Here is a 115343-nt window from a genome sequence, read left to right as displayed (position 1 = left end):
GCGATTGCTCGCACAGTCGCCGCCGTCGCCGTCTTGCACGTGCTCCCAGGTCGCCGAGCCGGTGTACCGGTTGGTGCCGTTGTCCTGGGTTCCTCCGATGAGCCAGCGCGGCGACCCGATGTCGTGCGCCAGGTATTCGTACTCGCTGATCGCCAGACCGTTGTTGCGGTGGCGCCAGGTGACGCCCCGGTCATCCGAGCGGAAGACACCGCCGTCGCTGCCTGCGTAGAGCGTGGCGGCGGAGCGCGGGGAGAAGGCGATCGAGTGCTGGTCGGGGTGAATGGAGTCGCCGGCCGGCTTGCTGGAGATGTTCTCCCACGCGAACGTCGACCCGGTCAGGTCGCCTCGGTGCAGATGGATCTCACCGCAGTAGACCTCGGTCGCCGAGTCCGGTGACGCCGCGACGTACCAGTCGTACCAGCCCTGACCGCCGCTCGACCCGGGCGGCGCAGGGAACTGCGTCCACCGCACGGCGCGCGGCGAGCGGGCGCGCCGCCAGAGGTAGGCCGCCGAGGGCGACGCGTTGTCGGCCGCCCAGACATACGCGACCGTCGGGGAGGAGGGCGCGATCGAGACGGCGACGCGCTGGTAGCTCGCCGGTGCGCCGGGCAGCGTGATCGGATTCCACGTCGCGCCGCTGTCGGTACTCGAGAACGCGCCGTCCGCACATCCTGCGAGCAGTTCGCCGCCGGTCGGCGACACCGAGATCGACCAGGTGCGCTGAAAGCGGCTCTGCGTCCAGGTCACACCGCTGTCGGTCGAGATGTACAGTCCGCCCGTGGTCCCGGCGAAGAGCCTGGTGGGTGTCGACGGGTCGACGACGAGGCTGTGGAACCCCTGGCCGACGAACGGGTTGGTCGCGAGTGGCGTCCAGTTCGTTCCGCCATCGGTCGAGCGAAGCACGCCGTTCCCGAGCCACGACCACCAGTCGCCCTCGCCGGTGCCGCAATAGACCAGAGACGGGTTCGAGGGGTCGAACGCAAGAGCCCCGACGGTCGTTGTGGCCGCGTAGTCGGTGCGGGGCGCCCAGCTGTCGCCGCCGTTCGAGGTCTCCCAGACGCCGCCGTTCGCGGCTCCGACGAGCACGTGATCGGGGCGCGCCGGATCGACGGCGAGTGCGGACGCGCGTCCGCTGACGTTGATCCTGCTCGCGCCGTAGGTCTGGCCGTTGGTGATGGTCGCCGGTCCGAGCGGGCGCCATTGCGGGCCGGTCCTGGTGGGGGGCCCGAGCAGGAGCGCCGCAGCGGCCGAGTCCTCGGCATACGCGCGCGCGGCTTCGGCTGCTGTCGCGCCGGGTTCCGCGGCCTCGGGGGCGGGGGTCCTGGCGCGCCCTCGGCCTCGCGTGCTGCGCGGTGCCGGCGCGGCGTTCAGCTCGGGAGCGAGAGCGAGAACGGCGGGCGCGCGCTCGCTGACGGCATCCGCGACGGTCTGCCGCGCGACATCGTCGAGCCCCGCCTTGGCCAGCGTCTCGATCAGCCGCAGCAGTGCTTTGCCGCCGGGTGGTCGGGGTGGTTTCGCTGCGGTCGTCGTTGCGGCCGCGGTCGTCGTGCCTTCTGGTCCGTGCACGTACGCTCACCTCCTGGAGAAGCGTCCGGCAGCGCCGGTCACATGCTCAGCTCGAACTCCCGGGAGGGTTCGCGGAGTGCGTGCCCGTGGCACGCGGGTCGACCGGCGTGGTGCCGGTCGCGCGGTCGGCTTCGTGACCGTTCGATTCCTCACCCGACGTAGCCTCATCGTCAGCAGGAACGTCTGCGTGCGCAGCGATGAACTGCTGAAGGCGCTGTTCCGCCCGATCGCTGCTGTCGTCTGCTGGTTCGCCCGGTCGACGGGTCACTGTTGCCCGTCCTTCCGGTCGGTCTCAACCCCTCATGGTCCCACCGCTGCAGCTGGGGCCGCAAGAGCGGTGTGCTGTGCGGAGAACGACGTGTCGGACTTCCCTCACGAACAGGGTGGCGCGGCCGGTGAGATGGGGGGAACCCCGCGTTCCGGTCGACCTACCGGCGGACATAGAGTCGCGCTTGGGTCACAGCAGCTGCCGCAGCCGAGAGCATCCACGCGCGTAGCCCGTGCAGACAGGAGGAATGCGACCATGAGTCTCATCGATGAGGCGCTGAACGCCAATGCGACGATCGCCGGTGGTTACGATCCCGGCCCGGGCGGACCTCCCTCTCCCAAGATCGCGATCGTCACCTGCGCGGATCCGCGCCTGTCCGGCATCGTGCGCCTACTGGGGCTGGCCGACGCCGATGTCGACATGATCAGGAATGTGGGCACGGTCATCGACGACGACTCGATCCGCTCCCTCGTGATCTCGACCAGAGTGCTCGGCACCCGCGAGATCATGATCATCAATCACGACGACTGCGGCATGCTCCGGTTCACGGACGACGAACTGGAGGATCGGCTCCGGAACGAGACGGGGGTGTCTCCGATCGCGCCGGCGAAGTTCTACAGCTTCACCGACACGGAACAGAACACGTTGGAGCAGATGCAGAAGGCCCGCTCGCATCCGTGGATCGCGGCGGATGTGGCGGTCAGAGGATTCATCTTCCATCTGGACACCGGCCGGGTGAGCGAGGTGCTCCCGGCGGCACTGCCGGCCGCCGGCTAGGCCGACGCGGGAGGCCGGAGACGGTTCGACATGCCGAGTCGGGCGATGCTGGATGTGATGGAGGCGTTGAGAGAGCGCCAGCGGGCGAGTGCAAACGAGCCGGCCGAATCGCTCACGGAGACACGCGCGGGCTTCGAGCCGGCCGGATCCGCGCATCCGGTGCCCGACGATGTCGTGGTCACCGCTGTGGACGCCGCGGGCGTGGTGGCGCATTGGCTGGACGCGCCAGGGGTCGACGGCAGACGCGCGCTCCTCTTTCTGCACGGCGGCGGCTATCAGTTCGGGTCGCTGCGCAGCGACGGCGAGCTGGCGGCGCGCCTGGGCAGGGCGGCCCGGATGCGGGTGCTGTTCCCCGAGTACCGGCTCGCGCCCGAGCATCCGTTTCCTGCGGCCATCGACGACGTGCTGGCCGTGTGGCGCTGGCTTCGCCGGCGAACTGCGGCGCGATCGCTCGCGGTGGCCGGTGACTCCGCCGGTGGCGGGCTGGCGGTTGCGCTGCTCGTGGCCACCCGGGACGCCGGCGAGGACTTGCCGGCCGCCGGCGTGCTGCTGTCGCCGACCGTGGATCTGACGAGCTCGGGTGCATCGATGACAGACCGCGTCGACGAGGATCCGATATCGACCCCGCAACTGCTCAGCCGGCTGGCGTCCGACTACCTGGCGGGGGCCGACCCTCGGAATCCGCTGGCGTCGCCCCTGTTCGCGTCCCTCGCCGGCCTCCCGCCGCTGCTGGTGCAGGTGGGGACGGCCGACCTCCTCTTCAGCGACGCGGAACGCTTGGCGCGCGCGGCGACGGACGCGGGCGGCGACGTACGCTTCGAGGTCGGTGACGGACTACCGCACGTGTACCAGCTGATGCTCGGCACCCCGGAGGCGGCAGAGGCGACGGAGCGGATCGGGGTGTTCCTGCGCGAGCGCGTCGTGTGAGTCGCCGTGCTGCGGCCGCCAGCAGCCCTGGTGGCGTGCGCTTCTCCCGCTACGTCTTGTCGCCCCGCGCAGTGCCCGTTTCTGCTTGGCGCAGCGGGGCACGACCGTAGCCGCGCCCAGATCATTTCGGCGACGGGCATGCCTTGACGATGGCCGCGGCCCTCGGGCCGTCCATGAGACCGCCGTCGCTCGGGAACCAGTTCTGGTGCGGCCACTTCGCGATGAAGTCGGCGCGAGACGGCGCCGGAGGGTTGGCGATGCCGTTGGCCTGGTAGCACGGAGCCAGGAACCGGGTCAGGTAGTCGTAGAGCCAGCCCAGCTGCTGCTGTGTCATTGGTGACGTGGGCGGGTACGGATGCTCGACGTTGCACACGTAGGCGCCGATCGCCTCCTGCTCGTTGGTCGTCTCCGCGCCGACGCTGGTGGCTTTGTCGCCCTTCTGCGCGCCGGCCGGATAGCCGAGTGCGATGGGAACCTTCTGCTCCGTGTAGCACTGTGTCATCACGTCCATCTCGGTCGCGTCCGAGATGTAGCCGTCGAACGTCACCTGGGGGCGAACCGCCGAGGGGTACTGCTGCACAAGCTGTTTCCACGCCTCATCCGCGCGTGCGATCCTCAACTGCTCCGTCTGGGCAGCGGTCTGCGGAGCCGGTGCCGGCGAGGGGCCGAGATCGGGCATCGGCACGGTGACGGCCTCGGGCGTCGGCGTCGCCGTTGAACGAGCATCCGGATGCGCGGAGGCCGTGGCGGCGCAGCCGACGAGCAGGCCGACCGCAGCGAGCGTCGCCGCTGCCGTCGCGAACTGCTTGAGTCGACTGACGTTCCGCGCCACAATGCCCCCTTCTCCGCTGCGCTGCCGATCCAGACAGCGCTCGCGTCCATGTGCCTGAGCACACCCTAGGGGCTATCGCGTTCTTCGCCGCGGATTTCCGCACGTCGTCGCTCGGGGGTGGTCGTCGGTGAATCGGCCCCTGCGCGGTTGATACTCTCGCTCCGACGGCTTGGAGGGCGGACATGGGGATGACGGCGCCGGAGATCGACGTCTGGCCGGCGACGGATCCCTGCTATCGGCGGTCGGAGGTGTCGGCCGTCATCGGCTCCGGCCCCGCCGTCTGGGAGCGAGCGAGCACCGACGTGCTGCACTGGCGAGTGAAGACCGAGAGCGGGTTCACCGTCGATTCCGCTGAACGTGTCGCTGCGGGGCAACGGCTGGTGATCACCGCGCGTGTACTCGGCCTCGCCATCAGAGAACCGATCGAAGTCGTCGAGGTGGTCGAGGAGACCGATCGCGTGGGCTTCGCCTACCGGACCCGGCCGGGGCATCCGGTGTCGGGGGAGGAGTCGTTCATCGTGCAGCGAGACGGTGATCAGGTGAGCCTCGTCGTGCGATCGCTCACGCGCGCGGCCTCTCAGCAGCCGTGGCGCGCGCTGTTCCTGCTGCTGCTCGTCGCGCAGCGCGTGGCTCGCCGGAGGTACCTTCGGTCGCTGCGCTGAGCTACGGTCCGCGCCGACCGCGTCGGGCGAGGACGACGGCGAGGCCCGGCATACTTGTCTCCATGGATCAGTCGCGAGCTCCGGCAGACGACGAGGTCGTTCTCGAGACCGACCGGTTGCTCCTGAGACGGTGGCGCGTCTCAGACGCCGCTGTGCAGCACGAATTGTGGACCGAGCGTGACCCGCGCGTCCCTCCCCCTCGGCGGATCGATGCGGACGGACATCCCACCGTCGAGGACATCGAGGGCTGGATCCGCCGCGACGAGCACGCCTCGGTTCGTGATCTGCTGGTCGCAGAGCGCACGGGTGAGGGCGACGTCATCGGCTACTGCGGGCTGATCCCCAGCGTGCACGGGCAGGACGGAGAGCCGGAACTGGCGTTCGAGTTCCTGCGCCGAGTGTGGAACCAGGGGTACGCGACGGAGGCGTCGTGGGCCGTGCTCGCCTGGGCGGAGGCGTCGGGCTACCGCCGCCTGTGGGCGACAGTGCGCAACTGGAACACCGCGTCCCGCCGCGTGCTCGCCAAGCTCGGCTTCGTCGAGACCGGCCGGGTGCAACCGGATGCGCTGCATGGAGACTCACTGTTCACGAGCAGGGCGCTCTGACCGGGTCCGAAGAGGCCGTCGGTCATCGATACGTGTCTGCTGCTTCTAGGATTGCCGCAGGTGGCGTTCGTACGTTGCCCTGCCCCAGGAGGAAATGATCCCGATGTCTGAGCCCGCCCGCGGTTCCGTGCGCACCCGGCCAAGCCTGACGCTCGGCAATCCCGGCCTCGGGTGGCTGGCCGCGATCGCCGTCGTCGGCCTGATCGTCGGTGCGATCATCCTTGCGATCGTCGGGTCGACGCTGAGCGACACCACGGTCGGCGATATCGGCGAGGTCGGCGATTCCGCAACGGCCGTCCTGATCTCCGGTGCGCCCGACACCGGCCCGGCCACTTGGCAGGCGATCGGTGGCTGGCTCGTCCAGCTCGGAACGCTCGCGCTCATCGGCTACCTGGTGGCGTATGCCGTGCTCCGTCGGTTGTCTCCAGCTCCCCGACCTGAAACGAGCGGCCCGATCGACGACGAGTCGCCGCGCGGCGGGAACTAGTCTCGCGCGCGTAGCCATCGCCCGCGTGCGACGACCGGGTATCGCGCTCGCCGGCGCAGCGCTAGCCTCGCAGGGTGGGAGGGACAACCATGACGTTCCGCGAACTGCATTTCGAAGACGAGTTGTTGCTGCTGCCGAACGCGTGGGATGTCGGCTCCGCGCTCGCCTTCGCCGCAGCCGGTTTTCCTGCGATCGGCACGACGAGTTTCGGCGTGAATGCGTCGGCCGGGCAACCGGATGCTGCAGGCGCCAGCCGGGATGCCACCGTCGCGTTGGTCGGGCGAATCAGTTCGCTTCCCGTCTACATCTCCGCTGACATCGAGGACGGCTACAGCGATGATCCGGGTGAGGTCGCCGACCTTGTCGCGGGGCTTGACGTTGACGGCGTGAACATTGAGGACTCGGCTGACGGGCGACTGGTGGATCCGGCGGTGCTGGCCGCGAAGATCGTCGCAATCAAGCGTGCCGCGCCTCAGGTGTTCGTCAACGCGCGGGTGGACTCCTACTGGTTCCATGAGGACGACACGGTTGCTGCCGTCCTCGAGCGGGCGAAGGCGTACGCCGATGCGGGAGCGGACGGGATCTTCATCCCGGGTGCGGCGGACCCGGCGACGCTGGAACAGTTGACCGCCGGCATCCCGCTGCCCGTCAACGTGCTGGTCGTGCCGAGCCTCACGCTGGACGATCTGAAGAACCTGGGCATCCGTAGGGTCAGCACCGGGTCGCTGCCGTATCGCGCTGCGATCGACGCCGCCGTGGACGTCGCCAGAGCGGTGCGTGACAGGCGCGACGTACTGACCGCGACCTCCTATGACGAGTCGCAGCAGCGGCTCGTCGACTTCGCGTCGCGCGCGAAGCGTGGGGTGGCAGGGTCCCCCCGAACACCTGCCACCTGAGCGCCGCGCTTCCCCCGGGCGGCACCACCCGAAGAGACTATGCACGATTGGGCCGAAGAGGAATGTGCCGAAGGTCACATCGTTGTGGTCGTCCCTCGACCGGCGGAGCGGCCATCATTGTCGTGTGGTCACGAAGAAGCTGCTCTCCGAGGGCGACCGGGCGCGACAGGATGATCCGGTAGCGGTCGCGTCCCGCGTGGCCGATGAGCTGATCAGTCGACTCGACGGCCGCGGAAGTGCCCTGACGGCCGACGCGGCGACCACCGCTCAGCTGCGGTCGCAGGTGGGGCGAGTGATCGGGCGCACCTTCGAACGGCTCGGCATCGCTCCGGATGACCCGCTGCCGACCCCGCCCGACTTCAACGTCGGCGAGACGCGAGCGCGGCAGAACATCCACCCGGCCGACAGTCTCACCGCCGCGAAACTCCTGTTCGACGTCGCATTGGGCGCGATCGCGCTCGACCACCGCACCGAGGCGGAGATCGCGCGAGCACTGAACGCCTCGATCATGGAGAACGTCGTCCCCGCCTCGGTCGAGTACGTCAACGTGCTGCTCGAGCGCCTCGCGGTCGCGCACAGCGAGGAGCGCCTCAGCATCTCGCGGGAGCTGCACGACCGCGTCGCCCACAGCATTGCGGCGGGCATTCAGCGCGTCCGGATCGATCAGGAGCATCCGGAGGACAGCCACACGCGCATCCAGGAGGCACTCCTGCTCTTCGAGACCGCCCTCGAAGAGACCCGCGCGCTCGCAATGGACTTGCGCCACTCGGTCGGCGACAAGGGTCTCGAGCAGGCGATCGAGGATTACGTCTCCGATCTCGACGCCGACTCTCCTGCCGCTGAGGCACGCACGGCCGGCCGACCCCGTTCCCTGCCCGCGGGCGTGCAGGAGGAGGCGTTCATCATCGTCCGCGAGGCGATCCACAACGCTCGGCGACATTCGGGTGCGGCACAGGTGCGGGTGACGTCGACCTGGCATCCGGGCGGCATCGTCATCACGGTGGAGGACGACGGCGTCGGTTACGACCGCGACCGCATCCGGCCGGGAGCGCTGGGACTCATCGCGGCGCAGGAGCGTGCCGAGCTCATCGGAGCGGACCTCGACATCCAGACACAACCGGATGCCGGCACGACCGTCACCCTGACCATCGCGCACCCGCGGGAGAGCGTGTGATCAGAACAGTCGCCCTGGCCGACGACCATGCCCTGTTCCGGCAGGGCGTGCGTGCGCTCATCGAGAGCGACTTCACGGTGGTCGGCGAGGCCACCGACGGAAACGAAGCGGTCCGCCTGATCGAGCAGCATCAACCGGATGTCCTGCTGCTCGATGTCGAGATGCCGGGTCCGTCGGCCGAGCAGACAATCGGCAGGATCCGGCGGGTCTCGCCCGCGACGGCGGTCATCATCCTCACCATGCACTCGGATGCCGTCCTTCAACGCCGACTGGTCGGCGCCGGCGCATCCGCGTTCATGAACAAGAGCATCGACGGCGTCACCCTCCGCCGTGCGATCGCTGCGGCCGTCCCGCCCTCTTCGACGGCGCCGGCCGGACCCGAGAACCCTCCGGTGCCGCAGATTCTCACGGACCGCGAACTCGAAGTGCTCAGGATGATCGCCCAGGCCTACACGAATCGCGACATCAGCGGGCGCCTTCACATCGCGGAGGGCACGGTCAAGCGGCACACCACCAACATCTATGCCAAGCTCGGCGCCACCTCCCGGATCGACGCCGTGCGAAAAGCGGTGCGTCTCGACCTCTGGGGCTCCGAGGAGTGAGCACAAATCCAGTCGATGCGAGACATCGTCGGTCGCGCCGGTTGAGCGGCGCGTAAGAAGGGTGAGGCGCGAACGCGTGCGAAGGAAGTGCTGATCGGAGCGCTATATTTCAACGGCGATCAGCACGAAGAGCAGGAACGCGAGAAAGCGTCCGCTTGGGCGGTTCTCGAACTCGTCGGGGAATCGCTCATATGCGGCCGCCGCAGGCGCTGGTTCGCTGATCGTTTCGATGCGGAAACCCGCCGCAGCGAACGCGTCCGTCATGGCGTGAAGAGGTCTGTCCCAGAAAGTGAGCTCGGCCGTTCCAGCGCCCAAAGTCCATTCCTCGGTACGGGGCCGTGTCCCGAAATACTCTGACGTTCCGCCGGAGAGACGATCGCCGAGGAACGTCGCCGATGGATGCTCTTCGGAGACGATTAGGCGACCGCCGGGCTTCAACACACGGTGGAATTCAGCAAGTGTCGGTGCCCAGTCCTCGAGGTAGTGCAGCGCCTGGGACACGATGACGTCGTCGAAGGTGTCGTCGGCGAACGGGAGCGCATCCGCCAGGTCGGCGACGAACAGGTCAGCGTCGGTGCCGAGCCGTTGCCTGGCTTGATCCAGCATCCCCTGGCTCGAATCGAAGCCCGTGGCGACGGCGCCGCGGTCACGCAGATCCGAGAGGATCGGTCCCGAGCCGCATGCCGCATCGAGAATCCGATGTCCGGTGACGTCGCCCGCGAGCTGGATCAGCGCGGGCCGGTTGTAGTACTCGTTCAGGAGACTGGTCTCATTGAGGGCCGCGTACCCCTCGGCGATGCTGTCGTACGCGGCTCCTGCCGAGTGGTCGTCGGTGGTCGTGCCGTCGCGGGGAGTCTGAACCATGGGGTCATCGTGCCACACGGCACGATTGTAGGACGGAGTTCGCTGCGAGCGGCACGGACCAGCCGTCAGAGGCATCGGAGTTGGGGGATTCCGCCTAGTGCACGACGGTCGCACCACGCTGCGCGATGAAGCCCGCCGGCAGATCGAGAGTGGGGACCGTGACGCAGAAGCCTTTATGTGGTGGGCGATACCGGACTCGAACCGATGACCTCTTCCGTGTGAAGGAAGCGCGCTACCAACTGCGCCAATCGCCCTGAACTGCGCCGGAGAATCCCGGCTGCGAGACTCGATACTAGCCGACGAAACGGCCCCGGCGCACATCGGCCACGCGACACACCCGGTTACGTCTCCAGTTTGGAATTCGGCGATCGCATCGGCTAAAGTCATTCAAGTGCCGCAGAGATGCGGAACAAAATTGCGGATGTGGCGCAGTGGTAGCGCATAACCTTGCCAAGGTTAGGGTCGCGAGTTCGAATCTCGTCATCCGCTCGAGTCGGCCCGATCGAAAGATCGGGCCTCTCATCACGGTGGTGAACCCAAACGGTGGATTGGCCGAGAGGCGAGGCAGCGGCCTGCAAAGCCGTATACACGGGTTCGAATCCCGTATCCACCTCCAACCCGGGGTAACGCTCGGGTTTGGGCGATTGGCGCAGCGGTAGCGCGCTTCCCTGACACGGAAGAGGTCACTGGTTCGATCCCAGTATCGCCCACAGAGAGAAGCCCCCGGAGATCCGGGGGCTTTTTCCGTTTCTTGCGGACCTGTCCGTTGCGAATCCGGGCGTGCGCGTGGTTACGCGCTGGGTCGGTAGCGCAGCGCCGTCACTCCTGAGCGGAACTCTTGGCGATCCACGAGCTCGAGTTGGATGTGCTCGCGCAGGCCAGCGAGCAACGTCGGCCCGTGTCCGGCAAGCACCGGCTGCACAACGAACACGTACTCGTCGATCAGTCCCAGATCCGCCAACGCCAGGGGGAGCGTCACCCCGCCCACGAACAGGCCGTCGCCAGGCTCCTGCTTGAGCCGCTCGACCGCTTGCCTCAAATCGCCCCGCAGCAGCTCGGCATTCCAGTCCACCCCGCTCAGCGTGCTCGACACGACGTGCTTCTTCGCCCCGTCGATGGCCTCGGCGAACGGGAGCTGCCAGTCGTCCATCCACTCGGGCCACGCGCCCGTAGCCGGCCGCCGCCACGCCGACTCCATCATCTCGTAGGTCACCCGGCCGAAGAGCAGAGCATCGGCACGCTCCATCTCGGCAGTCCAGTAACGCATCGACTCCTCGTCCGGAGGAAGCCCCGCCTCGTGATGGCAGCAGCCGTCGAGAGTGACGTTGATGGCGTATCGAAGGGGTTTCATCTCGTTCTCTTCCGTGATGCGAGCGGCCGTACTCACCCGAACGTACGCTCATGCCGACCGCATCCGCATCTGAGTCCCCGTTGCGCCGGATATCGGTCCGCGTCGACTGGACACGGCGGTCGGCGCGCCTCGATAATTCGGTGTGATCCCTGCCCCACCCTTCGCCCATCCGACCGTGCCGTGCGCTCGATGACCGCCCCCGCCGTCGTCGCCCCCTCCACCGCCGAGCGACGGGCGCGCGTCGCGGTCGCGGCCCTGTTCTTCACGAACGGCGCGATCTACGCGAATGTGATCCCGCGTTTTCCTGAGATCAAGGCCGCCCTCGGACTCAGCGACACCCTCTACGGCCTCTCGATCGCCGCCGTGCCCGTCGGCGCGCTCCTCTCGGGTCTCGCGGCCGGCACGTTCATCCGGTGGCTGAGTTCCGCTCGGCTGGCGGCCATCGGCACCGTACTGCTCGCCGTCGCGATGTTCGTGGTCGGGCTGGCTGCCGCCCCTTGGATGTTCGCAGCCAGCCTGTTCGTCGTCGGGCTGCTCGACTCGATCACCGACGTGGCCCAGAACGCCCACGGGCTCCGCGTGCAGCGGCGCTACGGCCGTTCTATCATCAACTCGTTCCATGCGATCTGGTCGCTCGGCGCCGTCACGGGCGGGTTCATGGCCGCCGCGGCCATCGCCCTCCGCCTTCCGCTGTCCGTGCACCTGCTCGGCACCGCGGTGCTTTTCTCCGCGACGGCGATCGTGGCCCTCCGCTTCTGCCTCCCCGGACACGATGAAGCCGTTCCCGACGCGGCCGTGCCCGACGGGAGCATCCCCGACGCGGCCGTGCCCGACGTTCCCGCAGCACTCAGCAGCGTGCGACACAGGGCCCGGATCTCGCCGCGCATCGTCGCCCTGATGGCCGGCCTGGCGCTCATCGCCATCGCGAGCACGATCGTGGAAGACGTCGGCAACTCCTGGGCCACCCTCTACCTGGCCGACTCGCTCGCCGCGCCGGCCGCCCTGGCCGCGACGGGCTACATCGCTCTGATCGGCTTTCAGTTCATCGGGCGGCTCGTCGGCGACCGCCTGGTCGACCGTCTCGGTCAACGAGCGGTGGCCAGAGCGGGCGGGGTGCTCGTCTTCATCGGGATGGCCGTCGCGCTGGCGTTCCCGTCGATCGCGACGACTCTGCTCGGATTCGCCGCCGCGGGCTTCGGAATCGCGACGCTCGTACCCGCCACGATGTCGGCTGCCGACAGCATCCCCGGCCTGCGGCCCGGCACCGGATTGACCGTGGTGACGTGGCTGATGCGGTTGGGCTTCCTCCTCTCACCGCTCATCATCGGCGTCGTCTCCGACGCGACCGACCTGAGGGTCGCCCTCCTGATCGTTCCCATCGCCGGCGTGATCATCATCGTGCTCGCGGGCGTCCTGAAACGACGCGTCACGCCAGACGGAACCCCGAACCCGTCGTGACGGTGTTAATGGTGTTCAACGTCAGCCGGTGAACCCCTCGGCCCGCGCCCGGCTCAGCTGAGCATCCAGGTTGAAGACCTCGACCAGATCGGTGAAGCCCTCAACGCCCGCCTGGGAGCGGTCGAAGAATTCCTCCATCTCGGCCTGCCAGCGGGCGTCGACATCCGTCGCCGTCAACTGCGCCTGAGAGGCCGCCGGGTCGTCGCACTCGTAGTAGCCGAACAGCACCCCGTCGCCGCGGGAGAAGATGCTGTAGTTGCGCACCCCTGCCGCCTCCATCTCGGCGAGGAACTCCGGCCACACGGCGGTGTGCCGGTCGAGGTACTCGTCGAGCCGGTCGGGCTTCACCCGAAGCTGGAAGGCCACCCGGCGGGTCTGTGCGTCTGCGCTCATGGGCAACAGCATAGGGATGGTCGGCCGGGACGCCTGCCCGCACTAAAGTTGAACCGTCCAACAACGAACATTTAGGAGTGGAACAGGTGGCTGACGGCTTCGAGCTCTTCACCGACCGTTCCGTTGTCGCCATGCGCGTCAACGGCGAACTGAAAGATCTCGCGACGCAGGTCACGACCACCGACACCGTCGAGCCGGTCACGATCGACTCGCCCGACGGTCTGAACATCCTGCGCCACTCCACCGCTCACGTGCTCGCACAGGCCGTGCAGTCGATCAATCCGGAGGCCAAGCTCGGCATCGGGCCGCCCATCACCGACGGCTTCTACTACGACTTCGATGTCGTCGAGCCGTTCACCCCGGAGGACCTCAAGACCCTCGACAAGGAGATGTCGCGCATCGTTCGTGCCGGCCAGCGCTTCGTGCGCCGGGTCGTCACCGACGACGAGGCGCGCGCCGAGCTGGCGGACGAGCCGTACAAGCTCGAGCTGATCGGCCTCAAAGGCGGAGCGCAGAAGGGCGACACCGCGGCGTTCGACGCCGAGGAGAGCGTCGAGGTCGGCGGTGGCGAGCTGACGATCTACGACAATGTCGACCCCAAGACCGGCGAGACGGTCTGGAAGGATCTCTGCCGCGGGCCGCACCTGCCCAACACCCGGATGATCGGCAACGGCTGGGCTCTCACCCGCGTGGCCGCCGCCTACTGGCGCGGCTCGGAGAAGAACAAGCAGCTGCAGCGCATCTACGGAACGGCCTGGCCGACCAAGGACGAGCTGCGCGCCTACCAGACCCGCATGGAGGAGGCCGCCAAGCGCGACCACCGCAAGCTCGGCGCCGAGCTGGATCTCTTCAGCTTCCCCGACGAGATCGGCTCCGGTCTCGCGGTCTTCCATCCTCGTGGCGGCATCATCCGCAACGAGATCGAGAACTACATGCGCGAGCGGCTCATCGCCAACGGCTACGAGCTCGTCAACACCCCGCACATCACCAAGGGGCGCCTGTACGAGATCAGCCAGCACCTCAACTGGTACCGGGAGGGGATGTTCCCTCCGATGCACCTCGATGAGGAGACGGATGCCGAGGGTCACGTGACCCGCCAGGGCCAGGACTACTACCTGAAGCCCATGAACTGCCCGATGCACAACCTGATCTACCGGGCGCGCGGTCGCAGCTACCGCGAGCTCCCGCTGCGGTTGGCGGAGTTCGGCACCGTGTACCGCTACGAGAAGAGCGGCACGCTGTCCGGCCTCACCCGGGTGCGCGGCCTCACGCAGGACGACGCGCACATCTACGTGACCGAGGACCAGATCAAGGACGAGGTCGCGCGCCAGCTCGAGTTCGTTCTCGAGACGCTGCGCGGCTACGGCCTCACCGACTTCTACCTCGAGCTCTCGACGAAGGACCCCGACAAGTACGTCGGCTCCGACGAGAGCTGGGAGCAGGCGACGGAGACGCTGCGCGAGGTCGCGGTCGAGTCCGGCTTGGAGCTCGTGGACGACCCGGGCGGCGCCGCGTTCTACGGCCCGAAGATCTCGGTGCAGGCGCGCGATGCGATCGGTCGCACCTGGCAGCTCTCGACGGTGCAGCTCGACTTCAACCAGCCGGAGCTGTTCGAGCTCGAGTACAACGCGGCCGACGGCACGCGCAAGCAGCCGGCGATGATCCACCGCGCCCTGCTCGGCTCGATCGAGCGCTTCTTCGCGATCCTGCTCGAGCACTACGCCGGCGCCTTCCCGGTCTGGCTGTCGCCGATGCAGGTCGTCGGCATCCCGGTCGCGGATGCGTACGGTCCCGTGCTCGACGATGTCATCTCGCGTCTCCGGGCGCGCGGCGTGCGGGCCGAAGTCGACCACTCCGACGACCGGATGCAGAAGAAGATCCGCACGCACACCAAGGCGAAGGTCCCGTACCAGCTCATCGTCGGTGAAGAGGATGCCGCGGCCGGCACGGTCAGCTTCCGCTTCCGCGACGGTACTCAGCGCAACGGCGTGACCGTGGACGAGGCGATCGAACGCATCGTGTCGTCGATCGCGAACCACGAGCAGGTCGTCACCGCATGGCTCGACTGAGCATCGACGACTATTCCGGCCAGGCAGCCGGGGGAGACGACGGGGCATCCGACGCGGTGCGCATCGACGACCCCGGCTACCTGGTGGGCGTGCCCGACGAGTTCCAGCGCCTCTGGACGCCGCACCGGATGGTCTACATCCAGCACGGTCAGCAGCCTGGCCACGAGGACTGCCCGTTCTGCGTCGCTCCGACGATGAGCGACGAGGACGCCCTCATCGTCCATCGCGGCACGCACGCGTTCGCGCTGCTCAACCTGTTCCCCTACAACAGCGGCCACGTGCTCGTCTGCCCGTACCGGCACGTCGCGCTGTACGACGAGGCGACGCCGGAGGAGGTCGCCGAGATCGGCAGCATCACGCAGACGGCGATGCGCGTCATCCGGCAGGTGTCGAAGAACGACGGCTTCAACCTCGGCATGAATCAGGGTGCGATCGCCGGAGCCGGGATCGCCGCGCACCTGCACCAGCACATCGTGCCGCGCTGGGCGCAGGACGCCAACTTCCTGCCCATCATCGCCAAGACCAAGGCGCTCCCGCAGCTCCTCGGTGATGTGCGGACGGCGATCGCCGAGGCCTGGCCGACCGACTGAACCGGCGCGCGGCGTCAGCGCACGCGACGCACGGGGAACTGCTCGAGCGGGTTCGCGTAGACGTCCTGCGACTCGACGAGCTTGAGCTCCCGCTCGCCCGACTCCAGCGTGCGCGCGAGCAGGTCGTACACGCTCGAGACCGTCTTGCGGAGGGCGAGCTCGGCGTCCCCGGTGCGCACGTAGTGGGCGGTGAACAGGGCGGCGGTGACGTCGCCCGAGCCGTTGGCCTTCATCGGCAGCCGCGGCGTCTGCACGATCCATGCGCCCTCGTCGTCGACGGCGAGCATCTCGATCGTGTCGTCGGGGCGGTCCGGTCGTTCGACGCTCGTGACGAGGACCGTGCGCGGCCCCATGGCCCGCGCCGCGTCCACCGAGTCCAGCGTGGACTCGAGCGTGTCGGGCGAGGTGTTGGTGAGGTACCCGAGCTCGAACTGGTTCGGGGTGATGATGTCGGCGACCGGCACGACCCGGTCGCGGAGCAGGTCGGGGATCGCCGGGGCGACGAAACAACCGGATGTCGCATTGCCCATGACCGGATCGCAGGCGTAAACGGCATCCGGATTGGCGGCCTTGACCCGCGAGACGGCGTCGACGATCACATCGCCGATGCCTTCGCTGCCCTGGTAGCCGGAGAGCACTGCGTCGATCTGCCCGAGCACACCGCGCTCCTCGATGCCGGTGATGACGTCTCGCACGTCCTCCGGTGCGATGAGCGGGCCGCGCCACGCCCCGTAGCCGGTGTGGTTGGAGAAGTTCACGGTGTAGACGGGGAGGACCTCGACCCCGATGCGCTGGAGGGGGAACACGGCGGCGGAGTTGCCCACGTGACCGTAGGCCACCGCGGACTGGATCGACAGGATCTTCATCCGTCGATCCTCTCATCCCGCGGAGGCTGTGGTCGCCTCGGTCAGCGGGTGGACTCCGCCAGGTCGTCGATGAGGCGGGCGGTCTCCTCGTCGGTGAGGTCGTGCACCGTGAGCCGCAGGTGGTGCGAGGGGGCCGACCGCTCCGACAGGACGAACTCGTCGCCGGTCCTGGCGAGCCAGCCCCGCAGCACGAGCCGCTCCGCGACGGTCTTCGCCGCGACGGGGAGGGCGACCCAGAGGTTGAGGCCGTCCTCCGCCTCCGTCGGCAGACCGCGCTCGGTGAGATGGGCGGCGAAGGCAGCGTTGCGTTCGGCGTAGTGGCGACCGGCCGCTGCGATCGCGTGCAGCACCGTCCCGTCGGTGAGTTGAGCGAGCACGAGACGCTGCAGCAGATGGCTCACCCAGGTCGTGCCGGGACTGAGCCGGAGGGCGAGGCGCTCCGCCGTCTCCGGATCGGTCGCCGCGATGGCGAGGCACATGTCGGGCCCGAGGAACTTTGACACGGATCGGACGAGGGCGAAGCGGCGGTGCTCCGGACCGATGAGTGTCTCGTACGGCCGCTGGGAGAGCATCGAGAAGTGGTCGTCCTCGATGACGAGCACGTACGGATGCTCGGCGAGCAGCGCGCGCAGGTCGGCGGCCCGGCGCGGCGAGAGGGTCGCGCCGGTCGGGTTCTGTGCGCGCGGGGTGCAGATGATCGCCCGCACGCCGTCGTCGAGGGCAGCGCGGAGGCCGTCGACGGTCATCCCCTCGGAATCCACGGGAACCGGAACGGCCCGGTAGCCGCCCAGGCGCACCGTGTGGATGCTGGCGAGGAAGCAGGGATCTTCGAGGGCGACCGCGTCGTCGCGCAGAAGCGCCTGGGCCAGAAGACGTTCGACGGCGTCCACGGCTCCGCTGGTGACGGTGATCCGCAGGTCCCGGCCGGGGAGATCGTCGCGCACCCAGGCGAGCGCACGGTCTTCGAGGGCGGGGTCGATCACGGGCTCCCCGTACAGCACGGGTCGCCCGGTCGCCCGCGCAAGCGCCGTGGTCGGATCGGGGATCAGGCGGGGATCCGGGTTGCCGGTGCCGATGTCGCGGAGCACCGAGTCGGGCGCGTAGCCCTCTTGTGCGACGGCCTCGTGGCCGGCGATCACTGTCCCGGCGCGGCCGCGGGCGACGACCACGCCCGCCTGCGCGAGCAGACGGTAGGCCGCCACGGCCGTGTTGCGGTTCACGCCGAGCAGGGCCGCCAGTTCCCGCACCGGGGGCAGTGCGTCACCCGGTCGCAGCGCACCGCGTTCATGGAGCGTTCGCACGCTCGCGGTGATCTCCGCCGCCGTCGCGCCCGTGATGATCTGTTCGTCCATGTCGCTCCGAGCTCGAGCCTAACGAGCACCAGGGGGAGTGATATCGTTTGGCATAGGTCAAATACTACTGAACGACGGACGAGAGGACCACGATGGTCGACACGGAGAGCACCGCGACGGGATCGGACCGCGTCAAGCGCGGCCTGGCCGAGATGCTGAAGGGCGGCGTGATCATGGACGTCGTGACGCCGGACCAGGCACGCATCGCCGAAGACGCCGGTGCGGTCGCCGTGATGGCGCTCGAACGAGTCCCCGCCGACATCCGTGCGCAGGGTGGTGTCGCCCGCATGAGCGACCCCGACCTCATCGAGGCCATCATCGCCGAGGTGTCCATCCCCGTCATGGCGAAGGCCCGCATCGGCCACTTCGTCGAGGCGCAGGTGCTGCAGGCGCTCGACGTCGACTACATCGACGAATCCGAGGTGCTGAGCCCGGCCGACTACGTGAACCACATCGACAAGTGGGGCTTCACCGTCCCCTTCGTCTGCGGTGCAACCAACCTGGGTGAGGCGCTGCGCCGCATCAACGAGGGCGCCGCCATGATCCGCTCGAAGGGCGAGGCCGGCACCGGCGACGTCTCGGAGGCGACCAAGCACATCCGCAAGATCAAGTCGGAGATCGCGGCGCTCACCTCCATGAGCCGGGACGAGCTGTACGTCGCGGCCAAGGAGCTGCAGGCACCGTACGCGCTCGTCGCCGAGATCGCCGAGACCGGCACGCTTCCCGTCGTGCTGTTCACCGCCGGCGGCGTGGCCACCCCGGCCGACGCGGCGATGATGATGCAACTGGGCGCCGACGGCGTGTTCGTCGGTTCGGGCATCTTCAAGTCGGGCAACCCCGAGCAGCGCGCGGCCGCGATCGTCAAGGCCACGACGTTCTACGACGACCCGTCGGTCATCGCCGAGGTGTCCCGCGGACTGGGCGAGGCCATGGTCGGCATCAACGTCTCCGACCTCGCAGCGCCGCACCGCCTCTCCGAGCGTGGCTGGTAGCACCAGAGTCGGCGTCCTCGCACTGCAGGGGGATTTCCGCGAGCACATCGCGGTCCTCCGCTCCCTGGGCGCCGACGCGGTGCCGGTGCGCCGGCCGTCGGAGCTCGCCGAGGTCGGCGGCCTGGTGATCCCCGGCGGCGAGTCGAGTGTGATGGACAAGCTGTCGCGCACGTTCGGACTCGCCGAGCCGCTGAAGCAGGCCATCGCCGGCGGTCTTCCCGTCTACGGAACGTGCGCCGGCCTCATCATGCTGGCCGACAGCATCCTCGACGGGATCGCGGGCCAGCAGACGCTCGGCGGCCTCGACGTGCAGGTGCGGCGCAACGCCTTCGGTTCCCAGCTCGACTCGTTCGAGACCGACCTCGACATCCCCGCGCTCGGCGCCGAACCGATGCACGCCGTGTTCATCCGGGCGCCCATCGTGCACAGCGTGGGGGAGCGGGCGACTCCGCTCGCCCGGCTCGCCGATGGCCGCGTCGTCGCCGTGGAGCAGGGCGACCTGCTCGGCACGTCGTTCCACCCCGAGATGACCGGCGACGTCCGGTTCCACGAGTACTTCCTGAGCAAAGTGCGCGCAGCGGCATGAAGCTGATCGTGCTGCGGGGCAACTCGGGATCGGGCAAGAGCACGGTCGCGAGAGAGCTGCGCCGGATGCTCGGAGACGGGGTCGCCCTCGTCGAGCAGGACTACCTCGCGCGCACCGTGCTCGGCCAGCAGAAGACGGACGCCGGCGGCAACCAGGAGCTCATCGCCCTCGTCGCCCGGCACGCGCTCCACGCATCCGATGCGGTGGTGGTCGAGGGAATGCTGTCGAGCGCGCGCTACGCCGCGATGCTGCGCGACCTGGCGTCGGAGCCCGGCGTCACCGCGTGGTTCTACTACTTCGACGTGCCGTTCGACGAGACGGTAACCCGGCACGCGACGCGCGACAAGGCCGGCTCGTTCGGTGCGGACGAACTGCGTCAGTGGTTCGTGGAGGACGACCTGCTCCCGTTCGTGCGCGAGCGGCTGATCCCCGCGCAGAGTTCGGCGGCGGACACGGCGGCGACGATCGTCGCAGAGGCCGGTCTGCGCCCGGGCACGCTGCCCGGCTGACCCGGCGCATCCGCGGCGCGCGGGGTACGGATCCGCGGGAGCCGAGGCTCTACAATGGTCAGGATCTTTGAAAGCAGTCTGAGGGAGCACAGTGTCCGGGCATTCCAAGTGGGCCACCACCAAGCACAAGAAGGCCGTGATCGACCAGCGTCGCGCCAAGTCGTTCGCGAAGCTGATCAAGAACATCGAGGTGGCGGCCAAGATGGGCGGCGCCGACATGTCCGGCAACCCGACCCTCGTCGACGCGGTGCAGAAGGCGAAGAAGACGTCTGTCCCGAACGACAACATCGACCGCGCGATCAAGCGCGGAGCGGGCCTCACCGGTGAGAGCATCGACTACGCGACGATCATGTACGAGGGCTACGGCCCCAACGGCGTCGCACTGCTGATCGAGTGCCTCACCGAGAACAAGAACCGCGCGGCCGCCGAGGTGCGCACCGCGATGACCCGCAACGGCGGCACCATGGCCGACCCGGGCAGCGTCTCCTACAACTTCCACCGCAAGGGCGTCATCGTCGTGCCGCACGCCGACGGCGTGGACGAGGACGACGTGCTCACCGCGGTTCTCGACGCCGGCGCAGAAGAGGTCACCGACCGCGGCGAGACCTTCGAGGTGCTCACCGAGGCGACCGACATGGTCGCAGCCCGTGCGGCGCTGCAGGATGCAGGAATCGACTACGACTCCGCCGACGTCGAGTTCGTCGCCACGGTCAATGTCGAGGCCGACGCCGAGACGGCGCGCAAGGTCTTCCGCCTGATCGACGCGCTCGAAGACTCGGATGACGTGCAGAACGTCTACACCAACCTCGACCTGACCGCTGAGGTCCAGGCCGAGCTCGAGTCCGACTCCGAGTAGCGGCCGCCATGTCGGTGCGCGTCCTCGGCATCGACCCCGGCCTCACCCGCTGCGGCGTCGGCATCGTCGACGTGCGTCCGGATCGGCGTGCGACGCTCGTGGCGGTCACGGTCATCCGCACGCCGCCGGCGATGCCCCTGGAGCAGCGTCTGCTGGCGGTCGGCAACGGCATCGAAGAGCTGCTGGACGCCCACGGCCCGGCCGTCGTCGCCATCGAGCGCGTCTTCGCCCAGCACAATCTGCGCACGGTGATGGGCACCGCGCAGGTGAGCGGTGTCGCACTGCACGCGGCGGCGAAACGCGGACTCCCGGTCGCTCTGCACACCCCGAGCGAGGTGAAGGCAGCGATCACCGGCTACGGTTCCGCCGACAAGAAGCAGGTGCAGGCGATGGTGGCGCGCATCCTGGGTCTGGCGGAGGTGCCGAAGCCGGCGGACGCCGCCGACGCGCTCGCGATCGCCATCTGCCACGCCTGGCGGGGTGCCCCCGCAGCAGCACCGGGCCCGGACGGCGGCGACCTGACGCCCGCTCAAGCGGCATGGCGCGCCGCGGAACGCTCCAGCAGCCGAGCGTCGGCGGCGCCACGTAGGCTGGCCAGGTGATCTCCTCCCTCCGTGGCATCGTTCTCTCAGCGAGCGGTGGAACGGCCGTGATCGAGGTCGGCGGTGTCGGATTCTCGGTGCAGTTGACCCCCGACCACGTCCTCTCCCTCCGCATCGGTGACGAAGCGTTCGTCATGACCTCCCTCATCGTGCGCGAAGACGCGCTCTCGCTCTTCGGGTTCTCCGACGTCGAGCAGTTGCAGGTGTTCGAGCTGCTCACGGGCGTCTCCGGCGTCGGGCCCAAGTCCGCCATCGGCGTGCTGTCGGTGCTCTCTCCCGACCAGATCGCCGAAGCCGTCGCGGCCGACGACGATGCGCCGTTCCGCAAGGTGTCCGGCATCGGACCCAAGACCGCGAAGCTCATCGTCGTGTCGCTGGCCGGAAAGCTCACCGTCACGCGACGCGCCCCGGTGTCGCGCGCGTCCGCGGCTCCCTCATCGATCGGCGACAGCGTGCTGGTCGCGCTGGTCGGCCTGGGCTGGCCCGAGAAGGTGGCCGCCGAGGCCCTGGCAGAGGTGGTCGCGGAGACCGACGAGAGTCACCGCGACAGCATGCAGGCGCTCCTGCGTCTCACGCTGGCGCACCTCGGTCCGGCGAAGCAGAGCGGGCGGGCATGACGGTGAGCGACGACAGCGACCCCACCGCTCCCGAACTCGAGTCCGAATCGGAACTGGCCTTCGAGGGCGCCCTGCGCCCGCGCTCGCTCGCCGAGTTCGTCGGGCAGGCCAAGGTGCGCGGCCAGCTCCAGCTGCTTCTCACCGCGGCGAAGATGCAGGACCGCACCGCCGACCACATCCTGCTCGCCGGCCCTCCCGGGCTCGGCAAGACCACGCTCGCGATGATCGTCGCCCATGAGAGCGGGCGTCCGCTGCGGCTGTCGAGCGGTCCCGCGATCCAGCACGCGGGAGATCTGGCGGCCCTGCTGTCCTCCCTCACGCCTGGCGAGGTCCTCTTCATCGACGAGATCCACCGGATGGCCCGCTCCGCCGAGGAGATGCTGTACCTGGCGATGGAGGACTTCCGCATCGACATCATGGTCGGCAAAGGAGCGGGGGCGACGTCGATCCCGCTCGACCTCGCGCCGTTCACCCTCGTGGGCGCCACGACGCGCTCCGGTCTGCTGCCCAACCCGCTGCGCGACCGCTTCGGCTTCACGGCGCACCTCGAGTTCTACGACGAGGCGGAGCTCACGCAGGTGCTCCAGCGCGCGGCGGTGATGCTCGACTTCGACATCGACAGAGCGGCCCTCGCCGAGATCGCCGGACGCTGCCGGGGCACACCGCGCATTGCGAACCGGCTCCTGCGCCGGGTGCGCGACTTCGCCCTGGTACGCGGGGGAGCCGCCGACATCGAGGCCGTGCGCGGGGCGCTCGAACTCTACGATGTCGACCCGCTGGGCCTCGACCGTCTCGACCGCGCTGTACTGCACGCCATCCTGGAACGCTTCGGCGGGGGACCGGTCGGGCTCAACACCCTCGCCGTCTCGGTCGGCGAGGAGGCGGAGACGATCGAATCGGTCGTGGAGCCGTTCCTGGTGCGCATCGGGCTGCTCTCCCGCACTCCGCGCGGCCGCGTGGCGACACCGTCGGCGTGGCGCCATTTCGGGATCGACCACCCGCAGCAGGTAGGCTCACAGCAACCATCACTGATGGATGACTTATAATTCAAGCTGGCCTGTCGGCCAACCATTCTCAAACCGATTGAAGCGGCCTTGCGCCGCGCACTGGAAGGTGACCCCAACTCATGGGTGACACAACTCTGACCATCGTCATGGTCGTCGTACTGGCGGCCCTGGTCTTCTTCATGTTCCGCAACAGCCGCAAGCGTCAGAAGGAGGCGGCTGAGACGCGTTCGAAGATGGTCCCCGGTGTCGAGGTCATGACCAACTTCGGCCTGTACGGCCACCTGCTCTCCGTCGATGACGACGACAACACCGCTCTCATCGAGACCAGCCCGGGCACCGTCATCAAGGTGCACCGTCAGGTGCTCGCGCGCGTCGTCGAGCCCAAGGTCGACGAGCCGGCCGAGGTCGAGACCGCTGCCGCCCCTGAGCTGAACGAGGATCACGCCGTCCCGCTCACCGAGCCCGAGTTCGGAGAGCGCGTCGACGACGTCTCGAAGAAGCCCGGCGCGAAGAGCGACGACTGACCCCATTTCCTGTGTGCCCGCGTCGGTTCGGCGCGGGCACGCTCGTAGAAAGCTGAGTATTAGGTGGCAAAGTCGACCCCGGTCAAGAAGGCCTGGCGTTCACTGAGTTGGCTCGGCGTCATCGTCGTGGTGCTCCTCGGTACGCTCACGGCTGGCGTCATCTGGAGCAACGCGACGTGGCTGCCCAAGCTCGCTCTCGACCTCCAGGGCGGAACCCAGATCATCCTGGCGCCGCAGGTGCAGAACGGCCAGGCGATCGAGCAGCAGCAGCTCGACCAGGCCGTGTCGATCATCCGGCAGCGCATCGACGCCGCCGGCGTCTCGGAGTCGGAGATCTCGACCGAGGGTTCGAAGAACATCGTCGTCTCGATCCCCGGCACCCCCGACCAGCAGACGCTCGACCGCATCAAGGCGAGCGCCAAGCTCGACTTCCGTCCGGTGCTCATCTCGGGCGGCCCGACCAACGAGGTCGTCGGGGCCGACGGCAAGACGACACCGGCACCGAGCCCGGCTCCCGGCCTGCAGTCCACGCCCTCGACCAAGCCCACCAACGGCAGCGACCTCGCCTGGGTGACGCCGGAGCTCCAGGCGCAGTTCAACGCGTTCTCGTGCGACTCGGACGCCGCCAAGAACACCGGTACCGCGCCGACGGACGAACCGCTCATCACCTGTGACGACGGGGGCACGGTCAAGTACCTGCTCGGCCCCGTCGAGGTCCGCGGTCAGGACATCAAAGACGCCAACAGCGGGCTCATGCAGAGCTCCAGCGGTGTCAGCAACGGTCAGTGGGCCGTCAACATCATCTTCAACGATGCGGGCACCAAGGCCTTCGCCGACGTCACCACCCGCCTGAACGGCCTGACCGGCGCGCAGAACCAGTTCGCGATCGTGCTCGACGGCAAGGTCATCTCGGCCCCGACCACCAACGCCGTGATCACCGACGGCCGTCCGCAGATCAGCGGCAACTTCACGCAGGACAGCGCGAAGACCCTGGCCGACCAGCTCAAGTTCGGCGCGCTGCCGTTCTCGTTCAAGGTGCAGAGCCAGGACACGATCTCGGCGACGCTCGGTTCGTCGCAGCTGCTCGCAGGTCTCATCGCCGGTCTCATCGGTCTGATCCTGGTCGCGATCTACACCCTGTTCCAATACCGCCTGCTCGGCTTCGTCACGATCATTTCGCTCGTGGTCGCCGCCCTGCTCACGTACCTCACGATCTCTCTGCTCTCGTGGCACTACGGCTACCGCTTGTCGTTGGCAGGTGTGGCGGGTCTGATCGTCGCGATCGGATTCACGGCCGACTCGTTCATCGTGTACTTCGAACGAATACGCGATGAGTTGCGCGACGGCAGAGGTCTCGAATCCGCCGTCGAGGCGGGTTGGAAGCGAGCCCAGCGCACGATCTACGCCTCCAAGGCCACCAACCTGCTCGCCGCCGTCGTGCTCTACGTGCTCGCCGCGGCCAACGTCCGTGGATTCGCGTTCACCCTCGGACTCACGACGATCATCGACGTGCTCGTGGTGCTGCTGTTCACGCATCCGGTGCTGCAGCTGCTCGCGAAGACCCGCTACTTCAACAGCGGGAGCCCGTGGAGCGGTCTCGACCCGCAGGCGCTCGGTGCCGTGTACCGCGGCGCCGCTCAGTTCCGCAAGCCGGTGGCTGTCGCACCCGGAAAGGCTGCATCCGCCAGCAAGGAGGCGGCCCGCCGCCAGACCATCGCCGAACGCAAGGCGGCCGAACTGGCCTCCGCATCGGCGTCGTCGGATAGCAAGAGCGGGGGGAAGGACTCCTGATGGCCAGTCGACTCACCACATTCGGTAACGACCTCTACACCGGCGCCCGTTCGTTCGACTTCGTCGGCAAGCGCAAGATCTGGTACTGGATCGCGGCCGTCATGGTCATCCTGTCCATCCTGATCCCCGTGATCAAGGGCGGCTTCAACTTCAGCATCGAGTTCCGTGGCGGATCGCAGTTCACGATCACCAACGTCGACGACACCTCGACAGCCAAGGCGCAGGATGCGCTGGACAGCGTCGTTCCCAACAAGGTCGCTCACGTCACCACGGTCAACAACGACTCCGTTCGCGTTCAGACCGACCAGCTGACCGAGACGCAGACCAAGGAGGTCGCGGACGCGCTGGCGAAGGCCTACGACGTGCGCGCCACCGACGTCTCGTCGACGTTCATCGGACCCTCGTGGGGCGCGGATGTGACGCAGCAGTCGATCCAGGGCATCGTGGTGTTCCTGTTGCTGGCGTTCATCGCGATGGCGCTCTACTTCCGCACCTGGAAAATGTCGGCGTCGGCGATCATCTCGCTGTTCCACGACCTCATCATCACGGCCGGCATCTACGCGCTGGTCGGGTTCGAGGTGTCTCCCGCGACCATGATCGGCTTCCTGACCATCCTGGGTTACTCGCTCTACGACACGGTCGTGGTCTTCGACAAGGTCCGTGAGAACACCAAGGAAGAGCTGGAGCTCACCCGCCGCACGTTCGCGGAATCGGTGAACCTGGCGGTGAACCAGACCCTGGTGCGATCGATCAACACCGCCGTCGTGGCCGTGCTGCCCGTCGCCTCCATCCTCTTCATCGGAGCATTCGCGCTCGGCGCCGACACCCTGCGCGACATCTCGCTCGCGCTGCTCATCGGCATCATCGTCGGAACCTACTCGACGATCTTCCTGGCCGCTCCGATGTACTCGCAGTTCCGCGAGGGCGAGGCTGCCATCAAGAAGCACGACGCGAAGGTGCTCTCCATCCGGCCCAAGGCCGCCGCACCGCAGCCGGTGCCGGTCACGGCGGAATAGAAGGTGACCGTGAGCGGTTCTTATCTCGACGAAGACGAGGTGAGCGCCGCGCGCGCGAGCGAACTCGTCGGAGCGGGTTCGGCCTGGCTGCTCGACGTCCGCGAGGCGCACGAGTGGGAGGCCGGACACGCGCCGGATGCTCACCACATCCCGCTGTACGAACTCCAGACACGACAGCACGAGCTGCCCGAAGATCAGCAGATCCTGGTGGTCTGCCATTCGGGTGGTCGCTCCCGTCTCGCGACGGACGCCCTCAACCGGGCTGACTATCCCGCGGCCAATGTGGCCGGCGGGATGAGCGCGTGGCAGGCGCATGGCGCCGCCGTCGTTCGTGACGACGGCTCTGCGGGAGACGTCGTCTGAACGCCGGAGTCGGCCCCGTGAACGAGCGGGGTGTCGCGGCGGCGATAATAGGGAGAAGGAGGCGCGCGCATGGTTGATACGACACAGACTGCTTCGCTGCGCCGCCTCGTGCCGCGCATCTTCTCGCGCGCGCAACCGGCGGGAGCGGTCGACACGCTCATCCGGACGGTTCGGCTGCACCACCCGAAGGCCGATCTGTCGCTGATCGAACGCGCCTATACGGTGGCCGAACGCGCCCACTCGGGACAGAAGCGCCGGTCGGGCGAGCCGTACATCACGCACCCCGTCGCGGTCGCGCAGATCCTCGCCGATCTCGGGATCGGCGCCAAGACGATCGCGGCCGCCCTCCTGCACGACACGGTCGAAGACACCGAGTACACCCTCGACGAGCTGCGCGACGCGTTCGGCGATGAGATCGCGATGCTCGTCGACGGCGTGACCAAGCTCGACAAGGTCAAGTACGGCGACAGCGCGCAGGCCGAGACGGTCCGCAAGATGATCGTGGCGATGTCGAAGGACATCCGCGTGCTGATCATCAAGCTCGCCGACCGGCTCCACAACGCCCGCACCTGGGGGTTCGTGCCCGCCGCGTCGGCGACGCGCAAGGCGACAGAGACGCTGGAGATCTACGCGCCGCTCGCGCACCGCCTCGGAATCCAGACCATCAAGTGGGAGCTGGAAGACCTCTCGTTCGCGGTGCTCTACCCGAAGCTCTACGCAGAGATCGAGAGCCTCGTACGGCAGCGCACTCCCGAGCGCGAGCGCCTCGTCCAGCAGGTCATCGACTCGATCAACGACGATCTGAAGAGCGCGAAGATCCGCGGCAAGGTGGTCGGGCGACCCAAGCAGTACTACTCGATCTATCAGAAGATGGTCGTGCGCGGACGTGAGTTCGACGAGATCTACGACCTGGTGGGCATCCGGGTGCTCGTGAACTCGGTGCGCGACTGCTACGCCGTGCTCGGTCAGATCCACGCGCGCTGGACGCCGATGCCCGGGCGATTCAAGGACTACATCGCCACGCCGAAGTTCAACCTGTACCAGTCGCTTCACACGACGGTGATCGGTCCGGAGGGCCGCCCGGTCGAGATCCAGATCCGTACGGAGGAGATGCATCAGCGCGCCGAGTTCGGTGTCGCCGCGCACTGGAAATACAAGGAGCAGACGACAGGCAAGAGCTCCGGTGGCCCCGCCAAGGACGACACCGACCTCGCCTGGCTCGCGCACATCTCCGACTGGCAGGCCGAGACCGCCGACCCGAGCGAGTTCCTCGACTCGCTCCGCTTCGAGATCGGTGCCAAAGAGGTCTACGTCTTCACGCCGAAGGGTCGCGTCATCGGCCTGCCGGCGGGCGCGACACCGGTGGACTTCGCCTATGCCGTGCACACCGAGGTCGGGCACCGCACGATGGGCGCGAAGGTCAACGGTCGCCTGGTGCCGCTCGAGAGCACCCTCACGACCGGGGATGTCGTGGAGGTCTTCACGTCGAAGAACCCCGACTCCGGTCCGAGCCAGGACTGGCTCAATTTCGTCAAGAGCCCGCGTGCCAGGAACAAGATCCGCCAGTGGTTCACCAAGGAGCGCCGCGACGAGGCGATCGAGCAGGGCAAGGACGCGATCGCCCGTGCCATGCGCAAGCAGAACCTGCCGCTGCAGAAGCTGATGTCGCAGGACTCCCTGGTCGAGGTCGCGTCGCTGCTGAAGTACGACGACGTCTCGTCGTTGTACGCCGCGGTGGGCGAGGGTCACGTCTCGACGCAGTCGGTGATCGAGAAGGTCGTCGCGTCGGTGCAGACCGAGGCCGAGACGGATGGCGACCTCGAACTGCCCGTCAAGGGACGGTCTCGTCAGCTGCGCAACAGCGACTCCGGCGTGCTCGTGCGCGGTGCACCGGACATCCTGGTCAAGCTCGCGAAGTGCTGCACCCCGGTGCCCGGCGACCCGATCGTCGGCTTCGTGACGCGCGGGGCCGGTGTCTCCGTGCACCAGGCGAGCTGCCACAACGTGCAGTCGCTGCTGCAGGAGCCCGAACGGATGATCGACGTCGAGTGGGCGCCGAGCTCCAAGAGCGTGTTCCTCGTGCAGATCCAGGTCGAGGCCCTCGACCGGGCCGGGCTGCTGTCCGACGTCACGCGCGTGCTCTCCGAGCACCACGTGAACATCCTGTCGGCCACGGTGACGACGTCGAGCAATCGCCTCGCCCTCAGCCGATTCGTGTTCGAGATGGGGGACACCACCCACCTCGACCGCGTGCTGAACGCGGTGCGCCGGATCGACGCCGTCTACGACGTGTACCGGGTGAGCGCGGGCTGACTCTCGGGCGCGGCCCGATGCTGCGGGACCGCTGCGAGCCGGACCAGGGCTCGGCGCGTGCCGGGCGACTGGATGTGCCGTTTGATGTGCGCCTGGCACTCCGCCGGTGCGACGCCGGCCAGGGCCAGAAGCGCCTGCACCTGTAGGGCGAGTCCCGCCGTGAACCGCTGCTCGGTGCGGAGCAGATCGACCACGGTGCGCAGCGGCGAGGTGAGCCGCGCGCGCCCGACGCGCAGCACATCGCCGCGTTCGAGTGCGCACTGACGCAGGTCGATGCCGGGCGGATTCGATGCTGGGCCTCGTCGGGCGCGGTCGACGCACGCATGCAGCACGGGAGGGGGCTCGGCCCTGACGCCGTGGATCCACGCCGCCGTACGACGATCGGCGATCATGGACGGCGCGGCGAGGAGTGCGAATGCCTCAGCGCGCAACTCGTGCGTGTCGGGGGTGTCGAGCGTCGCATAGGAGTCGCCGACCCGATAGAGCTGTCCGTCGAGCCGCAGGGCGCTCAGTTCGGCCTGCGGGATCGTGGGAGGGCCGAGAAGCCGGGGGAGCACCGATGTCATGCTCCCAGCTTCGCGCCGCACCCACCGGGCGTGGGCCGCAGAGAGAAGAGCGGTGGAGAACCCGCCCTGTGGACGGACGCCCCGCGTCTACTGCAGCGCGTCGAGCCAGACCTTGCGGGCGTCCAGTGCTTCCTGCGCTTCTTTGACCTTGCGCTGGTCGCCGGACGCCTTGGCGTCGTCGAGCTCCTGCTGAAGCTTCGCGATCGCCTCGGTGAGCTGGCTCGCGAGCCCCTCGGAGCGCGCCTTCTTCTCGGGGTTGTTCCGCTCCCAGTGCTCTTCGTCGAGGCGGCGCACAGCGGCCTCGACCTTGCGCAGCCGGTCTTCGATCGGGCGCACCTGATCGCGCGGCACCCGGCCGATCTCATCCCAGCGCTGCTGGATCGAGAGGAGCGTCGCCCGAGCCGACTCGCGGTCGGTGGCTTTGAGCAGCGGCTCCGCCTCGTCGAGGAGGGCGAGCTTGAGTTCCAGGTTGGCCGAGTACTCCTCGTTGTCCTTCGCGTCGACCTCGGCCTTGGCGGAGTAGATCGCGTCGCCGGCGGCCTTGAAGCGGGCCCAGAGGGCGTCGTCGTTGCGCTTGCCTGCGCGCCCGGCGAGCTTCCACTGGTCGAGCAGCTGACGGTACTCGGGGACACCGTCGGCGCCACGGGGGATCAGCGCCTCCGCCTGCTCGATGAGCGCGGTCTTGCGAGCCCGGACATCGCGGTGCTGGTTGTCGAGCTCGGCAAAGAAAGCCTTGCGGTTGTGCTCGATCGTCGAGCGCGCGGTGCGGAACCGCTTCCACAGCTCGTTCGCCTCGTTCTTGGGGATGCGCGGACCATCGTGCTGGTGGGTCTGCCACCGGGTGAACAGCGAATCGAGAGCCGAGGTGGTCTGCTTCCACTGCGTGCGCGCAGGATCCTCGGCGGCAAGGGCCTCGGCCTCGACGACGATGGCCGTGCGCTCAGCGACGGCCTGCTCGACCTGGGCCTTCGCCTCGGCGCTCTGCTGCTCCGTGAGCTCTTCGACGGTTCCGCCGAGGGTGTCGAGACGGGCGGCGAGCGACGCGAGGTCGCCGACGGCGTTGGCGCCGGCGACGCTCGTGCGGAGCGATGCGACCGCCTTGGCGATGTCCGATGCGGGGGCGCCGCGCTTGGCGCGCTGCTCGAGCAGCGTCACCTGGCCGGCGAGGTCGGTGTACTTGCGCTCGAAGTAGGCGAGAGCCTCTTCGGCCGTGCCGTCGGGATACTGGCCGACGGCCCGCTCGCCGTCGCCCTCGCGCACGAAGACGGTGCCTGTCTCATCGACACGACCCCACGGTTGCTGATCAGTAGTAGCCAAGACCCTCACCTTGCTGATGACGTTCCGAGCGGGAGACCGCCCACAGTTGCGATTCAGCCTATTGCACGCAGGGGCGGCGTGCAGCCGCCCCCGGATGATCCGCTACTGGAGCGAGAAGCTGTCGATGGTCGTCGCGACGACCGGCTTGCCATCCGTTCCGCCGCCCTGCACGCCCTTGTCCGTGACGCCGGAGATGAGCTTGTCGAGTCCGCTCGTGACCTTTCCGATCACGGTGTAGCCGCCTGCGCTGTCGGACGGGATCTTGGTGTCCTTGTACACGATGAAGAACTGGCTGCCCTGGCTCGAGGCGTTGTCGCTCTGTCGCGCCATGGCGAGCGTGCCCGCCGGGTAGATGTCGTCCTTCGGTGCGTTCTCGATCGGACCGTACGAGTATCCGGGACCGCCGGAGCCGTCGCCCTTGGGGTCGCCGCACTGCAGCACATAGAAGCCGCCGTTGGTGAGACGGTGGCAGGTGAGCCCGTCGTAGAAGCCCTTGGACGCGAGCCCGATCGTACTCGACACGGCCTGCGGTGCCTTCGCGCCGTCCAGGTCGACCCCGAGCGCGATGTCGTTGATCGTGAGGGCACCGGTCCAGTGGCGGTTGCCCGCGAGCGTCTTCGGCGGCAGCGTGTAGGTCTGCGCAGAGGCCGACGGCGAGGCGGATGCGCTCGGCGTGCCCGGCTTGGCGAAGTACAGCAGCTGCGTGGCCACGGCGAGCACGATGACGACGAGCACCGCGCCGCCGGCGATCCAGTTGTCGCGCCGACGCCGCTTGGTCTTGGTCTCGTGAACGGTCTGGCGCGCCTGATAGGCGCGCAGCCGCTCTCGGGCCTGCCGGGCTTCGCGGTCGTTCTGCCTGTTTGATGCCACGTGATTCCTCCGAGGGCGCGCCGTCGTGCGAACGATCCGTCGCGCCACCGCCCGCGGATCAGGATGAACTTTATGCGACTTGCCTATGGGTGACAAAGTCGCCGCTCCCAGCCAGCATGTCGGCGGTGCCGACTAGCCTGGAGGAATGGTCGACGTGCAACCCGGGCTCCGCACAGGGGCGACCCCGTTGGCTGTGCGGATGCGTCCGAAGTCACTCGACGAGGTGGCGGGTCAGAAGCACCTGCTGCGTCCCGGATCTCCGCTGGTCGCGCTGGCCTCCGACCAGAGCGGCGAGACCGGCTCGGTCTCCGTCATCCTGTGGGGGCCGCCGGGTACGGGTAAGACCACGCTCGCGCAGGCCATCGCGCACTCGTCCGGCCGTCGGTTCGTCGAGCTCTCCGCCGTCACGGCGGGGGTCAAAGACGTGCGCCTGGTGATGGACGAGGCGCTCTCGACCCGCGACCTGTACGGCGTCTCGACCGTGCTCTTCCTCGATGAGATCCACCGCTTCACCAAGGCGCAGCAGGATGCCCTGCTCCCTGGCGTCGAGAACGGCTGGGTCATCCTGGTCGCCGCGACCACCGAGAACCCGTCGTTCTCGGTGATCTCTCCGCTGCTGTCGCGCTCACTCCTCCTCACGCTGGAGACCCTCAGCGACGACGACCTCGGCATTGTGATCGACCGCGCCGTCGCCGACGACCGCGGGCTCGCCGGCCAGTACACGCTCGACCAGGAGGCCAGGGCCGCGATCATCCGGCTCGCCTCCGGGGATGCGCGGCGCGCCCTGACGGCGCTAGAGGCGGGCTCGGTGAGTGCCGCGTCGTCCACACCGGCGACCTCCAAGAAGAAGCCGGTCATCACGGCCGAGATCGTCGCGCAGGCGGTCGACCGTGCGCTGCTGCGCTACGACCGCAACGGCGACGAGCACTACGACGTCATCAGTGCCTTCATCAAGTCGGTGCGGGGCTCGGACGTCGATGCGTCGCTCCACTACCTCGCCCGCATGATCGAGGCGGGGGAGGATCCGCGCTTCATCGCGCGCCGCATCATCATCCTGGCGTCCGAAGACATCGGCATGGCCGATCCGCAGGCTCTGGTGGTCGCGATCGCCGCCGCCGACGCCGTGCAGTTCATCGGGATGCCGGAGGGGCGCATCCCGTTGGCCCAGGCCGTGGTGCACCTGGCGACCGCTCCGAAGTCGAACGCGGCGTACATGGCGCTCGACGCGGCCATCGCCGATGTGCGCGCCGGGCGCATCGGGCGCGTGCCGAAACATCTGCGCGATGCGCATTACCCGGGAGCCAAGCGCTTGGGCCACGGCAAGGGGTATCAGTATCCGCACGACGACGCGCTGGGTGTGCTCCGGCAGCAGTATCTGCCCGACGAACTCTCCGACGCCGCCTACTACCAGCCGACCGAGCACGGCAACGAGCGCGACGTCTCCGCACGCCTCGCGAAGCTGCGCAAGATCGTGCGCGGGAGCTAGTCGCGGTTCTGCTAGAATTGCTGCGCCTAGAAGTGTGTGTCGCGTGCGGCTGCGTCGACATTCGCTCTCGAAGGGACAGGCCCTGTAGCCGGGCGTCCTTGGCGACATCCCTCTAATTTTTGCAGCACGAAGTGTGCTGCGTTCATTGTGTTAGAGAGACAACCGAAAGGAACTCGTGTCTACCAAGTCACGTACCCGTAGCAAGACCCGCCTGTCGCGGTCGCTGGGCATCGCCCTGACCCCGAAGGCCGCCAAGTACCTCGAGAAGCGTCCCTACGCTCCGGGTGAGCACGGTCGCACCAAGCGCAAGGCCGACTCGGACTACGCCGTTCGTCTGCGCGAGAAGCAGCGTCTGCGCGCCCAGTACGGCATCCGCGAGAAGCAGCTGAAGATCGCGTTCGAAGAGGCTCGCCGTACCCAGGGCCTGACCGGTGAGAACCTGGTCGAGCTGCTCGAGATGCGTCTCGACGCCCTCGTGCTGCGTGCCGGCTTCGCCCGCACCACCGCCCAGGCTCGTCAGATGGTCGTGCACCGTCACATCCTCGTCGACGGCAACATCGTCGACCGTCCCTCGTTCCGCGTGAAGCCGGGTCAGCTGATCCACGTCAAGGCACGCTCCGAGGGCACCGAGCCGTTCCAGGTCGCGGCCGCCGGCGGACACGTCGACGTTCTGCCGAAGGTCCCGGCCTACCTGGATGTCGAGCTCGACAAGCTGCATGCTCGTCTGGTCCGCCGCCCGAAGCGCGCCGAGGTCCCCGTGACGTGTGAAGTCCAGCTCGTCGTCGAGTACTACGCGGCCCGCTAAGGATCGCAAAGACTCCCGGAACGGGGTCGTGGCTTCGTGCCACGGCCCCGTTCTCCTTTTTCCGGCGCGGTGAGACTACGCTGGGAGAGTATGCCGATGACGGAATGGATGGTGGGCACGTGTCGGGTGGCGATATCGCAGGGCTGATCGCGGCGGTCGTCTTCGCCGTGCTCGTCGGGTTCATCGCGATCCCGCTGGTCAAGTTCGGCCGGGTGCTCGATCAGACGCGCGAGGCGATCAAAGACGCCAGCGACGGGATCACGCCCATCCTCGACGAGACCGCGACGACCATCCAGGAGACGAACAAGCAGCTCGCGCGGGTCGACGTGATCACCAAGAACGTGGCGGATGTCACGGGGAACGTCTCGGCCCTGGTCGCCCTGTTCGCGGCTACCGTCGGAGGGCCGCTGATCAAGCTCGCGGGGTTCAGCGCAGCGGTGCGCGCGGCCTTCCGGGCAGCGGGCGGCTCTCGGCGTTCGCGCGGCACGACGCACTAAACTGACCCAGGCGCGCGGGTGATTCCGCGTGTCCCATCCACTTCAGGGAGTATCGGAATGAAGAGTTTTCTGTGGCTCATCGTCGGCGTGGCGATCGGATTCGCCGTCGCGCACAAAGTGAACGAGACACCGCAGGGCAAGCAGTTCTTCAGCTCGCTCGACAAGAAGGCACGCGACTTCGGGGAGGCCGTCGGCGACGGCTACCGTCAGCGCGAGGCCGAACTCCGCTCGGCCATCGACGGCGACTGACCGACCGCGACGACCGCACCGGCTCCAGACCCATTCACCACCTCTCACCGCTCGGAACCCATGCAGACTGCTGAAATCCACCGCCGTTGGCTCGACTTCTTCGCCAAGCGCGGACACACCGTCGTCCCCTCCGCCTCGCTCGTCAGCGACGACCCGTCACTGTTGTTCACGGTGGCCGGCATGGTGCCGTTCGTCCCGTATCTCACCGGCCTCGTGCCGGCGCCGTTCCCGCGCGCGACGAGCGTTCAGAAGTGCATCCGCACGCTCGACATCGACGAGGTCGGCAAGACCCCGCGGCACGGCACCTTCTTCCAGATGTGCGGCAACTTCTCCTTCGGCGACTACTTCAAGGAACAGGCGATCACATTCGCCTGGGATCTCCTGACGACGTCCGAGGACGACGGCGGTCTGGGCTTCGACCCGAAGGACCTCTGGGTCACGGTGTACGAGGAGGACGACGAGGCGCGCGACATCTGGCGCCGGGTCGCCGGCCTGACGGATGAGCGCATCCAGGGCTTGGGCAAGGACACGAACTACTGGTCCACCGGCCAGCCCGGGCCCGCCGGGCCCTGCTCGGAGATCTTCTTCGACCGTGGTCCCGCGTACGGCATCGACGGGGGTCCGGCCACCGACGACGATCGCTACGTGGAGATCTGGAACCTCGTCTTCATGCAGTACCTGCGCGGCGAAGGCACGGGCAAGGCCGACTTCGACATCCTGGGCGATCTGCCCAAGAAGAACATCGACACCGGTATGGGTCTCGAGCGCGTCGCGTTCCTCAAGCAGGGCGTCGAGAACATGTACGAGATCGACCAGGTGCGCCCGGTCCTCGACCGTGCGGCGCAGCTGGCGGGCAAGACCTACGGTGCGGTGCACGACGACGACGTGCGTCTGCGCGTGATCGCAGACCACGTGCGCAGCGCGCTCATGCTGATGTCGGACGGCGTGACGCCGTCGAACGAGGGCCGGGGCTACATCCTGCGCCGTCTGATGCGTCGCACCGTGCGCGCGATGCGCCTGCTCGGTGTCGACCACGCGACCTTCCCGGAGCTGTTCACGGTGTCGCGCGACGCGATGAAGGCCGCGTATCCGGAGGTCGAGAAGGACTTCCCGCGCATCTCCCAGCTGGCCTATGCGGAAGAGGAGACGTTCCTGCGTACCCTCGTCGCCGGAACGGGCATCCTGGACACCGCGGTCTCCAACACGCAGCGCGCCGGCAAGAAGGAGCTCGCGGGCGACACCGCGTTCCTGCTGCACGACACCTACGGGTTCCCGATCGACCTCACGCTCGAGATGGCGGAGGAAGCAGGGCTCAGCGTCGACCGCCACGCGTTCGATTCGCTGATGGCCGACCAGCGCTCCCGGGCGAAGGCCGACGCCAAGGCGAAGAAGACCGCGCTGGCCGACCTGTCGGTCTACAGCTCGTTCCGTTCGCTCGGCGAGACCGTGTTCACCGGCTACACCGAGCTCGAGACGGAGTCGAGTGTGCTCGGCCTCATCGTCGACGGCGCATCGGTGTCGAAGGCGACCGAGGGGCAGATCGCCGAGATCATCCTCGGCGCGACGGCCCTGTACGCCGAGTCCGGCGGGCAGGATGCCGACGCCGGCACGATCGTCGGCCCGGGCTACGAGCTCGACGTCCTCGATGTGCAGAAGCCGGTCAAGGGCCTCATCAGCCACAAGGTGCTGGTGCGCAGCGGCGAGGTCGGCGTTGGCGCGCCCGCGACGAGCCTGGTCGACCACGACTACCGGCGCGGGGCGCGACAGGCTCACTCGGGCACCCACATCATCCACGCGGCCCTGCGTCAGGTCCTCGGGTCGAACGCCCACCAGAGCGGTTCGTACAACAAGGCCGGCTACCTGCGTCTCGACTTCTCGTGGAACCAGGCGCTCTCGCCCGAGACGCGCACCGAGATCGAAGAGATCTCGAACAACGCCATCCGGCAGAACTTCGAGGTCACCACACGGGAGATGCCGCTCGCTGAGGCCAAGGCGCTCGGCGCGATGGCCCTCTTCGGCGAGAAGTACGGGGACACCGTGCGCGTGGTCGACATCGACGGACCCTGGTCGCGCGAGCTCTGCGCCGGCACCCACGTGACGTCCAGCGCCGAGATCGGGATGATCAACCTGGTCAGCGAGGCGTCCGTCGGCTCGACCAACCGCCGCGTGGAGTCGCTGGTGGGACTGGAGGCCTTCCGCGACCTCGCGGTCGAGCGCACGATCGTCTCGCAGCTCTCCGGTTCGCTCAAGACGCCGCGCGAGCAGCTTCCTGAGAAGATCGCCGATCTGATGGCCAACCTCAAGGCGGCGGAGAAGCGGATCGCCGCCTTCGAGGCCCGTGCCGTGCTCGACAAGGTGCCGGCGCTGCTCGAGAGCGCCGCGCGTCACGGTGCGGTGACAGTCGTCGCCCAGGATGCGGGAACGCTCAACTCGGCCGACGACCTGCGCCTCCTCGTGACGACGGTGCGTGAGCGCCTCGGCTCGGACCCGGCGGTCGTCGCTCTCGCGGCCCGGGCCGGCGACAAGCCGGTCGTGATCGTCGCCACGAACCAGGCGGCGCGCGACACCGGGGCGAACGCGGGCGCGCTCGCCAAGACGGCGGCCGGCGTACTCGGCGGAGGCGGCGGCGGAAAGGCCGACCTCGCCCAGGGCGGCGGAACGGACGTCGACGCCATCCCGGCCGCACTCAACGCCGTGATCTCGGGCATCGGGGGCTAGGCGCCGGTGCGAACGGGAGTGCGACTCGGCATCGACGTCGGGAAGGTACGGATCGGCGTGAGCCGGTCCGACCCGCACGGCATGCTCGCCACGCCCGTAGAGACCGTGCCACGCTCCGAAGATGCTGCGGATCGCCGCCGGATCGCGGAGATTATGACGGAACTCGGAGTTTTCGAGATTATCGTCGGACTGCCATTGGCGCTTTCGGGAGCACACACGGCATCCACCGCTGACGCGATCGGATTCGCCACCGCCCTCGAGGCCGACGTGGATGTCCCGGTACGCCTCGTGGACGAGCGGCTCTCGACCGTTTCCGCTCACTCAGCACTGCGAGCATCCGGCAAGAACTCGAAATCTGCGCGTCCGGTGGTGGATCAGGTCGCCGCCACGATAATTTTGCAGCACGCCCTCGATGCGGAGCGCGCTACAGGTCATCCGCCGGGCTCTCCCATCGAACCGAGCATTGGACCCTAGTTTGTCGCAGAACCCACACCCTCCCGGGCCGGGCGAAACGATCCCGGACGTCGACGCACCCGTTTCGGACCGACCGCCCATGACGCGCCGGGAGGCCCGGATGGCGCAGGGCGGGTCCGCCCTGACCGCCGGCACCCCCGACGAGGCGGACGCGGAGTTCGACGCCCTCCTGGCCGCCGACCGCGTCGCCGCCGACCGCGACGTGGCGGCCGACAGCCCGGCTGCCGCCCGCCCGAGGTCTGCGGCCGAGACAGTGCTCGACAGTCCGTTCGCGACCTTCGAGGAGATCGCCGCCGTCGCCGACCCCGAGGCCGGCGACGCGCGTGGCCCCGGTGGGCAGGTGCCCGGGGGCCCCGAGTCGCCCCTCGCCTGGCGGCAGCAGAACTACCTCTCGCACCGCGAGCCCAAGAAGAAGCGCAGCTTCAAGCCGCTCTGGGTCACGCTCATCGTCGTCGCCATCCTGGGCGGGCTCGTCGGCGGTGCCTACGCAGCCTTCCAGCCGCAGGTCGCCAAGCTGGTCGCGGCGATCACGCCGAAAGACGACGACTACTCCGGCAACGGCAGCGGGACGGTCATCGTCTCGATCGTGTCGGGCGACACCGGTTCGGATGTGGCGACCAAGCTTCAGAAAGCCGGCGTCACCAAGACGTACAGCGCTTTCTACTCGCTGCTGCTCCGCCAGCAGCAGGAGGTCGAGTTCCAGCCCGGCGCGTTCAAGCTGGCGAAGAAGATGAGCGCGCAGGCGGCGCTGCTCGCGATGGAGGATCCGGCGTCGCGTGTGCAGAACACGGCTGTGATCCCGGAGGGGACGGCGGAGAAGGACATCCTGCCGCTCCTCGCCACCGCCACCAAGATTCCCGTCGCGGAGTTGACGGCGGCGGCCAAGAATCCGCAGCAGTACGGTGCTCCCGCACAGGCGACGACGCTCGAGGGCTTCCTGTTCCCCGCGACCTACACGTTCACGCCGGGGATCACGGCGCATGACGTGATCAAGACGCTGGTCGACCGCACGTTCCAGTCGCTCGACGACGCCGGGGTGAAGCCGGCCGACCGCTGGAAGACGATCGTGCTGGCCTCACTGGTGCAGCGCGAGGCCGGGCTCGCGCCCGACTACCCCAAGGTGTCGCGGGTCTTCCTCAACCGTCTCGCGCAGGGCTGGGATCTGCAGTCCGATGCAACGGTGGCGTACGGCACCGGCAACACCCACACAGTGACCACGACGGACGCCGAGCGCGCCGACGCGTCCAACAAGTACAACACCTACGTGCATCCGGGGCTCCCGGTCGGGCCGATCTCGAACCCGGGCGACCTGGCGATCAACGCGGCGCTGCATCCGGCAGCCGGACCGTGGATGTTCTTCGTGACCTGGAACCTGAAGACCGGCGAGACGATCTTCTCGACGACCGCGGCCGAGCACGACGCCGCCGTCGAGAAGTGGCAACAGTGGATGAGGGACAATCCTGGCTATGAGTGACAAGCGATCGACCCCGGCGGACGACGAGAACGGCGACGCGATCATCGACGAACTGGCTGAGCCGGCGGTGATGTTCGAGGGGGAACCCGAGGAATCCGAGGATGCCGACGAGGTCGACGAGGACGACGAGGACGCCGCCGATGCGGACGTGGCCGACGACGATGACGAGGTCGTCGCCGATGGCGAGGCGGAGTCGCTCGATCCTGCCGAGAACGGTGTGTCCGAGGCGGATGCGGAGGCGGGAATCGCTGCGCTGGTCGAAGCCGAGCGTGCGCGCGAGGCCGAGGAGGCGGCCGTCGCCGAGGCCGAGGACGCCGCCGACCGGGAGGACCCTGCCGACGATGAAGCTGAGGCGGAAGCCGATGCCGACGCCGAGCCCGCGGTCGAAGCCGAGGCCGCCGTCCCGGAACCCGCTGCTCCGCGGACCCCGCGCAAGAAGACGTCCCGTTCGCCCAAGGCGCCGGTGCGTCGATTGGCTGTGCTCGGCTCGCCGATCGGTCATTCCCAGTCGCCTGCCCTCCATCGCGCCGCGTACGAGGCCCTCGGGCTCGATTGGGAGTACGAGAGCGTTGACGTCGCAGAGGACGGGCTGGCCGACTTCATCGACGGTCTCGGCCCCGAATGGCGCGGCCTGTCGCTGACGATGCCGCTCAAGCAGTCGGTGATCCCGCTGCTGAACGAGACCGACCGGGTGGCCGAGCAGACGGGTGCGGCCAACACCGTCCTCCTCGACGACGGCGCCGTGCGCGGGTTCAACACCGATGTCGCCGGCCTGGTTCGCGCGGTGCGGGCGACCGGCCTCGAGAGCGCCCGCTTCGTCCACATCCTCGGCGGCGGGGCGACGGCGGCCTCGGCCCTGGTCGCCGCGGCCGAGCTCGGTGCCGAGCGGGTCGACGTGTATGTGCGGTCGCTCGAGCGCAGCGTCTGGCTCGAGCCGCTCGCACACGACCTCGGGCTGATGATCCGGATCCGCCCGTTCGGTCAGGCCGATCGCTCGCTCGACATCCCGGAGCTGGTCATCAGCACCCTGCCGGGCGGGGTGACCACGGATGCGGTCTACACCGACTCGACCCGGCGCCGCGCACTGCTCCTCGACGTCTCCTACGACCCGTGGCCGAGCGTGCTCGGTGCGGCGTGGAAGGCGGTCGACGGCCGCGTCGTCTCCGGGCTCGCCATGCTCGCGCACCAGGCGCTGCTCCAGGTGCGCATCTTCGTCTCCGGCGACCCGCTGCAGCCCCTCGAGAACGAGGATGCGGTGCTCGCCGCGATGCTCGACGCCGTCCGCATCGACGAGACCGGCTCCCCGCTGTCCTGACGCGCACGTCGCGCCTTCCGTCAGCCGTTGCGTCACACGAACGGGCGGCCCTGTGGCGCTATGCCAGAATCGAATCATGCTTCGTTGGCTCACGGCCGGGGAATCCCACGGCCCCGAACTCATCGCCCTGCTCGAAGGGCTCCCCGCCGGCGTGCCGGTTTCCCTCGACGCGATCCGCGCCGATCTGGCGCGCCGCAAACTCGGATACGGCCGCGGCGCCCGCATGAAATTCGAACAGGATGCGCTCGATATCTCGGGCGGCGTGCGCCACGGCTACAGCCTCGGCAGCCCCATCGCCGTGCGCATCGGCAACACGGAATGGCCCAAGTGGGTCGACGTGATGAGCGCGGAGCCCGTCGACGCCGAGAAGCTCGCCGGTGGCAGAGGTGCGGCGCTCACGCGGCCGCGACCGGGGCACGCGGACCTGGTCGGCATGCAGAAGTACGGGTTCGACGAGGCACGGCCGGTACTCGAGCGCGCGAGCGCCCGCGAGACGGCAGCGCGCGTCGCCCTCGGTGCGGTTGCGCGGTCGTTCCTCGAGCAGCTCGGCATCACCCTGGTGAGCCACACGCTCTCCATCGGTCCGGTCCGCGTCCCCGAGGGGTCGCCGCTTCCCCTGCCCAGCGACGTCGAGGCGCTCGACGCCGACCCGCTGCGGTGCTTCGATCCTGCGACCTCGGCCGCGATGGTCGCCGAGGTCGACGCCGCCCACAAAGACGGCGACACACTGGGCGGCGTCGTCGAGGTGCTCGCGTACGGCCTCCCGCCTGGCCTGGGCTCGCACGTGCACTGGGACCGCCGACTCGACGCGCAGCTCGCCGCCGCCCTCATGGGCATCCAGGCGATCAAGGGCGTCGAGGTCGGTGACGGATTCCTCACGACGACACGTCGCGGGTCCGACGCGCACGACGAGCTCGTGCCGGGCGACGGCGAGATCTCGCGCACGAGCGACAAGGCCGGCGGCACCGAGGGCGGCATGAGCACCGGAACGGTGCTGCGGGTCCGCGCGGGCATGAAGCCGATCGCGACCATCCCGCACGCCCTCCGCACGGTCGACATCGCGACGAGTGAAGCCGCACCGGCCCACCACCAGCGCTCCGACGTCTGTGCGGTTCCCGCCGCGGGCGTCGTCGCCGAGGCGATGGTCGCACTGGTGCTCGCCAACGCGGTGCTCGAGAAGTTCGGCGGCGACTCGATCGCCGAGACGTCGCGCAACCTCCAGGGGTACCTCGACGCCATCCCGGACAACCTCGCCACGACGCGGCTGTCTGCGCCGTACGCGGAGTGAACGGTGTGACGATCGTCCTCATCGGACCGCCGGCGGCCGGCAAGACGCGGATCGGCCGGCGCCTGGCGAAACGGCTCGGGCTCCCATTCGTCGACACCGACGCGGTGATCGTCGCCCAGCACGGACCGATCCCCGGCATCTTCGCCGAGCACGGGGAACCGCACTTCCGCGCGCTCGAACGGGTGGCGGTCGCAGAATCCATCGCCGAGCCCGGGGTGGTCTCGCTCGGCGGCGGGGCCGTGCTCGACCCGGAGACGCAGTCCGATCTGGCCGCGACCACGGTCGTGCTGCTCACGGTGCAGGCCGACGCGATCGCGTCGCGCATCTCCAACGCGAAGCGGCCGCTCGTGACCGACCTCGAGTCGTGGAAGCGGCTCGTCGCGGCACGTTCCGATCTGTACAACTCGCTCGCCGACTACACGGCGGACACATCGACCAGGCCCATCGAGACCATCGTGGAAGAGATCGCCGCCTGGGTGGAAGAAGGACACCGATGACCGACATCGAGCACGACCAGCCCACCGAGATCCTCGTGCCGGGGGTCGACCAGTATCCGGTGGTCGTCGGGCGCGGCCTCCGCGCCGACCTCGCGCCCTACCTGGGCGCGGGGGTGAACAAGGTGCTGGTCGTGCATCCGCCGACGCTCGGCGCTGCCGCGGCAGAGCTCCGCGAATCGCTCGTCGGACGGTACGAGGTGCTCCTCGCCGAGGTCCCGGATGCCGAAGCGGCCAAGCGGGTCGAGGTCGCTGCATTCTGCTGGCAGGTCATGGGCCAGGCCGACTTCACCAGGTCGGACGCCGTCATCGGCTTCGGCGGGGGAGCGGTGACCGACCTCGCCGGCTTCGTGGCCGCGACGTGGCTGCGCGGTGTTCGCCTGGTGCAGGTGCCGACCACACTGCTCGGCATGGTCGACGCGGCCGTCGGCGGCAAGACCGGCATCAACACGGCGGAGGGCAAGAACCTCGTCGGTGCGTTCTACGCGCCGGCCGCGGTGATCTGCGACCTCGACACGCTCACCTCCCTCGGCCGCAACGAACTGCTCGCCGGGTTCGGCGAGGTCGTCAAGTACGGCTTCATCGCCGAGCCGGAGATCCTCGACATCATCGAGCGCGACGTCGACCGGGCGACCGATCCGTCGAGCCCCGAGTTCCGTCGGCTGGTCGAGCTCTCCATCGGCATCAAGGCGCGCGTCGTCGGCGAGGACTTCACCGAGCAGGGCCTGCGGGAGATCCTCAACTACGGTCACACGCTCGGTCACGCCATCGAGCATGCGGAGCGCTACCAGTGGCGTCACGGCGCCGCCGTGTCGGTGGGGATGGTCTTCGCCGCGGAGCTCGCGCGACTCAGCGGCCGGCTGAGCGACGACGTGGTCGACCGGCACCGTCGCATCCTGGAGTCGCTCACCCTGCCCACGACGTACCCTCTGGGGCGCTGGCAGACCCTGCTGGCCACCATGCAGCGCGACAAGAAGGCGCGCGGCAGCCTGCTGCGCTTCATCGTGCTCGACGACCTGGCGCGGCCCACCGTGCTCGCCGGTCCCGACCAGAGCCTGCTCTTCGCGGCGTACCAAGAGATCGGCTCGTGACGACGGCGGGTCCGGCAGTGAAGACCGTCGTCGCCGAACTGCAGATCGAGCCGGGCGACGACACGTGGTCGGCGGTGCGCGTGCGTCCGCTCGCCGACGGGGAAGCGCCAGTAGGCTAAGGCGTCATGAGCGACTCCGCCTCCCGCATCCTGGTACTGAACGGCCCCAACCTGGGCCGGCTCGGCACGCGGGAGCCCGACGTCTACGGGTCAGGCACGCTGGACGACCTGCGCGCCGTGCTCGAAGCCGACGCGCCCGATGCCGCGATCGACCTGCGTCAGACCGATGCTGAGGCCGAGCTGCTCGGCTGGCTGCACGAGGCCGCCGACACGGGCGAGCCGGTCATCCTCAACGCGGGCGCGTGGACGCACTATTCGTACGCACTCCGCGACGCCGTCTCGATGGTGACGAAGCCGGGAGGGACCGTGATCGAGGTCCACCTCTCCAACCCGCACGCCCGCGAGGAATTCCGCCACACCAGCGTGATCAGCGCGGTGTCGACGGGCGTCGTCGCCGGTTTCGGCTTCGAGTCCTACCGCCTCGCGCTCGCCTACATTCGCCGAAACGCGCGCTGAGAACTAGAATCTCTTGAGGCTGCCGCCGGATGGCCAGCCACCGTGGACCGCCTTGGGCGCGCATCCACCCGCAACTTCTCCCAATCGAACGGAACACAGGCATGGCAACTACTGCTGACATCAAGAACGGCGTCGTCCTCAACATGGACGGCCAGCTCTGGACCGTGATCGAGTTCCAGCACGTGAAGCCGGGCAAGGGCGGCGCCTTCGTGCGCACCAAGCTGAAGAACGTCACCTCGGGCAAGACCGTCGACCGCACGTTCAACGCCGGTTCGAAGATCGAGACTTCGAACGTCGACCGCCGCGACTACCAGTACCTGTACCAGGACGGCGAGAGCTTCGTGTTCATGGACACGAGCGACTACGACCAGCTCTCCGTTCCGGGTGTCGTCGTCGGCGACGCGGCCAACTTCATGCTCGAGAACCAGAACGTCACCGTCGCGCTGCACGAGGGCGAGCCGCTCTACGTCGAGCTCCCGGCCTCCGTCGTGCTGGAGATCACCTACACCGAGCCCGGCCTGCAGGGCGACCGCTCCACCGGCGGCACCAAGCCCGCGACGGTCGAGACCGGCTACCAGATCCAGGTCCCGCTCTTCCTCGAGCAGGGCACCAAGGTCAAGGTCGACACCCGCACCGGGGACTACCTCGGCCGCGTCAACGACTAGATCGCCCGAGACACGACCACCCGATGAGTGCACGAACCAAAGCCCGCAAGCGCGCCCTCGATGTGCTGTACGGCGCCGACATCCGGCAGATCCCGCTGAACCAGGCCCTCGCGACCGAGGCCGAGCGCGCGGCGAACGAGCCGCAGCGCGAGGCGTCGTGGATGTATGCGCGGGAGATCGTCGACGGGGTCGTCGACAACGGCGACGAGATCGACGAGCAGATCGAGACGTACGCCCAGGGCTGGACCCTCGCGCGGATGCCGGTCGTCGACCGAGCCATCCTGCGGATCGGTGTCTGGGAGGTCCTGTTCAACGACCAGGTCCCCGACGGCGTCGCCATCTCCGAGGCCGTCGAAGCCGCGACCGTGCTGTCGACCGACGACTCGGCCGGCTTCATCAACGGGCTGCTGGCCAAGATCTCCCAGAACAAGTCCCACTAGCGCCGCGGAACGTCACCAGGTGAGCGAGAAGAGCAGAATGAGCAGCACCACCCTCGTCCGACCCACGCGCCGCCGCGGCCTGCGGGCACTCGGCGCGGTTCTCGTGGCCATGGCCCTCGCGACCGGGATCAGCGCGTGCTCGCTCATCGGCGGCTCGTCTCCCGTCCCGTCGTCGACCGCCAAGGCGCCGACCGGTGTCGACGGCGCGGTGAACTTCGACGAGCGATACATCCAGGCAGGAACGGGCGACAAGAAGGTCGATCTGTGGTTCGACCCGATGTGCCCGATCTGCGGCATCTTCGAGAAGACCAACGGCGAGACGCTCTCGAAGGCGGTCGCCGACGGGTCGATCACCCTGCGGCTGCATCCGCTGACGTTCCTCGACCGCCTCTCCAACGGCACCGGATACTCGACCCGTGCCGTCGCGGCGCTCACCTGTGTCGCGGTGAAGGAACCGGCCAGGGCTCTCGAGTACTACCAGGCGCTCTTTTCGAACCAGCCGGAGGAGAACAGCGACGGCCTGACCGACAAGCAGCTGGCGAAGCTCGCGACGGATGCCGGCATCGGGGACATCTCGAACTGCCTGGCCGACAGCGGCCCGTACCAGTCGTGGGCGCAGGCGAACACCGCGCACTCGCAGACCGGTCCGATCACCGTCGACGGCAAGAAGGTGCTCGACCGCATCGAGGGGACGCCGACGGTGCTCGTCGACGGCAAGCTGTTCACGGGCAAAGTGGACGACGGACCGGCGTTCCGGTCCTTCCTGTCGGAGAACTGACAGGCCCTCCGAGGTCGGCAGACGCCAGCCGGCGTCCTGCTATGCTCGTCCACGGTAGACATCCTTTAACAGCCGTCCAGTGAGGCGGGGAAGGAGGTCGGCATGACAGTACGCACTGTGCTGCAACACGCTGACATCACCCGGGCGTTGACTCGGATCTCCCACGAGATCCTGGAGTCCAACCGGGGTACGAACGACCTCGTCATCCTCGGGATCCCCACGCGCGGTGTCGTCCTGGCGCAGCGCATCGCGGAGAACATCCAGCGGATCGAGCCCGGCACCGGCGACCTCGTCGGCGCGCTCGACGTGACGATGTACCGCGACGATCTCTCGCGGAACCCGACGCGCACCCCGGCGCCCACCTCGGTGCCCGGCTCGATCGACGGCAAGACGGTCGTGCTCGTCGATGACGTGCTCTACTCCGGCCGCACGATCCGGGCCGCTCTCGACGCGATCAGCGACCTCGGGCGACCACGTGCCGTGCGCCTCGCCGTGCTCGTGGACCGCGGCCACCGCGAGCTGCCCATCCGGGCGGACTTCGTGGGCAAGAACCTGCCGAGCGCTGCGAGCGAGCGCATCAATGTGCGGCTCACCGAGATCGACGGCGACGAATCCGTGACGATCGAGGAGACGGGGGAGGCGAGCGCATGAGGCACCTGCTCTCGACCAGGACGCTCGGCCGCGACGACGCCATCCGGCTGCTGGATATCGCCGAGGACATGGCGGATGTGCAGGACCGCGAGGTGAAGAAGCTCCCGACCCTGCGTGGCAAGACGGTCGTCAACCTGTTCTTCGAGGACTCGACGCGCACGCGCATCTCGTTCGAGGCGGCGGCCAAGCGCCTCTCCGCCGATGTCATCAACTTCAGCGCCAAGGGGTCCAGCGTCTCGAAGGGCGAGAGTCTCAAAGATACCGCTCAGACCCTGGCCGCCATGGGCGCGGATGCCGTGGTCGTGCGGCACCACGCCAGCGGAGCCCCGCAGACCCTTGCGACCAGCGGCTGGATCGACGCCGGCATCATCAACGCCGGCGACGGCACGCACGAGCATCCGACGCAGGCTCTGCTCGACGCGTTCACGATGCGGCGCCGGCTCCACGGCGCCGCATCGCGCGGACGCGACCTCGACGGTGTGACCGTGACGATCGTCGGCGACATCCTCCACTCGCGGGTCGCCCGGTCGAACGTCTGGCTGCTGGAGACCCTCGGCGCCACCGTCACCCTGGTCGCCCCGCCGACCCTCCTGCCGGTGGATGTCAGCGGCTGGCCGGCGCAGATCGGCTTCGACCTCGACGCGGCCATCGACGCCGGGCCCGACGTGATCATGATGCTGCGGATCCAGGCCGAGCGGATGAATGCGGCGTTCTTCCCCAACACCCGCGAGTACGCGCGGCGCTGGGGTCTCGACGACGAGCGCCTCTCCCGGCTCCGCACCGATAGCATTGTCATGCACCCCGGCCCGATGAACCGGGGCCTGGAGATTTCGGCGGCGGCGGCCGATTCGCCCCGCTCGACCGTCAGAGAACAGGTCGCGAACGGAGTGTCCGTGAGGATGGCGGCGCTGTATCTGCTGCTGTCCGGTGGAGATCGGGAAGACGCATAGAACATGAACGAGACATATCTGATCGCGGGCGCGACGCTCGCCGACGGCCGCACGGCCGACCTGCTGGTCGACGGAGGACGGATCGCCGAAGTGGGAGCAGGTCTCTCGGTTCCGGGCGCGACGGTCGTCGACGCGGCGGGACTGATCGCGCTCCCTGGGCTCGTCGACCTGCACACGCACCTGCGTGAACCGGGCTTCGAACAGAGCGAGACCGTGCTGACGGGCACGCGCGCGGCCGCCGCCGGCGGTTTCACCTCGGTGTTCGCGATGGCGAACACGTCGCCCGTCGCCGACACGGCCGGGGTGGTCGAGCAGGTGCTGAGCCTCGGTGATGCGGCCGGCTACGCCACTGTGCGTCCGATCGGCGCCGTCACCGTGGGACTCGAGGGAGAGCGTCTCGCAGAACTCGGCGCCATGGCCGACTCCCGCGCACGGGTGCGGGTGTTCTCCGACGACGGTAAGTGCGTCTCCGATCCGCTTCTCATGCGTCGTGCCCTCGAGTACGTGAAGGCGTTCGACGGGGTCATCGCCCAGCACGCGCAGGAGCCGCGACTGACGATCGGCGCACAGATGAACGAGGGGGCGCTCTCCGGCGAGCTGGGGCTCACCGGCTGGCCCGCTGTGGCGGAGGAGTCGATCATCGCGCGCGATGTGCTCCTCGCCGAGCACGTCGGCTCCCGCCTGCACGTGTGCCACGTCTCCACGGCCGGTTCGGTCGACGTCATCCGCTGGGCCAAGGCCCGGGGGATCGACGTCACCGCGGAGGTCACCCCGCATCACCTGCTGCTGACGGAGGATCTGGTGCAGGGCTACGACGCCCGCTACAAGGTCAACCCGCCGCTGCGCCGCCGGGAAGACGTCGAGGCGCTCCGCGCCGGCCTCGCCGACGGCACCATCGACATCGTGGCCACCGACCACGCCCCGCATCCGGTCGAGTCGAAGGACTGCGAGTGGGATGCCGCGGCGTTCGGAATGGTCGGGCTCGAGTCCGCGCTCTCCGTCGTGCACGCCTCCGTGGTCGAGAACGGGATGCTCGGCTGGTCCGACGTCGCGCGGGTGCTCTCGTCCGCCCCGGCTCGCATCGGACGCCTGTCCGGGCACGGCCACGCGCTCGAGGCCGGCGCGCCCGCGGAGTTCACCCTGTACGACCCGCAGGCGTCACGTGAATTCGCGACCGCCGACCTGGCGGGCAAGGGCGTGAACTCGCCGTACCTGTCCATGACGCTCCCCGGGCGGGTGGTGGCGACCTTCCATCACGGCTACCCGACGGTGCTCGACGGCGTGGTCGTCGAGGCCGACGTCGTCGCCGCCAGGGCCCGCTCGTTCGCCGGCGCGGAAGAGGGTGCTCTCCGTGGATAAGTTCCTCCCCACGATCGTGGTCGTCGTCGTTCTGGCCGCCGCGTTCCTGCTGATGTGGCTCGGCTGGCGCCGTCGCGCCCGTCGCGACGCCGGCGCGGGGTCGGGCTATCCCGTGGGAGCGCCCGCGCAGACGACGGAGTTGCCCCTGGCAGAGGTCGACGCGCTCTACGTCGCGACCACCGCCGGCGGTGAGCCGCTCGAACGTCTCGCCCTGCCCGGGCTGTCGTTCCGCGGGCGGGCCACCGTCACCGTCGCCGACGCGGGGGTCACCATCGCGGTGACCGGTGAAGCGCCGGTGTTCGTGCGATCCGAGGCGATCGCCGGCGTCGCCACCGCCACGGTCACGATCGACCGCGTGGTCGAGAAGGACGGACTCATCCGCCTCTCGTGGACCACCAGTGGCGGCACTGCCGCCGACAGCTACTTCCGGGTCGCCGACCCGGCTGACCGCGCGCCGCTGATCGCCGCGATCGAAACCCTTCTCCCCGCCACGCACTCGGCGGGATCGACCACCGAAAGTGAGGTGTGACGTGGCTGCAGCACAACCTGCCGTCTTCGTCCTCGAAGACGGAACCCGCTATGTCGGGCGGGCATACGGGGCGGTCGGCCGCACCCTCGGCGAAGCGGTCTTCTCCACCGGCATGACCGGCTACCAGGAGACGCTGACCGACCCGTCGTACGCCGGGCAGATCGTCCTCATGACGGCGCCCCACATCGGCAACACGGGCACCAACGACGAAGACATGGAGTCGCGTCAGATCTGGGTGGCCGGCTATGTCGTGCGCGAGCCGTCCCGCGTCGTGTCGAATTTCCGCGCCCAGCGCAGCCTCGACGAGGACCTCGTCGCTCAGGGCGTCGTGGGGATCAGCGGCATCGACACCCGCGCGGTGACCCGCCACATCCGGTCGGCCGGCGCGATGCGCTCCGGCATCTTCTCGGGTCCGGACTTCGAGCTCAGCGAGAGCGAGCAGCTCGACCTCGTTCGCAGCGGCAGCGGGATGGCGGGGCGCAACCTTTCGGCCGAGGTCTCCACCCCGGAGCCCTTCACGGTGCCCGCCGTCGGCGAGAAGATCGGCTCGGTCGCCGTGCTCGATCTCGGCGTCAAGACCTCGACGCTCAACAACCTCGCCGCGCGCGGACTCGACGTGCACGTGCTGCCGCAGATGGTCAGCGCCCGCGACGTGCTCGAGCTGCAGCCGTCGGCGCTGTTCTTCTCGAACGGTCCCGGCGACCCCGCCGCATCGGAGAAGCACGTGCAGCTGCTCCAGGAGGTGCTCCGCGCCGGAGTGCCGTACTTCGGCATCTGCTTCGGCAATCAGCTGCTCGGCCGCGCGCTGGGCCTGACGACCTACAAGCTGCCGTTCGGGCACCGCGGAATCAACCAGCCGGTGCTCGACAAGCGCACCGGCCGCGTCGAGATCACGGCCCAGAACCACGGGTTCGCAGTCGAGGCACCGATCGAGGGCACCTTCGACTCGCCCGCCGGCTTCGGCCGCGTCGAGGTGAGCCACTTCAGCCTCAACGACAACGTGGTGGAGGGGCTCAACTGCCTCGACCTCGATGCGTTCAGCGTGCAGTACCACCCCGAAGCCGCTGCCGGACCGCACGACGCCAACTACCTGTTCGACCGTTTCATCGACATGATCCGCAAGCCCGCCGGCGAGAAGCCGTCCGGCGTGCCGGCGTCCGATTACCCGACCGCCACCGAGAACGAAGGCCAGAACTAATGCCGAAACGCTCCGATATCAGCTCCGTCCTGGTCATCGGCTCCGGCCCGATCGTCATCGGCCAGGCCTGCGAGTTCGACTACTCCGGCACGCAGGCGTGCCGCGTGCTCCGCGAGGAGGGCGTGCGCGTCATCCTGGTGAACTCGAACCCGGCGACGATCATGACCGACCCCGACTTCGCCGACGCCACGTACGTCGAGCCGATCACGTGGGAGGTCATCGAGACCATCATCGCCAAGGAGCGCCCGGATGCGATCCTGCCGACCCTGGGGGGCCAGACCGCGCTCAACGCGGCCATCCAGCTGCACGAGCACGGGATCCTCGAGAAGTACGACGTCGAGCTGATCGGCGCCAAGTTCGAGGCCATCCAGAAGGGCGAGGACCGCCAGATCTTCAAAGAGCTGGTGATCGCCGCCGGCGCGGAGGTCGCCCGCTCGCACATCGCCCACACGGTCGACGAGGCGATCGGTTTCGCCGAGGACCTCGGCTACCCGCTCGTCGTGCGCCCGTCGTTCACCATGGGCGGCCTGGGGTCGGGCTTCGCCTACACCGAGCAGGAGCTGCGGCGCATCGTCGGCGACGGCCTGCACCAGAGCCCCACCAGCGAGGTGCTCCTGGAGGAGTCCATCCTCGGCTGGAAGGAGTACGAGCTCGAGCTGATGCGGGACACGGCAGACAACACGGTCGTCGTCTGCTCCATCGAGAACGTCGACCCGGTCGGCGTGCACACCGGTGACTCGATCACCGTCGCACCGGCGCTGACCCTGACCGACCGCGAGTACCAGAAGCTGCGCGACATCGGCATCGACATCATCCGGGCCGTCGGCGTCGACACCGGCGGCTGCAACATCCAGTTCGCCGTCGACCCGTCGAACGGCCGGATCATCGTCATCGAGATGAACCCGCGCGTCTCGCGCTCGTCGGCGCTCGCATCGAAGGCGACCGGCTTCCCGATCGCCAAGATCGCGGCCAAGCTCGCCATCGGCTACCGTCTCGACGAGATCCCGAACGACATCACCAAGGTCACCCCGGCGAGCTTCGAGCCGACGCTCGACTACGTGGTCGTCAAGGTCCCGCGCTTCGCGTTCGAGAAGTTCCCGGCCGCCGACCCCACCCTCACCACCACCATGAAGTCGGTCGGCGAGGCGATGGCGATCGGCCGCAGCTTCACGAGCGCGCTGCAGAAGGCGCTCCGCTCGCTCGAGAAGCGCGGATCGTCCTTCCACTGGGGCGCCGAGTCGCGCACGCTCGACGAGCTGCTCTCCACGATCGGCACGCCGACCGACGGCCGGATCGTCGACGTGCAGCAGGCGCTTCGCCTGGGCGCGACCATCGAGCAGGTCTTCGAGGCCACCAAGATCGACCCGTGGTTCCTCGACCAGATCGTGCTCATCAATGAGGTCGCCGACCAGCTCAAGAACGCCGAGACGCTCGACACCGACACCCTGCGCTACGCGAAGGACCACGGGTTCTCCGACGCTCAGATCGGACAGCTGCGCGGCTTCGGCGAGACCGACGTGCGGGAGATCCGGCACATCCTGGGCGTGCGCCCGGTCTACAAGACGGTGGACACCTGCGCAGGCGAGTTCCCTGCACTCACGCCGTACCACTACTCCAGCTACGACCTGGAGACCGAGGTGGAGCCGAGCGATCGCCGCAAGGTGGTCATCCTGGGCTCCGGCCCGAACCGCATCGGTCAGGGCGTCGAATTCGACTACTCGTGCGTGCACGCCTCGTTCGCGCTGCACGACGCCGGGTTCGAGACGATCATGATCAACTGCAACCCCGAGACCGTGTCGACCGACTACGACACCAGCGACCGGCTCTACTTCGAGCCCCTCACGCTCGAGGACGTGCTGGAGGTCATCCACGCCGAATCCCAGAGCGGCGAGCTCGTCGGTGTCGTCGTGCAGCTCGGCGGCCAGACGGCCCTCGGACTCGCGAAGGGGCTCGAAGCGGCGGGCGTCCCCATCCTCGGCACCACCCCCGAGGCCATCGACCTGGCCGAGGAGCGCGGGCTGTTCGCCGAGATCCTCGAGAACGCCGGCCTGCTCGCACCGCGCAACGGCACGGCGTTCGACTTCCCCGGCGCGGTGCAGGTGGCCGAGCAGATCGGCTACCCGGTGCTGGTGCGGCCGAGCTACGTGCTCGGCGGCCGCGGCATGGAGATCGTCTACGACAGCCCGTCGCTGGCCGACTACTTCGAGCGCGTCGCCGGTCAGGGGATCGTCGGCCCGGCGCATCCGCTGCTGGTCGACCGCTTCCTCGACGACGCCATCGAGATCGACGTCGACGCACTCTACGACGGCGAGCAGCTCTACATCGGCGGCGTGATGGAGCACATCGAGGAGGCCGGCATCCACTCCGGTGACTCGAGCTGCACGCTGCCTCCGATCACCCTGGGACGCCGCGAGATCGACCGGGTCCGGGACGCGACGCTCAAGATCGCCGAGGGCGTCGGCGTGCGCGGGCTGCTGAACGTGCAGTTCGCGATCGGCGCCGGCGTGCTCTACGTGCTCGAGGCGAACCCGCGGGCATCCCGCACGGTTCCCTTCGTCTCGAAGGCGCTCGGCATCCCGCTCGCCAAGGCGGCATCGCGCATCATGGTGGGCGAGACGATCGCCTCGCTGATCGAGTCCGGTTTGCTCCCCGTGCAAGACGGCTCGGTCATCCCGATGGACTCGCCGGTCGCCGTCAAGGAGGCCGTGCTGCCGTTCAAGCGGTTCCGCACGAAGGACGGCAACATCGTCGACTCGGTGCTCGGCCCGGAGATGCGTTCGACCGGCGAGGTGATGGGGATCGACAAGGACTTCCCGCGCGCGTTCGCCAAGAGCCAGTCGGCCGCGTACGGCGGGATGCCGCTCGGAGGCACCGCGTTCGTCTCCGTCTCCGACCGCGACAAGCGCTCGATCGTGCTGCCGGTGCTGCGCCTGCAGCAGCTCGGCTTCGAGATCCTCGCCACCGAGGGCACGGCCGAAGTGCTCAACCGCAACGGCATCGCCGCCAGCGTCGTGCGCAAGTTCAGCGAGACCGACAGCTCGGCCCCGTCGATCGTCGACCTGATCAACCGCAACGAAGTGGATGTCGTCATCAACACTCCGAGCGGCCGATCGGCTCGTGCGGACGGGTACGAGATCCGCGCGGCCGCCGTGGCCGGCGACAAGCCGCTGTTCACGACGATCGCGGAGCTCAGCGCCGCCGTCGCCTCCGTCGACGCGATCCGCGAAGGCTTCGAGGTGAAGTCGCTGCAGGAGTATGCACTCGATCGGGCCGCGCGCGCGTGAGTTTCGGTGACCGGCTCGCCGGAGTCTTCGCCAGCGAAGGGCGCCTCTGCGTCGGGATCGACCCGCACGAGCACCTGCTGCAGAGCTGGGGCCTCCCGGCCTCGGCGGACGGTGTGCGGGCGTTCGGCTTGGCGGTCGTGGCGGCCACGGTGGGACGGGCGGGCATCGTCAAGCCGCAGGTGGCGTTCTTCGAGCGCTACGGGTCGGCCGGCTACGCCGCGCTCGAAGAGGTGCTCGCCGCCGCCCGGGATGCCGGACTGCTGGTGATCGCGGACGCGAAGCGCGGCGACATCGGCACCAGCGTGACCGCGTACGCGGAGGCCTGGCTGACGCCGGGATCGCCGTTGGAGGCCGACGCGATGACGATCGCCGCGTTCCAGGGGGTCGGGTCGATCGCCGAGCCGATGCGGCTCGCCGAGAGCGCAGGCAAGGGCCTGTTCGTGCTCGCCGCCACGTCGAATCCGGAGGCGGCGGCCATCCAGCAGGCGGTCGTGGCGTCGGGAGCGCATTCGGGACTCACGGTCGCGCGTGCGATCATCGAAGACGTGAGTTCTTTCAACCAGGCCCAGGCGCAGCACGCCTTCGGCTCGATCGGGCTCGTGCTCGGTGCCACCCTCGACCTCGCCGACTTCGGCATCGTCACCACCGCGAGCGCGCGCGTCAATGCCTCTCCGGTGCTCGCACCCGGCTTCGGGCACCAGGGCGCTCGTGTCGCCGACGCGGCGCGGCTCTTCGGCTCGCTGGCCGGTGGCGTGATCGTGAGCGAGTCGCGCGGCCTGCTCGGGGGCGGCCCCGACGGACTCGCCGATGCCATCGCGGCACGCGCCGACGAGGTGCGGAGCAGTCATGTCTGAGCCCCGCACCGCTTCGCTTCGTCCGGCGCCCCCTGAGGTCGACCGCCGCGCCGCCTCGCAGGCCGCCGTCGCAGCGCGTCGGGCGCGTGCAGCGGTGAAGGCCGCGATCGCTGCCCACGAGGTCTCTCCGCTCACCGTCCTCGACAAGGCGACGGCCGAGCCGGAGGGTGTTGAAGGCCGGCTGCGCGTCACCGAGTTCCTGCTCAGCGTGCCCGCGATCGGCACCACCAAGATGAAGGACGCCCTGGAGCGGCTCGCGATCTCGCCAGCCAAGCGCCTCGGCGGCCTCGGCCGGCATCAGCGCCTTCGCCTGCGCGAGTTCCTCATCGAGCGCGAGTCGCGCTCGGGGCGTCAGAAGAACCAGCTGGTCGTGCTGGCCGGTCCCACCGCGGTGGGCAAGGGCACCGTCTCTACATACATCCGCGAGAACTATCCGGATGTCCTGCTCTCCGTCTCGGCCACCACCCGCGCCCCGCGGCCCGGCGAGGTCGACGGCGTGAACTACTACTTCGTCGACGACGCCGAGTTCGACCGGATGATCGCCGACGGCGAGTTGCTCGAGTGGGCGACCGTGCACAACGCCTCGCGGTACGGCACGCCGCGCACGCCGATCGAGCGTGCGCTCGAGGCGGGCAGGAGCGTGCTGCTCGAGATCGACCTGCAGGGAGCGCGCAGCGTGCGTGCCGCCATGCCGGAGGCGCGCCTGATCTTCCTCCTGCCCCCGACCTGGGAGGAGCTCGTGCGGCGGCTCATCGGCCGCGGCACCGAATCGGCCGCGGAACAGCAGCGCCGGCTCGAGACCGCGAAGATCGAATTGGCCGCTCAGGACGAGTTCGATCACCGGGTCGTGAACACCGACGTGGCCGAGGCCGCGCGGGAGGTCGTAGACTTGATGAAGATCCGCACGGCGCCGTCGCGCCCGTAGACCGTTCTCTTGGCGTCCTGGAGACGCCCGTCGTCACCGTGACGACCCACCTTACACAAGGAGCAATACACGTATGGCACTCAGCAACAAGGGCATCATTGACCCGCCCATCGACGACGTCCTGGCCAAGGTCGAGTCGAAGTACGCCCTGGTGATCTTCGCGTCCAAGCGCGCCCGTCAGATCAACGACTACTACGCCGACCTGCACGAGGGAAGCCTGTTCGACAACGTCGGCCCCCTGGTCGACTCGTCGGTCGACGACAAGCCGCTCTCGGTCGCCCTGCACGAGATCAACGAGGACAAGCTCGAGATCAAGCCGATCGTCGAATAAGTAGCACGGCCGGGGTTCTCCCGGCATGAGGGGATGCCGCCGTGGGCGCACGATTGACCATTGTCGTCGGAGTTACCGGCGGCATCGCCGCGTATAAGGCCGTCGGAGTGATCCGGGCCCTCGTGCTCGAGGGGCACTCGGTGCACGTGGTGGCGACGGAGGCCGCGCTGCGGTTCGTCGGCCGCCCGACGCTCGAGGCGATCAGCCGCAATCCGGTGGCGACCGATCTTTACGAGGGTGTCGCCGAGGTGCGGCACGTCGCGATCGGCCAGTCCGCCGATCTGATCGTCATCGCGCCCGCCACGGCCAACACGATCGCGAAGCTCGCGGCCGGACTCGCCGACGACCTGCTCGGCAACACCGTGCTCGCCAGCACGGCGCCTCTGGTCATCGCCCCGGCGATGCACACCGAGATGTGGCAGAACCCCGCGACGGTTGCGAACATCGCGACCCTGCGCGGGCGCGGCGTCACGGTGGTCGGTCCGGCCAGCGGACAGCTCACGGGCAAAGACTCCGGTCCCGGCCGGATGGAGGAGTCGGCGACGGTCGTGCGCGCCGCCCTCGAGACCGTCGGGGCGCATCCGGAACGATCGCTGCCGCCGGTGGTCTCCGAGCAGCCGCAGGCGATCGTCGTTCCGGCGGCGGATGCCGTGGCCGACATCGTCGTGCTCTCCGAACGCCGCCGGGCGAACGAGGCGACGCGTCGACCGCGTGGCGGCAACGATCTGGCCGGCAAGCGGGTCGTGGTGACGGCAGGCGGAACGCGCGAGCCTCTCGACCCGGTGCGCTTCCTCGGCAACCGGTCGAGCGGACGGCAGGGCGTCGCCCTGGCCCAGGCCGCGCGAGCCAGGGGAGCCGAGGTGACACTGATCGCCGCCCACCTCGAGGTGCCGGCGCCCGACGACCTCACGGTGATCGAGGTGCAGACGGCACTCGAGCTGCAGGAGGCCGTGACCGAGGTCGCCGCCTCCGCCGACATCGTCGTGATGACCGCAGCCGTCGCCGACTACCGCCCGGCCGAGGTGCGCGACGCGAAGATCAAGAAGACCGAGGCGGGGGAGACCCTCACCCTCGAGCTGGTCGCCAACCCCGACATCCTGGCCGGACTGTCGGCGGGTCGGCGCGAAGGTCAGGTCGTCGTCGGCTTCGCAGCCGAGACCGAACCGGATCCCTCCGCGCTGATCGAGCTCGGGCGCGGCAAGCTGGAGGCCAAGGGCTGCGACTTCCTCGTGATCAACCAGGTCGGCTGGACCCAGGGGTTCGCCACGGAGAGCAATGAAGTCGTCGTGCTCCGACGGGGCGGCGATATAGTGATGGAGGCCTCCGGCTCCAAGCTGTCGGTGGCCGATCGTATTCTCGACGTCATCGCCTGACGCAAACCAGATGTGACGGGCCCGAGCTAGGGAGAACCTTGGCCGAACTGCGCCTCTTCACCTCCGAATCCGTCACCGAAGGCCACCCCGACAAGATCTGCGATCAGATCTCGGACAGCATCCTGGATGCGCTGCTCGCGGTCGACCCGCACAGTCGCGCGGCGGTCGAGACGCTGGTCACCACCGGCCTCGTGCATGTCGCCGGCGAGGTGACGACGAACGGCTACGTCGAGATCCCCGCGCTGGTCCGCGAGAAGATCGTGGAGATCGGCTACGACTCGTCCGACGTCAGCTTCGACGGCAACCAGTGCGGCGTCTCCGTGTCGATCGGCGCGCAGTCGCCCGACATCGCCCAGGGCGTCGACAACGCCCTCGAGACGCGCTCCGAGCAGAGCATCGACCCCTTCGACCACCAGGGCGCCGGCGATCAGGGGATCATGTTCGGCTACGCCACGACCGAGACGCCGCAGTACATGCCGCTGCCGATCTGGCTCGCGCACCGCCTGGCCGAGCGCCTGGCCGAGGTGCGCAAGCAGGGAGTGCTCGACTACCTGCGGCCCGACGGCAAGACCCAGGTCACCATCGGCTACGAGGGCATCGTGCCGAAGTCGGTCCAGACCGTCGTGCTCTCGACCCAGCACGCGCCGCACGTCTCCAACGAGACGTTGCAGGCCGAGGTCATCGAAGAGGTCATCGCTCCCGTGCTCCACGCTGCCGGGCTGGAGTCGGCGCACGTGCGCACGCTGATCAACCCGACCGGCCGGTTCGAGATCGGCGGCCCCAAGGGAGACGCCGGCCTCACGGGTCGCAAGATCATCGTCGACACCTACGGCGGCGCCAGCCGCCACGGTGGTGGCGCCTTCTCAGGCAAGGACCCGTCGAAGGTCGACCGCTCCGCGGCGTACGCGATGCGCTGGGCCGCGAAGAACGCGGTCGCGGCCGGGTTCGCCGACCGCCTGGAACTGCAGGTCGCCTACGCCATCGGCAAGGCGGCGCCCGTCGGCCTCTACGTCGAGACGTTCGGCACCGGCACCATTCCCGACGACCGCATCATCGCGGCCATCCGGGAGGTCTTCGACCTGCGGCCCGCAGCGATCATCGAATCGCTCGACCTGCTGCGCCCGATCTACGCGAAGACGGCGACCTACGGCCACTTCGGCCGCGAGCTGCCCGATTTCACCTGGGAGCGCCTCGACCGCATCGACGATCTGCGGTCGGCCGCGGGGCTGTAGCGATGCCGGCGGCCGCACGGGTCGCCCGCATCGTCATTGATTCGGCGCTTCCCCAGCTCGACCACTACTTCGACTACCGCGTACCGCCCGAGCTCGCCGACCTGGCGCAGCCGGGCGTTCGGGTCAAGGTGCCGCTGCGCACGGCCGGTCGCATCGCCGACGGCTACATCGCCGAGTTCGCGGACGAGTCCGAGGAGGCGTACGAGGGCGAGCTCAGCCCGATCGAGGCGGTCGTGTCGCCGGTGCCGGTGCTCTCGCCGGAGGTCTGGCGGCTGGCTCGGCGGCTGGCCGACCGGAGCGCCGGGACGGCCAACGACATCGTGCGGCTCGCGGTGCCCGGCCGGGCGGTGCGCGTCGAGAAGGCGTGGCTGGCCGCCCAGGCGCAGGTCGCAGAACCGGGGGCCGATGAACCGGAGGTCGCCGAGGGGGCGGAGGGCGCCGACCACCGCACGGCTCCGGCCGCGCACGTCCCCGCACCCGCCGTGCGCGGCTACGGCGACGGCGTGCTCGAGGCGGCGGTCGCCGACGGCCGGCGCGTCGCCGTACGCTCGATCCCGCGCCTGGCGCAGCTCCCCGACGGCTCCTGGGTGGGCGAGTGGGCCGTCACCCTCGCGACGCTGGCGACCGGATGCTTCGTCGCAGGCCGATCCGCGATCATCGCGGTCCCCGACTACCGCGACCTCGACCAGCTCGCCGCGGCCCTGCACGCCATCGCGCCCGCCGGCGCCGTGGTGCGCGCCGACGCGTCGCAGGCGAATGCGGAGCGCTACCGCGGGTTCCTCGAAGCGCTCTCCGGGCCACGCATCGTGATCGGCAACCGGTCCGTCGTCTACGCGCCGGCGTCCGACCTCGGCCTCATCGCGCTCTGGAGTGACGGCGACCCGCTCTACGCCGAGCCGCTGAGCCCCTATGTGCACACGCGGGACGCGGCGCTGGTGCGCCAGGAACTGCAGCACTGCGCCCTCGTCTTCGCCGGTCACGCCCGTACCGTGGAAGTGGAGCGCCTGGTCGACGTCGGCTGGCTCGACGAGATCGCCCCGGAGCGGGCCGTGTCGCCGCGCGTCGTGCTGACCGCCAACCAGGCGGCCGACGAGCCGGCGGCGCGTGCCGCCCGCATCCCGTCGGGCGCCTGGCAGACCGCACGGGCCGCGCTCACCGGCTCGGCCGACCATCCTGCCGGGCCGGTGCTGGTGCAGGTGGCACGCCCCGGATACGCGCCCATGCTCGCCTGTGCGCGCTGCGGGCAGGCGGCCCGGTGCAACCGCTGCGACGGCCCGCTCGGCCAGAGTCGCGCCGGTGCCACCCCGGCGTGCGGCTGGTGCGGCGCGCTCGCCACCGACTGGCGCTGCGGCAACTGCGAGCACGACCGGTTCCGGATGGTCACCGTCGGGTCCGGCCGCACCGCAGAGGAGCTCGGCCGAGCGTTTCCGGGTGTGCGCGTCGTGGTGGCCGACGGCGAGCATCCGGTGCAGACCGTCGGCGACGCGCCCGCGCTGGTCGTCGCGACGCGTGGGGCCGAACCGATCGCCGCCGGCGGCTACCGCGCCGTGCTCCTGCTCGACGGCGAGCGGATGCTCGCCCGGGAGAGCCTGCGCGTGGCGGAGGACTGCCTGCGCTGGTGGACCAACGCATCCGCGTTGGCCGCCCCCGGGGCGCCGACGGTGCTCGTCGGCGTCGCCGGTCCGCTCGCGCGCGACTTCGCCACGGGGCGGCTGACCGAGTTCGCCCGGGCGGAGCTGGCCGCGCGCCGGGAGCTGCGGTTCCCTCCGGCGGTGCGGCTGGCGTCGATCACGGGCTCGGCGGAGGCGGTCGAGCAACTGGTCGCCGCCGTGGACCAGGACCTGCTCATCGACGTGCTCGGGCCGGCACCGGCGGCGGACGGCCTGGTGCGGAGCATCCTGCGGTTCGAGTACGCGCGCGGGGGCGAGGTCGCCACGGCGGTGCGCGCGGCGTTCGTGCGCAACGCCACCAAGCGGCGTCGCGCGCCGGCGGGCAAGAGCGGTTTCCGTCCCGCGCCGACCCTGCGGGTGCGCTTCGACGACCCCGAGCTCGGCTAGGTTCGCGCCGTCGGCCGCGGTGTCGGAGAATGGATGCTGGCCCGTCGGCGACCGTTCGCCGCGCCGGCCCTTCCGCTGTTCGACGATCCGGAGATGTACGTGACACGTTTGAGGCTGGTCTTCGCCGGCACCCCGGCGGTGGCTGTCCCCGCACTGCGTGCGCTCGCCGAGCGGCATGACGTCGTCGCGGTGATCACCCGGCGCGACGCCGAGCTCGGCCGCAAGCGCGTCCTCACCCCGTCGCCCGTCGCGGCGGCCGCGGAGGAGCTCGGCATCGAGACGATCAAGGCGAACCGTCTCGACGACACGGTGACTGAGCGCATCCGGGAGCTCGCACCCGATCTCGGCGCCATCGTCGCGTACGGCGGACTCGTGCGCGAGCCCCTGCTCTCGCTGCCGCGGCTCGGCTGGATCAACCTGCACTTCTCGTTGCTGCCCCTGTGGCGCGGCGCCGCGCCGGTGCAGCGAGCGGTCATCGCCGGAGACACCGTGACGGGCGCCGCGGTCTTCCAGCTCGTGCCCGACCTGGATGCCGGAGCGGTCTTCTCGGAGCTGCGCCGCGAGATCGGCCCGGATGAGACGGCCGGCGAGCTGCTCGAAGCGCTCTCCATCCCGGGCGCCGGACTTCTCGCCGAGACGGTCGACGCGCTCGCCGACGGCTCGGCCGTCGCGACGGAGCAGACCGGCGAGCCGACGCTCGCCCCGAAACTCACGCTGGACGACGCCCACCTCGACCTGGCGGCGCCCGCCGAGGCCGTCTACGCCCGGCTGCGCGGCGTGACGCCGGAGCCGGGCGCGTTCGCGCTGCTCGACGGCGAGCGCTTCAAGATCCTGTCCGCCCGCCGGGCGCCCGAGGCGGAGCCGCTGGCTCCTGGCGCCGTCGAACTGCGTGGCAAGGCCGTCCAGGTCGGGACGGCGACGGACCCGCTCGAGCTGGTCACCGTACAGCCGGCGGGCAAGCGAGCGATGGCGGCCGCCGACTGGTGGCGGGGCCGTTCGAACCCCGAAGGAGTACACCTCTCATGAGCGAGCGCCCGACCCGCGTACAGCCCGCGCGCCAGGTGGCCTACGACGTCATCTCGGCAGTGCGTGAATCCGACGCCTACGCCAACCTGCTCCTGCCGACCCGCATCGTGCGCGCCGGTCTGTCACCGGCGGATGCCGGGCTGGCCACCGAGCTCACGTACGGGACCCTGCGCATGCAGGGCTACTACGACCGTGTCATCGCGATCGCCGCCGGACGCCCGATCGACAAGATCGATGCACCGATCCTCGACGTGCTGCGCCTCGGCGCCCACCAGCTGCTCTCCACTCGCGTGGCTCCGCACGCCGCCGTCAACGAGTCGGTCGCGCTCGCCCGGATGGTGGGCTCGCGCTCGACGACCGGTTTCACCAACGGAGTGCTGCGCGAGATCGGCCGTCACACGCCCGAGGAATGGCGGCAGCGCATCCTCGCCGCGGCGAAGAACCAGGACGACGAGCTGGCGTCCGTCAGCTCGCACCCGGTCTGGGTCGTGCGCGCGTTCCGTCGCGCCCTCGAGGCCGAGGGCCGCGGCGCAGAACTCGAGGAGCTGCTGGCCGCGGACAACGTCGCCCCGCGCGTGAACCTGATCGCCCTCCCCGGCCTGGCCGACGCGCCGGAAGGGTCGACGCCGGACCGCTACTCGCCGCCCGGCTTCACCGCCGGCGGTGGCGACCCTCAGGCCCTGGTCGAGGCGAACGACGGTCGCGTGAGGGTGCAGGACGAGGGCTCCCAGCTCGCCGCGCTCGCGCTCAGCCGTGCGCGGCCGATCCTGCCGGGGGAGCGCTGGCTCGACCTGTGCGCCGGCCCGGGCGGCAAGGCGGCGCTCCTCGCGGCCGAGGCGCTGACCGGGGGAGCGACGCTCGTCGCCAACGAGGTCGTCCCGGCGCGCGCCGAGCTGGTCCGCCGCGCCCTCGCGCCCGTTCCGCTCGACGTCGAGGTGTGGGAACGCGACGGCACGACCATCGGCGCGTCGCATCCCGAGGCCTTCGACCGCATCCTGCTCGACGCGCCCTGCACCGGTCTCGGCGCGCTGCGGCGCCGTCCGGAGGCCCGCTGGCGCAAGACTCCGCGCGATGTGGCCGAGCTCACCGCCCTTCAGACCCGGCTGCTCGACTCCGCCGTCGACGCTCTCGCGCCCGGCGGCGTGCTGGCCTACGTGACCTGCTCGCCGCACATCGGGGAGACCCGGGGGATCATCGCCGATGCGCTCGACCGACACGACGACCTCGAAGCGCTCAGCACGGCCGAGGTGGTGCAGCAGCTCGCCGTCGAGCGTCTCGACCTGGCCGACGACGTGCTGCACGCGCAGCTCTGGCCGCACCGCCACGGCACCGATGCCATGTTCATCGCGCTGCTGACGAAGAACGCCCCCGCCGAAGAGAGAGACTGAAGCCCATGCCAGCACGGATCAACCCCAGTATCCTCGCCGCCGATTTCGTGAACATGCAGCGGGACCTGGAGCGCATCGCCTCCGCCGATCTCGTGCACGTCGACGTGATGGACAACCACTTCGTGCCCAACCTGACGTTCGGGCCGCAGATGGTGGAGCGGATCCAGGCCGTGTCGCCGATTCCGCTCGACGTGCACCTCATGATCGACGATCCCGATCGGTGGGCGCTCGGCTATGCAGAGCTGGGGGCGTACTCGGTCACGTTCCACGCGGAGGCTGCGGCGGACCCGGTGCGGCTCGCGCGGCGTCTGCAGGCGATCGGAGCACGCGCCGGCCTCGCGCTCAAGCCGGGCACCCCGGTCGACGACGTCCTCGAGCTCCTGCCGGAATTCGACCAGGTGCTGGTGATGACGGTGGAGCCGGGCTTCGGAGGCCAATCGTTCATGCCGGAGACGATGCCGAAGCTGGCGCGACTCCGCTCCGCGGTCGATGCCGCCGGTCTCGACGTCTGGCTGCAGGTGGACGGCGGTATCACCGAGGAGACGATCGTGACCGCGGCCGAGAACGGGGCGGACACCTTCGTCGCCGGTTCCGCCGTGTTCCGGGCCGAGAACACCGAGCGACAGATCTCCCTGTTGCGCGATACGGCGGCCGAGCACATCCACCCCGGCGGGAACTAGTAGCCTGTAACGGTGAAAACCTTCGACGACCTCTTCGCCGAGCTCAGCGAGAAGGCCGTGTCCCGTCCGCACGGTTCCGGAACGGTGCGCGAGCTGGACGCGGGCGTGCACGCCATCGGAAAGAAGATCGTGGAGGAGGCCGCCGAGGTCTGGATGGCCGCCGAGTACGAGACCGACGAGCGCACGGCTGAGGAGATCTCCCAGCTGCTCTACCACCTGCAGGTCCTGCTCATCGCCAAGGGCCTCACGCCGGCCGACGTGTACCGACATCTGTGAACCGAACCTCCCCGTTCTGATCACCCCACGTACACGAAAGACCCAACAATGCTGAAGATCGCCGTTCCCAACAAGGGTTCCCTCTCCGAGACCGCGGCGCAGATGCTGTCGGAGGCGGGCTACCACGGCCGCCGCGACCCCAAAGAGCTCATCGTCTCCGACCCGCGCAACGACGTCGAGTTCTTCTATCTGCGCCCCCGCGACATCGCCACCTACGTCGGCAGCGGTGCGCTCGACGTGGGCATCACCGGCCGCGACCTGCTGCTCGACTCCGGCTCTTCCGCCGCGGAGATCGCCGCACTCGACTTCGCCGCCTCCACCTTCCGGTTCGCCGGCCCGACCGGCCTTCTCACCGACCTCGCCGACCTCGAGGGAAAGCGGGTCGCGACCAGCTATCCCGGGCTCGTCGGCGACTTCCTCGCCGACAAGGGCATCGACTCGACGCTCATCAAGCTCGACGGCGCCGTGGAGTCGGCCGTGCGCCTCGGCGTCGCGGATGCGGTGGCCGACGTGGTCGAGACCGGCGCCACCTTGCGCAAGCAGGGCCTCGAGATCTTCGGCCCGGTCATCCTCGAGTCGGAGGCCGTGCTCATCTCGTCGGCCGCTCCGGCCCCCGGTGTCGACACACTGCTCCGGCGGCTCCAGGGCGTGATGGTCGCCCGCCAGTACGTGCTGGTCGATTACAACCTGCCCGTCGCTCTGCTGGAGCGCGCGGTCGCACTCACCCCCGGTGTCGAGTCGCCCACCGTCTCACCGCTCGGCGAGCCGGACTGGGTGGCCGTGCGCGTGATGATCAAGCGCGAGAGCACCAACCACACCATGGATGCGCTCTACGAGCTGGGCGCACGCGCCATCCTGGTCACCTCGATCCACGCGGCGCGCATCTGATGAGCGTCGCGGTCAGGGTGATCCCGTGTCTCGACGTGGCCGCCGGCCGCGTAGTCAAGGGTGTCAACTTCCAGAATCTGCGTGACGCGGGAGACCCGGTCGAGCTGGCCCGGTCGTACTACGAGCAGGGCGCCGACGAGCTGACCTTCCTCGATGTCACGGCGACGGTCGACAACCGCTCGACGACCTACGACGTCGTGCGCGCCACGGCCGAGCAGGTCTTCATCCCGCTTACGGTCGGCGGTGGCGTGCGCAGCACCGAGGACGTCTCACGGCTGCTCGCCAGCGGCGCCGACAAGGTGGGGGTCAACTCCGCGGCGATCGCGCGACCCGCCCTGGTGGCCGAGATCGCCGACCGCTTCGGCGCGCAGGTGCTCGTGCTCTCGCTCGACGTCAAGCGCTCGGCCGCGACGGCGTCGGGTTTCGTGGTCACGACGCACGGCGGGCGCACCGAGACCGAGCTCGACGCGCTCGAGTGGGCGGCGACCGCCATCGAGCTCGGAGCGGGCGAGCTGCTCGTCAACTCCATCGACGCCGACGGAACCAAAGAGGGGTTCGACACCGAGCTCATCGCGTTGATGCGCGGCATCAGCAGCGTCCCGGTCATCGCGTCCGGCGGCGCCGGGGCGGTCACCGACTTCGTCCCGGCCATCGAGGCCGGCGCCGATGCGGTGCTCGCGGCGAGCGTCTTCCACTCGGGCGAGATGACGATCGGCGACGTCAAAGAGGAATTGGTCAAAGCCGGCCTGGAGGTCAGATCATGAGCGCGGTCGACAGCGCGATCTTGGAGCGCATCACGTTCAACAGCGACGGGCTCGTGCCCGCGATCATCCAGCAGTGGGACACGCGCGAGGTGCTCATGATGGGCTGGATGGACGCCGAGGCGTTCCGTCGCACCATGACGGAGGGTCGGGTGACCTTCTGGTCGCGGTCGCGTCAGGAGTACTGGCGCAAGGGCGACACCTCCGGCCACGCCCAGTACGTCAAGGCCGCGGCGCTCGACTGCGACGGCGATACGCTCTTGGTGACCGTCGAGCAGATCGGCGCCGCCTGCCACACCGGCACGCGCACCTGCTTCGACGGCGATCAGCTGGCACCGGCCGTCGGTGCGGCACCCGTCGACGCATCGGAGGCCCCGTGATCGCCACCGCATCCGGCTCGACCGCCCGCACCGACTTCTCCGCGCTCCTCGCCGACCACCGCGTCGTGCCCGTCGTGCGCGAGCTGTTCGCCGACGGTGAGACCCCGGTCGGCATCTACCGCAAGCTCGCCGCCAACCGGCCAGGCACCTTCCTGCTGGAGTCCGCAGAGCAGGGCGGAATCTGGTCGCGCTTCTCCTTCGTCGGTGTGTCGTCCTTCGGCGTGCTCACCCAGGAGCAGGATGCGGTCCGCTGGCTCGACTACGGGCTGCCGGCGGAGCGCGCCCTCGGCACCGCGGCGGAGCTTCCGCCCCTCGAAGCCCTCGCGGCGCTCTACGCCCGCTGGCAGACGCCGAGGATCGACGGACTCCCGCCGCTGACCGGCGGCCTCGTCGGATTCATCGGCTGGGAGGCCATCCGGCAGATCGAGCGCCTTCCGCACCAGCCGCCCGCCGACTTCGACGTGCCGGGGCAGGCTCTCGCCTTCAGCGCGGACCTCGTGGTGATCGACCACCGCTTCGGCACGGTCACGCTCATCGCCAATGTGCTCAACGACGGCGTCGACGACGCCGACACACTGTGGCACGAAGCTCAGCGACGACTCGATGCGATGCAGAACGGGCTCGCGCAGCCGTCGGAGGCCTGGCTCGCCGAGGTCGACCTGGCGACGCCGGCCGATCCCGTCTCGCGCACGCGGCGCGAGGACTTCCTCGCCTCCGTGGTCACCGCCAAGGAGCGGATCGTCGACGGCGACATCTTCCAGGTCGTCATCTCGCAGCGCTTCGAGCTGGAATGCTCCGCGCATCCGCTCGATGTCTACCGGGTGCTCCGCAGTCTCAATCCGAGCCCGTACATGTATCTGCTCGCCCTCGAGCGCCCGGATGGCGGCGCGTACTCGATCGTCGGGTCGTCGCCCGAGGCCCTGTTCAAGGTCCAGAACGGGCGCGCGTTCACGCATCCGATCGCCGGATCCAAGCCGCGCGGGGCGACCCCGGAAGAGGACCTCGACCTCGAGGCGACGCTCCTCGGAGACGACAAGGAGCGCGCCGAGCACCTGATGCTCGTCGATCTCGCCCGCAACGACCTGCTGAAGGTCTGCGAGGCAGGGTCGGTCGAGGTGACCGAGTTCATGCGCGTCGAGCGGTTCAGCCACATCATGCACATCGTGTCGTCGGTCGAGGGCGACCTGCTTCCGACGGCGACGGCGATCGACGTGTTCCGGGCGACGTTCCCCGCCGGGACGCTCTCCGGCGCCCCGAAGCCGCGCGCTCTCGAGATCATCGACGAGCTCGAACCGGCGCAGCGCGGTGTGTACGGGGGCGTGATCGGCTACTTCGGATTCGCTGGCGACGCCGACCTGGCGATCGCCATCCGCACGGCGACCATCATGGACGGCGTCGCGCGGGTGCAGGCCGGGGGAGGCCTCGTGGCCGACTCGATCCCCGAGAGCGAGTTCCAGGAGTCGCAGAACAAGGCGGCCGCACCGCTCCGTGCGGTCGCGGTCGCGAACGCGATGAGGCGGGTGCACGGTGACGGCTGACACAGCCGAGGCTGGCGAGCCGACGCCGCGGCGCGTCTCGCGCCGTGCGAAGTACGTCACACTGCTGGCACTTGTGGTCGGCAGCGGGCTGACCCTGCTCGCCTCGACGCAGACCTGGTTCACCGTGCACCTGACGTCGGCGGCCGACAGCGGAGCGGCGATCACCGTCGCGGGCTCGGCCGCCGCGCCCGCGCTCACCGCGCTCTCGCTCGCCGGCCTCGCTCTGACCGCCGCGCTGGCGATCGCAGGGCCGATCTTCCGCGTCGTGCTCGCTCTGCTGGGCATCCTGCTGGGCGTCAGCGTGCTCATCTCTGCCGGAAGCGCGCTGGGCGACCCGCTGCGATCGGCCTCCGCGGCCATCACGACGGCGACCGGCGTCGCGGGGAACGCGTCCCTCCACCGGATGGTCGAGCGCATCGACGCGGGGATCTGGCCGACCGTCGCGATCATCGGCGGCGCGATCCTCGTGCTCGCGTCCGCGGCCGTCGTGGTCACGACGCGGCTCTGGCCCGGGCCCTCGAAGCGCTACCAGACGCGGTTCGAAGACCCGGATGCGGCGACCACCGCCACGGCCACCGGCGCGGCGACCCCCGCGGCGACGGATGTCACCTCAGAGGCCTCGGACGACGACGAGGCCAGAGCCCTCGCGGAGGCCGAGCAGCAGGGCGACGGCGAGACGCCGGCGGCACCGCTCGAGCGCGATCAGGCCATCGACAGCTGGGACGAGCTCAGCCGCGGCGAGGACCCGACGCGCTGAGTCGCAGGACGGCCCGGCGTGCGAGCGCCTCGGCGCATCTGGCTAGACTTGACGAGTACCCCATCGATCCACCCGTGCGCCGTCATCCGGCGGTGCACCTCACGAGCAGGAGTCCCATGAGCACCGAGTCAGTCGAGCCAGGTCACGGTCACTCGCCGGCGGCGTGGACGGCCGTCATCATCATGCTGGTCGCCTTCACCATCGGTGCCGTCGCGTTCTTCTTCGACGCGCCGATCGTCGTCTGGGCTGCCGCAGGGCTCGCCATCATCGGTCTCCTCGTCGGCTGGTTCATGAAGCGCGCCGGCTACGGGGTCGGTGGAACCAAATACCAGCCGAAAGGCCACTGACGCGTGCTCGCCGACCTCGTCGCCGGCGCGCGCGAAGACGCTGAACGCCGCAAGGCCGAGCGTCCGCTGAGCGTCGTCGAGGCGGCCGCCGCCGAGCGCGCCCCCGCACTCGACGCCCTGGCCGCCCTCTCGCCGGCCGCACGCATCAAGATCATCGCCGAGGTGAAGCGCGCCAGTCCGTCGCGCGGCGCCCTCGCCGAGATCGCCGATCCGGCCGCCCTCGCCGTCTCCTACGAGACGGGTGGCGCCAGCGCGATCAGCGTGCTCACGGAGGAGCGCCGTTTCCGCGGCTCGCTCGCCGACCTCGAAGCGGTGCGAGCAGCGGTGTTGATCCCGGTGCTGCGCAAGGAGTTCATCTCCGACCCGTACCAGGTGTTCGAGGCGCGTGCAGCCGGCGCGGATCTCGTGCTGCTCATCGTCGCCGCACTCGAGCAGCGCGAGCTGGTCTCGTTGCACGAGCTCATCACGTCGCTCGGCATGACCGCTCTCGTCGAGGCGCACACCGCCGACGAACTCAGCCGTGCTCTGGACACCGGGGCCGGCCTGGTGGGCATCAATGCCCGCAACCTCTCCACATTCGAACTGGACCGCGATCTGTTCGGCACACTGGCCGACCGCATCCCGTCCGGTGTCATCCGCGTCGCGGAGTCGGCTGTCACCTCGGCCGCCGACGTCGCGCACTATCGGGCTGCGGGCGCGGATGTCGTGCTCGTGGGCGAGGCGCTCGTCACGAGCGACCCCGTCGCAACGCTCGAAGAATTCCTGGTGGTCTGATGTCCAACCCCTCCGACGGTTCGCCCCGAACCGACCCCTCCCTGCGCGCGCAGACGGGCCCGTACTTCGGCGAGTTCGGTGGACGCTTCGTCCCCGAGTCGCTCATCGCCGCGCTCGACGAGCTGTCGGTGGCGTGGGAGGAGGCGAAGGCCGACCCCGCGTTCCACGCGGAGCTCGACGAGCTCAACCGCTCGTACACCGGCCGCCCGTCGCTCATCACCGAGGTGCCGCGGTTCGCCGCGAACGCCGGCGGCGCGCGCATCATCCTCAAGCGCGAAGACCTGAACCACACCGGCTCGCACAAGATCAACAACGTGCTCGGCCAGGCCATCCTGACCAAGCGCATCGGCAAGACCCGCGTCATCGCCGAGACCGGCGCCGGTCAACACGGCGTCGCGACCGCGACGGCCGCCGCCCTGTTCGGTCTCAAGTGCACCATCTACATGGGTGAGGTCGACACCGAGCGCCAAGCGCTCAACGTCGCCAGGATGCGCCTGCTCGGCGCTGAGGTCGTCGCGGTGACGACCGGCTCCCGCACCCTCAAAGACGCGATCAACGACGCGATGCGCGACTGGGTCACGAACGTCGAGGACACCAACTACATCTTCGGCACCGTGGCCGGGCCGCATCCGTTCCCCGCGATGGTGCGCGACCTGCAGAAGATCATCGGCGAGGAGGCCCGCCAGCAGGTGCTCGACCTCACCGGCCGGCTGCCCGACGCCGTCGTGGCCTGCGTCGGCGGCGGCTCGAACGCGATGGGCATCTTCCACGCGTTCCTCGACGACGAAGACGTTCGTCTCGTCGGCTACGAGGCCGGCGGAGAGGGCGCCGAGACGCCCCGCCACGCGGCCACGATCACCAAGGGGCGCCCCGGCGTGCTCCACGGGGCGCGCAGCATGCTGCTTCAGGACGAGGACGGCCAGACCATCGAGTCCCACTCGATCTCGGCCGGACTCGACTATCCGGGTGTCGGGCCGGAGCACTCGTGGCTCGCGTCCATCGGCCGCGCCAGCTATCTGCCCATCTCGGACGCCGAGGCGATGGATGCCCTCCGCCTGCTCAGCCGCACCGAGGGCATCATCCCGGCGATCGAGTCGTCGCACGCCCTCGCAGGCGCGCTCAAACTCGGCGCCGAACTCGGTCCGGATGCGATCATCCTGGTGAACCTCAGCGGCCGCGGTGACAAAGACATGGAGACCGCCGGACGGTACTTCGACCTGATCGATCAGGGAGCGGTGCAGTCGTGAGCGGAACCTCGGTCGAGAGCCGCGTCGCGAGCACGATCGCGCGCCGCAACGCCGAAGCCGCGGGTGCGCTGATCGGTTACCTGCCCGCCGGCTTCCCCGACCTGCAGACCAGCATCGACGCGGCGGTGGCGATCGCGCGCAACGGCGTCGACATCATCGAGCTCGGCCTGCCGTATTCCGACCCCGTGATGGACGGCGCTGTCATCCAGGCCGCGACGCAGCGGGCCCTCTCCAACGGGTTCCGGCTGCGCGACGGCTTCACCGCCGTTCGCGAGATCACGGCGGCGGTCGACGTGCCGGTGCTGGTGATGACCTACTGGAACCCCGTCGTGCAGTACGGCGTCGAGCGCTTCGCCGACGATCTGCTCGCGGCCGGGGGAGCGGGACTCATCACGCCCGACCTCATCCCCGACGAGGGGGCCGACTGGCTCGCCGCGTCGGAGCGCACCGGTCTCGACCGCGTCTTCCTGGCGGCCCCGTCGTCGACCGAGGCGCGGCTGCGCCAGGCCGTCGAGGCGAGTCGCGGGTTCGTCTACGCCGTGTCGACGATGGGCATCACGGGTGCCCGCAGCGACGTCGACAGTGCGGCCCGCTCGCTGGTCGCGCGGCTGCGCGAGGCCGGCTCGACGAGCGCGTGCGTCGGGCTCGGCATCTCGAGCGCCGCGCAGGTGGCCGAGGTGCTGGAGTACGCCGACGGTGCGATCGTCGGCTCCGCGCTGGTCAAGGCGCTGGCCGATGACGGCGTCGAGGGCGTCGCCCGGGTCGCGGCCGCTCTGGCCGACGGCACCGCGAAAGCAAAATAGACTATGGTGGCCGCGCGCACGTTCCGCGCGGTCTGATCAACACGAAAGGTGAGTCATCGGGTGTTTGCGACGATGAGCAGCTGGTACGCGAGCATTCCGAGCCCCGGACCGGAGTGGCAGCAGATTCCCCTGCCCTTCTGGCCGTACCGCATCACCACCTATGCGCTGATCATCCTCGTCGGCATCGTCGTCGCCGCGATCTGGACCTCGCGCCGCCTCACCAAGCGCGGCGGTGAGCCCGGTGTGGTGCTCGACATCATCCTGTGGGCGGTTCCCCTCGGCATCATCGGTGCGCGGCTCTACCACGTCATCACGCACCCGGGGGACTACTTCTACCCTGGCGCCGAGCTCTGGAAGGTCGTCGCGATCTGGGACGGCGGCAACGCCATCTTCGGCTCGCTGATCGGCGGGGCCATCGGCGCCTGGATCGGCTGCCGCTGGACGGGCATCCGGTTCTGGTCGTTCGCCGACGTGCTCGCCCCCGCACTGCTGCTCGCCCAGGCGATCGGCCGGCTCGGCAACTACTTCAACCAGGAGCTGTTCGGCCTGCCGACCAACGTTCCCTGGGGTCTGCAGATCGACGCCGGCAACAAGGCGATCCCCGTCGGTCTGCCCGACAATACGCTGTTCCAGCCGCTCTTCCTCTACGAGATCATCTGGAACGTCATCGGCATCGTCGTCATCCTGTGGCTCGAGCGCAAGTTCAAGCTCCGCTGGGGCAAGACCTTCGCCGTCTACCTCATCTGGTACGGGCTCGGCCGCTCGTACCTCGAGTCGATCCGCATCGATCCGAGCGAGTTCTCGATCCTCGGCATCCAGAGCAATGTCTGGGCCGCGTTCCTGGCGGTCGTGCTCGGCGTCGTCCTGTTCATCGTGCAGACCCGCAGGCACCCCGGCCTCGAGCCCGGCGTGTACGTGACGGGTCGTGAATGGCATAAGCCGGATGCTGAGGTAGACTCTGACGACACCGATTCGGACGATGAGGATGAGGGCGACGATGCCGCCACGCCGAACGAACCGGGCGCAGCCAAAGCCACAAGCTCACTCGGCTCGTAAAAGTCCACCTGTCGAGGCGATCTAAGAAAGCACCTCTCACCGCACCTCCACCGGGCAGCACACACGCTGCCGAGAGCGTCGGAACCCTCCCCAGTCCCCGGGCCGATGGTGTCCCCCCGCAATTACGTATCAACGTGAGGACGGTCGAAGATGGCGCTTACGCCTCCCCACTCCCGCTTCAGCACGACCCCGGTCAAGCAGGGCCTGTACGACCCTGCCTTCGAGAAGGACGCGTGCGGCCTGGCCATGGTCGCAACGCTCCGCGGCACCGCCGGGCACGACATCATCGATGCCGCGCTCAACGCGCTGCGCAACCTGGAGCACCGCGGGGCCGTCGGCTCCGACGCCGGCACGGGTGACGGAGCCGGCATCATCACCCAGGTGCCGGATGCCTTCCTGCGCGCCGTCTCCGGGCTCGAGCTGCCCGGCGCCGGTCGCTACGCCGTCGGCAACGTCTTCCTCCCCATCGAGCAGGGTGAGCGCGCGGCTGTGAAGGCCGCCATCGAGGCCATCGCGATCGAGCAGGAGCTCACGGTCATCGGCTGGCGCGAGGTCCCCGTGCGCCCCGACGAGATCGGCAACCTGGCGCGTGGCGCCATGCCCGCCATCGAGCAGCTGTTCGTGTCGAGCACGCGCACCGGCACCGACGACGAGCCGGTCGGCGGCATCCTGCTCGACCGTCAGACCTTCTTCCTGCGCAAGCGCGTCGAGCGGGAGCTCGACGTCTACTTCACCTCGTTGTCGAGCCGCACGCTCGTCTACAAGGGCATGGTCACGACGCTCCAGCTGGAGCCGTTCTACCCCGACCTGTCCGACCAGCGCTTCGCCTCGAAGCTGGCACTCGTTCACTCGCGCTACTCCACGAACACCTTCCCGTCGTGGCCGCTCGCGCAGCCGTTCCGGATGATCGCGCACAACGGCGAGATCAACACGGTGCAGGGCAACCGCAACTGGATGCGCGCCCGCCAGTCGCAGCTCGAGAGCGAGCTGCTCGGCGACCTCGCGCCGGTGCTGCCGATCGTCACGCCAGGGGCGAGCGACTCGGCGTCGTTCGACGAGGTCGTGGAGCTGCTCTCGCTCTCCGGTCGCTCGCTTCCGCACGCCGTGATGATGATGGTGCCCGAGGCCTGGGAGAACCAGACCGAGATCGATCCTGTGCGCCGCAACTTCTACGAGTACAACTCGATGCTGATGGAGCCGTGGGACGGCCCCGCCGCGATCGTCTTCACCGACGGCACGCTGGTCGGCGCGACCCTCGACCGCAACGGCCTGCGCCCCGGCCGGTACGTTGTGACCAACGACGGACTCGTCGTGCTGGCCAGCGAGATCGGCGTGCTCGACATCGAGCCGAGCCGCGTCGTGCGCAAGGGCCGCCTGCAGCCGGGCCGCATGTTCCTGGTCGACACGGCGGAGGGCCGCCTGATCGAGGACGACGAGATCAAGTCGGAGCTCGCCGCCGGAGCGCCGTACGGCGACTGGCTCGACGAGGGCCGCATCAACCTCAAGGACCTGCCGGAGCGCGAGCACATCGTGCACACCCCGGCGTCGATCACGCGCCGCCAGCGCACCTTCGGCTACACCGAAGAAGAGGTGCGCATCCTGCTGAAGCCGATGGCGACGACGGGAGCGGAGCCGCTCGGCGCCATGGGCTCCGACACGCCCGTCGCCGTGCTCTCCGACCGGCCGCGGCTGCTCTTCGACTACTTCGCGCAGCAGTTCGCACAGGTGACCAACCCGCCGCTCGACTCGATCCGCGAAGAGGTCGTCACCTCGCTCAAGCTGGGCCTCGGCCCGGAGCGCAACCTGCTCTCCGCAGGACCGGAGCACGCACGCCAGGTCGTCCTCGACTTCCCAGTGATCGACAACGACGAGCTGGCCAAGATCCAGCACATCGACCCGCGCCCGGGCAGCCGGCTCACCACCACGGTGAAGGGGCTGTACCGCATCGAGTCGGGTGCCGACGCGATGGAGAAGCGTCTCGCCGAGATGTGCGACGAGGTGGACGAGGCGATCGAGGCCGGTGCGCAGTTCATCGTGCTGAGCGACCGCGACTCCACCAAAGACCTCGCGCCGATCCCGTCGTTGCTGATGCTCGCCGCGGTGCACCACCACCTCATCCGTGCGGAGAACCGCATGAAGGTGGGACTCATCGTCGAGGCCGGCGACGTGCGCGAGGTGCACCACGTCGCGCTGCTCATCGGCTACGGCGCGTCGGCCATCAACCCGTACCTCGCGATGGAGACCTGCGAGGAGCTCGTCCGCAGCGGCCTGATCACCGGCGTCACCCCGGAGAAGGCCGTCAAGAACGTGATCAAGGCGCTCGGCAAGGGCGTGCTCAAGATCATGTCGAAGATGGGCATCTCGACGGTGTCGTCGTACGCGGGCGCCCAGGCGTTCGAGGCCGTCGGCCTCAGCCAGGAGGTCGTCGACCTCTACTTCACGGGCACCACGACGAAGCTCGGCGGCGTCGGCATCGACGTCATCGGCATCGAGAACATGGCGCGCCACACCAGCGCGTACCCGGCGGAGGGCGCGGCGCTCGCGCACGAGCGGCTGGCGACCGGCGGCGAGTACCAGTGGCGCCGTGACGGCGCGCCGCACCTCTTCAACCCGGAGACGGTGTTCCGCCTGCAGCACTCGACCCGCACCCGCCGGTACGACATCTTCAAGGAGTACACCGGCGCAGTCGACGACCAGGCCGAGACCCTGATGACGCTGCGCGGCATGTTCAAGCTGCAGACCGGCGTCCGGCCCCCGGTCCCTCTGGACGAGGTCGAGTCGGTCGAGTCGATCGTGAAGCGGTTCTCCACCGGCGCGATGAGCTACGGGTCGATCTCCAAGGAGGCGCACGAGAACCTCGCGATCGCGATGAACCGTCTCGGCGCGAAGTCGAACACGGGAGAAGGCGGCGAGGACCTCGACCGCCTGCTCGACCCGGAGCGGCGCAGCGCGATCAAGCAGGTCGCATCCGGTCGCTTCGGCGTCACGTCGATGTACCTCACCCACGCGGATGACATCCAGATCAAGCTCGCCCAGGGCGCCAAGCCCGGCGAGGGTGGCCAGCTGCCGCCGACCAAGGTGTACCCGTGGGTCGCCCGCACCCGTCACGCGACGGCCGGTGTCGGCCTGATCTCGCCGCCCCCGCACCACGACATCTACTCGATCGAAGACCTCAAGCAGCTCATCTTCGACCTGAAGCGCGCGAACCCGGATGCCCGTGTGCACGTCAAGCTCGTGAGCGAGTCCGGCATCGGAGCGGTCGCGGCGGGCGTCGCCAAGGCCCTCGCCGATGTCGTGCTCGTCTCCGGGCACGACGGCGGAACCGGCGCCTCGCCGGTCAACTCGCTCAAGCACGCGGGCACGCCGTGGGAGCTCGGCCTCGCCGAGACCCAGCAGACGCTGATGCTCAACGGGATGCGCGACCGCGTGGTCGTGCAGGTCGACGGTCAGCTCAAGACCGGCCGCGACGTCATCGTCGGAGCTCTGCTCGGCGCGGAGGAGTTCGGCTTCGCCACGGCGCCGCTGGTCGTCTCCGGCTGCATCATGATGCGCGTCTGCCACCTCGACACCTGCCCTGTCGGCGTCGCGACCCAGAACCCGGAGCTCCGCTCGCGATTCTCCGGCAAGCCCGAGTTCGTGGTGAACTTCTTCGAGTTCATCGCGCAGGAGGTCCGGGAGTACCTGGCCGAGCTGGGCTTCCGCAGCCTCGACGAGGCGATCGGCCACAGCGAGCTGCTCGACGTCAACGGCGCGGTCGACCACTGGAAGGCGTCGGGCCTCGACCTGGCGCCGATCCTGCGCGGACCGGACTTCCCGGAGGACGCACCGCGCAAGAACGCGCGCCAGCAGGACCACGAGCTCGACAAGCACTTCGACAACCAGCTCATCGAGCGCAGCGCCGACGTGCTCGCGAAGGGCGGCCACATCGCGATCGACCTGCCGATCCGCAACACGGAGCGGGCGGTGGGGACGATGCTCGGGCACGAGGTGACGGTGCGTCACGGCGAGAACGGCCTGCCGACCGGCTCGATCGAGATCAGCCTCACGGGCTCCGCAGGGCAGTCGCTCGGCGCCTTCCTGCCGAGCGGCATCACGCTGCGGCTCGAAGGCGACACCAACGACTACGTCGGCAAGGGCCTCTCGGGCGGCCAGATCGTGATCCGGCCCGACAAGAACAGCGTGTTCCCGGCGGAGCGCAACGTCATCGCGGGCAACGTGATCGGCTACGGCGCCACCCAGGGGAGCATGTTCATCCGCGGCATAGTGGGGGAGCGGTTCCTGGTGCGCAACTCCGGAGCGACCGCGGTCGTCGAAGGCGTCGGCGACCACGCGCTGGAGTACATGACCGGTGGGCTCGCCGTCATCCTGGGCGGTACGGGCCGCAACCTGGGTGCGGGCATGTCCGGCGGAACGGCCTACGTGTACGAGCTCGACGAGGACCGGGTCAACCGCGACTCGCTCGCCAGCGGCGAGCTGGAGCTGCTGCCGCTCGGCAGCGCCGACGTGGAGATCGTGCGCGACCTCCTCGAGCGGCACGTGGCGGAGACCGACTCGGCACTCGCCGCCGAGCTGCTCTCGAACTTCGACGAGACCGTCGCGAAATTCGTCAAGGTGCTGCCGCGCGACTACGCGGCCGTGCTTCAGATGCGTCAAACCGCCGTCGACGAGGGTCTCGACCCCGACGGGGACATCGTATGGAACAGAATTCTGGAGGTGACCGGTGGCTGACCCGAAGGGCTTCCTCAAAGTTACGGAGCGCGAGCTCCCCAAGCGCCGCCCGGTCTCCGTGCGCCTCATGGACTGGAAAGAGGTCTACGAGGCCGGCGACCCGGCGCAGTTGCGCCGTCAGGCCGGGCGTTGCATGGACTGCGGCGTGCCGTTCTGCCATCAGGGCTGCCCGCTGGGCAACCTGATCCCCGAGTGGAATGACCTCATGTGGCGCGGCGAGGGTCGTCAGGCCATCGAGCGTCTGCACGCGACCAACAACTTCCCGGAGTTCACCGGCCGGCTGTGCCCGGCGCCCTGCGAGTCGTCGTGCGTTCTCGGCATCAACCAGCCGGCGGTGACGATCAAGCAGGTCGAGGTCTCGATCATCGACCAGGCGTGGCAGAACGGATGGGTGCAGCCGCATCCGCCGGAGCGCCTCACGGGCAAGACGGTCGCCGTCGTCGGTTCCGGTCCTGCCGGTCTCGCCGCGGCCCAGCAGCTCACGCGTGCCGGGCACACCGTCGCCGTCTATGAGCGGGACGACCGCATCGGCGGCCTGCTCCGCTACGGCATCCCCGACTTCAAGATGGAGAAGAAGCACCTCGAGGCGCGTCTGAACCAGATGATGGCCGAGGGCACGCGGTTCCGCGCCGGTGTGAACATCGGCGTGGACATCACGTGGGACGACCTGCGTGCCCGGTACGACGCCGTCGTGGTGGCGACCGGAGCCATGGTGCCCCGCGACCTCCCCATCCCGGGGCGCGACCTCAGCGGCGTGCACTTCGCGATGGAGTACCTCGTCCAGCAGAACAAGGCGGGGGCCGGTGACCAGGTCGCCGACCAGATCACCGCCGAGGGCAAGCATGTCGTCGTTCTCGGCGGAGGCGACACCGGTGCCGACTGCATCGGGACGGCGCACCGCCAGGGTGCGGCCAGTGTCACCAACCTCGCCATCGGCACGCAGCCGCCGAGCGAACGCCCCGCACACCAGCCCTGGCCGACTACGCCCACGCTCTTCGAAGTTCAGAGCGCGCACGAAGAAGGTGGCCACCGCGAGTTCCTCGCCTCGACCGTCGAGTTCCTCGCGAACGAGTACGGCGAGGTGCGGGCGATCCGCGTCGCGGAGACCGAGTACCTCGACGGCCGTCGTGTCCCGAAGGCCGGCACCGAGCGCGAGATCCCGGCCGACCTGGTCCTCCTCGCCCTCGGATTCACCGGTCCGGAGTCCGAGGACCTCGGCAACCAGCTCGAGGTCCCGTTCGACCAGCGCGGCAATGTGCAGCGCGACGGCGACTACCAGACCAGCCAGCCGGGCGTGTTCGTCGCCGGCGACGCGGGCCGCGGTCAGTCGCTCATCGTGTGGGCTATCGCAGAAGGCCGTGCAGCGGCGGCCTCCGTTGACCGGTATCTTGAAGGGGAGACGCAGCTGCCGTCCCCGATCCGACCTACAGACCGGGGCATCCTGGTCTGAGTCGGCTTACGAACGAGCTGTTGGACGCGCGTGCGGAACCGCCGTGCACGTCATCACCGAATCGAGCGCCCAGAGCGCAGAATCACGGAGCAAGAAGAAAAGTATGAGAAGGGCGAAAATCGTCGCGACCCTCGGGCCCGCGACCTCGAGCTATGAGAACATCCGCGCGATCATCGACGCGGGTGTGGACGTTGCTCGAATGAACCTGAGCCACGGAAGCTACGACGTCCACGAGGGTGTCTACGCGAACGTGCGCAAGGCCGCTGACGACGCCGGCAAGCCGGTCGCCGTTCTGGTCGACCTCCAGGGCCCGAAGATCCGTCTCGGCAAGTTCGAGGCGGGTCCCTACGAGCTCCACGAAGGTGACATCTTCAAGATCACCATCGAAGACATCATCGGCACCAAGGAGATCTCCTCCACGACGTTCAAGGGCCTGCCCCAGGACGTCAAGGCCGGGGACTTCCTGCTGATCGACGACGGCAAGGTGCGCGTGCGCGTGCTCGAGACCGACGGAACCGTCGTGACCACCGAGGTGATCGTCGGCGGCCCGGTCTCGAACAACAAGGGCATCAACCTCCCGGGCGTCGCGGTCAACGTGCCTGCGCTGTCCGAGAAGGACGAGGCGGACCTCCGCTGGGGCCTCAAGCTCGGCGCCGACCTGATCGCGCTCTCGTTCGTCCGCAGCGCGGCCGACATCGAGCGCGTGCACGAGATCATGGCAGAAGAGGGTCGCAAGCTCCCCGTCGTCGCCAAGGTCGAGAAGCCGCAGGCGGTCGACAACCTCGAGGAGATCATCGAGGCGTTCGACGCCATCATGGTCGCCCGTGGCGACCTCGGCGTCGAACTCCCGCTCGAGGCCGTGCCGATCGTGCAGAAGCGCGCGGTCGAGCTCGCCCGTCGCGCAGCCAAGCCGGTCATCGTCGCCACGCAGATGCTCGAGTCGATGATCTCCAGCCCGGTCCCCACCCGTGCAGAGACCTCCGATGTCGCCAACGCCGTCCTCGACGGTGCTGACGCCGTGATGCTCAGCGGCGAGACCAGCGTCGGCGAGTACCCGGTGATCACCGTGCAGACCATGGCGCGCATCGTCAGCTCGACGGAGGAGCACGGTCTCGACCGCATCGCTCCGCTCGGCACCCGCCCGCGCACGCAGAGCGGTGCGATCACGCTCGCCGCGGTCGAGGTCGCCGACTTCGTCGAGGCCAAGTACCTCTGCGTGTTCACCGAGTCGGGCGAGTCGGCGCGTCGTATGTCGCGTCTGCGCAGCAAGATCCCCATCCTCGCGTTCACGCCGGAGGAGTCGATCCGCCGTCGCATGTCGCTGAACTGGGGCGTCGAGTCGTTCGTCGTCTCGCGCGTCACCCACACCGACCAGATGGTCGCGCAGGTCGACGAGGCGCTGAAGTCGACGGGCCGCGCCGAGAACGGCGACAAGGTCATCATCATCTCGGGTTCCCCTCCCGGAATCCCCGGAACCACCAACGACATCCGCGTGCACCGCGTGGGCGACGTCCTCTGAGACGCCCCCGCACCGGATGACAGAACGGCCCCCGAGCGATCGGGGGCCGTTCTTCGTCTCCGCCTGCGGCATCACCGTCGCCCGGCGCAGTGCGGACCGGTTCCCACGGAGTTCGCAGCAACCGAGGGGTTCACGCACGCATGACCGGCGTAGTCTCGATCCCATGAAACGTCGCTGGGTCCGTTGGTTGCCGGCAGCCGTGATCCCGGCTGCGATCGCTGCGGGAGCGCTCATCGCCCCGATGGCCGCTGGAGCCGCCGACCTGCCGTCGAAGACTCCGTCGGATGTGCTGAAGCTCGTCGCAGCCAGCGACGTCCGCGCTTTCTCCGGCACCATCGAGCAGAGTTCCGACCTCGGGCTGCCGTCGATGCCGAGTGTGAGCGGCGGCGGGGCCGCCTCCAGCTCGTCGTCCGACGCATCCGACGCACTGGAACTGCTCACCGGGTCGCACACCGCCAAGGTCTACGCGGACGGGCCGACGAAGGCGCGCGTTCAGGTGCTCGACCAGCTCGCTGAGCGTGACGTCGTCAGAAACGGCTCCGATGTCTGGCTGTACACCTCCACGGGCACGAAGGTGACCCACGTCACCCTGCCGAGCCGCACGGCCGAGAAGACGACGCCGGATGCCTCGACCACCACGCCTGCCCAGCTCGCCCAGCGCTTCCTGGCCGCTGTCGACGACAGCACAGCGGTCACCCTCGGCGACAACACGAAGGTCGCCGGCCGTGACGCCTACGACCTGGTGCTGACTCCACGCACGTCGGCGACCCTCGTCGGCTCCGTCTCGATCGCGGTGGACGGCGCCACCGGCGTCCCCCTCAGCGTGCAGGTGGATGCGCGGGGACAGTCCACGCCGGCCTTCGAGGTCGCGTTCAGCACATTCGACCCGTCGGCCCCCTCTGCCGACGTGTTCGCCTTCACCCCGCCGGCCGGAGCCACGGTGACCGAGCAGGCGCTCCCGGCCCCCGGCTCCCACGCGAGGGCGTCCGACAAAGGGAAAGCCGCCGATCACCCCGAGCCGGTCGTGAGCGGTTCCGGCTGGAGCAGCATCGTCACCGCGTCCGTCGGCGCCGTGCCGGCATCGGTGACCTCGTCGCCGCTGTTCGCCCAACTGACGACCGCCGTTCCCGGTGGCCGCGCCTTCAGCACGTCCCTCGTCTCGGTGCTGCTCACCGACGACGGCCGCGTACTCGCGGGCGCCGTTCCGGTGTCGGCCCTCGAAGCCGCCGCCGCCAAGTGACGCAACCCGACGCCGCGATCGCGACGAGCGGCCTCTCCAAGAGGTTCGGGTCGCGGACGGTCGTCGACGGGCTCGACCTGCTCGTACCGCGCGGCGCCGTCTTCGGCTTCCTCGGCCCCAACGGCTCGGGCAAGACGACCACCATCCGCATGCTGCTGGGGCTGGTCAACGCGACGGCCGGCGACATCCGGCTGCTCGGCGAGACCATGCCCGCCCGCGGTGCGCACGTGCTGCCTCGCGTGGGCGCCCTCGTCGAGGGTCCCGCTTTCGCCCCATATCTCTCCGGAACGGCGAACCTGCTGCGCCGCGACACCGCCGATCGGTACGCGCCTCCGGCGACGCGGCGTGCGAGGGTGGCCGCGGCGCTGGAGCGCGTCGGCCTCTCGCACGCAGCGGGTCGCAATGTACGGGCGTACTCGCTGGGCATGAAGCAGCGGCTCGGCATCGCGGGAGCGCTGCTCACCGACCGCGATCTGCTCGTGCTCGATGAACCGACCAACGGGCTCGACCCGCAGGGCACCAGGGAGGTGCGCTCGCTCATCCGGTCGCTGGCCGACGAAGGGACCACCGTCTTCGTCTCCAGCCACCTGCTGGCCGAGATCGAGCAGATCTGCACGCACGCGGCCATCATGCGCACCGGGCGACTGGTCGCCCAGGGATCCCTCGACGAGCTGCGCGGCGCCGGGATTCCGCGGGTCCGCCTGGAGACGCCGGATCCGGCGGCGGCGGTCGAAGTGTTCACCCGCCTCGGGCTCGCCGACGCCGCAGCGGAGGACGGCGTGGTCGACGCTGCATTTCCCGAAGCCGGCCCGTCCGCAGAGAGCGTCGTCGCCGCGCTTGTCGCCGCCGACGTGCGGGTCCGCGGCTTCAGCGTGCACGGTTCGACCCTCGAGGAACGCTTCGTCGCGCTGACCGGGGAGGGATTCGATGTCGAGCAGTGAGGCGGCCGTCTCGGGCTCCGGGGCCTTCGCGGCGCAGGGACGACCGCGACCGTCGGCCGGCTGGTCGCTGCTCTGGTCGGAGCTCTGGGTGCTCTTCCGTCGCTGGCGCACGTGGGCGATGCTCGCCGCACTGGCGGCGGTGCCCATCCTGATCGCGGTCGCCGTGCGCGTGCGCGGTGGCCCCGACGCCGGTCGCGGCCCCGCCTTCCTCGACCAGATCACCGCGAACGGCCTGTTCGTCGGGTTCACCGCCCTCGTGGTGTGCGTTCCGCTCTTCCTGCCCCTGACCGTCGGCGTCGTGGCGGGCGACACGATCGCGGGCGAGGCCAGCCACGGCACCCTGCGCTACCTGGTGATCGCGCCGGCGGGACGCATCCGGTTGCTCGCGGTGAAGTACGCGGGCGCCGCGGTGTTCTGCATCGTCGCGACCCTGGTCGTCATCCTCGCCGGGTCGGCGATCGGCGCCGTCCTATTCCCGATCGGTCCGGTGACGCTGCTCTCGGGCACCGTGGTGAGCCTGGGAGACGCCTTCCTGCGTCTGCTGGCGATCGCGGCCTACGTGACCGTCTCGCTGCTCGGTCTGTGCGCGATCGGCCTGTTCCTCTCGACCCTGACCGATGTCCCTGTCGGGGCGATGGCGGCCACGATCGTGCTGTCGGTGGTCTCGCAGGTGCTCGACCAGCTGCCGCAGCTCGACGCCATCCACCCCTGGCTGTTCAGCCGCTACTGGTTCGGATTCGCCGACCTGCTGCGCCAGCCCATCTCCTGGGATTCCTTCGGCAGCAACGCTGTGCTTCAGCTCGGCTACATCGCGGTCTTCGGTGCGCTCGCGGTCGGCCGGTTCACGACGAAGGACATCCTCTCGTAGCGTCGGCTACGGAATGGTCTCGGCGGTTCCCTCGAGGTCGGAGCGCGGATGCTCGCGCTGCGTTGCGATCGTGACGCCGGCGGCGAGGCAGACGATCACGATGCCGGCGAGCTGCACCGCTGAGAAGTGCTCGTGCAGCACCAGCACGCCGAACATCGTCGCGATCACCGGCCCGAAGCTGGTGATGACCGCGTACAGGCGCGGCGGGATGCGCCGCAGGATGAAGGTGTCGAGGCTGTACGGGATGGCGGAGGAGAGGATGCCGGCCGCGACCAGCAGCCCGATCACGGTCCAGTCGAGCCGCGAGTAGTCGACGATGATGAGCGCGATAGGCAGCAGGACGACGGTGGCGACCACGCTTGCGACACTGAGCCCCTCCAAGCCGGGCAGGCGCAGCGCGACGCGCCGGGTGAGCAGGATGTAGGCGGCCCACGACGCGGCGGCTGTCAGAGCGAGCACGACGCCGATCGGGTCGATCGCCCCTTCCGTTCCGGTGAGGAGTACGACGCCTCCGGCGGCGACGACCGCGCAGAGCACATCGAGCACTCGGCGCGACCCGGCGAGGGCGAGGGCGAACGGTCCGAGGAACTCGATGGTCGCCGCGATGCCGAGCCCGAGGCGTCCGACCGCTTCGTAGAAGCTCAGATTCATCGAGACCAGCACGAGCCCGAGCAGCAGAGCCGGCCAGAGCCGCCGCCAGGTCAGCTCGGCGCGCTTCGGGCGGTAGAACGGAAGCACGGCGATCGCCGTGATCACCTGCCGCACCGCCACGACCACCACGGAACCGACGATCGGGATGAGCAGCCCGGCGATCGAGGAGCCGAAATTGATGCTGACCTCGGTGCCGACCTGGGTTCCCGCCCCGATCAGCGTCCGGCGTGCAGGACGGTCGGGTGCGGAGCTCACCCGTCGAGCTTACGGGGTCAGTGCGCCGCCGCGTGCGGCGTCAGGCGCATGATCGCGCGGGTCGTCGACGGGCGCCGCACCACGTCGAATCCGGCGGAGCGGAAGAGCGAGACGGTGCCGTGGAACCGCTCGGCGCTCGAGAGTCCCGGCCGTACCTCGGTGTCGACGGGATACCCCTCGATGACGTCAGCTCCGTGTTCGCCGGCGAAGGAGACGGCGCCGTCGAGCAGCGCGTGCGCGACGCCGCGCTTGCGGAAGCCGTCGCGCACCACGAAGCAGGTGACCGCCCACGGGTCGGCCGGATCGCCGGGAAGGCGCTTGGTGATCGGAGATCGTGCGAGCGCCGGGTAGGCCGAGAACGGTTCGACCGCCGCCCAGCCGACGGGCTCGCCGTCGATCCATGCGATCACGCCGGGCGCCGGGTCGGTTGCGATGGACGTGTGCAGCAGGTCGGCCTTCTGCTCCCGTGGCAGCTCGCGATACTGCGTTCCCGTCAGCTTGAACCACTGGCACCAGCATCCGGACGGGTCGCCCCGCTCGCCGAAGACGCGCTCGAGTTCGGGCCACAGTTCGTCGCGCACGGGTTCGACGGTGATCGAGTCAGCCATACGCACAATTTAGCGGGCGTGCAGGGCACCGGCCAGTAGGGTCGGATGCTCGACGTGGCCGAAGTGCCCGGTCGCCGGCACCGCGATCGCACGGTACTGGGGGATGATCCCGGTAAGCAGTTCGTCGTCGTTCCGGCCGACGAAGACGTCACGGTCGCCGTGCAGGCCGACCACCGGGCACCGGATGCGCGACCAGCGCTCCTCCGCCGGGTAGTCGTGCGCGCACTGCATCGCGCGCACGAACGCTCCCGGCCGCAGGTCGCGGGCGAGCTCGTGCACCGCCGTGCGATCGGTGCGGGCGAAGAGCGGCGCGGCGAGGATCGGGAGCACGCCGGACCGGTCGAGCGCCCGCACGAAGCGCGCGGCGAACGGCCCGAGCAGGAGGAGCAGCCGGATGCCCTGCAGCAGTCCCACGAGCAGCGGATAGTGCACCAATCGCATGAACGCGGAGAGCCGGTCGCCCCGGCCGCCCAGCGTCGTGGCCGAGACGAGGAGCACCGATTCGGTGGCCACCGGTTCGGCGGCGGCGAGTTCGAGGGCGATGAACCCGCCGAGGGAGTGACCGACCACGCGCCAGTGTTCGTAGCCGAGCGCACGGGCGACCGTCGCGACCGAGGCTGCGAGGGTCTGAGCATCCACGCGGGAGAGGTCGTCGGCCGGGGAGTCGCCCCAGCCGGGGAGATCGGGAACGACGAGGTCGGCCACCGCGCCTCCGGTCTCGGCCGCAGCGATCGCTGCGCGCCACGTGGTCCAGGACCCGGCCGCGCCGTGGAGCAGGATGGTCGCCGTGCCGGACTCGCGCACGCCGTGGCGTACCGCCACGCAGCCGAGCGAGGTGTCGATGAACGTTCTCTCCATAGTCATAGTTCGGAGCGGACCCACGCGTAGGATGCCGAAAAAGGGGAAGGTACTCGATGAGAACTCGCACGTCCGCCGCGCTCACGTCCGAAACGCTCGACCGATTGGATGCCTGGTGGCGCGCCGCCAACTATCTCTCCGTCGGACAGATCTATCTGCTGGACAATCCGCTGCTGCGCGAGCCGCTGACCCGGGACCACATCAAGCCCCGGCTTCTCGGCCACTGGGGCACCACGCCCGGGCTGAACTTCATCTACGCGCACCTCAACCGCGTCATCCAGGAGCGGGACCTGGACACGATCTTCATCGCCGGTCCAGGGCACGGCGGGCCGGGGGTGGTCGCGAGCGCCTACCTCGACGGCACCTACAGCGAGATCTATCCGCGCATCGACCGCACGGCCGACGGCATACGCAAGCTCTTCCGCCAGTTCTCGTTCCCCGGTGGCATCCCGAGTCACGCGGCGCCGGAGACGCCGGGCTCCATCCACGAGGGCGGTGAGCTCGGCTACTCCCTCTCGCACGCCTACGGCGCGGCGTTCGACAACCCCGACCTGCTGGTCGCAGCCGTCGTCGGCGACGGCGAGGCCGAGACCGGGCCGCTCGCCACGGCGTGGCACTCGAACAAGTTCCTCGATCCGGCGACCGACGGCGTCGTGCTGCCCATCCTGCACCTCAACGGGTACAAGATCGCAAACCCGACGGTGCTGGCGCGCATCCCGGAGAAGGAGCTGCTCGAGCTGATGCGCGGGTACGGTCACACGCCGTATGTCGTGTCCGGAGGCTTCGACGGGGAGGATCCGCGCGCCGTGCACGAGCGCATGGCCCAGACGATGGACGAGATCCTCGACCAGATCGCGGGCATCAAGCGTGCGGCGAAGGCGGGAGACCTCACCGAGCGGCCCGCGTGGCCGATGCTGATCCTGCGCACGCCGAAGGGGTGGACCTGCCCGAAGGAGATCGACGGCCACCCGGCCGAGAACAACTGGCGCTCGCACCAGGTGCCGCTGGCGGATGCGCGGGACACCGAGGCGCACACCAAGCTGCTCGAATCGTGGCTCGCCTCATACCGCCCGGAAGAATTGTTCGACGACGAGGGCGCTCCGCTGCCCCTGATCACGGGGCTGGCGCCAGAGGGCGACCGGAGGATGAGCGCCAACCCGGTCGCCAACGGCGGCCTGCTGCGCAAAGACCTCCGGCTGCGCGACTTCCGCGACTACGCCGTCGACGTTCCTGCTCCCGGCGAGACGGTCGCCGAGGCCACGAAGGTCCTCGGCGAATGGCTGCGCGACGTGATGATCGACAACCCCGAGACGTTCCGGCTGTTCGGGCCCGACGAGGTGGCCTCCAATCGCCTCCAGGCCGTCTTCGAGGTGACGGACAAGCAGTGGAACGCCGAGCGCTGGCCGATCGACGACGACAACCACCTCGCGCCGAGCGGGCGGGTGATGGAGATGCTCAGCGAGCATCAGTGCCAGGGCTGGCTCGAGGGATACCTGCTCACCGGGCGGCACGGCGTCATCACCTCGTACGAGGCGTTCATCCACATCGTCGACTCGATGTTCAACCAGCACGCCAAGTGGCTCAAGACGTCACGCCACATCCCGTGGCGCCGGCCGGTCTCGTCGCTCAACTACCTGCTGAGCTCCCATGTCTGGCGCCAGGATCACAACGGCGCCTCGCACCAGGACCCGGGATTCATCGATCACGTCATCAACAAGAAGGCCGACGTCGTGCGGGTGTACCTGCCGTTCGACGCCAACACCCTGCTCTCGACCTACGACCACTGCCTGCGGTCGGTGGACTACGTCAACGTCGTCGTGGCCGGCAAGCAGCCGGCCCCCAACTGGCTGACGATGCAGGAGGCGATCGAGCACTGCACTCGCGGGATCGGCATCTTCGACTGGGCAGGAACCGAGGTCGAGGGCGAAGAGCCCGACGTGGTGCTCGCCTGTGCGGGGGACGTCCCGACCCTCGAGGTGCTGGCGGCGGCGTCGATCCTGCGCGAGCGCATCCCGTCGCTGCGCGTGCGGGTGGTCAACGTGGTCGACCTAATGCGCCTGCAGAGCGAGGGGGAGCATCCGCACGGCCTGAACGACCGCGAGTACGACGCACTGTTCACGACGGGCAAGCCGGTGGTGTTCGCCTATCACGGGTATCCGTGGCTGATCCACCGGCTGACGTATCGGCGCAACGGCCACTCCAATCTGCACGTGCGCGGGTACAAGGAGGAGGGCACCACCACGACGCCGTTCGACATGGTGATGCTCAACGACCTCGACCGGTACCACCTGGTGATCGATGTACTCGACCGGGTGCCCGGGCTCGGCGAGCGCGAGGGCGCCTTCCGCCAGGAGATGCAGGATGCCCGGCTGCGGGCGCGTCAGTACACGCGGGAGCACGGAGAGGACATCCCCGAGGTCGCCGAATGGGCGTGGGGCGGCGGCACAAAGGGTACTCGCCTCGACACGACGGGCGGCGACAACGACTGACGGCGGGCTCAGCCTCAGAGCGGGGCGGCCGCCGACGGGTCGACGATCGTGAGCGACGGGATCTTGGCCGTGCGGCCGTCGCCCGACGACCGACCCGTGAGGCGGCGGCCGATCCAGGGCAGCACGTAGCGGCGGTAGTAGTCCACGGTGCGGCGGGACTTCTCGCCGGCCGGGGCGGCCGCGACCTCGTCGACGCCCCATTCGGCGGGCACGGGAACGCCCAGGGCGGTGAGCACGTTGCTCGCCACCCGGGCGTGCCCGAGGGAGTTGAGGTGCAGCCGGTCGACGGACCAGTACCGGATGTCACCGAGACCTTCGTCGACCCAGTTGTCGACGAAGGTCACGTTGTCGAGGGGGAGTCGAGCGCGTACGGCCGCGTCGAGCTCGTCGCCACGACGCCGCATCACTGATCCGAGCGGAAGGTGCGCGGTCGGATTGGCGCCGCTGAGAAGCAGCATGTGCAGCCCGGCGGCGGTGACGCGCGTGGCGGCATCGTCGAGCATGGTGACCACCGACTCCATCGACACCTTGGGCCGCATGATGTCGTTGCCGCCTCCGTTCAGGCTGATGAGCTGGGGTCGCTGATCGATCGCCGGCTGCAGCTGCTCGGTGATGAGCGGGCCGAGCTTGCGACCGCGGATGGCGAGGTTGGCGTAGCGCACCGGCTCACTCGACGCCGCGGCGAGACCGAGGGCGACGAAGTCGGCCCAGCCCCGCGTGCGTCCGTCGGGAAGCTCGTCGCCGACACCCTCGGTGAAACTGTCGCCGATGGCGATGTAACTCGTAAACACATAGCTACGCTACCCGTCGCGCGTACCATGGGCCGCACGTGCCCCACAGAACGATCCACTCAGACGCGCATCGACGCGCGACCAGACGTGAAGGAGTACCGCGATGCAAACCATTTCCCCGTACCTGTGGTTCGATGACCAGGCCGAGCAGGCTGCCGAATTCTATGTCTCGCTCTTTCCGAACTCGCGCATCCTCGAGGTGAGGCGGTTCGGAGACGACGCGCCGGGTCAGGCGGCCGGCGTCACGACCGTGCGGTTCGAGATCGACGGTATGGAGGTCGGAGCGCTGAACGGCGGGCCGCTGTTCCCGTTCACCGAGGCGGTCTCGTTCATGGTGCAGGTCGAGACGCAGGAGGAGATCGACCGCCTCTGGAACGCCCTCATCGCCGATGGCGGCGAGCCCAGCCAGTGCGGCTGGCTCAAAGACCGCTGGGGGCTGTCGTGGCAGATCGTGCCGACCGCGCTCGACCGGCTGTTCTCCGATCCGGACCCGGCTCGGGTGCGCCGCGCCACCGAGGCCATGCTCTCGATGGGCAAGCTCGACATCGCGGCCCTCGAAGCCGCCGCCGACGCCGCCTGAGCGCAGCCGAGAGGCGGGACGGGGTCAGCCGAGAAGCGTCTGCCAGGCGAGCAGGTGCTCGACAGTGACGCCGCCGTACCCGGCGGTGGTCGAGAAGTGCGATCGCACGAGCGCGGTCTCCGTCTCGAGAGCCACCGGCGAGTCGTCGCCGAAGGTGTACTGGGCGCCGCCGGCCGCGGCGGGGGTGTCCGTCTCGACGCCGATCGTGAACGGCACGGCGGCGGTGGCGGCGGCCTGAGCGGCGGGCTCCGCGAGCGCGATGATCCCGTCGGATCCGGCGGCGTGATCGGAGAAGGCGACGATCGCGACGCTCTGCAGGTGCGGCAGGAGCGCGTCGAACGCGGTGCCGTCGCCGACCGGATGCGCGGCGAGCCACCAGGGGAGGTCGGCCCCGATCGGCACATCGCCCGCGGCGGTGCGCGCCGCGTCGAGCATCGCCGCGTACTGGGGCACGATCGTGGCGAGATCCGGGTTCGGGATGCCCGCCCACGGCTCGACGTCGAACTGCACAGCATCGAACGGGGCGGTGCTCAGGGCATCGGTCACCCATTGCGCGGCGAGCGACGGCTGGGTCGTCCATCCGGAGTCGCCGCCGAGCGCCGACACCGAGATGCCAGCGTCGTGCAGTGCGGCGACGGCTTCGGGCAGCCAGGTGGCGAAGGCGCCCTGGTTGGCCGCCCACGGCACCGACAGGTAGACCGAGCGCAGGTGGTGCTCCTGAGCGAACGCGACGAGGGCGGCGGGCTCGAACTGCGGTTGGCCGAGGCCACGCGCATCCGTCGCCGGATCGATCGGGTTGCCCCACGCCCACATGCTGGTGATGGCGGAGGGAGCGGAGCCCTCGGTGCTGTTCTGCACCGCGACGGCGGGGGCCGCGGCGATCAGCGATCCTCCCGCGACGATCGCGCCGGCGAGCGCACTCACCACCACCGATCTCACCCTGAACGCAGGCACAGCACACCCCTTCGTCGTTGTCGTCGCCGCGCTTCGGGTGTGCAGCGCACTCATTCTGTCAGGTGGTGTGCCGCGCGCGCCAGCGGGTGCCACGACGGCCGGTGCCCCGTCTTCGAGGGGGTGTGCACCGCAGCCGGCCAGGCGGCCGGGGTCAGTCGCGCCAGCCGAGCGCGGGCGCGATCTGGGTGGCGATCGTCTCGAGCAGGTGGGCGTTGTACTCGACCCCGAGCTGGTTCGGGACCGTCACCAGCACGGTGTCCGCGTCGCGCACCGCCGCATCGTCGCGCAGCTCCTCGACGATCTGCTCCGGGTCCCCGGCGTAGGTCTTGCCGAACCGGGCGATGCCGCCGTCGAGGTGGCCGAGCTGGTCGGTGCGCTCGCCGAGCGCCGTCGCCCCGAAGTAGCGCCGGTCCAGGTCGTTCGTGATCGGCAGGATGCTGCGGCTGACCGAGACGCGAGGCTCGCGCTCCCAGCCGGCCTCCGCCCAGGCCTCGCGGTACAGCCGGATCTGTTCCGCCTGCAGGTCTCCGAACGGCACGCCGGTGTCTTCGGTGAGCAGCGTCGAGCTCATCAGGTTCATGCCCTGCTCGGCCGTCCAGACCGCCGTCTGCCGTGTGCCCGAGCCCCACCAGATGCGGTCGGGCAGGGTCTCCGAGCGTGGTTCGATCGCCAGCGGCTGCTCGACCCCGGTCATCTGCGGGTTCGACATCGCCGCGCCCGCACCTGCGATCACCGCCCGGAACACCTCCGTGTGGCGCCGGGCGAGATCCGCGTCGGTCTCACCGTCGTTCGGCGCGTAGCCGAAGGACTCGTACCCCTGCAATGCCGTCTCGGGTGATCCCCGGCTGATGCCGAGCTGGAGCCGGCCGCCGCTGATGAGGTCGGCCGCCGCGGCATCCTCGGCCATGTACAGCGGGTTCTCATAGCGCATGTCGATCACCGCGGTGCCCAGCTCGATGCGGCTGGTGCGGGCGCCCATCGCCGCGAGCAGCGGGAACGGCGAGGCGAGCTGGCGGGCGAAATGATGCACGCGCACGTAGGCGCCGTCGATCCCGACCTCTTCGGCCGCGACCGCGAGGTCGATCGACTGGAGCAGAGCATCCGAGGCCGTGCGAGAGACCGAGCCGGGGATCGGCTGCCAGTGTCCGAAGGAGAGGAATCCGATGCGTTTCACGTTCATCCCAAGGCCGGTGACGCCGCCGGTATTCCTGCCCCGGCGGCGCCCGGCGTCGATGTCGGTTTGCGGGTGTCAGTCGCCGACGTGCTGCTGGCGGAGCCAGACCAGCACCTCGGTGGCGACGTCGTGCCAGCCGTGGTCGATGGTCAGCGAGTGCCCGCGGCCGTGGAACTTGATCAGCTCGGTCACCGCGTTGGAGTCGCGATACTGCTTCATCGTGGCGTCGGTCGTGACATCCGGGACCGTGTGGTCGGCCGTGCCCGAGATCAGCAGCAGCGGGCCGCGGTCTTCGTTCTTGGTGTCCACGGCGGCCTGGGAGTGCAGCGTGAAGTTGGCCGCGGCGGCCTGGAAGAGCGGGCGCACCGTCGACGGGATGGTCCAGGCGTCGTAGAGCTCCTTGGACTCCTCGTCGGTGAGCGCGTTGCCGAAGCCGTACTTGAACTCCTTCTCCGTCAGGCTGACCGCCTTGCTGATGTTCGCCGGATTGCCGAGGGCGGGCAGCCCGGCCTTGAGCTGCGCGAGCGGGAGCGGGAGCACGCCCTTGATCTGTGCCGGGTCGATTGCGACGCCGGCATTGCCGTAGCCGAGGCCGAGCAACTTTTCGGTGATCAGACCGCCGAACGAGTGGCCGATGATGATCGGCGGCTGGTCGTAGCCGTCGATGATCTTCGCGAAATGGTCCGTCACTTCGTCGATACTCTTGCCGGCGACGTCGTCGGCGTGCTCGCGCGTCTCGGCGACGGTGTCTTTCTCGCCGGGCCAGCCCGGCGCGACCGCGTCGAATCCTTCGTTCTGGAAGAACTCGATCCAGGGTTGCCAGCTGGTGCCGTGGAGCCAGAGGCCGTGGATGAAGATCACCGGTTGATTCGCCATGTGCTCGTACCTTTCGAAGAACGTCGAGGAGGGGAGATCGGGTGTCGCAGGCACAGGCTATTCCCGGCGTGCGGCCGCAAGCAATGGCTGACCGGGGAGTATGGTCTCCGCATGGTCGATTGGTTGTGCGCGACGTGCGCCGTCGAGTATCCGGCGGGCGCGGAGCATCCGGTGAACTGTCCGATCTGCGAGGACGAACGGCAGTACGTGCCACCCACAGGTCAGGTGTGGACCTCGCTTCAGCAGCTCGCGTCGGACGGCGAGCGCATCGGCGTCTCCGAACTCGAACCCGACCTCTATGCTCTCCGGTCCGAACCGAAGGTGGGCATCGGTCAGCAGAGCATGCTCCTGCGCACGCCGGAGGGCAACCTGCTGTGGGACCCGACCGGCTACGTCGATGAGGATGCGGCCGCTGCGGTGCGCGCCCTCGGCGGTGTATCCGTGATCGCCACCAGCCACCCGCACATGTTCGGGGCGCAGACGTCGTGGTCCCGGCTGCTCGGAGACGTCCCGGTGCTGGTGCACGAGCGCGACCGTCGGTGGGTGCAACGCGAGGAGCCGTGCATCCAGACCTGGTCGGGGGAGCGCGAGGTGCTCCCCGGGGTGACGCTGCGCACGATCGGCGGCCACTTCCCCGGCAGTGCGGTGGTGCACTGGGATCGCGGCGTGGTGCTCTCCGGCGACACGGTGTTCCCCGGCCCGTCCGGTCGCTGGGTGACGTTCCAGCGCAGCTACCCGAACGACATCCCGCTCTCGGGGGCGGTGGCGCGGCGGGTGGCCGATGCGGTGTGCGAACGGCCGTTCGACCGGCTCTACGGCAACCTGGGCAACTCCGTGCTCCAGGATGCGCGGGGCGCGGTGCTGCGCTCGGCCGACCGCTACATCGCGTGGGTCACCGGCGCGAACGACCACCTCACGTGAGGTAGGGCGCCAGCTCGAACTCGAGCGCCGGCTTGGGCTTGGCGCCGACGATCGTCTTCACCACTTCGCCGCCCTGGAAGACCTTCATCACCGGAAGCGACATCGCGTGGTACTCCATAGCCGACTTCAGGTTCTCGTCAGCGTTGATCTTGAGGATCGTGATGGTGTCGGCGTGCTCCTCGGCGAGCCGCTCGAGGATGGGCGAGAGTGCCCGGCACGGCCCGCACCACGGGGCCCAGAACTCGACGATGGTGGTCTTGTCGGCGGAGAGTACCGTCTGGTCGAAGGTGGCGTCGGTGACAGCAGTGAGGTGAGTCATGCGGCGAGGTTAGACCGTGACCCCAGGGGCAAGGTCAAGCTGTGACAGCATGGAGGAGGAGGAAAAAGCATGGACATCCTTTCGCAGGCCGAGATCCGCGACGCGTTCGTGAACTGCTCTCGCAGCGAGGCCGCCGAACTCCCCATGCCGCCGGGGCTCCACGAGGTGGACTGGTCCCGCCGCGAGTATCTCGGCTGGCGCGATCCCCGCGTGCCGCAGCGCGGCTATGTGGTGGTTCCGACGGAGAACGGTCCGGTCGGTATCGTGCTGCGGGCATCCGAGGCGTCGATGCGCTCCCACGCGCCCACGATGTGCGGCTGGTGCCAAGACGTGCATCTCACCCACGACGTGTACCTGTACGTGGCCAAGCGGGCGGGGCAGGCCGGCCGCAACGGCGACACCGTCGGCACGCTGCTGTGCGGTGGTTTCGAGTGCTGCGAGAACGTGCGCCGCACCCCGCCGCCCTCGTACGTCGGCTTCGATGCCGACCTGGTGGTCGCCGACCGCATCGCCGGGCTCGCCGAGCGCGCCCGCCGTTTCGCCAACACGGTGGTGGGCGCGCGCATCTAGCCGCATACTCGATTTATCCCTCGAGAAGGAGGCCACGATGGCCGACGGCACGAAGGACGACCCGTGGCTCCTGAAGACGGCCCCCGGATCGTCGGAGTATTCGATGTGGCGTGACGAGGCGGGCGACCCACCCGCGCTGGTGTGCCAGGTGGGGCCGACGACCCTCAAATACCACCTCAGCGCGATCGACGATCTCGCGGCGTGGCTGCGCGAACAGGGTGACTGGGTGCCGCTCGGCGCCGCCGACGAGCAGAAGCAGGCCGCCGCAGGGACGGTGGAGGCGTGGGGACGTGACGAGTCCAACCCGGTGGGTGGCTGGTACGGCCTGCGCAAGGGCTACCGGGGACGGTTCGGGATGTACCTGCCACCGCTGCTCGAGGCGCTCGGTCTCGCCGAACTCACGCACGACGCACGGAACAACCGGGTACGCGCGCTCTGACGGCATCCGGGCCGATAGGGTGGCCTGACGCGACCTGGGGGCCCGATGCTCGTCACTCTCACCTACACCGGACCGTCGGCGACGGACCTCGGCTTCCTGCTGCACAAGAACCCGGAAACTGCGCACGTGTTCGACCTGAGCGTCGGGCGAGCGCATGTCTTCTACCCGGTCGCAGACGACGCGCAGTGCACGGCGGCGTTGATGCTCGAGATCGACCCGATCGAGCTGGTGCGGAGCAAGCGGTTCCGCGGGTCCGGCGACGGGACGCTCGCCCACTACGTGAACGACCGGCCGTACGCATCCGGATCGATGATGGCGACGGCGGTCGGCGCCGTCTTCCGCACAGCCATGACCGGTCGTAGCGACGCGCGTCCTGACCTCGCGGCGAATCCGATGCCGCTCGCGATCGAGCTGAGCGCGGTCCCCGTCCGCGGGCCCGTCGATCTCGCCGCCCGACTCTTCGAGCCGCTCGGCTGGCAGGTCACGGCAACGGAGCTGCCGCTCGACGACGCCTTCCCCGAGTGGGGACCCTCTCCCTACCAGGCCATCCGGCTGGAGGGCACGGTGAGGCTGGCCGACGCTCTCCGGCACCTGTACGTGCTGCTGCCCGTACTCGACGACGCGAAGCACTACTGGGTGAGCGACGACGAGGTGGGCAAGCTGCTGCGCGCCGGCGAGGGATGGCTGGCCGGGCATCCGGAGCGCGAGCTGATCACGCAGCGCTACCTGAAGCACCAGCGGTCGTACATCGATGACGCGGCGACTCGGCTCGCCGAGGCGGACGGAGTGCCGGCGCTCGCCGCGGAGGGCCCCGTGACGCCGGAGGCAGCCGATGCCGCGGGGCCGGCCGCCGGCGACGACCGCGCTCCGCTCAACCGCGTGAGGGCCGAGGTCGTGCTGGGCATCCTCCGCGAGCTCGGCGCTCGCCGTGTCGCCGATCTCGGCTGCGGACCGGGAGCCCTGCTGCGCCCGCTGCTCGACGACCGCGCGTACGTTGAGATCGTCGGAACGGACGTGTCCGCCGGCGCGCTGGCCGTGGCGGCCGAACGTCTTCAGCTCGGCCGGTTGAGCGATGCCCAGCAGGGCCGGGTGCGACTGCTGCAGTCGTCGGTGACGTACCAGGACGACCGGATCGCCGGGCTCGACGCCGTCGTGCTCATGGAGGTCATCGAGCACATCGATCCGGAACGCCACGCGGCCGTCGAGCGCGCGGTGTTCGTTGCCGCGCGTCCGGCGGCGGTGATCGTCACGACGCCCAACCGCGAGTACAACGAGCTCTATCCGTCGCTGTCAGCCGGGGCGATGCGCCATCCGGATCACCGGTTCGAGTGGAGCAGGGGCGAGTTCCGTTCGTGGGCGACCGGTGTGGCCGGACGCACGGGCTACAGCGTCGAGTTCAGAGACGTGGGCGACGTCGATGAGCGCCGGGGGTCGCCGACCCAGCTCGCACTGTTCCGGAGGGAGGACGCATGACCGGGATGGATGGATCGATCGCCGAGCCGGCGGAACTGCGCATTCCGGCCCTGTCGCTGGTGGTGCTCGTCGGCGTCAGCGGCTCGGGCAAGTCGACCTTCGCACGGGAGAAGTTCGCGCCGTTCGAGACGCTGTCGAGCGACTTCTTCCGCGGGCTGGTCTCCAACGACGAGAACAGTCAGGAGGCGACGGCGGCCGCATTCGATGCCCTGCGGTTCGTCGCCGCGAAACGTCTCGAGGCCGGTCTGCTGACGGTGATCGACGCCACGAACGTTCAGCGGAGCTCGCGCAAGAGCTTCGTCGACCTGGCCAAGGCACACGACGTGCTCCCGGTGGCCGTCGTCCTCGACCTGCCCGAGCGCATCTGCGTCGAGCGGAACGCCGCCAGGCCGGACCGCGACTTCGGCGCAGCCGTGGTGCATCGCCAGCACGGGCAGCTGCGCAAGTCCCTTCGATTCCTCGCCAAGGAGGGGTTCCGCTCCGTCCACGTGCTGAGCAGCGTGGAAGAGATCGCCGCGGCGCGGGTGCAGAGGGTTCCGCTGCTCACCGACCGGCGCGGAGAGACCGGGCCGTTCGACGCCATCGGCGACGTGCACGGCTGCCTGTCGGAGCTCGAGGGCCTGCTGACGACGCTCGGCTACGCGCTGCGCCGTGACGACGAGGGGCGCGCGGTCGACGCCGAGCATCCGGAGGGCAGGCGCGTCGTCTTCCTCGGCGATCTGGTCGATCGCGGCCCCGACAGCCCCGGCGTGCTGCGCCTGGCGATGGGAATGGTCGAGAACGGCCACGCCCTGGCCGTGCCCGGCAACCACGAGGCCAAGCTGGTGCGCGCACTCCGCGGGGCGAAGGTGCAGGTCAGCCACGGGCTGGAGCAGACGCTCGCGCAGCTGGCGGATGAGACACCCGAGTTCCGTGCCCGGGTGGAGACCTTCTGCCACGACCTGGTGTCGCATCTCGTGCTCGACGACGGACGCCTCGTGGTCGCTCACGCTGGGTTGAAGGAGGCGTACCAGGGGCGGGCATCCGGCCGGGTTCGTTCGTTCGCGCTGTACGGGGACACCACGGGGGAGACCGACGAGTTCGGCCTGCCCGTGCGCCTGCCATGGGCCGACGACTACCGTGGATCGGCGACCGTGCTCTACGGGCACACGCCGACCCCGCGGGCGGAGTGGGTCAACAACACGATGTGCCTCGACACGGGCTGCGTGTTCGGCGGGTCGCTCAGCGCTCTGCGTTACCCCGAGCGCAAGGTCGTCTCGGTGCCCGCCGAACGGGTCTGGTACGAGCCTGCCCGGCCGTTCCTCCCAGAGGACGGCGACGGCGACACGTCTCCGGAGCGCGAGGGCGGGCTGCTGCGCATCGACGACGTGCTCGGCAAGCACATCATCGAGACATCCACGCACGGCCGGATCGGAGTGCGGGAGGAGAACGCCGCGGGGGCGCTGGAGGTCATGAGCCGCTGGGCCGTGGATCCGCGCAGGCTGCTCTACCTTCCGCCGACCATGTCGCCGCCGAACGCGAGCGCGCGCGAGGGACTGCTCGAGCATCCGGATGAGGCGTTCGCGGCGTATCGGCGCGAGGGCGTGACTCGGCTGCTGGCGGAGGAGAAGCACATGGGCTCGCGCGCCGTCGTGCTGCTGACCCACGATGCCGAGCGGTTCGGCGGCGAGCCGGGATGGCTCGGCACCGTGCACACCCGCACCGGGCGCCGGTTCTTCGAGCCTGGATTGGAGCAGGGGTTCCTTCGACGGCTCGACCGTGCGGTCGCGACGGCCGGAGTGTGGGACGAGCTGGAGACCGACTGGCTGCTCTTCGACGCCGAACTGCTGCCGTGGTCGCTGAAGGCGGGAGCGATGATCCGCGAGCAGTACGCGACCGTCGGCGCTGCCGCACGCGCAGCGCTGCCTCCCGCGGTGGCGGCGCTCGAGGCCGCGGCGGCTCGCGGCATCGAGGTCGGCGCGCTCCTGACCAGCACCAGGATGCGTGAGCGCGATGCCGACCGGTACGTCGACGCCTACCGCCGGTACGTCGGCCACGCCGATGGACTCGCGGGCATCCAGCTCGCACCGTTCCAGGTGCTCGCGGCCGAGGGACGGCACTTCGCCGACCACGACCACGGCTGGCAGCTCGCGATCGCCGACCGTCTGGCCGCCGCCGATCCGGCGCTCGTGCGGCGCACCCGCCGCGTGCCGATCGACCTCGACGATCCCGAGTCGGTCGCGGCGGCGATCGCATGGTGGACGGAACTCACCGAAGCGGGAGGCGAGGGGATGGTCGTCAAGCCGTTCGCGAACCTGGTGCGCACCGACTCCGGGCTCGCTCAGCCGGGCATCAAGGTGCGCGGCCGCGAGTACCTGCGCATCATCTACGGACCCGACTACACCGAGCCCGAGAATCTGGTGCGTCTCCGCGACCGGAACGTCGCCCATAAGCGCTCGATGGCGCTGCGGGAGTATGCGCTGGGCCTCGAGGCGCTGGAGCGTCTGGTGGGCGGTGCGCCCCTGTGGCAGGTGCACCAGGCGGTGTTCGCCGTGCTCGCGATGGAGTCGGAGCCGGTCGACCCCCGGCTCTGATCGAGCGGGGCCGGGTGAGAGACCCGCAGCGGCGCGCCGCGGGCCTCCCGATCCGGTCAGGGAAGGTAGTACGTCGGGTTCGGCAGCTTGATGGTGCGGTCGGCGTGGCCGCCGATCAGGTCGCTGAACTGGTCGCCGAAGTTCGCCACGATGTCGTAGCGTCCGCCGGACGCCGACTCGACGTGCGCCCTGGTCTGCGACTTGTACTCGATCGTGGTGCACTTCGCGGTCGCGCAGGTGATGTACGACGGCTGCTGCGACGTGCCGACGCCCGTCCACTTGGTGTAGTAGTTCGCGGCGGTGAAGCCCGTATAGCCGACCTTGGCGAGGTTGCCCAGTGTGGCTGCCTTCTGGTCGTCGTTGCGGCCGGTCAGCCCGACGATCGTGCATCCGGACTTCTGGGCGACCGAGGCGAGGGTCACCATCGAGGGCGTGGCGGGGAAGCGCTGGTCCTGCACCCAGACGTCCTGCTCGGCGGGGTTGAAGTTGAAGTGCATGTCGGCCACCTCCATGTCGTACGTCCACAGGGTGGTGTCGTCGGCATCCAGCACGATGGCCGGGTTCTTGTGCAGCTTCTTGCCCACGAAGCACGCCGCGGCGACGGCCGGAAGCTGACGCTGGACGAGGGACCGCATCTCACGGATGTACGGAGAGTCGGTCTTGTTCGCGATGCCCGTGCCCGGGTCGCCGTAGTACGTGTAGATCGTCGACTTCACCGAGTCGATGTTCGGGATGCCCTCGCCACCGACCTTCGCACCGCTGGAGCCGTCGGCCGCCATCGTGAAGTGCGTGCGGGGTGCCAGCCACGGCTGCGAGACGCCGGGCAGGTTCGCCGACGGCAGGTAGTAGGTCGGGTTCGGCAGTTTGAGTGCGCGGTCGGCGTAACCGCCCTGCAGGTCGGACCACTGGTCGCCGACGTTCAGCGCGATGTCGTAGCCGAGGCTCTCGATGTGCTTACGGGTGAGCGCCTTGTACTCGACCGTCGTGCACTTGGCGGTGACGCAGGTGATGTACGACGGCTGCTGGGAGGCGCCGACGCCGGTCCACTTCGTGAAGAAGTTCTGCGTGTTGAACGGCGTGTAGCCGACCTTGCTGAGGTTGCCCAGCGTTGCCGCCTTCTGGTCGTCGTTGCGTCCGGTGAGCCCGAAGACAGCGAAGCCCATGGCGGCGGCCTTGTTCACGAAGGCGACCATGCTCGGGGTCGCGGGGAACCTCTGGTCCTGCACCCAGACGTCCTGCTCGGCCGGACTGAAGTTGAAGTGCATGTCGCCGACTTCCATGTCGTACGTCCACAGCGTGGTGTCGTCGGCGTCGAAGACGATGGCCGGCTTCTCGCCGTGACGCTTGGCGTCACGGTACAGCGAACTCAGCTTCGCGGCCTCGCGGGAGACGATCGAGGCCATCTCCGTGATGTACGGCGACGCGGTCTTGTTCGCGATGCCGGTTCCGGGGTCGCCGTAGTAGGTGGCGATGGTCTTCTTGTCCGAGTCGATGTTCGGGATGCCCTCACCGCCGACCGTCGCGCCGCTGGAGCCGTCGGGAGCCATCGTGAACTGCGTGCGCGGTGCGAGCGTCTGCGAATGGCCGCCGCCGTGGCCGCTGCCGGGGCCCGGATCCCAGGCCTGGGCGCCGGATGCTCCGACGAGGGTCAGCCCCAGGGCAAGCGCCACGGTGGCGGCGGTCGCTCCGAGCGTGCGCCGGATGGGCGTCCGCGGGGCGGGGGAGTCGAATCGAGTGGTCATGGAGTCACCGTTTCCGTTCAGCACCGAACACCCCCGAACGGGGGCCTCCGTGCACTTTAGTCGCGCGCCCGGGCGTCGCGCCAGCCGTGTTGACCCACCGCGTCCGTCGCGCCAGGCTGGAGGCGCCGCTCCCGCAGTTCATCGCTGCGGCAGCACTGATCCGGCCCAACCAAGCATCAGAAGGAGAAGCCCATGCCTGTCGTCGTCGCCGTTCTCACCCCGCTCGACGGTCACACGCAGAACGTCCTCGACGCCTTCGAGGTGGCCGCTCCGCTGGTGCACGCCGAGCGGGGATGCGAGCTCTACGCGGTCCACACCGACGGCACGCGGGTGGTGGTCGTCGAGCGCTGGACCGAGCTGGCCGACCTGCAGGCGCACTCCGCCGGCGCGGCCATCGCGGAGCTCAACCGTCTGAACGCGGGACATCTCGACGGGCAGCCCGAGGTGCTGGTGACCGAGAACGTGCCGTTCGGCGATCCGCGCAAGGGGACCATCGCGTAGGCGAGACGGTCACCGCGCCGGTGTCGTTGGCCTCCGATCACTCTGCACAGATGTGCAATGAGCGTCGGTGCCGGTGGTGGGACTCGAACCCACACGCCCTTTCGGACAAAGCATTTTGAGTGCTCCGCGTCTGCCATTCCGCCACACCGGCGCACAACAACATCGACAGAATACCGTAGGCTTTTACCCGTGACTGACCAGGAAGCTACCTCAACCACCCCGCGACGCGTCGTCGTCGCGGAAGACGAATCCCTGATCCGGCTCGACATCGTCGAGATCCTCCGTGACAACGGATTCGAGGTCGTCGGGGAGGCCGGAGACGGCGAGACCGCCGTCGCACTCGCCACCGAGCTGCGACCCGACCTGGTCATCATGGACGTCAAGATGCCCCAGCTCGACGGCATCTCGGCGGCGGAGCGCCTGTCGAAGGGCCACATCGCCCCGGTCGTGCTCCTCACCGCCTTCAGCCAGAAGGAGCTCGTCGAGCGGGCGACCGAGGCCGGCGCCCTCGCCTACGTCGTCAAGCCGTTCACGCCGAACGACCTGCTCCCCGCCATCGAGATCGCCCTCGCCCGGTACGCGCAGATCATCGCGCTCGAGGCCGAGGTGTCCGACATGGTCGAGCGCTTCGAGACCCGCAAGCTGGTCGACCGCGCCAAGGGTCTGCTGAACGAGAAGATGGGGCTCAGCGAGCCCGAGGCCTTCCGCTGGATCCAGAAGGCGTCGATGGACCGCCGCCTCACCATGCACGACGTGGCCCAGGCCATCATCGAGCAGCTCGCTGCCAAGAAGTAAGCAGAGCAGCCTCCGAACATCGTAAAAGCGCGGCCCCGGATCACCGGGAGCCGCGCTTTCGCGTTGCTGGGGGCTGGATGTGCCTCTAGAGATCCCTGATCAGGTTCGTGATGCGGATGGTCGAGCAGCGGCGCCCCTGTTCGTCGGTGACGGCGATCTCGTGCGTGGTCAGGGTGCGGCCGAGGTGGATGGGCGTGCAGACGCCGGTGACGTAGCCGCTCGTGGCCGAGCGGGTGTGCGTCGCGTTGATCTCGATGCCGACGGCGAGGCGGTCCTTGCCGGCGTGCAGGTTGGCCGACATCGACCCGAGGGACTCGCCGAGCACCACGTAGGCGCCGCCGTGGAGGAGGTCCGCCGGCTGCGTGTTGCCCTCGACGGGCATCCGGGCCACAGCGCGTTCGATGGTGAACTCGAGGATCTCGATCCCCATCTTCTCGGCAAGTCTGCCGAGCCCTCTCTCGTTGACGTATGCCAGCGCATCCTCGGTCATCCGGGTCTCTCTCACCTTCGTCGGCAGGGCGATTCTCTTGTCACAGGTGCCTTGTAGGCTGTCCTGGTGTCAGACTCCGAAAAGCCTACCCTCCTGATCATCGACGGCCATTCGCTGGCATTCCGGGCCTTCTACGCTCTGCCGGTCGACAGCTTCGTCAACCGTGACGGGCAGCACACCAACGCCATCCACGGCTTCATCGCGATGCTCATCAACCTGCTCTCGCAGCAGCGGCCGACGCACATCGCTGTGGCGTTCGACATCTCGCGGTACTCGTTCCGCACACGCGAGTATCCGGAGTACAAGGGCACCCGCGGCGAGACCCCGCCGGAGTTCGTCGGGCAGATCCCGCTGCTCGAAGAGGCGCTGCACGCCATGAACATCACGACGGTCACCAAAGAGGACTTCGAGGCCGACGACATCCTCGCGACCCTGGCGACGCAGGGCGCGGCCGAGGGCTACCGCGTGCTCATCGTCTCGGGTGACCGCGACACGATCCAGCTCGTCAACGACGACGTCACCCTGCTCTACCCGAACGTGCGCGGCGTCTCCGAGCTCAAGGTCTACGACCCGGCCGCGGTGCGCGAGCGCTACGGCATCGAGCCGTATCAGTATCCGGAGATCGCGGCACTGGTCGGCGAGACCAGCGACAACCTCGTCGGCATCGACAAGGTGGGCGAGAAGACGGCCGTCAAATGGGTGCAGCAGTACGGCACGGTCGACGAGATCGTCGCGCACGCCGACGAGATCAAGGGCGTGGTCGGGCAGAACCTGCGCGACCAGAAGGAGAACGCCCTCCGCAACCGCCGGCTCAACCGCCTGCTCACCGACGTCGAGCTGCCGGTCCGCCCTGGCGATCTCGAACGGCGCGCCCTCAACGAGATCGCCGTGCGCGACATCTTCGCCAAGCTGCAGTTCAAGACCCTGCTGGAGCGCCTGCTCAAGACCGCGGCAGAAGAGGGCCACTACGACGCGTCCGGCGGGTTCAGCGAGGCGATCGAGACCGGTGCCGTGACGATTCCGCCGGTCCGCACGATGGTCGACGAGGAGCTCGCGAACTGGCTCGCCAAGAACTCGGCGGACGGCGCGGCGATCGGGGTGCAGGTCGAACTCGGTCCAGCCGGCATCATCGGCTTCGGCCTTGCGGGCGCCGACGACACCGTGTACGTGCCGTGGGCCGCGGGCCGGATGGACTACCAGGCGCTCGAAGAGTGGCTCGCCTCGAGCGCGCCCAAGTACTTCTTCCACGCCAAGCCGCAGTTCAAGGCGCTGAGCCGTGCCGGGCTCATCGTCGACGGCCTCGCGTTCGACACGAGGATCGCCTCGTGGCTGGTCCGCCCGGGCAGCGCACCGCAGTCGCTCGCCGAACAGGTCTACGAGGTGCTGGGGGAGACGCTGCCCGTCTCGGACCCCAATCAGCTTGTCGCCCTCACCGACACCGTCAGCCCCGCGACCGAGGCGTGGTACCTGCGGCGGGTGGCCGAGGCCCAGGCGCTGGCCCTCGACGACGGCACCCGCGCCGTGCTCGACGACATCGAGTTGCCGCTCGTCGCGGTGCTCTCCGAGATGGAGCTCACCGGCGTCACCATCGATCCCGAGGTGCTTGCGCGACTGCGCGGTGAGCTCACCGACAAGGCGAACGACTACGCCGCCCGCGCCTACGCCGAGATCGGCCACGAGGTGAACCTGGGCTCGCCCAAGCAGCTGCAGCAGGTGCTCTTCGACGAGCTGCAGATGCCCAAGACGCGCGCGACGAAGACCGGCTTCTCCACCGACGCGGCCTCGCTCGCCGATCTGCAGGAGAAGAACCCGCACCCGTTCCTGGGTCTGCTGCTGCAGCACCGCGACGCCACGAAGCTCAAGCAGATCGTCGAGACGCTCGAGCGCTCGGTCGAGACCGACGGTCGCGTGCACACGACCTACGACCAGACCGGCACCAGCACCGGACGCATCTCCTCCAACGACCCCAACCTGCAGAACATCCCCGTTCGCACGGAGGAGGGTCGCGAGATCCGCTCGGCCATCCGCCGCGGCGACGAGTTCGAGACCCTGCTCACGGCCGACTACTCGCAGATCGAGATGCGCATCATGGCGCACCTCTCCGAAGACCCGGGACTCATCGAGGCCTTCAACGCCGGCGAAGACCTGCACCGTTTCGTCGGTGCGCGCATCTTCGGGGTCACGCCTGCCGAGGTCACGCCCGCGATGCGCACCAAGGTCAAGGCGATGTCGTACGGTCTCGCATACGGTCTCAGCCCGTTCGGCCTGTCCAAGCAGCTGCGCATCGAGACGGCCGAGGCCAAGCAGTTGATGAGCGACTACTTCGAGCGCTTCGGCTCCGTGCGCGACTATCTGCGCGGCGTCGTGGAGCAGGCGCGTGTCGACGGCTACACCGAGACGATCTTCGGGCGCCGGCGGCCGTTCGCCGACCTCACGAGCACCAACCGCGTGCTGCGCGACAACGCCGAGCGCGCCGCGCTCAACGCGCCGATCCAGGGTTCGGCCGCAGACATCATGAAGATCGCCATGCTCGGCATCGCCGGCGACCTGATCGACCAGAAGCTCTCGTCGCGCATGCTCCTGCAGGTGCACGACGAACTGATCTTCGAGGTCGCGACGGGGGAGTGGGACGCCCTGGAGGCCATCGTGCGCGACCGCATGGCGCACGCGGCCGACCTGCGCGTGCCCCTCGACGTGCAGGTCGGGCGCGGAGACAACTGGGACGCGGCCGCGCACTGACACGCGGGGGCATCTCGACGTGGCACGGCCGGCCCCTCGGCCAATAAGGTCGAAGCATGACGAACGCAGAGAAGCGAGAGCCCACTCCGATCGACACGATCGCAGAGGAGTGGGTCGACACCCAGCTGGAGTTGTTCCCCGAGTTCCACGTGTGGCTCGGCCGCCCCGGACGTGAGGGCGAGTATGCCGACTACTCGCCGGCCGGCGCCGAACGCGCCGTGGCCGAGGTCAAGAAGGCACTGACCAAGATCGAGGCGGCGGAGCCCGTCGACGACATCGACCGCGTCACCAAGATGGACCTGACGCGCGACCTGCAGTTGCAGGTCGAGAAGCACGACGCCGGCTTCGGCCAGCGCGACCTGAACGTCATCGCGTCGCCGGCGCAGGAGCTCCGCGACATCTTCGACCTCGTCCCGACCGACACCGAAGACGACTGGTCGAACGTCGCCAAGCGGCTGCACAACCTGCCCGCCGCGATGGACGGCTACATCGAGACGCTGCGCAGCGGTATCGCCGCCGGAAACGTCCCGGCCATCCGGCAGGTGCGAGAGGTGCTGACCCAGGCGAAGAAGCAGGTCGCCTCCACCGGCTTCTTCTTCGAGTTCACCGGCGACGCGAAGGCCGGCGACGGCGAACTCCCCGCGTCGCTCGCCTCCGACCTCGCCGCGGGAGCGCAGGAGTCGGCCGCCGCGTACGCGAAACTGGCGGACTTCCTCGAGAACGAGCTCGCGGGGCACGCTCCGGAGAAGGACGCCGTGGGCCGAGAGCTGTACTCCCTGGCCTCGCGCGACTTCCTGGGAGCGACGGTCGATCTCGACGAGACGTACGAGTGGGGAATCGAAGAGCTCGCGCGCATGGTCGCCGAGCAGGAGTCGATCGCCCGCGAGATCAAGCCGGGCGCCAGTGTGCACGAGGCCATCGCGTTCCTCGACGGCGACGCGAGCCGCAAGCTGCACGGCACCGACGCCCTCCAGCGCTGGATGCAGGAGACCAGCGACCGTGCCATCGAGGAGCTCGGAAAGTCGCACTTCGACATCCCCACCGAGATCCGCCGGCTGGAGTGCATGATCGCCCCGACCCAGGAGGGCGGGATCTACTACACCGGTCCGAGCGACGACTTCACGCGCGCCGGCCGAATGTGGTGGAGCGTCCCCGAGGGCGTCACCGAGTTCGACACCTGGCGCGAGCTCACGACCGTCTATCACGAGGGTGTTCCCGGACACCACCTGCAGATCGCCCAGGCGACCTACAACAAGGCGCAGCTCAACTCGTGGCGGCGCATCGCGGGCACGTCGGGGCACGCCGAAGGCTGGGCGCTGTACGCGGAGCGTCTGATGGAGCAGCTCGGCTACCTCGACGACCCCGCCGACCGCCTCGGGATGCTCGACGGCCAGCGGATGCGCGCGGCCCGCGTCGTGCTCGACATCGGCGTGCACCTCGAGAAGCCCCTGCCGGACGGATCGGGACCGTGGACCGGCGAGTACGCCTTCCAGTTCCTCGGCGAGAACGTGAACATGAACGACGGGTTCGTGCGCTTCGAGGTGAACCGCTACCTCGGCTGGCCGGGACAGGCGCCGTCGTACAAGATCGGCCAGCGCATCTGGGAGCAGCTGCGCGACGAGTACGCCCGCCGCGAAGGCGCTGCCTTCGACATCAAGGCGTTCCACAAGAAGGCGCTCGACATCGGCGGTGTCGGCCTGGACACCCTGAAGTCGGCACTGCTCGACTGACGCGGCTGCGGGTGAGCGACGACGCGGGCGGCCCGCGCCGGGAGACCGGCGCGGTGTCGCCGTACCGGGCGGTGCTCGGCGATGAGCTCGATCGGCTCCACCCGCGTCTCCGGCCGTACTTCGAGGCGATCCCTCCCACGGCTCACGGCTTCGGCCGGGGCGTGTTCGACACCGTCGGCACGCCCCGGCGGTGGCTGTGGCCCGCACTCTGGGTGGCCGCGCGTGCCGGCGTGGCCTTCCCGGTGTGGGAACGCGACGTGGCGTTCACGGTCGTCAACCGGCCGGTGGTGTCCGCCGACGGTCAGCCGGCGGTGGCGGCCGAGCGCACGTTCGGGCTGCGCTCGGGCGAGCGCACCATGGTCGACGAGATCGGCGTCGTCGCCGGAGCCATCGTCGACCGGCTCGGGCGCCCGGAGCGCATCGTCGCGCGCTTCGAGGCGAGGGTAGTGGATGGCGGGCTGCTGCTGAGCTCGACGACGGTGGGCGTGCGGTTCGGGAGGGTGCGCATCCGGATACCGCGGTTCGCCGCGCCACGGGTGGAGCTCTCCGAACGGTTCGATGCCGAGCGCGACGTGCAGCGTGTCTCCATCGTGGTCGGGGTGCCGCTGATCGGTAGGCTCTACGAGTACGCGGGGGACTTCCGCTACGAGATCCGAACGGGGGAGCGGACCGCGTGAGCGAGCGCATCGTCATCGCCGGTGCATCCGGTTTCATCGGCGCCTACCTGGCCGACGCGTTCCGTCGCCGTGGCGCGTCCGTCGCGCTGATCGGCCGCAACGGGCCGGACGCGTCGTGGGGCGACCCCGAGAGCATCCTGCGTGTGGTCGACGGAGCCGACCTCCTCATCAACCTCGCGGGCAAGAGCGTCGACTGCCGCTACGACGACGTGAACCGTGCCGAGATCTTCCGCTCGCGGCTCGACACCACGCGGGCGCTGGCCGATGCAGTGGCCGCGAGCGTGAATCCGCCGCCGCTCTGGATCAACTCCTCGACGGCGACGATCTACCGTCACGCGGAGGACCGGCCGATGACCGAGGCGACCGGCGAGATCGGCACCGGATTCTCGGTGAACGTCGCCACCGCGTGGGAGAGGGCGTTCTTCGCCCGCGACCTGCCAGGCACTCGGCGCGTCGCGCTGCGGATGGCGATCGTCCTCGGAGACGGGAGCGCCCTCATCCCGTTGATGCGGCTGACGCAGTTCGGCCTGGGCGGCCCGCAGCGCGACGGCCGCTGGTTCGCGACGGCCGCGCGGCGCAACGCCGGCACCTTCCACGAGTTCCGTGCGCGCGGCGGGCGGCAGCGGTTCAGCTGGGTTCACATCCGCGACGTCCTCGGGACGATCGACTTCGTGCGCGAGCATCCGGAGCTCGACGGGGTGCTGAACGTCTCGTCGCCGAACCCGGTCGACAACCGGGCCATGATGGCGACCCTTCGGCGCGTCGTCGGCCGGCCCTTCGGCCTGCCGGCGTACCGCTGGATGCTCGAGATCGGGTCCGCGGTGATCCGCACGGAGACCGAACTGGTGCTCAAGAGCCGCTGGGTGGTGCCCGAACGGTTGCTCGATGCGGGCTACGAATTCCACCATCCGGAGCTCGAGCCGGCGGTGCGGGAGATCGTGACGGCACGCGGGTTGCCGCGCACCCCCGCGCACAGCTAGACTGGACTGTCACATTTGTGACACCTCTATCCGCCTGCCGTTCGCGGAACTAACAATGCAGCATCACGCGATCGGCCTGAATTATGTCCATAACGGAGCACTCACTACATGACAACCGCAACGACCGACAAGGCACCCAAGCAGGTCGCCGTCAACGACATCGGATCTGCTGAAGACTTCCTTGCCGCGGTCGAAAAGACGCTGAAGTTCTTCAACGACGGAGACCTCATCGAAGGAACCGTCGTCAAGATCGACCGCGACGAGGTCCTCCTCGACGTCGGCTACAAGACCGAGGGTGTAATCCCCTCCCGCGAACTCTCCATCAAGCACGACGTCGACCCCAGCGAGGTCGTCGAGGTCGGCGACACCGTCGAGGCGCTGGTTCTCCAGAAGGAGGACAAGGAAGGCCGCCTCATCCTGTCGAAGAAGCGCGCGCAGTACGAGCGTGCGTGGGGCGACGTCGAGAAGATCAAGGACGCTGACGGCGTCGTCACCGGTACCGTCATCGAGGTCGTCAAGGGCGGCCTCATCGTCGACATCGGTCTTCGTGGCTTCCTCCCGGCTTCGCTCATCGAGCTCCGCCGCGTGCGCGACCTCACGCCGTACCTCGGCCAGGAGATCGAGGCCAAGATCCTCGAGCTCGACAAGAACCGCAACAACGTGGTCCTGTCGCGTCGCGCTCTGCTCGAGCAGACCCAGTCCGAGAGCCGCACCACGTTCCTGAACAACCTGCACAAGGGTCAGGTCCGCAAGGGTGTCGTGTCGTCGATCGTCAACTTCGGTGCGTTCGTCGACCTGGGTGGCGTCGACGGTCTCGTCCACGTCTCCGAGCTCTCCTGGAAGCACATCGAGCACGCCTCCGAGGTCGTCGAGGTCGGACAGGAAGTCACCGTCGAGATCCTCGAGGTCGACCTGGACCGCGAGCGCGTGTCGCTCTCGCTCAAGGCGACGCAGGAGGACCCGTGGCAGGTCTTCGCCCGCACCCACGCGATCGGACAGGTCGCACCGGGCAAGGTCACGAAGCTGGTTCCGTTCGGTGCGTTCGTTCGCGTCGCAGACGGCATCGAGGGCCTCGTGCACATCTCGGAGCTGTCGGGCAAGCACGTCGAGCTCGCCGAGCAGGTCGTGTCGGTCGGCGACGAGGTCTTCGTCAAGGTCATCGACATCGACCTCGAGCGTCGTCGCATCTCCCTCTCGCTGAAGCAGGCGAACGAGGGCGTCGACCCCGAGGGCACCGAGTTCGACCCGGCGCTCTACGGAATGCTCACCGAGTACGACGACCAGGGCAACTACAAGTACCCGGAGGGCTTCGACCCCGAGACGAACGAGTGGAAGGAAGGCTTCGAGGCCCAGCGCGAGAAGTGGGAGCAGGACTACGCTGCAGCCCAGGCTCGCTGGGAGGCTCACAAGAAGCAGGTCGCCAAGGGTCTCGAGGAGGCTGCCACCGAAGGTGCATCCACCGGTGGTTCGACGTTCTCGAGCGAGCCGACCTCGGCCGGCACCCTCGCCGACGACGAGTCGCTCGCCGCTCTGCGCGAGAAGCTCAGCTCGAACAACTGATCGAGCAGCACGTCACGGTACGGCCGGTCCTTCGGGGCCGGCCGTTCCGGCGTTAACGGCGCCCTCGCGCGGCGGTGGTTCGCCTAGCATGGGGGAGTGCAGCTGATCGGACTCACCGGCGGGATCGCCTCCGGCAAATCGACCATCGCCCGTCGCCTCGCCGAGAACGGCGCCGTCGTCGTCGACGCGGACCGGATCGCCCGCGAGGTCGTCGAGCCGGGCACCCCCGCCCTTGCCGAGATCGCCGAGGCGTTCGGGCCCGGCGTCATCGCGGCCGACGGCAGTCTCGACCGGCCCGCTCTCGGAGCGATCGTCTTCGCGAACGAGGAGGCCAGGCTGCGGCTGAACGCGATCACCCACCCCGCCGTGCTCCGCACGTCGACCGCCCGGTTCGAGCAGGCCGCCGCCGAGAACCCGGATGCCGTGGTCGTCTACGACGTGCCCCTCCTGGTCGAGTCGGCCAACGCTTATCCGTTCGACCTCGTCGTCGTCGCCCACGCGGATGCGGCCACCCGGGTGGAGCGGCTGGTCGCGCTGCGCGGCATGGAGCGTGCGGAGGCGGAGCGCCGCATCGGGTCGCAGGCGTCGGACGACGAGCGCCTGGCCGTGGCGGACATCGTGATCGACACCGACGGCACGCTGGAGCAGACGCTCGAGCAGACCGATCTGCTCTGGAGCCGGCTGACCGCCTGACCGCCTGACCGGATGCCGGTTCGGCTCTTCCCGCCCGTTCCGCTCTGAGCGCATCCCGAGCCCGATGTCGGTGGTGCTCTTTAGACTTGAGCTATGGAACCCACGCGCGCCGTCCGTCCCTTCGAGGTCGTGAGCGAGTATCAGCCCAGCGGCGACCAGCCGCAGGCGATCGCCGAGCTCGCGGGTCGCATCAATGCCGGCGAGACGGATGTCGTTCTCCTCGGCGCCACCGGAACCGGAAAGTCCGCGACGACCGCATGGCTCATCGAGCAGGTCCAGCGGCCGACGCTCGTGCTGGCGCACAACAAGACCCTGGCGGCGCAGCTCGCGAACGAGTTCCGCGAGCTGATGCCGAACAACGCCGTCGAGTACTTCGTCTCCTACTACGACTACTACCAGCCCGAGGCGTACGTCCCGCAGACGGACACCTTCATCGAGAAGGACTCCTCGGTCAACGCCGAGGTCGAGCGACTGCGGCACTCAACCACGAACTCGCTGCTCAGCCGGCGCGACGTGATCGTCGTGTCCACCGTGTCCTGCATCTACGGCCTCGGCGCGGCGGAGGAGTACCTCGAGGCGATGGTCGCGTTGCAGGTGGGCGAGAACGTCGGACGCGACAAGCTGATCCGGCGGTTCGTCGGCATGCAGTACGAGCGCAATGACGTCGACTTCTCGCGCGGCAAGTTCCGGGTGCGCGGCGACACCATCGAGATCATCCCCGTGTACGAGGAGCACGCCGTTCGCATCGAGCTCTTCGGCGACGAGATCGAGGCGATCTACACCCTGCACCCGCTCACCGGCGACATCATCGACCGGGTCGACGCGGTCTCGATCTTCCCGGCGACGCACTACGCCGCGAGCCCCGCGACGATGCAGCGTGCGATCGGAACGATCCAGACCGAACTGCACGACCGGCTGGTCGAGCTGGAGCGCGAAGGCAAGCTGCTCGAGGCGCAGCGGCTGCGGATGCGCACCCAGTTCGACATCGAGATGATGGAGCAGATCGGCTTCTGCTCCGGCATCGAGAACTACTCGCGGCACATCGACGGCCGCTCGGCCGGCGAGGCCCCGAACTGCCTGCTCGACTATTTCCCCGACGACTTCCTCGTCGTCATCGACGAATCGCACGTGACCGTTCCGCAGATCGGGGCGATGTACGAGGGCGACTCGTCGCGCAAGCGCACCCTGGTGGAGCACGGCTTCCGTCTGCCGAGCGCGCTCGACAACCGTCCGCTGAAGTGGAACGAGTTCAAAGACCGGGTGGGGCAGACCGTGTACCTGTCGGCGACGCCCGGTCGGTACGAGATGGGGATCGCCGACGGCATCGTCGAGCAGATCATCCGCCCGACGGGCCTCGTCGATCCAGAGATCGTGGTCAAGCCGACCAAGGGGCAGATCGACGACCTGCTCGAGGAGATCCGGCAGCGGGTCGAGCGCGACGAGCGCGTGCTCGTCACCACGCTCACCAAGAAGATGGCCGAGGAGCTCACCGACTTCCTCGCCGAGGCCGGCGTCAAGGTGCGCTACCTGCACTCCGACGTCGATACGCTGCGCCGCGTCGAACTGCTCACCGAGCTGCGCGCGGGCGTCTACGACGTGCTGGTCGGCATCAACCTGCTGCGAGAGGGCCTCGACCTCCCCGAGGTCTCGCTCGTCGCCATCCTCGACGCCGACAAAGAAGGCTTCCTGCGATCGTCGACGTCGCTCATCCAGACGATCGGACGCGCGGCGCGCAACGTCTCCGGCCAGGTGCACATGTACGCCGATGTCCTGACCGACTCGATGAAGAACGCCATCGAAGAGACGGACCGCCGACGCGACCGGCAGCTCGAGTACAACCGGGTGAACGGCATCGATCCCACGCCGCTGCGTAAACGGATCGCCGACATCACCGACGTACTCGCACGCGAGGGCGCCGACACCGCCGCGATGCTCGCGGGACGCGACGCCAAGAAGAAGAGCCCGACGCCGAATCTGCGCAAGGGCGGAATCGCCGCCCAGGGCGGTGCGGAGCTCGAGTCGCTGATCGCCGACCTCAACGATCAGATGCTCGCGGCCGCCGCCGAGCTGAAGTTCGAGCTGGCCGCGCGCCTGCGCGACGAGCTGGGCGACCTGAAGCGCGATCTGCGCCAGATGGAGAAGGCGGGCCACCTCGGCTGACGCTCCTGCGCCGCCCGTCGAGGCTCCTACAGCATCCACCTGACCGGCCGCGATACGGTGGCAGCATGGGGACGCGACGGGACGGCCGATGAAGCATCATCGCACTCTCCTCGTGTGCTCCGCGCTCGCTCTGCTCATCATCCTGGCCGTGGCTCTGCAAGGCGCTCCGGTGCTCGGCGGGATCATCTGGGTGCCCGAGTTCGCTCCGCAGCCCGCGCCGAGCATCGCTATCACGCAGACGCCGGGGCCGCGCGCGAGCGCCCCTCCGGCTGCACAGCACATCACCCGCATCGACCTGTCGTGGCTCGCGTTGCTGGTGGCCGTCGTGGTGCTCGGAGTGGTCGCCATCCTGATCTGGCGGGCCGTGCGCAAGCGCCTGCAGCGCGCGCCCGACCCGGACGTGGAGCTGGAGGTCGAAGCGCTCGGCGACGTCGAGCCCGCCCCGGAGGCCGAGCCGGATGCACCGCAGCTGCGCCGTGGCCTCGACCGTGCGCTCGACCTCCTCGACGACGACCGCGAGCCGCGCGATGCGATCGAGCAGGCGTGGCTGAGCCTGCAGGACGCGGCGGAGGACTCGGGCGTGCGACGCCTGCCCGCCGAGACCCCTGGCGAATTCGCCGCGCGGGTGCTGGCGCGGGTCGGCGCTGACCGCTCGGCGGCCAGAACACTGCTCGACCTCTATCTGCGCGCGCGGTTCGGCGACGCTCCGGTGACCTCCGCGGACCTGGCGCGCGCGACATCGGCGATCGAGGCGCTGCGGGCATCCTGGAGCACGGGCGTCGCCGGCGGCCGCTCAGGAGCGGGCGGGGGAGCCGCGCGATGACGGCGATCGAACGACGGCGGTCACTCTTGCGGCCGCCCTACCGCCGGCGGATGATCTGGTGCCTCGTGCTCGCCCTCGTGGTGGGTGGTGCCTCCTGGTATCTCGGCGTCGACGTCGCCCATGCGTTCGGGATCGGCGGAGTGATCTTCGCCGCCACGGCCTGCCTGTCGATGGTGGGGGACCAGGCCGGCGTGGAGCGCGCGCCCGAGCCGCTCGTTCAGCGGGACGGATCGCGGCGTGATGTGGTGCAGCTCGGCTGGGCGCTGCACACCCGCCGGGGCACCGTCGCGCCGGAGGCGGTGCGACGGCTGCGCACCCTCACCGCGCAGGCCCTCGAGCTGCACGGTCTCGAACTCGATGCGCCGGGCGACCGCGCCGAGATCGAGCGCGTGCTCGGTGCGGACGTGCTGCGCATCATCCGGCGCGGGTCGTCGGAGCTGCCCCGTCGCGCCACCTACGCGTCGGTGCTCGATCGCCTCGACCGGCTGGCCGCCGCTCGTCCCGGCCCGCTCACCGCTGACGCGGGCGTGGCCGCGGTCGGCCCTGGCGTGACCGGCCCCGACCCGACCGGCCCCGATCCGACCGGCCCCGATCCGACCGGCCCTGTCCCGACCGGCCCTGTCCCGACCGGCCCTGTCCCGACCGCCGCTGGCGCGCCCTCCACCCCGAGCCCATCCCGAGGAGAACCCCGATGACCGATGACGACACGATGATCGACGACGCGACGCCGCTGGCGGTCGCGGACATCGCCCGGCTCAGCGAAGAGGTGCTCGAGCGCGTGTCGACCGTAGTGGTCGGCATGAGGCCCGCGCTGGAGCTGGCCCTGGCGACCATCCTGGCCGGCGGTCACGTGCTGTTCGAAGACGTGCCAGGGCTCGGCAAGACGCTGGCCGCCCGCAGCATCGCGTCGGCGATCGGGCTCGAGTTCCGCCGGCTGCAGTGCACGCCCGACCTGCTCCCGGCCGACATCACCGGCTCGTACGTTTATGTGCCGTCGTCGGGCACGTTCGAGTTCCGGCCCGGTCCTGTCTTCACGGGGCTCTTCCTGGCGGATGAGATCAACCGCACGTCACCCAAGACGCAGTCGGCGCTGCTCGAGGCGATGGCCGAGGGCCAGGTGACCGTCGAAGGGCGCAGCTTCCCGCTGCCCCGGCCGTTCCACGTCGTGGCCACGTCGAACCCGATCGAGTACGAGGGCACCTACGCTCTGCCTGAAGCGCAGCTCGACCGCTTCATGGTGCGCCTCGCCGTGGGCTACCCGGATCCGGAGGGGGAGCGCCGGGTGCTGCTCGCGCGGGTCGGCAGGCGGAAGGAGCGCGCCTCGGTCGACGCCGTCATCGATGCGGCGACCCTGCGCTCGATGCAGGCCGGCGTCGAGCTGGTCGACGTGGACCCGGACATCGCGGCGTACTGCGTGTCCCTCGCCACGGCGACGCGGCGGCACCGGGCGGTGGAGGTCGGGGCGTCGCCGCGCGGCTCGCAAGGACTGCTGCTG

110 protein-coding genes and 5 tRNA genes (2 of these 115 only partly in view) are annotated in these 115343 nt (G+C 69.1%); 93 read left to right on the top strand and 22 right to left on the bottom strand.

Going from position 1 to position 115343, the window contains the following annotated elements:
• On the bottom strand, positions 1 to 1566 hold the 5' portion of the coding sequence (locus PKE84_RS19255) for a WD40/YVTN/BNR-like repeat-containing protein (protein WP_271178852.1). The gene continues 1017 nt to the left of window position 1, outside the view; only the first 1566 of its 2583 coding nucleotides appear in the window; the start codon lies at positions 1564 to 1566; the stop codon falls past the left edge of the window.
• Between the two features lie 523 nt (positions 1567 to 2089).
• Between PKE84_RS19255 and PKE84_RS19250 the strand changes: the two genes are divergently transcribed.
• Entirely contained in the window at positions 2090 to 2611 is a 522-nt protein-coding gene (locus PKE84_RS19250) for a beta-class carbonic anhydrase (RefSeq protein ID WP_271178851.1), read from the top strand.
• 30 nt (positions 2612 to 2641) lie between these two features.
• Positions 2642 to 3538 carry an alpha/beta hydrolase gene (locus PKE84_RS19245; protein ID WP_271178850.1) on the top strand — a complete coding sequence of 299 codons (897 nt, stop codon included), beginning with the start codon at positions 2642 to 2644 and terminating at the stop codon, positions 3536 to 3538.
• A 121-nt stretch (positions 3539 to 3659) separates the two neighbouring features.
• Here the strand turns inward: PKE84_RS19245 and PKE84_RS19240 are convergent, their stop codons facing one another.
• Positions 3660 to 4370, bottom strand: coding sequence for a hypothetical protein (locus tag PKE84_RS19240; protein ID WP_271178849.1), 711 nt, complete (start codon positions 4368 to 4370; stop codon positions 3660 to 3662).
• 182 nt (positions 4371 to 4552) lie between these two features.
• Between PKE84_RS19240 and PKE84_RS19235 the strand changes: the two genes are divergently transcribed.
• The 6 genes from PKE84_RS19235 to PKE84_RS19210 all read left to right on the top strand — a co-directional run bounded on the left by PKE84_RS19235 (position 4553) and on the right by PKE84_RS19210 (position 8796).
• A complete protein-coding gene (locus tag PKE84_RS19235) occupies positions 4553 to 5032 on the top strand; it encodes a DUF1990 family protein (protein ID WP_271178848.1) in 480 nt (159 codons plus the stop codon).
• 62 nt (positions 5033 to 5094) lie between these two features.
• On the top strand, positions 5095 to 5637 hold the full coding sequence (locus PKE84_RS19230; RefSeq protein ID WP_271178847.1) for a GNAT family N-acetyltransferase: 543 nt from the start codon (positions 5095 to 5097) through the stop codon (positions 5635 to 5637).
• A gap of 103 nt (positions 5638 to 5740) precedes the next feature.
• Positions 5741 to 6124 carry a hypothetical protein gene (locus tag PKE84_RS19225; RefSeq protein WP_271178846.1) on the top strand — a complete coding sequence of 128 codons (384 nt, stop codon included), beginning with the start codon at positions 5741 to 5743 and terminating at the stop codon, positions 6122 to 6124.
• An 89-nt stretch (positions 6125 to 6213) separates the two neighbouring features.
• Positions 6214 to 7020 carry an isocitrate lyase/PEP mutase family protein gene (locus PKE84_RS19220; protein ID WP_271178845.1) on the top strand — a complete coding sequence of 269 codons (807 nt, stop codon included), beginning with the start codon at positions 6214 to 6216 and terminating at the stop codon, positions 7018 to 7020.
• Positions 7021 to 7144: 124 nt separating this feature from the next.
• A complete protein-coding gene (locus tag PKE84_RS19215) occupies positions 7145 to 8194 on the top strand; it encodes a sensor histidine kinase (protein WP_271178844.1) in 1050 nt (349 codons plus the stop codon).
• Positions 8191 to 8796 carry a response regulator transcription factor gene (locus tag PKE84_RS19210; protein ID WP_271178843.1) on the top strand — a complete coding sequence of 202 codons (606 nt, stop codon included), beginning with the start codon at positions 8191 to 8193 and terminating at the stop codon, positions 8794 to 8796. The genes PKE84_RS19215 and PKE84_RS19210 overlap by 4 nt, the downstream gene beginning before the upstream one ends.
• A 102-nt stretch (positions 8797 to 8898) precedes the next feature.
• On the opposite strand, the gene PKE84_RS19205 is transcribed toward PKE84_RS19210, so the two are convergent.
• On the bottom strand, positions 8899 to 9678 hold the full coding sequence (locus PKE84_RS19205; protein WP_271178842.1) for a class I SAM-dependent methyltransferase: 780 nt from the start codon (positions 9676 to 9678) through the stop codon (positions 8899 to 8901).
• Between the two features lie 160 nt (positions 9679 to 9838).
• Positions 9839 to 9914 (bottom strand) — tRNA-Val (locus tag PKE84_RS19200).
• A gap of 163 nt (positions 9915 to 10077) precedes the next feature.
• Here PKE84_RS19200 and PKE84_RS19195 point away from each other — a divergent pair.
• From PKE84_RS19195 to PKE84_RS19185, 3 genes are all read left to right on the top strand, one after another.
• Positions 10078 to 10149, top strand: a tRNA-Gly gene (locus PKE84_RS19195).
• Positions 10150 to 10202: 53 nt separating this feature from the next.
• Positions 10203 to 10276 (top strand) — tRNA-Cys (locus tag PKE84_RS19190).
• 22 nt (positions 10277 to 10298) lie between these two features.
• Positions 10299 to 10370 (top strand) — tRNA-Val (locus PKE84_RS19185).
• Between the two features lie 80 nt (positions 10371 to 10450).
• Here PKE84_RS19185 and PKE84_RS19180 read toward each other — a convergent pair.
• Positions 10451 to 11011: a dihydrofolate reductase family protein gene (locus tag PKE84_RS19180; protein ID WP_271178841.1), complete on the bottom strand. Its 561-nt coding sequence runs from the start codon at positions 11009 to 11011 to the stop codon at positions 10451 to 10453.
• Positions 11012 to 11200: 189 nt separating this feature from the next.
• Here PKE84_RS19180 and PKE84_RS19175 point away from each other — a divergent pair, with 189 nt between their 5' ends.
• Positions 11201 to 12469 carry an MFS transporter gene (locus tag PKE84_RS19175; protein WP_271178840.1) on the top strand — a complete coding sequence of 423 codons (1269 nt, stop codon included), beginning with the start codon at positions 11201 to 11203 and terminating at the stop codon, positions 12467 to 12469.
• 21 nt (positions 12470 to 12490) lie between these two features.
• Here PKE84_RS19175 and PKE84_RS19170 read toward each other — a convergent pair whose 3' ends face one another.
• Positions 12491 to 12862, bottom strand: a complete 372-nt coding sequence (locus PKE84_RS19170) for an L-rhamnose mutarotase (protein WP_271178839.1) — start codon at positions 12860 to 12862, stop codon at positions 12491 to 12493.
• Positions 12863 to 12948: 86 nt separating this feature from the next.
• On the opposite strand from PKE84_RS19170, the gene thrS reads away from it, so the two are divergent.
• Complete coding sequence (gene thrS / locus PKE84_RS19165; RefSeq protein ID WP_271178838.1) at positions 12949 to 14931, top strand: threonine--tRNA ligase; 1983 nt, start codon at positions 12949 to 12951, stop codon at positions 14929 to 14931.
• Positions 14919 to 15521 (top strand): HIT family protein, encoded by a 603-nt coding sequence (locus PKE84_RS19160; RefSeq protein ID WP_271178837.1) that lies wholly within the window; start codon positions 14919 to 14921, stop codon positions 15519 to 15521. Before thrS ends, PKE84_RS19160 begins: the two co-directional genes overlap by 13 nt.
• Positions 15522 to 15535: 14 nt before the next feature.
• Here the strand turns inward: PKE84_RS19160 and pdxY are convergent, their stop codons facing one another.
• Positions 15536 to 16387 carry a pyridoxal kinase PdxY gene (pdxY, locus tag PKE84_RS19155; RefSeq protein ID WP_271178836.1) on the bottom strand — a complete coding sequence of 284 codons (852 nt, stop codon included), beginning with the start codon at positions 16385 to 16387 and terminating at the stop codon, positions 15536 to 15538.
• A gap of 41 nt (positions 16388 to 16428) precedes the next feature.
• The gene (locus PKE84_RS19150) at positions 16429 to 17739 is read right to left on the bottom strand and encodes an aminotransferase class I/II-fold pyridoxal phosphate-dependent enzyme (protein WP_271178835.1); all 1311 of its coding nucleotides are present in this window, start codon (positions 17737 to 17739) and stop codon (positions 16429 to 16431) included.
• Positions 17740 to 17831: 92 nt separating this feature from the next.
• Between PKE84_RS19150 and pdxS the strand changes: the two genes are divergently transcribed.
• The 12 genes from pdxS to PKE84_RS19090 all read left to right on the top strand — a co-directional run bounded on the left by pdxS (position 17832) and on the right by PKE84_RS19090 (position 28915).
• On the top strand, positions 17832 to 18731 hold the full coding sequence (gene pdxS / locus PKE84_RS19145; RefSeq protein ID WP_271178834.1) for a pyridoxal 5'-phosphate synthase lyase subunit PdxS: 900 nt from the start codon (positions 17832 to 17834) through the stop codon (positions 18729 to 18731).
• Positions 18721 to 19317: a pyridoxal 5'-phosphate synthase glutaminase subunit PdxT gene (gene pdxT, locus PKE84_RS19140; protein ID WP_271178833.1), complete on the top strand. Its 597-nt coding sequence runs from the start codon at positions 18721 to 18723 to the stop codon at positions 19315 to 19317. The genes pdxS and pdxT overlap by 11 nt, the downstream gene beginning before the upstream one ends.
• A complete protein-coding gene (locus PKE84_RS19135) occupies positions 19314 to 19826 on the top strand; it encodes an AAA family ATPase (protein WP_271178832.1) in 513 nt (170 codons plus the stop codon). Before pdxT ends, PKE84_RS19135 begins: the two co-directional genes overlap by 4 nt.
• A 91-nt stretch (positions 19827 to 19917) precedes the next feature.
• Positions 19918 to 20682: a YebC/PmpR family DNA-binding transcriptional regulator gene (locus PKE84_RS19130; RefSeq protein WP_271178831.1), complete on the top strand. Its 765-nt coding sequence runs from the start codon at positions 19918 to 19920 to the stop codon at positions 20680 to 20682.
• Positions 20683 to 20696: 14 nt separating this feature from the next.
• Positions 20697 to 21284, top strand: coding sequence for a crossover junction endodeoxyribonuclease RuvC (gene ruvC, locus PKE84_RS19125; RefSeq protein WP_271178950.1), 588 nt, complete (start codon positions 20697 to 20699; stop codon positions 21282 to 21284).
• Positions 21281 to 21901 carry a Holliday junction branch migration protein RuvA gene (gene ruvA / locus PKE84_RS19120; RefSeq protein WP_271178830.1) on the top strand — a complete coding sequence of 207 codons (621 nt, stop codon included), beginning with the start codon at positions 21281 to 21283 and terminating at the stop codon, positions 21899 to 21901. Before ruvC ends, ruvA begins: the two co-directional genes overlap by 4 nt.
• On the top strand, positions 21898 to 22947 hold the full coding sequence (ruvB, locus tag PKE84_RS19115) for a Holliday junction branch migration DNA helicase RuvB (protein WP_271178829.1): 1050 nt from the start codon (positions 21898 to 21900) through the stop codon (positions 22945 to 22947). The genes ruvA and ruvB overlap by 4 nt, the downstream gene beginning before the upstream one ends.
• A gap of 80 nt (positions 22948 to 23027) precedes the next feature.
• A complete protein-coding gene (gene yajC, locus PKE84_RS19110; RefSeq protein WP_271178828.1) occupies positions 23028 to 23432 on the top strand; it encodes a preprotein translocase subunit YajC in 405 nt (134 codons plus the stop codon).
• A 63-nt stretch (positions 23433 to 23495) separates the two neighbouring features.
• Positions 23496 to 25223 (top strand): protein translocase subunit SecD, encoded by a 1728-nt coding sequence (gene secD, locus PKE84_RS19105; RefSeq protein WP_271178827.1) that lies wholly within the window; start codon positions 23496 to 23498, stop codon positions 25221 to 25223.
• Positions 25223 to 26239: a protein translocase subunit SecF gene (secF, locus tag PKE84_RS19100; RefSeq protein ID WP_271178826.1), complete on the top strand. Its 1017-nt coding sequence runs from the start codon at positions 25223 to 25225 to the stop codon at positions 26237 to 26239. Before secD ends, secF begins: the two co-directional genes overlap by 1 nt.
• 9 nt (positions 26240 to 26248) lie before the next feature.
• On the top strand, positions 26249 to 26602 hold the full coding sequence (locus tag PKE84_RS19095; RefSeq protein WP_271178825.1) for a rhodanese-like domain-containing protein: 354 nt from the start codon (positions 26249 to 26251) through the stop codon (positions 26600 to 26602).
• 69 nt (positions 26603 to 26671) lie between these two features.
• Entirely contained in the window at positions 26672 to 28915 is a 2244-nt protein-coding gene (locus PKE84_RS19090) for a RelA/SpoT family protein (RefSeq protein WP_271178824.1), read from the top strand.
• Here PKE84_RS19090 and PKE84_RS19085 read toward each other — a convergent pair.
• The 3 genes from PKE84_RS19085 to PKE84_RS19075 form a co-directional block, all read right to left on the bottom strand.
• Complete coding sequence (locus PKE84_RS19085; RefSeq protein ID WP_271178823.1) at positions 28885 to 29481, bottom strand: hypothetical protein; 597 nt, start codon at positions 29479 to 29481, stop codon at positions 28885 to 28887. The genes PKE84_RS19090 and PKE84_RS19085 overlap by 31 nt on opposite strands.
• Positions 29482 to 29568: 87 nt before the next feature.
• Entirely contained in the window at positions 29569 to 30798 is a 1230-nt protein-coding gene (locus tag PKE84_RS19080; RefSeq protein ID WP_271178822.1) for a DUF349 domain-containing protein, read from the bottom strand.
• Positions 30799 to 30900: 102 nt separating this feature from the next.
• Entirely contained in the window at positions 30901 to 31668 is a 768-nt protein-coding gene (locus tag PKE84_RS19075; RefSeq protein WP_271178821.1) for a peptidylprolyl isomerase, read from the bottom strand.
• A 145-nt stretch (positions 31669 to 31813) separates the two neighbouring features.
• Between PKE84_RS19075 and PKE84_RS19070 the strand changes: the two genes are divergently transcribed.
• From PKE84_RS19070 to PKE84_RS18835, 48 genes are all read left to right on the top strand, one after another.
• Positions 31814 to 33154 carry a replication-associated recombination protein A gene (locus PKE84_RS19070; RefSeq protein ID WP_271178820.1) on the top strand — a complete coding sequence of 447 codons (1341 nt, stop codon included), beginning with the start codon at positions 31814 to 31816 and terminating at the stop codon, positions 33152 to 33154.
• A 175-nt stretch (positions 33155 to 33329) separates the two neighbouring features.
• Positions 33330 to 33959, top strand: coding sequence for a 30S ribosomal protein S4 (rpsD, locus tag PKE84_RS19065; RefSeq protein ID WP_271178819.1), 630 nt, complete (start codon positions 33330 to 33332; stop codon positions 33957 to 33959).
• Between the two features lie 119 nt (positions 33960 to 34078).
• Complete coding sequence (locus PKE84_RS19060) at positions 34079 to 34456, top strand: DUF948 domain-containing protein (protein WP_271178818.1); 378 nt, start codon at positions 34079 to 34081, stop codon at positions 34454 to 34456.
• A 57-nt stretch (positions 34457 to 34513) separates the two neighbouring features.
• The gene (locus tag PKE84_RS19055) at positions 34514 to 34705 is read left to right on the top strand and encodes a hypothetical protein (protein ID WP_271178817.1); all 192 of its coding nucleotides are present in this window, start codon (positions 34514 to 34516) and stop codon (positions 34703 to 34705) included.
• Positions 34706 to 34765: 60 nt separating this feature from the next.
• Positions 34766 to 37423 (top strand): alanine--tRNA ligase, encoded by a 2658-nt coding sequence (gene alaS, locus PKE84_RS19050; protein ID WP_271178816.1) that lies wholly within the window; start codon positions 34766 to 34768, stop codon positions 37421 to 37423.
• A gap of 6 nt (positions 37424 to 37429) precedes the next feature.
• On the top strand, positions 37430 to 37897 hold the full coding sequence (gene ruvX / locus PKE84_RS19045; RefSeq protein ID WP_271178815.1) for a Holliday junction resolvase RuvX: 468 nt from the start codon (positions 37430 to 37432) through the stop codon (positions 37895 to 37897).
• A gap of 79 nt (positions 37898 to 37976) precedes the next feature.
• Positions 37977 to 39371: an endolytic transglycosylase MltG gene (gene mltG, locus PKE84_RS19040; protein WP_271178814.1), complete on the top strand. Its 1395-nt coding sequence runs from the start codon at positions 37977 to 37979 to the stop codon at positions 39369 to 39371.
• Positions 39364 to 40686 (top strand): shikimate dehydrogenase, encoded by a 1323-nt coding sequence (locus tag PKE84_RS19035; protein WP_271178813.1) that lies wholly within the window; start codon positions 39364 to 39366, stop codon positions 40684 to 40686. The genes mltG and PKE84_RS19035 overlap by 8 nt, the downstream gene beginning before the upstream one ends.
• Before the next feature lie 76 nt (positions 40687 to 40762).
• Positions 40763 to 41974: a chorismate synthase gene (gene aroC, locus PKE84_RS19030; RefSeq protein ID WP_271178812.1), complete on the top strand. Its 1212-nt coding sequence runs from the start codon at positions 40763 to 40765 to the stop codon at positions 41972 to 41974.
• 5 nt (positions 41975 to 41979) lie between these two features.
• Positions 41980 to 42471 carry a shikimate kinase gene (locus PKE84_RS19025; protein WP_271178811.1) on the top strand — a complete coding sequence of 164 codons (492 nt, stop codon included), beginning with the start codon at positions 41980 to 41982 and terminating at the stop codon, positions 42469 to 42471.
• The gene (gene aroB, locus PKE84_RS19020; RefSeq protein ID WP_271178810.1) at positions 42468 to 43559 is read left to right on the top strand and encodes a 3-dehydroquinate synthase; all 1092 of its coding nucleotides are present in this window, start codon (positions 42468 to 42470) and stop codon (positions 43557 to 43559) included. Before PKE84_RS19025 ends, aroB begins: the two co-directional genes overlap by 4 nt.
• The gene (locus PKE84_RS19015; protein WP_271178809.1) at positions 43556 to 43678 is read left to right on the top strand and encodes a hypothetical protein; all 123 of its coding nucleotides are present in this window, start codon (positions 43556 to 43558) and stop codon (positions 43676 to 43678) included. Before aroB ends, PKE84_RS19015 begins: the two co-directional genes overlap by 4 nt.
• Before the next feature lie 6 nt (positions 43679 to 43684).
• Positions 43685 to 44134, top strand: a complete 450-nt coding sequence (locus PKE84_RS19010) for a type II 3-dehydroquinate dehydratase (RefSeq protein WP_271178808.1) — start codon at positions 43685 to 43687, stop codon at positions 44132 to 44134.
• 101 nt (positions 44135 to 44235) lie between these two features.
• Positions 44236 to 44799 (top strand): elongation factor P, encoded by a 564-nt coding sequence (gene efp, locus PKE84_RS19005; protein WP_271178807.1) that lies wholly within the window; start codon positions 44236 to 44238, stop codon positions 44797 to 44799.
• A 23-nt stretch (positions 44800 to 44822) separates the two neighbouring features.
• Positions 44823 to 45239, top strand: a complete 417-nt coding sequence (gene nusB / locus PKE84_RS19000) for a transcription antitermination factor NusB (RefSeq protein ID WP_271178806.1) — start codon at positions 44823 to 44825, stop codon at positions 45237 to 45239.
• A gap of 37 nt (positions 45240 to 45276) precedes the next feature.
• On the top strand, positions 45277 to 46017 hold the full coding sequence (locus PKE84_RS18995) for a DsbA family protein (RefSeq protein WP_271178805.1): 741 nt from the start codon (positions 45277 to 45279) through the stop codon (positions 46015 to 46017).
• Positions 46018 to 46119: 102 nt separating this feature from the next.
• Positions 46120 to 46668, top strand: a complete 549-nt coding sequence (pyrR, locus tag PKE84_RS18990) for a bifunctional pyr operon transcriptional regulator/uracil phosphoribosyltransferase PyrR (protein ID WP_271178804.1) — start codon at positions 46120 to 46122, stop codon at positions 46666 to 46668.
• The gene (locus PKE84_RS18985; protein WP_271178803.1) at positions 46665 to 47618 is read left to right on the top strand and encodes an aspartate carbamoyltransferase catalytic subunit; all 954 of its coding nucleotides are present in this window, start codon (positions 46665 to 46667) and stop codon (positions 47616 to 47618) included. Before pyrR ends, PKE84_RS18985 begins: the two co-directional genes overlap by 4 nt.
• A gap of 3 nt (positions 47619 to 47621) precedes the next feature.
• Entirely contained in the window at positions 47622 to 48977 is a 1356-nt protein-coding gene (locus PKE84_RS18980) for a dihydroorotase (RefSeq protein WP_271178802.1), read from the top strand.
• Complete coding sequence (locus PKE84_RS18975; RefSeq protein ID WP_271178801.1) at positions 48970 to 49506, top strand: PH-like domain-containing protein; 537 nt, start codon at positions 48970 to 48972, stop codon at positions 49504 to 49506. The genes PKE84_RS18980 and PKE84_RS18975 overlap by 8 nt, the downstream gene beginning before the upstream one ends.
• A gap of 1 nt (position 49507) precedes the next feature.
• The gene (gene carA, locus PKE84_RS18970) at positions 49508 to 50704 is read left to right on the top strand and encodes a glutamine-hydrolyzing carbamoyl-phosphate synthase small subunit (protein WP_271178800.1); all 1197 of its coding nucleotides are present in this window, start codon (positions 49508 to 49510) and stop codon (positions 50702 to 50704) included.
• A complete protein-coding gene (gene carB / locus PKE84_RS18965) occupies positions 50704 to 53988 on the top strand; it encodes a carbamoyl-phosphate synthase large subunit (protein WP_271178799.1) in 3285 nt (1094 codons plus the stop codon). Before carA ends, carB begins: the two co-directional genes overlap by 1 nt.
• Entirely contained in the window at positions 53985 to 54842 is an 858-nt protein-coding gene (pyrF, locus tag PKE84_RS18960; protein WP_271178798.1) for an orotidine-5'-phosphate decarboxylase, read from the top strand. The genes carB and pyrF overlap by 4 nt, the downstream gene beginning before the upstream one ends.
• Positions 54835 to 55767, top strand: a complete 933-nt coding sequence (gene gmk, locus PKE84_RS18955) for a guanylate kinase (protein ID WP_271178797.1) — start codon at positions 54835 to 54837, stop codon at positions 55765 to 55767. Before pyrF ends, gmk begins: the two co-directional genes overlap by 8 nt.
• A 73-nt stretch (positions 55768 to 55840) precedes the next feature.
• Positions 55841 to 56098, top strand: coding sequence for a DNA-directed RNA polymerase subunit omega (rpoZ, locus tag PKE84_RS18950; RefSeq protein ID WP_271178796.1), 258 nt, complete (start codon positions 55841 to 55843; stop codon positions 56096 to 56098).
• A 53-nt stretch (positions 56099 to 56151) separates the two neighbouring features.
• Positions 56152 to 57471 (top strand): bifunctional phosphopantothenoylcysteine decarboxylase/phosphopantothenate synthase, encoded by a 1320-nt coding sequence (locus PKE84_RS18945; RefSeq protein ID WP_271178949.1) that lies wholly within the window; start codon positions 56152 to 56154, stop codon positions 57469 to 57471.
• A 38-nt stretch (positions 57472 to 57509) separates the two neighbouring features.
• Positions 57510 to 58703 carry a methionine adenosyltransferase gene (gene metK, locus PKE84_RS18940; protein WP_271178795.1) on the top strand — a complete coding sequence of 398 codons (1194 nt, stop codon included), beginning with the start codon at positions 57510 to 57512 and terminating at the stop codon, positions 58701 to 58703.
• Positions 58704 to 58705: 2 nt separating this feature from the next.
• Complete coding sequence (locus tag PKE84_RS18935) at positions 58706 to 60760, top strand: primosomal protein N' family DNA-binding protein (RefSeq protein ID WP_271178794.1); 2055 nt, start codon at positions 58706 to 58708, stop codon at positions 60758 to 60760.
• Between the two features lie 108 nt (positions 60761 to 60868).
• On the top strand, positions 60869 to 61786 hold the full coding sequence (gene fmt / locus PKE84_RS18930) for a methionyl-tRNA formyltransferase (protein WP_271178948.1): 918 nt from the start codon (positions 60869 to 60871) through the stop codon (positions 61784 to 61786).
• Entirely contained in the window at positions 61783 to 63174 is a 1392-nt protein-coding gene (locus PKE84_RS18925; RefSeq protein WP_271178793.1) for an RsmB/NOP family class I SAM-dependent RNA methyltransferase, read from the top strand. Before fmt ends, PKE84_RS18925 begins: the two co-directional genes overlap by 4 nt.
• A gap of 5 nt (positions 63175 to 63179) precedes the next feature.
• Positions 63180 to 63854 (top strand): ribulose-phosphate 3-epimerase, encoded by a 675-nt coding sequence (rpe, locus tag PKE84_RS18920; RefSeq protein WP_271178792.1) that lies wholly within the window; start codon positions 63180 to 63182, stop codon positions 63852 to 63854.
• 12 nt (positions 63855 to 63866) lie between these two features.
• On the top strand, positions 63867 to 64130 hold the full coding sequence (locus tag PKE84_RS18915; RefSeq protein WP_271178791.1) for a phosphoribosyl-ATP diphosphatase: 264 nt from the start codon (positions 63867 to 63869) through the stop codon (positions 64128 to 64130).
• 48 nt (positions 64131 to 64178) lie between these two features.
• The gene (hisG, locus tag PKE84_RS18910; RefSeq protein ID WP_271178790.1) at positions 64179 to 65018 is read left to right on the top strand and encodes an ATP phosphoribosyltransferase; all 840 of its coding nucleotides are present in this window, start codon (positions 64179 to 64181) and stop codon (positions 65016 to 65018) included.
• Complete coding sequence (hisF, locus tag PKE84_RS18905; protein ID WP_271178789.1) at positions 65018 to 65782, top strand: imidazole glycerol phosphate synthase subunit HisF; 765 nt, start codon at positions 65018 to 65020, stop codon at positions 65780 to 65782. Before hisG ends, hisF begins: the two co-directional genes overlap by 1 nt.
• Positions 65779 to 66159, top strand: a complete 381-nt coding sequence (gene hisI / locus PKE84_RS18900) for a phosphoribosyl-AMP cyclohydrolase (RefSeq protein WP_271178788.1) — start codon at positions 65779 to 65781, stop codon at positions 66157 to 66159. The genes hisF and hisI overlap by 4 nt, the downstream gene beginning before the upstream one ends.
• Positions 66156 to 67697 (top strand): anthranilate synthase component I, encoded by a 1542-nt coding sequence (locus PKE84_RS18895; RefSeq protein WP_271178787.1) that lies wholly within the window; start codon positions 66156 to 66158, stop codon positions 67695 to 67697. Before hisI ends, PKE84_RS18895 begins: the two co-directional genes overlap by 4 nt.
• Positions 67687 to 68454, top strand: coding sequence for a Trp biosynthesis-associated membrane protein (locus tag PKE84_RS18890; protein ID WP_271178786.1), 768 nt, complete (start codon positions 67687 to 67689; stop codon positions 68452 to 68454). The genes PKE84_RS18895 and PKE84_RS18890 overlap by 11 nt, the downstream gene beginning before the upstream one ends.
• Before the next feature lie 116 nt (positions 68455 to 68570).
• Positions 68571 to 68801, top strand: coding sequence for a DUF6704 family protein (locus PKE84_RS18885; RefSeq protein ID WP_271178785.1), 231 nt, complete (start codon positions 68571 to 68573; stop codon positions 68799 to 68801).
• 3 nt (positions 68802 to 68804) lie between these two features.
• Positions 68805 to 69575: an indole-3-glycerol phosphate synthase TrpC gene (gene trpC, locus PKE84_RS18880; RefSeq protein WP_271178784.1), complete on the top strand. Its 771-nt coding sequence runs from the start codon at positions 68805 to 68807 to the stop codon at positions 69573 to 69575.
• Positions 69575 to 70822 carry a tryptophan synthase subunit beta gene (trpB, locus tag PKE84_RS18875; RefSeq protein WP_271178783.1) on the top strand — a complete coding sequence of 416 codons (1248 nt, stop codon included), beginning with the start codon at positions 69575 to 69577 and terminating at the stop codon, positions 70820 to 70822. The genes trpC and trpB overlap by 1 nt, the downstream gene beginning before the upstream one ends.
• The gene (gene trpA, locus PKE84_RS18870) at positions 70819 to 71625 is read left to right on the top strand and encodes a tryptophan synthase subunit alpha (protein WP_271178782.1); all 807 of its coding nucleotides are present in this window, start codon (positions 70819 to 70821) and stop codon (positions 71623 to 71625) included. Before trpB ends, trpA begins: the two co-directional genes overlap by 4 nt.
• A 72-nt stretch (positions 71626 to 71697) precedes the next feature.
• Positions 71698 to 72681, top strand: a complete 984-nt coding sequence (lgt, locus tag PKE84_RS18865; protein ID WP_271178781.1) for a prolipoprotein diacylglyceryl transferase — start codon at positions 71698 to 71700, stop codon at positions 72679 to 72681.
• Positions 72682 to 72831: 150 nt separating this feature from the next.
• Positions 72832 to 77409: a glutamate synthase large subunit gene (gene gltB / locus PKE84_RS18860; protein WP_271178780.1), complete on the top strand. Its 4578-nt coding sequence runs from the start codon at positions 72832 to 72834 to the stop codon at positions 77407 to 77409.
• Entirely contained in the window at positions 77402 to 78859 is a 1458-nt protein-coding gene (locus PKE84_RS18855; protein ID WP_271178779.1) for a glutamate synthase subunit beta, read from the top strand. The genes gltB and PKE84_RS18855 overlap by 8 nt, the downstream gene beginning before the upstream one ends.
• A gap of 103 nt (positions 78860 to 78962) precedes the next feature.
• Positions 78963 to 80378 (top strand): pyruvate kinase, encoded by a 1416-nt coding sequence (gene pyk / locus PKE84_RS18850; protein ID WP_271178778.1) that lies wholly within the window; start codon positions 78963 to 78965, stop codon positions 80376 to 80378.
• Between the two features lie 163 nt (positions 80379 to 80541).
• A complete protein-coding gene (locus PKE84_RS18845; protein ID WP_271178777.1) occupies positions 80542 to 81618 on the top strand; it encodes a LolA family protein in 1077 nt (358 codons plus the stop codon).
• Positions 81615 to 82559: an ABC transporter ATP-binding protein gene (locus tag PKE84_RS18840; protein WP_271178776.1), complete on the top strand. Its 945-nt coding sequence runs from the start codon at positions 81615 to 81617 to the stop codon at positions 82557 to 82559. Before PKE84_RS18845 ends, PKE84_RS18840 begins: the two co-directional genes overlap by 4 nt.
• Positions 82546 to 83427: an ABC transporter permease gene (locus PKE84_RS18835; RefSeq protein ID WP_271178775.1), complete on the top strand. Its 882-nt coding sequence runs from the start codon at positions 82546 to 82548 to the stop codon at positions 83425 to 83427. The genes PKE84_RS18840 and PKE84_RS18835 overlap by 14 nt, the downstream gene beginning before the upstream one ends.
• A 6-nt stretch (positions 83428 to 83433) precedes the next feature.
• Here the strand turns inward: PKE84_RS18835 and PKE84_RS18830 are convergent, their stop codons facing one another.
• Genes PKE84_RS18830 through PKE84_RS18820 form a run of 3 tightly spaced genes read right to left on the bottom strand, consistent with a single transcriptional unit; the run spans position 83434 to position 85805 of the window.
• Positions 83434 to 84333: an EamA family transporter gene (locus PKE84_RS18830; protein ID WP_271178774.1), complete on the bottom strand. Its 900-nt coding sequence runs from the start codon at positions 84331 to 84333 to the stop codon at positions 83434 to 83436.
• Between the two features lie 17 nt (positions 84334 to 84350).
• A complete protein-coding gene (locus PKE84_RS18825; RefSeq protein ID WP_271178773.1) occupies positions 84351 to 84941 on the bottom strand; it encodes a GNAT family N-acetyltransferase in 591 nt (196 codons plus the stop codon).
• A gap of 9 nt (positions 84942 to 84950) precedes the next feature.
• The gene (locus PKE84_RS18820) at positions 84951 to 85805 is read right to left on the bottom strand and encodes an alpha/beta fold hydrolase (protein ID WP_271178772.1); all 855 of its coding nucleotides are present in this window, start codon (positions 85803 to 85805) and stop codon (positions 84951 to 84953) included.
• A gap of 50 nt (positions 85806 to 85855) precedes the next feature.
• Between PKE84_RS18820 and PKE84_RS18815 the strand changes: the two genes are divergently transcribed.
• Entirely contained in the window at positions 85856 to 88288 is a 2433-nt protein-coding gene (locus tag PKE84_RS18815) for a phosphoketolase family protein (RefSeq protein ID WP_271178771.1), read from the top strand.
• Positions 88289 to 88302: 14 nt separating this feature from the next.
• On the opposite strand, the gene PKE84_RS18810 is transcribed toward PKE84_RS18815, so the two are convergent.
• The gene (locus PKE84_RS18810) at positions 88303 to 89079 is read right to left on the bottom strand and encodes an SGNH/GDSL hydrolase family protein (RefSeq protein WP_271178770.1); all 777 of its coding nucleotides are present in this window, start codon (positions 89077 to 89079) and stop codon (positions 88303 to 88305) included.
• A gap of 103 nt (positions 89080 to 89182) precedes the next feature.
• On the opposite strand from PKE84_RS18810, the gene PKE84_RS18805 reads away from it, so the two are divergent.
• Positions 89183 to 89659 carry a VOC family protein gene (locus PKE84_RS18805; RefSeq protein WP_271178769.1) on the top strand — a complete coding sequence of 159 codons (477 nt, stop codon included), beginning with the start codon at positions 89183 to 89185 and terminating at the stop codon, positions 89657 to 89659.
• Between the two features lie 24 nt (positions 89660 to 89683).
• Here PKE84_RS18805 and PKE84_RS18800 read toward each other — a convergent pair whose 3' ends face one another.
• From PKE84_RS18800 to PKE84_RS18790, 3 genes are all read right to left on the bottom strand, one after another.
• Positions 89684 to 90613, bottom strand: coding sequence for a hypothetical protein (locus PKE84_RS18800; protein WP_271178768.1), 930 nt, complete (start codon positions 90611 to 90613; stop codon positions 89684 to 89686).
• 151 nt (positions 90614 to 90764) lie between these two features.
• The gene (locus PKE84_RS18795; protein WP_271178767.1) at positions 90765 to 91793 is read right to left on the bottom strand and encodes an LLM class flavin-dependent oxidoreductase; all 1029 of its coding nucleotides are present in this window, start codon (positions 91791 to 91793) and stop codon (positions 90765 to 90767) included.
• Positions 91794 to 91862: 69 nt separating this feature from the next.
• Positions 91863 to 92663: an alpha/beta hydrolase gene (locus PKE84_RS18790; RefSeq protein WP_271178766.1), complete on the bottom strand. Its 801-nt coding sequence runs from the start codon at positions 92661 to 92663 to the stop codon at positions 91863 to 91865.
• Positions 92664 to 92774: 111 nt separating this feature from the next.
• Between PKE84_RS18790 and PKE84_RS18785 the strand changes: the two genes are divergently transcribed.
• Positions 92775 to 93584 carry an MBL fold metallo-hydrolase gene (locus PKE84_RS18785; RefSeq protein WP_271178765.1) on the top strand — a complete coding sequence of 270 codons (810 nt, stop codon included), beginning with the start codon at positions 92775 to 92777 and terminating at the stop codon, positions 93582 to 93584.
• Here the strand turns inward: PKE84_RS18785 and trxA are convergent.
• Entirely contained in the window at positions 93577 to 93903 is a 327-nt protein-coding gene (trxA, locus tag PKE84_RS18780; RefSeq protein WP_271178764.1) for a thioredoxin, read from the bottom strand. The genes PKE84_RS18785 and trxA overlap by 8 nt on opposite strands.
• Positions 93904 to 93972: 69 nt before the next feature.
• Between trxA and PKE84_RS18775 the strand changes: the two genes are divergently transcribed.
• The 4 genes from PKE84_RS18775 to PKE84_RS18760 are packed head-to-tail and all read left to right on the top strand — an operon-like array spanning position 93973 to position 98958.
• Positions 93973 to 94473, top strand: coding sequence for an FBP domain-containing protein (locus PKE84_RS18775; RefSeq protein WP_271178763.1), 501 nt, complete (start codon positions 93973 to 93975; stop codon positions 94471 to 94473).
• A 37-nt stretch (positions 94474 to 94510) separates the two neighbouring features.
• Complete coding sequence (locus PKE84_RS18770; RefSeq protein ID WP_271178762.1) at positions 94511 to 94912, top strand: DUF6855 family protein; 402 nt, start codon at positions 94511 to 94513, stop codon at positions 94910 to 94912.
• A gap of 45 nt (positions 94913 to 94957) precedes the next feature.
• Positions 94958 to 96385: a 3' terminal RNA ribose 2'-O-methyltransferase Hen1 gene (locus PKE84_RS18765; RefSeq protein WP_271178761.1), complete on the top strand. Its 1428-nt coding sequence runs from the start codon at positions 94958 to 94960 to the stop codon at positions 96383 to 96385.
• Positions 96382 to 98958, top strand: coding sequence for a polynucleotide kinase-phosphatase (locus PKE84_RS18760; RefSeq protein ID WP_373877164.1), 2577 nt, complete (start codon positions 96382 to 96384; stop codon positions 98956 to 98958). The genes PKE84_RS18765 and PKE84_RS18760 overlap by 4 nt, the downstream gene beginning before the upstream one ends.
• Positions 98959 to 99014: 56 nt before the next feature.
• On the opposite strand, the gene PKE84_RS18755 is transcribed toward PKE84_RS18760, so the two are convergent.
• Positions 99015 to 100700, bottom strand: coding sequence for an HAD family acid phosphatase (locus tag PKE84_RS18755; protein ID WP_271178760.1), 1686 nt, complete (start codon positions 100698 to 100700; stop codon positions 99015 to 99017).
• 192 nt (positions 100701 to 100892) lie between these two features.
• On the opposite strand from PKE84_RS18755, the gene PKE84_RS18750 reads away from it, so the two are divergent.
• Positions 100893 to 101201 (top strand): putative quinol monooxygenase, encoded by a 309-nt coding sequence (locus tag PKE84_RS18750; RefSeq protein WP_271178759.1) that lies wholly within the window; start codon positions 100893 to 100895, stop codon positions 101199 to 101201.
• A gap of 68 nt (positions 101202 to 101269) precedes the next feature.
• Here PKE84_RS18750 and PKE84_RS18745 read toward each other — a convergent pair.
• Positions 101270 to 101352: transfer RNA gene (locus PKE84_RS18745), tRNA-Leu, on the bottom strand.
• 38 nt (positions 101353 to 101390) lie between these two features.
• Between PKE84_RS18745 and PKE84_RS18740 the strand changes: the two genes are divergently transcribed.
• Entirely contained in the window at positions 101391 to 101996 is a 606-nt protein-coding gene (locus PKE84_RS18740; protein ID WP_271178758.1) for an ANTAR domain-containing response regulator, read from the top strand.
• Between the two features lie 85 nt (positions 101997 to 102081).
• Here PKE84_RS18740 and PKE84_RS18735 read toward each other — a convergent pair whose 3' ends face one another.
• On the bottom strand, positions 102082 to 102486 hold the full coding sequence (locus PKE84_RS18735) for a hotdog fold thioesterase (protein WP_271178757.1): 405 nt from the start codon (positions 102484 to 102486) through the stop codon (positions 102082 to 102084).
• Between the two features lie 66 nt (positions 102487 to 102552).
• Here PKE84_RS18735 and polA point away from each other — a divergent pair, with 66 nt between their 5' ends.
• From polA to PKE84_RS18685, 10 genes are all read left to right on the top strand, one after another.
• A complete protein-coding gene (polA, locus tag PKE84_RS18730) occupies positions 102553 to 105225 on the top strand; it encodes a DNA polymerase I (protein ID WP_271178756.1) in 2673 nt (890 codons plus the stop codon).
• 56 nt (positions 105226 to 105281) lie between these two features.
• A complete protein-coding gene (locus tag PKE84_RS18725; protein WP_271178755.1) occupies positions 105282 to 106955 on the top strand; it encodes a DUF885 domain-containing protein in 1674 nt (557 codons plus the stop codon).
• A gap of 11 nt (positions 106956 to 106966) precedes the next feature.
• Positions 106967 to 107632: a DUF4166 domain-containing protein gene (locus PKE84_RS18720; RefSeq protein WP_271178754.1), complete on the top strand. Its 666-nt coding sequence runs from the start codon at positions 106967 to 106969 to the stop codon at positions 107630 to 107632.
• Positions 107629 to 108612: an epimerase gene (locus tag PKE84_RS18715; RefSeq protein WP_271178753.1), complete on the top strand. Its 984-nt coding sequence runs from the start codon at positions 107629 to 107631 to the stop codon at positions 108610 to 108612. The genes PKE84_RS18720 and PKE84_RS18715 overlap by 4 nt, the downstream gene beginning before the upstream one ends.
• 108 nt (positions 108613 to 108720) lie before the next feature.
• Entirely contained in the window at positions 108721 to 110172 is a 1452-nt protein-coding gene (gene rpsA / locus PKE84_RS18710; RefSeq protein ID WP_271178752.1) for a 30S ribosomal protein S1, read from the top strand.
• 96 nt (positions 110173 to 110268) lie between these two features.
• The gene (gene coaE, locus PKE84_RS18705) at positions 110269 to 110865 is read left to right on the top strand and encodes a dephospho-CoA kinase (protein ID WP_271178751.1); all 597 of its coding nucleotides are present in this window, start codon (positions 110269 to 110271) and stop codon (positions 110863 to 110865) included.
• Positions 110866 to 110958: 93 nt separating this feature from the next.
• A complete protein-coding gene (uvrB, locus tag PKE84_RS18700) occupies positions 110959 to 113025 on the top strand; it encodes an excinuclease ABC subunit UvrB (RefSeq protein ID WP_271178750.1) in 2067 nt (688 codons plus the stop codon).
• An 88-nt stretch (positions 113026 to 113113) separates the two neighbouring features.
• Positions 113114 to 113848, top strand: a complete 735-nt coding sequence (locus tag PKE84_RS18695; RefSeq protein ID WP_271178749.1) for a DUF4129 domain-containing protein — start codon at positions 113114 to 113116, stop codon at positions 113846 to 113848.
• Positions 113845 to 114543, top strand: coding sequence for a hypothetical protein (locus PKE84_RS18690; RefSeq protein WP_271178748.1), 699 nt, complete (start codon positions 113845 to 113847; stop codon positions 114541 to 114543). Before PKE84_RS18695 ends, PKE84_RS18690 begins: the two co-directional genes overlap by 4 nt.
• Positions 114540 to 115343, top strand: the 5' portion of a protein-coding gene (locus PKE84_RS18685; RefSeq protein WP_271178747.1) for an AAA family ATPase. Its footprint extends 234 nt past the window's final position; 804 of the gene's 1038 nt are visible here — the first part of the coding sequence; the start codon lies at positions 114540 to 114542; its stop codon lies off the right edge, out of view. Before PKE84_RS18690 ends, PKE84_RS18685 begins: the two co-directional genes overlap by 4 nt.

It is taken from the genome of Leifsonia poae, assembly GCF_027921845.1.
In the GTDB taxonomy this organism is placed as follows: Bacteria; Actinomycetota; Actinomycetes; order Actinomycetales; family Microbacteriaceae; genus Leifsonia; species Leifsonia poae.
The sequence above is the reverse complement of the archived record's forward strand: the minus strand, read 5'-3'. Positions and strand labels throughout refer to the sequence as shown.

Bases quoted from the DNA above. Each gene is read 5' to 3' on its own strand.
- PKE84_RS19010 (WP_271178808.1), top strand. From the start codon at position 43,685: ATGAGCGACTCCGCCTCCCGCATCCTGGTACTGAACGGCCCCAACCTG.
- PKE84_RS19180 (WP_271178841.1), bottom strand. From the start codon at position 11,011: ATGAAACCCCTTCGATACGCCATCAACGTCACTCTCGACGGCTGCTGC.
- aroC (WP_271178812.1), top strand. From the start codon at position 40,763: ATGCTTCGTTGGCTCACGGCCGGGGAATCCCACGGCCCCGAACTCATC.
- trpB (WP_271178783.1), top strand. From the start codon at position 69,575: ATGTCCAACCCCTCCGACGGTTCGCCCCGAACCGACCCCTCCCTGCGC.
- PKE84_RS18820 (WP_271178772.1), bottom strand. From the start codon at position 85,805: ATGACTATGGAGAGAACGTTCATCGACACCTCGCTCGGCTGCGTGGCG.
- PKE84_RS18755 (WP_271178760.1), bottom strand. From the start codon at position 100,700: ATGACCACTCGATTCGACTCCCCCGCCCCGCGGACGCCCATCCGGCGC.
- alaS (WP_271178816.1), top strand. From the start codon at position 34,766: ATGCAGACTGCTGAAATCCACCGCCGTTGGCTCGACTTCTTCGCCAAG.
- PKE84_RS18835 (WP_271178775.1), top strand. From the start codon at position 82,546: ATGTCGAGCAGTGAGGCGGCCGTCTCGGGCTCCGGGGCCTTCGCGGCG.
- PKE84_RS18980 (WP_271178802.1), top strand. From the start codon at position 47,622: ATGAACGAGACATATCTGATCGCGGGCGCGACGCTCGCCGACGGCCGC.
- PKE84_RS19085 (WP_271178823.1), bottom strand. From the start codon at position 29,481: ATGACATCGGTGCTCCCCCGGCTTCTCGGCCCTCCCACGATCCCGCAG.
- pdxY (WP_271178836.1), bottom strand. From the start codon at position 16,387: ATGAAGATCCTGTCGATCCAGTCCGCGGTGGCCTACGGTCACGTGGGC.
- PKE84_RS18735 (WP_271178757.1), bottom strand. From the start codon at position 102,486: ATGACCGAGGATGCGCTGGCATACGTCAACGAGAGAGGGCTCGGCAGA.
- PKE84_RS19070 (WP_271178820.1), top strand. From the start codon at position 31,814: ATGGTCGACGTGCAACCCGGGCTCCGCACAGGGGCGACCCCGTTGGCT.
- PKE84_RS18845 (WP_271178777.1), top strand. From the start codon at position 80,542: ATGAAACGTCGCTGGGTCCGTTGGTTGCCGGCAGCCGTGATCCCGGCT.
- PKE84_RS18725 (WP_271178755.1), top strand. From the start codon at position 105,282: ATGACGAACGCAGAGAAGCGAGAGCCCACTCCGATCGACACGATCGCA.
- PKE84_RS18770 (WP_271178762.1), top strand. From the start codon at position 94,511: ATGGCCGACGGCACGAAGGACGACCCGTGGCTCCTGAAGACGGCCCCC.
- PKE84_RS18775 (WP_271178763.1), top strand. From the start codon at position 93,973: ATGGACATCCTTTCGCAGGCCGAGATCCGCGACGCGTTCGTGAACTGC.
- PKE84_RS18995 (WP_271178805.1), top strand. From the start codon at position 45,277: ATGAGCAGCACCACCCTCGTCCGACCCACGCGCCGCCGCGGCCTGCGG.
- PKE84_RS19135 (WP_271178832.1), top strand. From the start codon at position 19,314: ATGAAGCTGATCGTGCTGCGGGGCAACTCGGGATCGGGCAAGAGCACG.
- PKE84_RS18695 (WP_271178749.1), top strand. From the start codon at position 113,114: ATGAAGCATCATCGCACTCTCCTCGTGTGCTCCGCGCTCGCTCTGCTC.
- yajC (WP_271178828.1), top strand. From the start codon at position 23,028: ATGGGTGACACAACTCTGACCATCGTCATGGTCGTCGTACTGGCGGCC.
- pyrR (WP_271178804.1), top strand. From the start codon at position 46,120: ATGACAGTACGCACTGTGCTGCAACACGCTGACATCACCCGGGCGTTG.
- PKE84_RS19225 (WP_271178846.1), top strand. From the start codon at position 5,741: ATGTCTGAGCCCGCCCGCGGTTCCGTGCGCACCCGGCCAAGCCTGACG.
- pyk (WP_271178778.1), top strand. From the start codon at position 78,963: ATGAGAAGGGCGAAAATCGTCGCGACCCTCGGGCCCGCGACCTCGAGC.
- hisI (WP_271178788.1), top strand. From the start codon at position 65,779: ATGAGCGCGGTCGACAGCGCGATCTTGGAGCGCATCACGTTCAACAGC.
- PKE84_RS19160 (WP_271178837.1), top strand. From the start codon at position 14,919: ATGGCTCGACTGAGCATCGACGACTATTCCGGCCAGGCAGCCGGGGGA.
- nusB (WP_271178806.1), top strand. From the start codon at position 44,823: ATGAGTGCACGAACCAAAGCCCGCAAGCGCGCCCTCGATGTGCTGTAC.
- trxA (WP_271178764.1), bottom strand. From the start codon at position 93,903: ATGACTCACCTCACTGCTGTCACCGACGCCACCTTCGACCAGACGGTA.
- gltB (WP_271178780.1), top strand. From the start codon at position 72,832: ATGGCGCTTACGCCTCCCCACTCCCGCTTCAGCACGACCCCGGTCAAG.
- PKE84_RS18985 (WP_271178803.1), top strand. From the start codon at position 46,665: ATGAGGCACCTGCTCTCGACCAGGACGCTCGGCCGCGACGACGCCATC.
- PKE84_RS19170 (WP_271178839.1), bottom strand. From the start codon at position 12,862: ATGAGCGCAGACGCACAGACCCGCCGGGTGGCCTTCCAGCTTCGGGTG.
- PKE84_RS18690 (WP_271178748.1), top strand. From the start codon at position 113,845: ATGACGGCGATCGAACGACGGCGGTCACTCTTGCGGCCGCCCTACCGC.
- PKE84_RS19175 (WP_271178840.1), top strand. From the start codon at position 11,201: ATGACCGCCCCCGCCGTCGTCGCCCCCTCCACCGCCGAGCGACGGGCG.
- uvrB (WP_271178750.1), top strand. From the start codon at position 110,959: ATGGAACCCACGCGCGCCGTCCGTCCCTTCGAGGTCGTGAGCGAGTAT.
- PKE84_RS18885 (WP_271178785.1), top strand. From the start codon at position 68,571: ATGAGCACCGAGTCAGTCGAGCCAGGTCACGGTCACTCGCCGGCGGCG.
- PKE84_RS19230 (WP_271178847.1), top strand. From the start codon at position 5,095: ATGGATCAGTCGCGAGCTCCGGCAGACGACGAGGTCGTTCTCGAGACC.
- hisG (WP_271178790.1), top strand. From the start codon at position 64,179: ATGCTGAAGATCGCCGTTCCCAACAAGGGTTCCCTCTCCGAGACCGCG.
- PKE84_RS19245 (WP_271178850.1), top strand. From the start codon at position 2,642: ATGCCGAGTCGGGCGATGCTGGATGTGATGGAGGCGTTGAGAGAGCGC.
- mltG (WP_271178814.1), top strand. From the start codon at position 37,977: ATGACGCGCCGGGAGGCCCGGATGGCGCAGGGCGGGTCCGCCCTGACC.
- aroB (WP_271178810.1), top strand. From the start codon at position 42,468: ATGACCGACATCGAGCACGACCAGCCCACCGAGATCCTCGTGCCGGGG.
- PKE84_RS19055 (WP_271178817.1), top strand. From the start codon at position 34,514: ATGAAGAGTTTTCTGTGGCTCATCGTCGGCGTGGCGATCGGATTCGCC.
- ruvB (WP_271178829.1), top strand. From the start codon at position 21,898: ATGACGGTGAGCGACGACAGCGACCCCACCGCTCCCGAACTCGAGTCC.
- PKE84_RS19235 (WP_271178848.1), top strand. From the start codon at position 4,553: ATGGGGATGACGGCGCCGGAGATCGACGTCTGGCCGGCGACGGATCCC.
- PKE84_RS18935 (WP_271178794.1), top strand. From the start codon at position 58,706: ATGCCGGCGGCCGCACGGGTCGCCCGCATCGTCATTGATTCGGCGCTT.
- pdxS (WP_271178834.1), top strand. From the start codon at position 17,832: ATGGTCGACACGGAGAGCACCGCGACGGGATCGGACCGCGTCAAGCGC.
- carB (WP_271178799.1), top strand. From the start codon at position 50,704: ATGCCGAAACGCTCCGATATCAGCTCCGTCCTGGTCATCGGCTCCGGC.
- PKE84_RS19220 (WP_271178845.1), top strand. From the start codon at position 6,214: ATGACGTTCCGCGAACTGCATTTCGAAGACGAGTTGTTGCTGCTGCCG.
- PKE84_RS18760 (WP_373877164.1), top strand. From the start codon at position 96,382: ATGACCGGGATGGATGGATCGATCGCCGAGCCGGCGGAACTGCGCATT.
- hisF (WP_271178789.1), top strand. From the start codon at position 65,018: ATGAGCGTCGCGGTCAGGGTGATCCCGTGTCTCGACGTGGCCGCCGGC.
- PKE84_RS19250 (WP_271178851.1), top strand. From the start codon at position 2,090: ATGAGTCTCATCGATGAGGCGCTGAACGCCAATGCGACGATCGCCGGT.
- PKE84_RS18785 (WP_271178765.1), top strand. From the start codon at position 92,775: ATGGTCGATTGGTTGTGCGCGACGTGCGCCGTCGAGTATCCGGCGGGC.
- PKE84_RS19035 (WP_271178813.1), top strand. From the start codon at position 39,364: ATGAGTGACAAGCGATCGACCCCGGCGGACGACGAGAACGGCGACGCG.
- PKE84_RS18815 (WP_271178771.1), top strand. From the start codon at position 85,856: ATGAGAACTCGCACGTCCGCCGCGCTCACGTCCGAAACGCTCGACCGA.
- PKE84_RS18825 (WP_271178773.1), bottom strand. From the start codon at position 84,941: ATGGCTGACTCGATCACCGTCGAACCCGTGCGCGACGAACTGTGGCCC.
- rpe (WP_271178792.1), top strand. From the start codon at position 63,180: ATGCCAGCACGGATCAACCCCAGTATCCTCGCCGCCGATTTCGTGAAC.
- PKE84_RS19090 (WP_271178824.1), top strand. From the start codon at position 26,672: ATGGTTGATACGACACAGACTGCTTCGCTGCGCCGCCTCGTGCCGCGC.
- rpsA (WP_271178752.1), top strand. From the start codon at position 108,721: ATGACAACCGCAACGACCGACAAGGCACCCAAGCAGGTCGCCGTCAAC.
- PKE84_RS18805 (WP_271178769.1), top strand. From the start codon at position 89,183: ATGCAAACCATTTCCCCGTACCTGTGGTTCGATGACCAGGCCGAGCAG.
- PKE84_RS19150 (WP_271178835.1), bottom strand. From the start codon at position 17,739: ATGGACGAACAGATCATCACGGGCGCGACGGCGGCGGAGATCACCGCG.
- PKE84_RS18750 (WP_271178759.1), top strand. From the start codon at position 100,893: ATGCCTGTCGTCGTCGCCGTTCTCACCCCGCTCGACGGTCACACGCAG.
- gmk (WP_271178797.1), top strand. From the start codon at position 54,835: ATGTCTGAGCCCCGCACCGCTTCGCTTCGTCCGGCGCCCCCTGAGGTC.
- lgt (WP_271178781.1), top strand. From the start codon at position 71,698: ATGAGCAGCTGGTACGCGAGCATTCCGAGCCCCGGACCGGAGTGGCAG.
- PKE84_RS18925 (WP_271178793.1), top strand. From the start codon at position 61,783: ATGAGCGAGCGCCCGACCCGCGTACAGCCCGCGCGCCAGGTGGCCTAC.
- efp (WP_271178807.1), top strand. From the start codon at position 44,236: ATGGCAACTACTGCTGACATCAAGAACGGCGTCGTCCTCAACATGGAC.
- PKE84_RS18765 (WP_271178761.1), top strand. From the start codon at position 94,958: ATGCTCGTCACTCTCACCTACACCGGACCGTCGGCGACGGACCTCGGC.
- rpoZ (WP_271178796.1), top strand. From the start codon at position 55,841: ATGGCACTCAGCAACAAGGGCATCATTGACCCGCCCATCGACGACGTC.
- PKE84_RS18795 (WP_271178767.1), bottom strand. From the start codon at position 91,793: ATGAACGTGAAACGCATCGGATTCCTCTCCTTCGGACACTGGCAGCCG.
- PKE84_RS18790 (WP_271178766.1), bottom strand. From the start codon at position 92,663: ATGGCGAATCAACCGGTGATCTTCATCCACGGCCTCTGGCTCCACGGC.
- secF (WP_271178826.1), top strand. From the start codon at position 25,223: ATGGCCAGTCGACTCACCACATTCGGTAACGACCTCTACACCGGCGCC.